The following is a 114629-nucleotide window of genomic DNA, read 5'->3' as shown; positions in this document are numbered from 1 at the left end:
GCCGACCACGTTCGACGAGTTCCTCACCACGGCCGAGACCATCAAGTCGGAGCTCGGCATCGCCGGATTCGCGGGCCGCCACCAGACCGCCGAGATCGACGGATGGACGCTCGAGATGGCCAACTGGATCTACGGATTCGGCGGCGAGCTCAGCGACGGCAAGAAGCTGACGATCGACAAGGCCGAGAACGTCGAGGCGGTGGAAGCCTTCCTCAAGACCTTCGAATCGGGTGTCGCACCCATCGGCGATGACGCGTCGACCTTCCGCGCGAAGTTCGGCCAGGGTCAGGTCGGCATGCTGTTCGAGAACTCCGGCGTCGCGACGACCATCACGAGCAACCCCGACAACGTCGTGAACGGCGAGAACATGGGAGCGGCCCCGCTGCCGCTCGCGAACCCCGGCTCGAACTCGCAGCTCATCATCGCCGTCAACGCGAACAGCGACAACGTCGAGGCCGCGAAGGACTTCGTGCGCTGGATCCTCGGCGACGAGGGGCAGACCGCGATCCGCGCCGGCCTCGGGGCATCCGCCATGGCGACCGACGTCGAGCCCGACGCCGAGTTCATGGCTGCGAACCCCTGGGCTGCACAGTTCCTGGAGGCCGCCAAGACCTCGAAGTCGACGCTCGTCGAGGGCTTCGAGACCGAGAGCAAGCCGATCTGGCGCGAGGTGCTCACGGCGGTCGAAGACCTCAGGGTCAACGGCGGCGACGTCAAGAGCAGGCTCGCCGAGGTGCAGCAGGCCCTCGAAGCCGAACTCGGCTGAGCAGCGCAGTCCCGACTGCGCACCGGAGGGGCGGGACACCCCCATCCCGCCCCTCGACCCCCACACCCGAAAGGACCTCAGCATGGCCACCAGCACCCTCGAGGCGTCCCGCTCGACGCCTCGCGCTGCACCGCCGAAGCGGCCACGAGGCAGCGGAGCCGTCGGACGCTTCGTCGAGCGCAACGGCGCCTACCTCTTCCTGTTCCCGGCCATCGTGTACCTCGCGATCTTCACGGTGTTCCCGCTGATCCGCGGCTTGCTGCTGTCGTTCACCGCGACCAAGCTGGTCAACCCGGCCGGCGGCCGAGGCGTCGGCGTCGAGAACTACGAGTACCTGCTCTCGAGCGACAAGTTCTGGACCTCGGTCGTCACGACCCTGCTCTACACGCTGTTCACGGTCGTGTTCTCGGTCGGCATCGGCACGGCGGGCGCCCTCCTGCTGAACACAGCCTTCAAGGGGCGCGGCATCATCCGCGCGATCGCGACGATCCCGTGGGCCGTGCCGACCGTGGCCGCAGCGCTCATCTTCGTGTGGATCTACAACAACGAGCAGGGCATCCTCAACCGCACCACCTCGGCGCTCGGCATGGGGCAGCACGGCTGGCTGGTCGACCCGCAGTACGGCCTCTTCGCGGTGACGCTCGCCACCGTGTGGAAGCTCACCCCACTCGTGATGCTCGTCATGCTGAGCGCGCTGCAGAGCGTGCCGCAGGAACTCCGCGAGGCGACCTGGGTCGACGGCGCGACGCGCTTCCAGTCGTTCCTCGCCGTCACGCTGCCGCACCTGATGCCCACGCTCCGCGTGATCACCCTGCTCATGACGATCTGGTCGATCCGCCGCTTCGAGATCATCTTCCTCATCACCGGCGGTGGTCCGCTCGACGTCACGAACACCCTGGTCGTGAACGTGTACCGCACCGCCTTCCAAGACCAGAACCTCGGCCGCGCCGCGGCGATCGGAGCCCTCGGGCTCGTGCTGTCGCTGCTCGTCACGGTCGTGTACTTCATCGTCGAGCAGATCCAGGAACGTCAGGAGAGCCAGCGATGACCACGGAACAGTTCATCGTCGAGCAGATCCAGGAACGTCAGGAGAGCCAGCGATGACCACGGAACGCATCACCATCGATCTGCCGCGTCGTCGCGGCGTCGGCGCCAGAGTCGGCAGCCTCGGCAAGGCAGTGCTCATCACGCTGCTCGTCGTCTTCGCCGGCTTCCCCGTCTACTGGATGCTGTCGACCTCGCTCGGCACCGAGTCCTCGCTGTACGGCGGCAGCCAGCCGCTGATCCCCGAGTTCCAGAACATCGGGCAGTGGGGCGGATTCCTCTCCGACATCCCGATCTTCCGCTGGCTCGGCAACTCCTTCGTGATCGCCGCGGGCACCACGGTCCTCAGCCTGGTGCTGGCGACGATGGCCGCCTACGCGCTCAGCCGCTACCGCTTCCACGGCCGCGGCGTCGCGGGCTTCATCTTCTTCAGCACGCAGATGCTGCCCGAGGCCCTCATCATCGTGCCGCTCTACGCGATCTTCGCCGGCGCCGGGCTGCTGAACAGCCACTGGGGACTCATCCTCGCCGACACCGCGTTCGTGATGCCGGTCGCGATGTTCATCATCAAGAGCGGCATCGACAAGATCCCCTACGAGATCGAGGAGGCAGCCAGGATCGACGGATGCTCCCGGGTGCGCATCCTCACCACGATCGTGCTGCCCCTGATCATGCCGAGCATCGCGGCGGCCTCCGTCATCGCGTTCTTCGACGGCTGGAACGAGTTCATGTTCGCGAACACGTTCATCTCGTCGTCCGATCTGTGGCCGGCATCCGTCGGACTGTCGTCGTTCCTCGGCCAGTTCTACACCCCCATGAACGTCGTGATGTTCTGCGCGCTGCTGTTCGCGCTCCCGGCGATCATCTTCTTCCTGTGGGCGCAGCGAGGCATCGTCTCGGGGCTCACCGCAGGATCCGTCAAGGGCTGAGCGCCCTGCAATCTGGAGTATTCACACATGTCTGAAGGACAGGACCCGCTCTTCTCGGTGCGGGACAAGGTGGTCGTCGTCACCGGCGGCTTCGGCCAGATCGGCGCGGAGTTCGTCCGCTCGCTGCACGAGCGGGGCGCCCGCGTGGCCGTCACCTCCCGCAGCGAGGTGGCCGACCCGGCCGCGAGGCTCGGACTCGATGACCCGGAGGGACGACTGCTCGCGATCGAGATGGACATCACCGACCAGGCGAGCGTCGACGCCGGCTTCGACCGGGTCGTCGAGACCTGGGGCGTGCCGACGGTGGTCGTGAACAACGCCGGGATCGACACGCAGCCGAGCGCCCCGCCCGAGGTCTCCGGCCCCTTCGAGGAGTTCCCCGTCGACGTGTTCCGCGAGGTCGTCGACACGAACCTCGTCGGCACCTTCCTCGTCACCCAGGCGGCGGGTCGACGGATGCGGGATGCCGGACTCGGCGGCTCGATCGTGAACGTGGGTTCGATCTACGGCATGGTCTCGCCGGTACAGGACATCTACGCGTACAAGGCCGAGGACACCGGCATCCCGTTCATCAAGCCGGTCGCGTACTCGGCCGCCAAGTCGGGGCTGTACAACCTCACCCGTTACTGCGCGACGTACTGGGGTCGCGCCGGTATCCGCGTCAACACGCTCACCCCGTCGGGCGTGCGCCGCGACACGCAGGATGCGAAGTTCCAGGCGAACTACATCGAGCGGATGCCGATCGGCCGCATGGCCGAGGCCGACGAGTACAACGGCGCTCTGGTGTTCCTCGCCTCCGACGCCTCGACGTACATGACCGGCTCGAACGTGGTCGTCGACGGAGGGTGGACCGCATGGTGAACGCGGTGCTGGGCGACCGACTGTTCACGGCGGCCGTCACGCCGATGCACGCCGACGAGAGCATCGACCACTCGGCTCTCAGCGCGATGCTCGACAGCGACATCCGCCGCGGGGTCGAAGGGCTCTACGTGTGCGGCTCCTCTGGCGAGGGCGTGCTGCTCTCTGAGGCAGAGCGCATCGCCGTCGCCGAGACCGCGGTGACCGCAGCGGCCGGCCGCGTGCCGGTCGTGTCGCACGTCGGTGCGATGTCGACCGGCGAGGCGATCCGCATCGCGGGGGCCGCGAAGGATGCCGGTGTCGCGGCGATCTCGATGATCCCGCCGCTGTACTACGGCTACTCGACCCCTGACGTGGTGCGGCACTTCCGCAGCGTGATCGACGCGGTCGACCTGCCGTTCGTGCTCTACAACATCCCGCAGTTCACGGGCCGTGACATCTCGGAGGGCGGCTTCGACGAGCTGCTCGCCCTGCCGCAGGTGATCGGCGTGAAGCACACCTCGCGCAACCTGTACGGTGCCGAGCGCATCCTCAGCCGCTACCCGCACCTGTCGCTCGTGAACGGCTTCGACGAGTTCTACCTGCCTGCGCTGTCGATCGGCGCGAGCGGCGCGATCGGCACCACCGTCAGCCTGCAGATCGAGCTGTTCCTGTCGCTGCGCCGCCGCTTCGATGCCGGCGACCTCGCGGGCGCGCGCGCCGTGCAGGTGCGCATCAACGACACGGTCGAGGGCATGGTCGAGGTCGGTGTGTTCGGCGCCGCGAAATATCTCGGCGGCAAGAACTCGGTGCCGCTCGGCGACTGCCGCGCACCGCTGCCGTCGCTCGACGACGCGGGCCGCGCACGCCTGGACGCGGTGTTCGCGCGGCTGCAGGCGCACATCGCGATCACCGCTGAGGAAGACGCGCGCGCGGTCTGAACTCAGCTCCCTCGGCGCGGCATCGAGCGATCGAGCGAGCGATCGTCAGCTCTGCTGGTGCCCGTCGAGGTGCGACTCCCAGGTCCAGGCTGCCTCAGGGGCGGTTGAGATGCGGGCGATGCTCGTCTGGATCTCCCGGACGTACGCCGGCACGGAGATCGGGATCGGCGCGCTGAACACGCGCTGCGCGGTCAGGCGGGTGTCGAGGGATTCGATGGCGCCGGCGACGGTGGCGAAGACCTCTGCGAGGAGTTCGATCGCACCGATCGTGGTCACCGTGCTGCTGCCACTGCCGTGTCCGGTGAGGACATCTCCCGTCGACGACTCGTCTTCGGTCGAGATCTCCCATCGGGCATCGGTGAGTCGATTGTGCAGCGAGACGAGCGGGCGGAGGCGGTCGGCGATGTCGGCCTGCGCCTCAGCACCGAGGACGTCTTTGAGATCCGTCCTGGCGAACACATCGAGTCGCCGCCAGAGCGGCTGATTCGCCTGCGTCGGCGTGCCGGCGAGCGCGATGATGCTGCCCAGCGCGTTCTTGATCTGCGTCGCCGAGGAGGTGACCGTGGCCTGCGCGCGCGAGAGCCGTGCTTCGACGTCGCCGTGTGTGCTCTGCGACTCCGATTCCATGTCTCCAGCATGGCAGATCCGGTGCCTGTGCAGCCGAGTCGGACATGGCAGAAACTCTAGTGCTATGAAATCGATTTCGCTAGATTCGGCTCCATCATCACTGCTGATCGAGGAGGATCATGCACCATGTCAGACCAGCGCACCGTCGCGTCGCCGCCATCTCGGCATCCGTCATCGCCCTCGCTCTCGCGCTCGCCGGATGCGGCGGTGGTGACCCGGTGACCGTCGACCCGGATCCGGACAAGCCCTTCGTACTCGAGGGGGTGACCGACCTCACCGAGATCGCGCAGCTCACCGGCCCGGACGCGATGAACGACACGGCCGCCGTCTCGGTCGCAGGTACCGACCTCGGCTCGATGGTGAACGTCGGCGACAGGACGTTCTTCCTGTTCGGCGACACCTTCGGGGAGCGCGATCCAGAGTCGATCGGTGGGCAGGGCGGGTTCTGGAGATCGAACGTCGCCGCCTGGACGACCGACGACGATCCGACCGACGGCATCGACTTCGAGGGTTGGGTCGAGGATGACATCGGGCTCGCCGCCGCCCTGATCGAGGGCGATCATGATGCGAACGGCGCCGGCGGCGAGGTCACGAAGATCCCGACCTACGGCTTCGCGGTCGGCGACACGATCTACGTCTCGTACATGTCGGTGCGTTTCTGGGGCGAGCCAGGCGCCTGGGATGCCAATCGTGCGGCGCTGATCGTCTCGCGCGACGGCGGCGAGACCTGGACTCCGGTCGACGGTGTCGAGTGGCCGGGCGACTCGAACTTCGTGCAGGTCGCGACGGCGCAGGTCACGGACGGCGGGGAGGACTGGATCTACTTCTGGTCGATCCCGTCCGGTCGTTTCGGTGGCGTGCAGCTCATGCGGGTACGGGCCACCGAGGACGCGGTCGAGGACCAGTCGGCCTACTCGTACTTCGCGGGGGTCGACGGCGAGACCCCGCGGTGGAGCGACGACATGGCGGATGCCGAGACCATCGTCGATGGCACGATCGGCGAGCTCTCGGTGATGTGGTCGACGTACCTCGAGCGCTGGATCATGACGTATTCGGATGGCGGGAACGCGTACATCCGAGAGGGGATCACGCCGTGGGGCCCGTGGGGCGAACCGCTCGAACTCGTCTCCGGCGCGGAGTATCCGTCGCTGTACTCGCCCTATCTCAACCCCCGCTACGTGACCGAGGACGGGCGCCGCATCCACTTCACGCTGTCGCTGTGGAACCCGTACAACGTGTTCTGGTTCTCCGCCGACCTGCAACGCGCCGACTGACAGAAGCGGTGTTCGATCCCTTGCGCATGAAATCGATTTCGCTTACTCTGGCGCATACCCGGTCGCCGAAGACCGACAGCAGGGCGGTTGTCCTTCGGTGCAGGCCGAGCACACAGCAGCGACTCGATGAGGAGTCCGTTCCTGAGGAGGAACCATGAGAATGACCACTCGCACGCGCAGGGCGACGATCGCAGCCATCGGCGCGATCACCGTCGGCACGATGCTCGCAGCCTGCGGGTCCGGCACGCCGGGAGAATCCGCCGGCGGCGACGCCGGGGCGGACGGCGTCACCACGATCCAGTTCTGGCACCGCAACTTCACGCCGGTGGAGAACGAGTGGTACGCCGACATCGTGAAGAAGTTCAACGCATCGCAGGACAAGATCAAGGTCGTCGACACCGAGGTGCCGGCCGATGCCTGGGATCAGAAGATGAAGGCGGCCCAGGCGGCAGGCAAGGCGCCGGACGTCTACACGAGCTCCGCCAACCTGCAGGACCTCGTGAATGCCGGGTCGGTGCACGAACTCGACTCGATCGTCCCGAAGGAGGCGATCGGGGAGATCCTCGACAACGCGACCTCGATCTCCGAGATCGACGGCAAGCACTACGCGTACCCGCTGCTGCTCGAGCCGCAGACCGTGCTGTTCTGGAACACCGACATGCTCGACGCCGCCGGGGTCGACTCCTCGGCTGCTCCCGAGACCTGGGACGATCTGCTCGCGGCGTGCGCGAAGATCCAGCCGACCCTGTCGGACGGCCAGTACTGCATCTCGCCGGCGCAGGATGCCGTGACCATGGCCTGGTCGACCGTCGGCCAGCAGTACAACTTCGCCGATCACCTCGCACTCACGGATGACTGGACCGCTCCCTCCATCGATGACGACGGCTACCGCGCGTTGATGGAGCAGTACAAGGTGCTGTGGGACAAGGGGTACATGCCCAAGCAGCCGCTCGCGGCCTACGTCGCCGGCGAGGACTTCGGACAGCAGAAGGTCGCCTTCAAGGTCTCCGGCTCGTGGATGATGTCGGAGATCGGCTCGGACTACGCCGACCTGCTGGCGAAGACCGGCGTCGGCAAGTTCCCGAGTTCCTCCGACGCCGACGGACGCACCTCGACCACCATGGGCAACTTCACGTGGGTCGTCGACGCGAAGAGCAAGAGCCCCGAGGCCGCAGGCGAGTTCCTCTCCTGGGCGATCGCGGGCGACCCGGAGAACCTCGTGCCGTTCTTCGTGAACACGCAGTTCACGAAGGTGCCGGTTCGCCAGTCGGTGCAGGATGCCGTCGCGGCGAGCGAGGAAGCAGCAGACGCCCCGTGGTCGAGCATCATCGTCGACGACATCGCGCCCGACGCCATCGCCGGACCCACCTACCCGTGGGACGTGAACCTCGCAGTCGGCACCGCGATGGAATCGGTCATGAAGGGCTCGGCATCCGTGGACGACGCGATCAAGACCGCCGACGCCGCGATCCAGACCGTCATCGATCGTGACGGCCTGGCCGACAAGGCGCCGAAGAACTGACCTGCTCGTGCGGGGTCGGCTCACCGCCGGCCCCGCGCGGCCCGCATCCGACATCACGACGAGGTGGAAATGGCCAGTCAGGCTGTACAGGAACGCCGGGAGATCCGGCAGCGACAGGATCGCTATCGATATCGGGACAACAAGACCGCGTACTGGTTCCTGCTGCCGGTGCTGGTGCTGCTGGGCATCTTCGTGCTCTGGCCGGCGATCTACGCCGGCTACCTGTCCTTCCAGGACTGGAGCTTCTACAAGGATCCGGAATTCGTCGGCATCCGCAACTACGCGAACGTGCTGAAGGACCCGCTGTTCCTGGCGACGATCGGCCGAGGGTTCGCCTTCGTGCTCCTCACGGTTCCGGTGATGCTGGTGCTGGCCTTCCTCTTCGCCAGCCTCGTCGTGGCGGTCTCGCGCAGAGCGGCCAGCGTGCTGAAGGTCAGCATCTACATCCCGACGATCATCTCGGCTGTGATCGCATCGATCATCTTCGTGCTGATCTACAACTACTCCGGCGGTCTGCTCAACGCGTTCCTCGGCACGTTCGGGATCGAGCCGATCGCATGGATCGGTGACCCGAAATGGGCGCTGATCGCCATCGCGGTCCCTGCCATCTGGCTGGGCATGGGCCTGACCTCGCTGATCATGGTGGCCGCGATGGTCGACATCCCGGCCGAGTACTACGAGGCGGCCGCGATGGAAGGCGCCAACTGGTGGCAGAAGACGGCGTACATCACGATCCCGCAGATGAAGAACGTCGTGCTCTATCTGCTCATCACCGGGTTCGTCGCGGCGATCCAGCAGTTCGAGCTGCCCCTCGTGATGACGCAGGGCGGGCCACTGGACTCCACCACGCTGCCGAACCTGTTCATCTTCAATCACTTCCGCAACGACGTGAACGTCGGCTACTCGATCGCGGCGGCACTGCTGCTGTTCGTCGTGCTGGGATCCATCTCGGCGCTGGTGTTCAAGTTCGTCAATTCCGAGAGGCTGGTCGACTGAGATGGCCGTCATGCAGGAGACCACCCGTATCGTGCTCGCCGGCAAGGAGCCGCGCTCGACCCGCACGCCTCGCAGCGCGGGAGGCTGGCTGATCGTCCTCGGCAAGGTGATCGTCGGGGCGATGTTCGTCATCGCATCGCTGTTCCCGCTCGCCTGGATGATCATCGCCGGGTTCAAGTCGAAGACGGAAGTCGTCGAGACGCCGTTCCAGTTCTTCCCCGAGGTCTGGCTCTGGCAGAACTATACCCAGATCCTGGCCGACCCCACCTTCCTGCGGACGCTGCTGTGGACGTTCTTCGGTGCCGTGCTGTTCACCGTGGGAAGTCTCGCGGTCAACTCGCTCGCCGCATACGCATTCGCTCGCCTCGACTTCCGCTTCAAAGGGCTGATCTGGGGGATCGTGATCACCACGATGTTCATCCCGGGGATGACGATCCTGCTCACCAGCTTCATCGTCGTCACGCGACTCTCGATGCTCGACACCCTGAGCGTGCTCGTGATCCCGGGGCTCGCGAGCGCCGGCATGGTGTTCTTCATCCGCCAGTTCTACCTGAACATCCCGAAGAGCCTCGAGGAGGCGGCGATGCTCGACGGATGCGGCAGATTCGGCATCTTCGTGCGCATCTTCCTGCCGCTGTCGAAGCCGCCGTTCGTCGTCATGGGGATCACGGCGTTCCTCGCCTACTGGAACTCGTACGTCTGGCCGATCCTCACGATCACCTCGCCGGACAAGTTCGTGCTCCAGCAGTATCTGGCCACGTTCCGCTCCGAGCGCAGCACCGAGCTCGGGCTGCTGATGGCGGGATCCGTGCTCGCGGCGGCGCCCGTGATCATCCTGTTCCTGATCTTCCAGCGGCAGATCATCGGCAACATCAAGATGGCGGGTCTGAAGTAACACCAGTTGCAGGACCGAGAGGAGAGGTCGATGGAGACCGACAACACGCACGGACCACGGATCAGTCGCAGGGGAGTGCTGCAGGGAGCAGTGGCGGTGGGAGCGGCGTTCCTCGCCTCGACCGCGGTCCCGGCACCCGCCAGCGCGGCAGGACTCACGGTGTCGCGCATCAAGGTGCTCGCCGGCACGCAGAGTCCGGTGCAGTACGGGGTCGGTGCGACCGACCTCGGCATCCCGGTGCGCACCCCGGATGGGCGGATGCTGTTCATGTTCGGCGACACCTGGGCCGACGGGGTGGGCGGCACGAACTGGCGCTCGCCGGTCGCACTGTACTCGTCGACCACGAACCTCAATGCCGGCGTCACGTTCAACGGATGCGCCGGGGCGGGCGCGAACACGCAGGGCACGGCGCCGCAGCTCTGGTACTACCCGCACGACGCGTACTTCACCACCGTGATCCCGTCCGACGTGATCACGATCGGATCGCGCATGTACCTGCATGCGATCGTGAACGGACCGCAGTTCGGGGTCGTCCGCTGGACGGAGCTGTGGAAGTCCGACGACAACGGCGCCACCTGGCAGCACACCGGACTGCAGTTCCCGGCCGACATGGCAGGGGGGAAGTTCCAGTGCATCACGTGGGGGCTCGGCAACGACGGCTACGTGTACATCTACGGCACCGGCTTCCAGCGCGACAAGGGCATCGTGCTCTACCGCGTGCCGTCGAACAGCATGACCACGCTCTCGGCGTATCAGCCGTGGGGCTTCGCGAACGGCTCATGGGGCTGGGGCAAACCGGTCACGGAGGTGCTGTCAGGCGGCTTCGGCGAGATGTGCCTGCGGCCGCTCGGCGGCAAGTGGATCCTCACGTGGTTCAACGGCCCGGGGTACCGGATCGACGCGATGGTGCTGAATACGCCGACCGACAACCTCTACACCGCGACCAAGACCACGCTGCTCACCGGCACGGAGTGGAACACGGAGGATGCCTCGCACGTCGCACAGCTGTACGGCGGCTACATCATCCCCGGATCGACGCTGTCTGATCTGCACCTCAGCGTCAGCCAATGGAAGACGAGCGACAACAGCGTCTACCACTCCGAGCAGTTCCGGGTGCAGGGATTGGTCTGAGACCCGACCGCAGCGTCGCCCTCTGCGGCGGTCACAGTGCGACGGTCAGAGTGCGGCGGTCAGAGCTCGGCGTGGCCGGAGAGGATCACATCGGCGCGGCCGCCGACCCACACCCGGTCGGCATCGTGGGCGATCAGCACCCGGCCGCGGCGTCCGATCGCCGTGCCCTGAGCCGTGAGATACGGCGGGTGTGCGCGGCCCGTCGCGATCAGCCACTCCGCAGCCGCGGCGTTCAGGCTGCCGGTCACCGGGTCCTCCCTGAGCGGTTCGTCGCCGTCCGTGAAGAAGGCGCGCAGTTCGAAGGCGGTCTCCGAGCCGGGTTCCTGAGCGCCGATCACACCGATGTCCCACCGACCGGGATGGGCTGATGCATCAGGGCGGATGCCGAGCACCGTGTCAGCGCCGTCGAGCAGCAGCCCCACCCATCCGGGCCCGTTGTCGAGCCACTCGGCCGCCAGCACCGTCTCATGACCGATGCCGAGGATCTCGGTCAGCGTCCTGATGAGCTCGGGTGCGACTGCACCGGAGCGGATCCGCGGCGGTGAGGCGAAGGCGAGGCGATCGCCGTCGACTCGCACCGGGATCAGGCCCGCCTCGCACTGCTGCACCACGATGTCGGGGGCCGAGGGGACGCCGCCGGCATCGAGCCATGCCCTGGCGGTTCCCAGTGTGGGATGCCCGGCGAACGGAAGCTCGGTGTGCAGGCTGAAGATGCGCACTCGGTAGTCCGCCGAAGGATCGGTCGGGGGCAGCACGAAGGTGCATTCGGAGAGGTTGGTCCAGGCCGAGAACCGGCGCAGGTCGTCGTCGCCGAGGCCCTCTGCATCGAGCACCACGGCGACCGGATTCCCGGTGCCGGGGGTCTCGCCGAACACGTCGACCTGCCGGAATCTGCGTTGCATCCCTGCAGAGTATCGGGCGATCAGCTGGTCAGTCCTGTGGCTCGCGCGATGGCGACGCGCCGATGTCCGGCACCGGAGCGGTTCCTAGGTGGACCTCCAGGTCGTCGGCCGTCGGGGTCTTCGGGCGACGCGCGGTGGGCCGGTCGAGGTAGAACAGCGCGGTCGAGGCGATGTCGTCGCGGAGCGGGAGGTAGCGCCAGCCGCTCCGCCACCCCAGAGCCTGGATGTCGACCTTCGGGATACCGGTCGAGAAGTGGATCGGGTCGAGCAGGTGCCAGCGGTACATGCCGAACCGCTGCTGGCTCACGTACAACCCGTCCGGTCGGATGACCTGCGGCATCCCGAGGTACGGCGTCGAGAACTCGGTGTAGCCCTTCCCCGGGATATCGAAGTTCCAGGCGCCGCCGAAGTAGTCCTCGGTGCCGGTGCCGCAGATGGTCGGGTAGTCGGTGTCGTCGTCGAGGTAGAACTTGATCTCGCCCTCGCCCCACCAGCCGTTCGAGTTCACACCCCAGGCGATGTAGGTGCCGACGTACTGCCCCTGCCCTTCGATGCCCTCGAGGATCACATGCGGGGTGAGGTCTTCCAGGGGGTTCGATCGCCGCCACTGCGCATGGAAATAGGCATCGTTGGAATGGTCGCCGCCGACCTCGTAGGTCACCTGGTAGTAGACGCGCACATCGACGACCGAGGTGTTCTCGATGGTCAGCCTGGCACCGTCCCTGAACGGCATCGGCCAGTAGGAGTTGAAGCCGCCGTGCGGGTTCGCTGCGATCGTCTGCGAGTTCACCTGCGCGAACACGCCCCATCCGTTGCAGAAGAAGTCGCCGTAGGGGACCTCGACCGCCGGCTCGTCCGAACCGTCCCAATAGGCGCGCAGCAGCAGCGTGCGCCAGTTGTCGGTGTGCGTCGTGATCCAGATGTGCGTGATCTTGCCAGCGCCCTGGATGTTCGCGAGTTCGAGCGTCTCGCCGGCCTTGATGTCCATGCTGGGCGAGATCTTCCAGCCGGGGCCGAGGTCGCGTGCGCATGATGCGCCCGTGCCCTCGGTCGCCCGGCCTCCGCCCCCAGCGGAACCGTCGAAGTTCTCCGGCGAGATGGATCGGGTCTGGACCGGTCGCAACGCTGCGAGGGACGCCAGATCTGAGGTTGCAGAAGTCATGGGCGCCAATGTAATCGATTTCACATCAGATCTCTAGACATCGGATGCGTGCGCGATACTGTTGCTTCACCTCCGGTCAGGCCGGAGAGGCAGTGAGGGTGTATGGCTACGATCTACGACGTCGCGGAGCTCGCCGGCGTGTCTCCGGCGACGGTCTCCCGCGTCTTCAACGGCACGAGCGTGTCGGAGGAGAAGGTCGCAGCCGTGCGGCTCGCGGCGGAGAAGCTCAGTTTCACGCCGAACCGCACCGCCCGCACCCTGCGCCGTCAGAGCTCTGAGGTCATCGCGCTCGTCATCCCCGACATCGAGAATCCGTACTTCACCGAGATGGCCCGCGGCGTCGAGGATGTCGCATCGGAGGCCGGGTACTCGGTCGTGCTGTGCAACACGGATGCGCAGCTCGAGAAGGAGGCGACGTATCTGCGGATCGCGATCGCCGAGCACATGTCAGGCATCATCATCGCGACGGCCGATGAGCAGTCGGATCTCGGCAGCATCCTCGCGACCGGTCGACCGGTCGTCGCAGTCGACCGCGGCACGACCTACGACATCGACGGCGTCGTCATGGCCAACCGCGCTGCCGGCACCTCGGCGACGAACGACCTGATCAACGCGGGATACCGCCGTATCGCCTACATCGGTGGGCCGGAGCACATCGATACCGCGGCAGAGCGTGCGGCCGGGTGGCGGGCTGCGCTCTCCGCGGCGCACCCCGACCTCGACCTCGTCGAGCTGGCGCGCTTCGCGACCTTCCGCGTCGACGGCGGCCGCGCCGCGATGGAGGAGCTGCTGGCGCTGCCGGAACCCCCGGATGCGGTGGTCGCCGGAAACAACCTCATCGGCGTCGGCGCGATCCAGGTGCTGACCGAGCACGGGCTCACGCCTCCCGAGGTCGGCGTCGCCGTGATCGGCTCGCTGCCCTTCACGACGCTGTCGCCCACCGCGGTCACCGTCGTGCGGCTGCCGGCTCGGCACATGGGAGTTACCGCGGCTCGGATGCTGCTGGAGCGCATCGCCGGAGACGATCAGCCGGCTCGCACCGTCGTGCTGCGCAACGAGGTGCAGCCGGCGAGCCCGCGGGCCTGAGCCGTCCTCCGGCAGGCCTCGCTCGCCTCGCCGCCGCATTCGCGGCCTGTGTTCATGCAACGCACGGCACTGCCGCTTGCGTCATGAAATCGATTTCGCGTACAGTGACGACAGGTTTCAGATTCTGTGGCTCGGGTTTCAAGGAGGACACCATGCGCTGCACCCTCGGGGTGGATATCGGCACATCCAGCAGCAAGGGTGTGCTGGTCGATGTCGACGGCGCGATCCTGCACTCCGCGACCAGGGCGCACGACGTTGATCGTCCGCACAGCGGCTGGGTCGAGATGGACGCCCGGATCTGGTGGGACGAGTTCATCGACATCGCACGAGAGCTTCTCGCGGCAGTGCCTGACGCCGAGGTCGTCGGCGTCGGAGTCAGCGGCATGGGCCCGTGCGTCGTGCTCGCGGACGAGCGCGACGAGCCCGTGCGGCCGGCCATCCTCTACGGCGTCGACACCCGCTCGACGGCCCAGATCCAGCGCATCACCGAAGAGCTCGGTATCGACGAGATCACCCGCGTCGGCGGCTCGACCCTCACCTCGCAGGCTGGCGGCCCGAAGATCGCGTGGATCGCCGAAGAGGAGCCGGATACCTGGGCGCGCGCCCGCCGCCTGTTCATGCCCGCCTCCTGGCTCGCCCGCAAGCTCACCGGCGCCTACGTGCTCGACCACCAGTCGGCCAGCCAGGTCTCGCCGCTCTACGACATCGAGCAGGAGCGCTGGCACGAGCCGTGGTGGACGCGGTACGCCGAGCGCATCGAGCAACCGCCGCTCGCCTGGGCCGGCGACATCGCCGGACGCGTGACGGCGGAGGCGGCATCCGCCACCGGCATCCCCATCGGGACCCCTGTCATCACCGGCACGATCGACGCCTGGACCGAGGCCGTCAGCGTCGGGGCGCACGAGGTCGGCGACCTGATGCTGATGTACGGCACGACCATGTTCCTGGTGACGACCGGCGACGAGACGCTGCGCACCCCGTCGATGTGGACGACCGCCGGCGCGTTCGCCGGCACCCGCAACCTCGCGGGCGGCCTCTCGACCTCCGGTGCGCTCACCGCCTGGTTGAAGGGGCTGACCGGCGCGGACTACCCGCAGCTGCTCGCCGAAGCCGCAGAGTCGGGGCCCGGCGCCAACGGGCTGCTCATGCTCCCGTACTTCGCCGGGGAGCGGACCCCGATCCAGGATCCCGATGCCCGCGGTGTGATCGCCGGCCTCACCCTCGAGCACACGCGAGGCGACCTGTATCGCGCGGCGCTCGAGGCCACGGCGCTCGGCGTCAGGCACAACGTCGAGACCATGCGGGCCGCCGGGGCGGACATCCGTCGCATCGTCGCGGTGGGCGGCGGCACCCAGGGGCAGCTCTGGCTGCAGGTCGTGTCCGACGTCACCGGACTCGTGCAGGAGGTGCCGGAGACGACGATCGGCGCGAGCTACGGTGCCGCATTCCTGGCCGCGACCGCGACTGCCGCATCGGATGCCGCACCATCGATCACCGACTGGAACCCGATCGCGCAGCGCATCCGACCGGACGAGTCGCTGCGCCCCCGCTACGACGCACTCTTCGACCGCTACGTGCGCCTGTACGAGCGATCCGAAGACGTCGTGCACGAGCTCGCGGCGACGCAGCGCGGGGTGTCGGCATGACGCGCCGTGCCAGGGGCATCCCGCACACCTCGCAGGTGACCGCCTTCCCGCTCGGCGGCATCGGCACGGGCAACGTATCGATCGGCGCCCGCGGCGAGCTGCGCGACTGGGAGTTCGAGAACCTCCCGGACAAGGGGCGACGCAACCCGCACTCCTTCTTCGCGATCCACGCAGCGCCAGAGGGCGGCGACGCAGTCACCCGGGTGCTGGAAGCCCGGCTCACCGGCCGCCACGATGCGGATGCCGGCTACCCCTTCGAGCAGCTCGCAGGGCTCCCTCGACTCGATGGCGCCACACTGCACGGCGAGTACCCCGTCGTCGATGTCGACTTCACCGACTCGGTGCTGCCGGTCGAGGTGTCGCTGCACGCCTTCACGCCGCTCGTGCCGCTCGACGCCGACGCATCCGGCATCCCGGCAGCCGTGCTCAGGTACCGGGTGACGAACCCAGGCGCCGTGCCGGTCGCCGTGACCGTCGTCGGCAGCGTCTCGCACACCGCCGGACGCGGCACGCCGGGACCGGATGCGCCGTGGGGGATGCGAGCCACCCAGACCGTTCGCTGGCGCGACGACGGCGATGTGCGCGGACTCGACTTCGGCATCGATCTGCCGACGGACGACCCCGGTCACGGCACGCTCAGCCTGACGACGACGGATGCCTCGACCACCGCGAAACCGCAGTGGGTCACGAGCTACTGGCCCGACGGTGCTCGCCTGTTCTGGAACGACCTGACCGACGACGGGCTGCTGGCGGCCGAACCGCGGCTCACCCTGGAGGATCGCCCGCGCGGGCTGTTCGCCGAGCTCGACGAGAGCGGGGCGCCGAGCTCGTCGAAGGGCGAACCGCTCACCGAGGCCGAGATGCTCGCCAAGCTCCCGCGGCTGCGCACCGGCTCGCTCGGCATCGTGCACACGCTCGCTCCCGGTGAGAGCCGCGACTTCGAGTTCGTGCTGGCGTGGAGCTTCCCGAACCGCCGTCGCGGCTGGCACGGGCACATCATCCAGGACGGGTCCCTGGGCTCCCCCGATGGGTCCCTGAGCTTGTCGAAGGGCGGGGAAGTCGTGCAGAACCACTACGCGACCCTCTGGCCCGACGCCTGGGCAGCGGCCAGACACCTGCACGCCGGACTGCCGCAGCTGGAGGCCACGACGGATGCCTTCGTCGAGGCGCTCTACGGCGGCACCCTCGACCCGGTGCTGATCGACGCGATCGGCGCCAACATCGCCGCCGCCCGCTCCACGACAGGCTTCGTGCTGGCGTCGCCGAACCCCGAGCTGGGGGAGGGGCCGGTGTTCGCAGCATGGGAGGGGTCGTTCGACCACGGCGGCTCGTGCGAGGGCACCTGCACGCACGTCTGGTCCTACGCGCAGACCCTCGCCTGGCTGTTCCCCTCGCTGGAGCGCAGCGCGCGTCGCGCAGAGTACCTGCTCGAGACCGACGACTCCGGCGCCCAGAAGTTCCGCGGGAACCGCATCTTCGGCGGACCCTCCTGGTTCATGGGCCCCGCCGTCGACGGACAACTCGGCACCCTGCTGCGACTGCACCGCGAGTGGCGGTTCAGCGGCGACGACGACTTCCTTCGGGAACTGTGGCCCGCGGCATCCCGCACGCTGGACTACGCGATCCGCGAGTGGGACCGCGACGGCGACGGCCTGCTCGACGGCGAGATGCACAACACCTACGACATCGAGTTCCACGGGGCGGAGCCGCTCGCGAACGGCGTGTACCTCGCCGCGCTCCGTGCGGGTGCTCGGATGGCCGCCCACCTCGGCGAGCCCGCCCGCGCAGCGGACTGGACCGCTCGAGCCGACCACGTCGCGGCCGCCATGGACGAGACGCTCTGGAACGGCGAGTACTACCGCCAGGTGATCGACGATGCCGATGCGTACCGCTACCAGTACGGCGACGGCGTGCTCTCGGATCAGCTGCTCGGTCAGTTCCACGCCTACGTCAACGGCCTCGGCCACATCCTTCCCGCGGAACGCGTCGACTCGGCGCTCGCCGCGATCGTGGCGCACAACCACCGCGACGACCTCTCGGCGCACGAGAGCACGCAGCGCGTCTACGCCCTGAACGAGGAGGGCGGGCTGCTGCTGGCGTCCTGGCCGCGCGGCGGGCGTCCGGCGATCCCCTTCGTCTACTCCGACGAGGTGTGGACGGGGATCGAGCACCAGGTCGCGGCCTCGTTGCTGTTCGCCGGCCGCCACGACGACGCGCTCCGCGTCGAGACCGCGCTGCGCGCCCGCTACGACGGCACGCACCGCAGCCCCTGGAACGAGATCGAATGCGGCAACCACTACGCCCGCTCGCTCGCATCCTGGGCGCTGCTGCTCGGTGCGAGCGGCGCGCAGTGGGACGCGCAGAGCCGGGTGCTGTCCTTCGCGCCGAGCGCTTCGGCAACCTCAGCGACCCAGGGTGTGGGCTCAGCGACCCAGGGTGTGGGCTCAGCGACCCAGGGTGTGGGCTCAGCGACCCAGAAGTTCCTGTTCACGACCGGCACGGGCTGGGGGCGCGTCGAGATCGACGACGAGTCCCTCACCCTGCATCTCGACGGTGGCACGCTCGACCTCGCCGAACTGCAGCTCCGCGACCGGACCATCGGCCGCGGCATCCGACTCCGAGCGGGCGCGGCCCATCGCGCACCGCTCACCCAGACCCCAACCCCGGAGGCATCATGACCACCTACACCCTGCCGACCCCGGCATCCCGTCCGGCATCCGCGCCCAAGACCGCGTACCTGATCGCCTCCGGCGACCTGCGCGAAGCCGCCAACACCGGCGGCTGGCCGGTCCAGGTCGAACTCGAAGCGGGCGTCACCGGCGTGTTCAAGGATCTCGGCTGGACCGTCATCCGCGCCAACGAGGTCGACCCGGCGACGGGCCACGGCTTCATCTCGAGCCAGCGCATGGGACTCGAGGTCTTCAAGAACATCCCAACGGATGCTCCGCTCATCGTCGCCGAGGCCGTCTGGCAGTACTCGCACCACGTGCTCGCAGGGCTCCGCACGCACGAGGGCCCGATCCTGACGGTCGCGAACTTCGCGGGTGACTGGCCGGGACTCGTCGGACTCCTCGGCCTGAACGCCGGCCTCACCAAGATGGACAAGCCGTACGCCTCGATCTGGTCGGTCGACTTCAGCGACGACTGGTTCAAGAACGGCATCAAGGAGTGGACCGAGACCGGGTCGATCACGCACGATGCCTCGCACGTGCGCGCGCTGCCCGAGCTGCCGGACAGCCCGGAGAAGGCGCTCGGCGAGGCGCTCGCCGCCGAACTGCTCGCCGAGAAGGCCATCATCGGCGTCTTCGACGAGGGCTGCATGGGCATGTACAACGCGATCTTCGACGACGAGCTGCTCAACAGGACCGGCATCTACAAGGAGCGCCTGTCGCAGTCGGCCCTGTACGCCGAGATGCTGAACGTCACCGAAGGCGAGGCGGATGCCGCCTACGACTGGCTGATCGAGGCGGGGATGACCTTCATCTACGGCGAGGACGCAGCGACCGAACTCACCCGCGAGCAGGTGCAGTGGCAGCTGAAGATGTACATCGCTGCGCTCCGCATCGCCGACGATTTCGGGCTCGACGCGGTGGGCATCCAGTACCAGCAGGGCCTGAAGGACCTCGTGCCGGCGTCCGACCTCGCCGAGGGCATCCTGAACTCCACCGAGCGCCCGCCGGTGACCTCGCGCGACGGCTCGCGCGTGCTGCATGAAGGACGCGCGTTCCCGCACTTCAACGAGGCCGACGAGGGCGTCGCGGTCGACGCGCTCGTGACCGATCGTGTGTGGCGCGCGATGGGCCTGGTGCCCGACAACACGCTGCACGATGTGCGCTGGGGCGAGGACTACGACGGCCAGTTCGTGTGGGTCTACGAGATCTCGGGGTCGGTGCCGGCCTCGCACCTCGGCGGATGGCAGAACGCCGAGGGCTGGCGTCAGGGTCACGTGTTCTTCCCGGCGGGCGGCGCGACGATCAACGGCGTATCGAAGCCGGGCGAGCTCGTGCTGTCGCGGGTGTTCATCGCCGACGGCATCCTGCAGGCCGACATCTTCCGCGCATCCGTCGTCGAGCTGCCGGCCGAGGAGACCACGCGCCGCAAGGACGCCACGAATCCCGAGTGGCCGATCGCGCATGTCGTGCTGCACGGCATCTCGCGCGACCAGTTCATGGCCCGGCACAAGGCCAACCACGCCCAGACCGTCTACGCGCCGGACGCCGAGACGGCCGACAAGGCGCTGATCGCCAAGGCGGCGATGTTCGCAGGCATGGGCATCAAGGTCAACCTGGTCGGAGACGTCGCGATCTGAGTTGGCTGGCTGGCTGAATGCGGGGACGGATGCCGGTGGCGTCCGTCCCCGCTGGGTTCACGTCTGGGGCCCCTCTGCTGGCCGCCGCTACTGCGAGCGCCAGAAGCGCGTCGCGAGGTTCGTCAGCTCCGTGTCGAGTTCTTCCAGACGGCGATCGATGGATTCGATTCGTGCCGAGAGCACCCCCTCGACGCGGCCGACCTCGGCGCGGATGATGCGGCTCAGTTGCGTGGTCATGAGCGTCATGCCGCCCAGCATGACCGCAGCGAACACCCCGATGAGTGTCCATACCTGTGGGTCGTTCAATCGCATGCCTCCAGTGTGCGTCCGGACGGCCAGGCTGTCACGGTATTCCGGTGCTCCTGGGCCGCTGGCGCAGGAGCGGTGGACAACTCGCTCAGTGCGCTGCCGGTGCAGCAGGAGTCGTTCGAATGGATCGCTACAGTGAGGGGATGCCCCCGGCCAAGCGCGTGACGATCACCGACATCGCGCGCCTCGCAGGCGTCTCACCCGGTGCCGTGTCGTTCGCGCTGAACGGTCGACCGGGAGTGAGTGACGAGACCCGGCAGCGAATCCTCGCGGTCGCCGCCGAGCACGACTGGCTGCCGAGCTCGACGGCCAGGGCGCTGACGGGTGCGCGCGCCGGCGTGATCGGCTTCGCCGTGAACCGCCCTGCCCGCACGCTCGGCGCCGAGGCGTTCTTCACCGACCTCGTCGCCGGAGTGCAGTCCGCCCTCGCGCCGCATCGCACCGCGCTGCAGACCGCCATCGTCGCCTCGGTCGACGATGAGCTCGCCACCCACCGTCGGTGGCGCAGCGCGCATCAGGTCGACGGCGTCATCGTGATCGACCCGCGCGACGACGACCCTCGGCTCCCGGCGCTGCGAGCGCTGGGACTGCCCGCGATCGTGATCGGCAGCGTCGCCTCCCGGCCCGGCGACCCGGCCACGCTCTGGGTCGACGACCGCCGCGTCGCTGCGACGCTGTTCGCACACCTGGTCGAGCTCGGGCACGGCGACATCGCCTACGTCGCAGGGCCGGCGGAGTTCCAGCACACGAAGCTGCGCGCCGAGGTGCTCGCGGCCACGGCCGACCACGCCCACGTCATCGCGACGGACTCCTCGCCGGCTGCGGCATCCGCAGCATTGCATGAACTGCTCGACCGTCCTGCGCCACCGACCGCCGTCGTGTTCGACAACGACGTGATGGCGATCGCCGGACTCCGCGCGGCGCAGGAGCGAGGCATCTCGGTGCCGGCCGCCCTGTCGATCGCATCGTTCGACGACTCCGTGGTCGCTGCCCTCGTGCACCCGTCGATCACCTGCATGACGCGAGACACCTTCGGTCTCGGCGCTGATGCCGCGGCGTTCCTGCTCGAGCAGATCGATGCCCCCGACGTGCTTCCTGACCGAGCCGCCGCCGTGCCGCGACTGACGGTACGCGACAGCACGGCCCCGCCGCGCTAGCCCGGATACCCGCTTCCGGTCGCAGTTGCTGCTGCCCCGCGCACGCGCCGGCGGCACGAAGTGCGACCGGAACGCCCCGTGCGACCGGAGCGCCGCACCTACACCGCCCGGTGCTCGACGACCGTGTTCTGCGAGGCGTACGACCAGGGCTCGACCACCGGGCGCACCAGTTGCGTGATGCCGCGCGCAGCGAGCACAGCAGGGTCGTCCGCATCCTTCGACGTCACGAAGGCGGGATCCGCCCCCGCCTCGCACGCGTCGACCCAGGCCTGGAAGATCGTGCCGCCTGGGCTCATCGCGCCTCGGCTGAGCGGTGTCTCCGCCTCGTCGACCTCGACCACGATGCCGAGCGTGCGGGCAGGTGCCGGCTGCCGCTCGCGCAGCTCGGGGATGAGCTCTGCGAAGCGGCGGCCGATCGGCTTGGCCTCGCCGTGCTGATCGACCAGGCCGAGCGTGTACTCGAGCTCGGGGAAGTCGGCCAGGCTGCGGCTCACGTCGTGCGAGCACCACCAGGTCACGCCCCACAGGCCGTCGGTGCGGACGACCGAACGCAGCGTCGCCTCGAGGAAGTCCGGGGTCTGCTCCGGCGTGAGGCAGTTCGAGGGGGCGCCGACCTCCTGCAGCCAGATCGGCTTGGTCGGGTCGGTCGCGAATGCCCGCGCCAGCTCGATCATGTACTCGGCATGGCGATCGGATGCCACGGAGCGCCCGCCGTACCTCTGCGCCGTGCCGTTGAAGATCCAGGAGTGCACCGTCGTGATGTCGCCGAGGCGCGAGGCCAGCGCCGGGGTGAACCCGTGGCCGTCCATGTACCAGGCGGCGTCGTACTCGCTGTGCACATGCTGCTGCGCCGGGGCGGAGGCGTGCGCGGCATCCAGCAGTGTGGTGATCCAGTTCGCGGCTTCCGCTTCGGTGACCGGCCAGGGGGAGGGATGCGTCTGCGCCGAGAACTGGTTCGTCTCGTTGCCCAGCGTGAAGCCGAGGAAGTTCGAGGCGTCGCCCAGGCGCTCGCCGAGGCGGGTGACCAGCTCGGCCTGACCGCTCAGGGCGTCCGGGTGCGTGAACATGTTCTTGTCGTGCCAGGTGAACAGCCAGGAGGGGATGAAGTCGAAGCTCGACAGGTGTCCCTGGATCACGTCGACGCTCGCGTCGAGTCCGAACTCCGCTGCGACATCGACCACGGCGCGCACGTCGTCGACGGCTTCCGGGCGGATCAGTGTGCGGTTCGGCTGCAGCACCGTCCACAGCGGGAAGATGCGCAGGTGGTCGAGGCCGAGTTCGGCGAGTGCGGCGAAGTCGCGGCGCACCTCGTCGAGGTCGAGCTTCATCCACGCGTGCATCCACTGCGCGCGCGGCGTGTAGTTGGCGCCGAAGCGCAGCGGGGCGGGGGTGTGCATCGGTGGTTCCTTCCGGCGGATTGCGCCCACTATACCGGTTTAGTTCGCGCGCGGAACGCCTGGAAATCGGCGAGTGAGATCGCGGCGTACGCGTGCGCCCACTCGAGCAACGCCTGACCGACGACGCGTCCGCTGCCGAGGTAGCCGGCGACGACGGATGCCGAGACGGACTGGCTGTGCGCGCGGGCGATCGTCGCGGCGCAGGCCTGGGCATAGGTGACGAAGGGGCCGTCGTCGAGCTCCTCGACCTCGATGCTCCCCTTCATGTCGTGGAACTGCCGCACGTAGTAGTCGGCCTCCGGTCCGCGCAGATGGCCGAGGAACGGATCCGAGAGCGCCTGCAGGATGCGCTGCATCGAGACGACCCGCGCACCCTCTCCTGAGGTCTCGATCATCTCCTGCAGCGACGCCGGCTGCTCGATGCCGCCGTACTCGACCAGCACGCTGCGTGACGCCTGCTTGGGCTGCATCAGCACGGTGCTGCCCTCGCCGTCCTGGAAGAGCACCAGGTAGCAGCGAGTGCCCACGCTGCCGACGCCGACCACGCGGCGGGCGACGTCGCTCACCGAGAAGTGCTCGAAGAGCAGCGCGATGTCCGGACTCGCGGTGCGCCGGTACTGCGCGACCAGGTCGTGCACGCGGTCGAGCACCTCGGCGCCGGCCATGGTCATGGTCGGCGCGTCGTGGCGGAACCGGCGGCGACCGTCGGCGTCCTCCTCCGTCAGTCTCAGCACCGCGCGTTCACCGGTTCGACGCTGCGCCTGACGGATCGCGCTGCGGGTCGCCTTCTGCGATGCCTTGTCGAGCATGCTCCGCGACGACTCCACGTCGAAGTGCGTGAAGTAGCGTGCGGTCGGGCTGAGGGCCGTGGCCCGCTCGATGCCCCGTGCGTAGGCGGCGACCGCTGCGAGCACGGCCTCGTCGATCACGGCGTCCGTCCTCCCCGATGCCTGCCCACCGACCACGATGCTGGCGACCAGCCGCTTGACGTCCCACTCCCAGGGAGCCCACGCGGCCTCGTCGAAGTCGTTGAGGTCGAACAGGAGGCTGCGTTGCGCCGAGGCGTAGAAGCCGAAGTTCGACACGTGGGCGTCGCCGCACGAGGCGACCAGGATGCCGCTGTGCGGGGCATCCGCGAGGTCGGCGGCCATCAGCGCCGCCGTTCCCCGGTAGAACGCGAAGGGGCTCGCCGACATGCGCTCGGTGCGCAGCGGGACCAGCTCGGCGATACGGTCGCGGTTCTGCGCGTCGAGGATGCCGAGCGGATCGCGTGGACCGGTCGGGATCTCCGCGAGGGCGCCGCGGGGCGTTCGCTTCCTGGCGGCGACGCCGTGGTCGAGGAGGGCGCGGCGCGAGGCCGGCGGAGTCCACTCGTGCATGGGGTCATTGTGGCAGGCGCGCGCAGGCGAGACGATGGCTGCATGGCGACCATCGACGAGGTGCGTGCGATCGCCCTCGCCCTGCCCGGTGTCGAGGAGCGCGCGAACGGGCACACGGGTGACCCGGCGTGGCGGGTGGCGAGCGGGCAGTTCGCGGGCGTGCGGGGCCTGCGCGCGACGGACCTGCGACAGCTCGCCGACCTGGGGCGGGAGTGGCCGGGCGGTGCGGTGATCGCAGTGCGAGTCGCGACGCTGGAGGAGAAGGACGAGCTGCTCGCGGCATCCCCGGAGGTCTACTTCTCGATCCCGCACTTCGACGGATACCCTGGGCTGCTCGTGCGGCTGGATGCCGTCGATCGTGACCGGCTCGCCGAGATCATCACGGATGCCTGGCTGACCCGGGTGCCGCCGAAGGTCGCGCAGGCCTGGCTCGCCGAACGCGGGCTGCGATGAGTGGCGTGCGTTCCTGATTCAGGCGGGCGGCAACCGCAGCACGTCAGGCGATTCGCCCCCGGTGAGATCATCGGCGATGCGGATGCTCCGGGCGAGATCGTCGAGCGCGCCCGTCAGCACCCCGAAGCGCTCCCGGTCGCTGCACATCGCGGTGAGCGTCACGAGATGTGTGCCGGTGTCCCACGTGTAGGTCGCGAACGGGGGATCGGTCGGCGTTGACGGCATCGGTACGAGCAGCTTCTCGCCGACGCCGAGACGCGTCGGGAACGACACCGTGTCGTCGTACTCCATGGGCATCGACGCCCGCGCGATCCGGATGTCAGGCGTGAGCTGCTGCGCGGTCGCAATCGCCACGATCAACTCCGGCTCCGCCTTCCACGTCCACACGAGTACGCGGCCATCGGCCTGCTTCATCATGAACGGCGCCGCCTGACTCATCGCCCACGCGCCGAAGCGCGAGCCGGGGCGCTCGGTGGCACCGAGCGCGGTGTTCGCCTGGCCCAGCAGCATCCGGATCGCGGCCTTGCGGTGGCGTCGTCCTCGCCAGCCCAGCGAGTCCGTCACGGGGATCCACAGCGCTGGATCGGCGTCGGCAGTCAGTCGCATGACTCAACGGTACGGGTTCCGGCTGGGGATGGCGGTACGGATGGCAGACGGACGCGCGGTGGTGTCGCGGTGCTGGGGATGTCGGTACGCCTCAGCCGGACGCGCAGGGCGCTCGGGTAGAGTGGCAGCGCCCCGACCAGGGCTTTCCTTGGCCGCCGTACCGTAAGGCAGCATGTCCTCTTCCCCCTCTGATCCGAGTGCTCCCGCGGAGCGACCGTTGCGCATCCTGATCGGCTGCGACACCTTCGCCCCCGACATCAACGGAGCCGCGCGCTTCGCCGAACGTCTCGCCGCCGGACTCGTCCAGCGCGGCCATGACGTGCACGTGGTGGCGCCGAACGTGGCCTACCGCCGTGCAAAGCCGCGCACCGAGGTGATCGAGGGTGAGCCGATGACGCTGCACCGCCTGCCGTCGGTGCGCTGGCCCCCGCACGATTGGCTGCGCTTCGTGTGGCCGTGGCGTGTGAAGCCCTATGTGCGGAAGATCCTCGACGAGGTCAAGCCCGACGTGGTGCACATCCAGTCGCACATCGTGATCGGTCGCGGCCTGGCATCCATCGCGGAGGAACGAGGCATCCCCGTGATCGCCACGAACCACGTGATGGCCGAGAACATCCTCGACCACAGCATGCTGCCGACATTCGTCGACAACGCGATCCTGAAGTGGGCCTGGGGCGACGCGAAGCGCACCTTCGACCGCACCAGAGCGATCACGACACCGACGCGTCGCGCCGCGGACTTCCTCGAGGGCTCGATCGACGTCTCCGGAGTCATCCCGGTCAGCTGCGGCATCGACGCATCGCAGTACACCCCCGTGATCGCACCGCGCGAGCAGAACCGCATCATCTTCGTCGGCCGCCTCACCGCCGAGAAGCAGGTCGAGGTCATCCTGCATGCGATGACCAAGCTCGACCCGGCGCTCGGCACCACGTTCGACATCGTCGGCGGCGGCGACCAGCGCAAGCAGCTCGAGTCGCTCGCGGCGAAGCTCGGGCTCGCCGACCGCGTGACCTTCCACGGACGCACCTCCGATGAGGAGCTGCGGGCGCTGCTGTCGCAGGCCAGCCTGTTCGTGATCGCCTCGATCGCCGAGCTGCAGTCGATCGCGACCATGGAGGCCATGGCCTCGGCGCTCCCGATCGTCGCGGCGGATGCCGTCGCCCTCCCGCACCTCGTGCACGACGGCGAGAACGGCTACCTGTTCCCGCCCGGTGATGTCGACCAGCTCGCCGCCCGGTTGACCGATGTGCTGACGGCGGAGCCCGCAGAGTACGCGCGGATGCAGCAGGCATCCGTCGACGGCGTGGCCATCCACGACATCAACCGCACGCTCGACACGTTCGAGGCGCTGTACCGCGACCAGCCCCTGCCCGAGTAGTCGAGGCGCCCGCATGCACATCGTCTTCTTCGGCGATCAGCACCTCGATTCGCTCGGCGGTGCCCAGGTCTCGATGCGACTGCAGCGGGAGTTCCTCGAGCGCGCAGGCCACACCGTGACCGTCGTCGCTCCGCGCATGCACGGGCCGCGTGCGGCAGCGCCGTCTGCGCGCCCGACCGACGACGTCGATCTGCCGTCGATGCCGGTCACCACCGACCGTGAGTACTCGATGAGCTGGCCGGGCCGCGCGACCGACCGCATCCTCGACCGCGCGATGTCGCGGCGTCCGCCAGTCGACATCGTGCACGTGCAGGCGGACTTCTGGGGTGCGTTCATCGGCCACCGCTACGCCGCCCGCCACGGCATCCCCGTGGTCCACACGATGCACAACCGCGTCGACGTCGGCATCGCCGCGGTCACGCCATTGCACCGGCCGGTGCTCGGCGTGCTCAACATCTGGCGGCGTGCCGCGCTGCGCGGCATCGGTGCGCCGGTCGCGGGGAGCGACGGCTGGGCGTTCCTGCGCGGGCTCGCGGCCGGTGCATCGGCGGTCACCGCGCCATCGACGCATTTCGCGCGTCGTCTCGAGCAGCATGACGTGTTCGCCCCGGTCGACGTGATCTGGAACGGCATCGACGACGACGTGCGTGCCGCGACGCTCGCGACGGCTCCCGCCGAGCGCGAGCCGGGACGCCCTCGGTTCGTGTGGCTCGGGCGGATGAGTCCGGAGAAGCGACTGCTCCCGTTCCTGGACGCGTTCATCGCCTCCGGGGTCGACGCCGAGCTGGAGATCATCGGTGGGGGAGCGCAGCGCGCCGCGGCCGAGAAGATCGTCGCCGGACACCCGCACGTGCGGTTCTCCGGTCGCCTCACCTACCCGCAGACGCTGGCGCGCATCGCGGCCGCCGACGCGCTCGTGCAGACCTCGATCGGCTTCGAGACGCAGGGGATGACCCCGTTCGAGGCTGCGACGCTCGGCACGCCCTCGGTCATCTGCGATCCCGACATCGCCGCCGAACTCGAAGGCGGCCTGTGGGCGGTGCCGGGGTCATCGGCTGCACCCGGTTCTCGCGAGCAGGAGGCGGAGCGCATCTCGGCGCTCGCCCGCACGCTGCGCGACGCTGCCGGCGACATCGCCGCAGGGACCGCGCCAGTGCCTGTTCCAGCCGTGGTCGAGGGGTTCCGTCAGTCGTCGCGCACGGCGGCGATGATCGAGGTCTACGAGCGGGTACTCGCGCCCACCCGCTGAGTCGTCGCGGTGGCAGCGCCCGGGTTCAGTAGAAGCGGGAGAGGAGCGCCCCCGCCCACCCGGCCATGGCGCTCAGGATGTGCGAGCCGGCGATGCCGATCGCGATTCCCGCGAGCAGGTGCGGCGCCGGACGCCGGAGCGCCACGAGACCGAGCACGAGCGCGACGACCGCTCCGATGAGCGGCACCACACCCACCAGTGCCTCGAGGCCGCCGATCGCGGATGCCGTGTACTGGGCGACGGAGTAGATCAACGGTCGCGCCAGGGAGAACAGCATCCCGATCGCGAGGGTGACGAGCGCCACGATGAAGGCCACACGGCCGAGGACGTTGCCCTGCCGCGGTGCGGCGGGAGCGGCTCCGGGATGCTGCGCGGCCGGCGGGTACTGTGCGGTTGCCGGGTTCTGGGGTGCTGTCGGGTACTGGGGCGCCGCCGGGTACTGCGGCGCCGCCGGAAGGGGCGAGGCAGACGGCGGCGCGGGTGGGGCGCTCTGCTGTGCCCACGGCGGAACAGGATGCTGCTGCGGCTCGCTCATGACGACGAGCGTAGTCCTGGGTCGTTGGAGCGGCGGTGCGTTCAGCTCTTCGCGCCGGTGAACGCGAGCGTGCCGCCGAGCCCGATCATCATGGCCCCACCGGTCGCGGACAGCCCCGACATGCGGCGCGGCGAACGTGCGAACCAGGCGCGGGCGGTGCCGGCCGCGAGTGCCCATACGCTGTCGCACACCAGCGCGAGGGTCTGGAAGATCAGGCCGAGCAGCAGGAGCTGCATCCAGACGGGACCGGCCGAGGGGGCGACGAACTGGGGGAGCACTGCGACGAAGAATGCGATGGTCTTGGGGTTGGTGATGCCCACGATGAACCCCTGGCGCAGGAGCTTCCCGGTGGACGCGGGCGTCTGCGTCGCATCGGTGCGGTGATCGTGGCGGTGTCGGATGGCCTGGATGCCGAGCCACACGAGGTACGCGGCGCCGGCGAGCTTGATGACGGTGAAGGCGGCGACGGATGAGGCGACGATCGCTCCGACGCCGAAGGCCACCGCGAGCACTGCCGGCACGGTGCCAAGGGCGTTGCCGACGACGCTCAGCACTCCCGCGCGACGCCCGAGCGAGAGTGACCGGCCGATCACGAACAGCACGCTGGGCCCGGGGATGACGATGATCACGACGGAGGTGACGACGAAGGCGATCAGGGTGTCGAGGGGGAGCATGAGCCGACGCTACACCCGCGGGTCGTGGCCCCCGACGCGGTTCCAGTCGGTGGGCTGCTGCCGATAGCCGTCGCGGCGCAGCTCGACCACGGTGGCGATGGTGGCCCAGAGGACCAGGGCGGCGAGGGCGATGAGGAGTAGCATGGCAGAAACACTACGATCGACGTCGAACGGCCACGAGTGGCAGAATAGACGCTGGTCGAAGGAAAACTGCCAACCGGGAGTCCACATGAAGACGGTCGCGTGCATCATCCAGGACGGATTCGCCCCGTTCGAGTTCGGCGTCGCCTGCGAGGCCTTCGGTCTCGATCGCTCGGATGACGGCGTGCCGAACTTCGACTTCCGAGTCGTGGCTCCGCGCATCGGCGTCGTGCCCTCGAAGATCGGCTTCTCGGTCAACGTCGAGCACGACCTCTCCTTCGCCTACGAGGCCGACCTGGTCGTGTTCTGCCCGCTGCCGCGCTCGCACTGGGACCGGATCGACCCGCTCGTGCTCGACGTGGCCCGCGATGCGGTCGCCCGTGACGCCTGGGTCATGAGCGTGTGCAGCGGATCATTCATCCTGGGCGCCGCGGGCGTGCTCGACGGACGCCGGGCGACGACCCACTGGATGTACTCGGAGGTGATGGCGGAGATGTACCCGCAGATCGACATCGACCCCGATGTGCTCTTCGTGCAAGACGGCAAGATCATCACGAGTGCGGGCACCGCAGCCGGCATCGACGCCTGCCTGCACCTGCTGCGTCAGGAACTCGGCGCGGAGCTCACGAACCGCATCGCTCGTCGCATGGTGGTTCCGCCGCAGCGCGATGGCGGGCAGGCGCAGTTCATCGACCGCCCGCTGCCGGTGGTGCCGAACGACCTGCTCTCCGCCGTCGCCGACTGGGCGGTCGAGCACCTGCGCGACGACCTCGGTGTCGAACAGCTCGCGGCGCGTGCCCTGATGTCGCCTCGCACGTTCGCTCGGCGCTTCAAGGCGGAGTACGGCGCGACGCCCGCCGCGTGGCTCGCCAGGCAGCGCATCATCCAGGCGCAGCGGCTGCTCGAGCGCACCGACCTGCCGCTCGAGCAGATCGCCGATGAATGCGGTTTCGGCTCGGCGGCCGTGCTGCGGCAGAACTTCGCGCGCGTGCTCGGCCTCACCCCGACCGCCTACCGCTCGCGGTTCTCCTGCGCCGATGACGCGGCTGGTGCGGAGTCCGCAGCCTGACGACCGGGTCACCGACGGTCGGGTCGGCCGCTCAGAGCCGGCGGGTCGTCGAGCGCTCGACCAGCGTGCACGGCAGCACCAGGTGCGCCCGCTCCTGCGTCGGGTCGTCGAGCAGCGAGAGCGTCAGCTCGACCGCGCCGCGCGCCATCTCGGTGATGGGCTGACGGACCGTGGTCAGGTCGAACGCCTCCCAGGACGACATCGCGACGTCGTCGAAGCCGAGGATCGACACGTCCTCCGGCACCGAGACGCCGAGCGCCTTCGCGGCGTTGAGCGCTCCGAAGGCGACGAGGTCGTTGTGGCAGAACAGCGCGGTCGGCGGCGTCGCCAGCTGCAGCAGCCGCGTCGCCGCCTGGAAGGCGCGGGTGTAGTCGAGGTCGGCGACTTCGAGCAGATCGTCGTCGAACGTCACGCCGGCGGCATCCAGCTCCTGCAGGAAGCCGTCGTGACGATCTGCGACGGATGCCGCCCCCAGCGGCCCGGCGATCACCCCGATGCGGCGGTGCCCGAGTGAGACGAGGTGGCGGCCGGCGATCCGCCCGCCCTCGAGGTTGTCGGGCGAGATCGTGGCCGTCTCAGGGGCGGTTCCCGGTCCCATCGTGACCGAGGGGACGCCGAGCGAGACGATGCGTCCTTCGTCATCCGCCGGCAGCAGCGTCGTGGTGAGGATGACCGCGTCGACGTTGGTCTCCCAGAGCGTCCTCGCGAGGTCTTCCGTGGTGTCGGCGCGACCGCTGAGGATGAGCGCCCGATACCCGGCCAGGGAGAGCTCGTCGCTGATCGTGTGCAGCAGTTCGGCGTAGTAGCTGTTGCGCGGATCGCCGAGCACGACGCCGATCGTCTGCGTGCGGCTCGTGACGAGGCTCCGCGCACTGAGGTTCGGGCGGTACCCGAGCTGTTCGATCGCCGCCTCGACCTTGGCGCGGATGCGATCGGACACGCCTGCATGGCCGTTGACGATCCTCGACACGGTCGTCTGCGACACGCCTGCCGCCTTCGCGACATCGATGCTCGTCACTCCGCGTGACTTGGGCGGCATGGTCGCTCCTCTTCCGGCCGGGATTCTCATCGTAACGGCGATGATCCCGCGGATGACTACGCAGTCGCGTGATCCCAGTGCGCCGGCGACGGAAGCGCGTGATCGTGCACGTCGACCCCGGAGGGCGTCACGGATGCGGTGGCGTACAGCAGCGACTGCGTGGGATACCCGTGCGGCCGGTTGTCGCGGATGATCGCGCGGTCGTCCTCCGGGGCGAGCTCGGCGCTCTCCGCGAGCAGGGTGATCCAGTCATGCGCCCAGTCCGCGCGTTCTGCGGCCGGCGCCAGCGCGCGGAACCGCGGCAGCCACGCCTGGATGCGCGGGGTGACCGCATCGTCGAGGTCATCGTGCGCGATCATGTGGGTGCCGGGGGCGACCGGCGTCTCACGCAGGGTCACGCCGTCCCACGACAGGACGCGGGCGCCGTCGGGGCCGACCTCGAGCAGGTTGAAGCCGTGCATCGGCAGCGCGCCGACGGGGGAGCGCCCACTGACGGACTCGAGAGCGAGGGAGCCGCGCGACACCGCCCGCTCCTCCGGCAGGTCGCGCACATCCGCGCGGTTGAGGAGCACGGCCAGCCGCCGCTCCGCCGGGTTCACCGCGAGCCACGCGCCGCCCGCCCGGCGGTCGCGGATGCCGATCACGCCTGGGTACTGCTCGGGCCACCACGGGCCGAGGCCGTCCCACTCGCGCTCCGGGTCCTCATCGCGCACCGCCAGCAGTCGTGCGGACGCAGCATCCTCGACATCGATCACGACTGTGCACACACTCGCAATCCTAGGTCGCCCACCCCGCCGGGGATCCGTGCTGCGGTGTCCGTCGCTGCAAAAGCTTCCGGCCCGCTCGCGCCCTCCCTGCGGCAGAATCGAGAGGGTGAACATCGTCGTCGGAGTCACGGGCGGTATCGCCGCCTACAAGTCCGTGCACCTGGTGCGCCTGCTCACGAAGGCGGGTCACGACGTGACCGTGGTGCCGACGGAGGACGCGTTGCGCTTCGTCGGAACGCCGACCTGGGAGGCGATCAGCCGCCATCCTGTGACGACGAGCGTGCACGACGACGTCGCGAAGGTGCGTCACGTCGCCCTCGGACAGGCCGCCGACCTGGTGATCGTGGCACCGGCGACCGCGAACACGATCGCGTCGATGGCCGCGGGACTTGCGAGCGATCTGCTCGGCACGACGCTGCTGGCGACGCTTGCCCCTGTCGTGATCGCTCCGGCGATGCACACCGAGATGTGGCGGCATCCCGCGACGCAGGCGAACATCGCGACCCTCCGCTCGCGTGGCGTGCACCTGGTCGGTCCGGCTGAGGGCGAGCTCGCCGGCGGCGACACCGGACCTGGGCGGATGTCGGAGCCGGAGGAGATCGTCGAGCAGGCGCTCGCCGTCCTCGCCCCGCAGGACCTCGCCGGTCTCCGGGTCGCGATCTCGGCCGGCGGCACCCGTGAGCCGATCGACCCGGTGCGCTTCCTCGGCAACCGCTCGAGCGGACGCCAGGGCGCAGCCCTCGCCGCGGAAGCCGCAGCTCGCGGCGCCGACGTCGTGCTGGTCGCCGCGCACGTCGATGCCGAGGTGCTCGCCGCGGCGGAGCATTCGTCGATCCGCGTGCGTCGCGTCGGGACCGCGGCGGAGCTGTCGACCGCGATGAAGGATGCCGCCGCCACCGCGGACGCGGTGATCATGGCGGCGGCCGTGGCCGATTATCGGCCGGCTGAGGTCGCCGAGCACAAGCTCACGAAGGAGCAGGGTGTGCTCACGCGCATCGACCTCGTCGAGAACGAAGACGTGGTCGCAGCGCTCGCCGCAGCTCGCGCGGGCGGTCGGGCGCCGGAGGGGCAGATCATCGTCGCGTTCGCCGCCGAGACGCTGACGGATGCCGGGGAGCGGCGTGAGCGCGCTCGCCGCAAGCGTGAGCGCAAGGGTGTGGACCTGCTCGCCGTGAACCTCGCCGACGCCGAGCACGGCTTCGAGCAGGCCGACAACGCCGTCGAGATCATCGGAGACGGCGGCGGCGTCGTCGGCGAGGCGTCTGGGGCCAAGCGCGAGGTGGCGAGGGCCATCTGGCGGGCGGTGATCGATATGCGCTAAACTTGAGTCAAGTCCACTCAACTTTGAGCGGCAGAGACCGAGACCGCAACAGAAGGAGTCTCCCCAGGAGGAACAGATGACCAGCCCGCAGACCAGTTCTCAGAACGACCAGCAGTCCGCCCTCGAGCAGTTCGGCATCAATCTCACCGACCGAGCACGGCAGGGCAAGCTCGACCCCGTGATCGGCCGTGACAGCGAGATCCGCCGTGTCAGTCAAGTGCTCACCCGCCGCACGAAGAACAATCCGGTGCTGATCGGTGAGCCCGGCGTCGGCAAGACCGCCGTCGTCGAGGGCCTCGCCCAGCGCATCGTCGCCGGCGACGTCGCCGAGTCGCTGAAGGACAAGGAGCTGATCACGCTCGACATCTCCGCCCTCGTGGCCGGTGCCATGTACCGCGGCCAGTTCGAGGAGCGGCTGAAGCAGGTCCTCAAGGAGATCACCGAGTCCGACGGGCAGGTCATCACGTTCATCGACGAGCTGCACGTGCTGATGGGTGCCGGCGGCGGTGAGGGCTCGGTCGCGGCCTCCAACATGCTGAAGCCGATGCTGGCCCGCGGCGAGCTGCGACTGATCGGCGCGACCACGCTCAACGAGTACCGCGAGTTCATCGAGAAGGACGCCGCGCTCGAACGCCGTTTCCAGCAGGTCTACGTCGGCGAGCCCACGGTCGAGGACACGATCGCGATCCTCCGCGGACTCAAGGGACGTTACGAGGCGCACCACGGTGTCACCATCTCGGACAGCGCCCTCGTCGCGGCGGCGGCACTGTCGAGCCGCTATCTCCCCTCGCGCCAGTTGCCGGACAAGGCGATCGACCTGATCGACGAATCGATGTCGCGGTTGAAGATGGAGATCGACTCATCGCCGGTCGAGATCGATCAGCTCAAGCGCCAGGTCGACCGCATGAAGCTCGAAGAGCTCGCGCTGAAGCGTGAGAAGGATGCCGCCTCGAAGGAGCGGCTCGGCGCGCTGCGCGAGCAGCTCGTCGGCATGGAGCAGCAGCTCGCCGAACTCGAGGCCCGCTGGGCGCGCGAGCGCCAGGGTCTGAACCGGGTCGGCGACCTGAAGAAGCAGCTCGACGACGCGATCACCCAGCGTGACCAGGCGATGCGCAATGCGGACTACACGAAGGCCTCGAAGCTGGAATACGAGACCATCAAGCGGCTGGAGCGCGACATCGCCGAGGCCGAGGAAGCCGAAGCCGCGACGCGCGACGAACCGCGCATGGTCAACGAGCAGGTCACCGAGGAGGACATCGCCGCGGTGATCGCCGCCTGGACCGGCATCCCCGTCGGCCGGCTGCTGCAGGGCGAGAGCGAGAAGCTGCTGCACCTGGAGAACGAGCTCGGCAAGCGCCTGATCGGGCAGAAGGATGCCGTGAAGGCCGTGTCGGATGCCGTGCGCCGATCCCGCGCAGGCATCAGCGACCCCGGTCGCCCGACCGGTTCGTTCCTGTTCCTCGGGCCCACCGGTGTCGGCAAGACCGAGCTCGCCAAGGCGCTCGCGGAGTTCCTCTTCGACGACGAGCACGCCATGGTGCGCATCGACATGTCGGAGTACGGCGAGAAGCACTCGGTCTCACGGCTCGTCGGCGCCCCTCCCGGATACATCGGCTACGAGCAGGGCGGTCAGCTGACCGAAGCCGTGCGGCGTCGCCCGTACAGCGTGATCCTGCTCGACGAGGTCGAGAAGGCGCATCCCGAGGTCTTCGACGTGCTGCTGCAGGTGCTCGACGACGGCCGGCTCACCGATGGCCAGGGGCGCACGGTCGACTTCACGAACGTGATCCTGATCCTGACCTCGAACCTCGGCTCGCCGATCCTCATCGACCCGGTGCTGTCGCCAGACGACAAGCGGGAGCAGGTCATGGCCCTCGTGCGTCAGGCGTTCCGTCCGGAATTCCTGAACCGTCTCGACGACATCGTGATGTTCTCCGCGCTCACCGAGGACGACCTCGCGCAGATCGTCGAACTGTCGGTCGATCAGCTGCATGAGCGCCTGCGCGACCGTCGGCTCACGCTCGCGGTCACACCGGATGCCCGGTCGTGGCTGGCCGAGCGCGGGTACGACCCGATGTTCGGAGCGCGTCCGCTGCGGCGACTGATCCAGTCCGAGGTGCAGAACAAGCTGGCGACCGCGTTGCTCTCGGGTGGCGTGCACGATGGCGACACCGTGCGGGTCGACATGGCCGCGGACGGCTCAGGACTGGTGCTCACCAGTGTCACCCCGGAGCCCGACACCGACCCTGACGACGTGATCGAGGCCGAGCTCATCGACGACTGATCCCACGGCGCTTCGACAGGCTCAGCGACCCAGCCTGGGTCCCTGGGCCTGTCGGCTTTTGGCTCCCTGAGCTTGTCGCCTTCGGGTCCCTGAGCCTGTCGCCCTTGGGTCCCTGAGCCTGTCGGCCTTTGGGTCCCTGAGCTTGTCGAAGGGCTAGCCCAGCGGCTTCTGCCGGATGCCGCCGAGCGCATCCCCGGCGAGCTCGCGGCCGATCAGCGAATGCCGGCGCGAGTACGTGAAGTAGATGACGAGGCCGAGCGCCAGCCAGATCGCGAACCGCAGCCAGGTCTCGGTGCTGAGGTTCAGCATGAGCCAGAAGCAGGCGATCGCCGAGATCCACGGCAGCCACGGCGACAGCGGCACCGTGAACGGGCGCTCGAGGTCGGGGCGGCTCTTGCGCAGGATCGGCACGCCGATGCTCACGAGCACGAACGCCGACAGCGTGCCGATGTTGATCATGTCGCCGAGCACCTGCACGTCGGTGAAACCGGCGATGATCGCGATCAGCACGCCGACGATCAGCTGGATGCGGATGGGGGTGCCGCGCTTGGCATCGGTGACGCTGAGTGCGCGTGGCAGCAGGCCGTCGCGGCTCATCGCGAACACCACGCGCGCCAGGCCCATCAGCAGCACCATCACGACGGTGGTGAGGCCGACGAGGCTGCCGATCGCGATCACCTGCGCTGCCCAGGTCGCACCGACGAGTTCGAATGCGCTGGCCAGTGACGGTTCGTCGAGCTTGGCGAGCTCCGTGTACGAGACCATGCCGGTGATGACGATCGCGACCAGCACATAGAGCACGGTCACGATGATGAGGCCGAGGATGATGCCGCGAGGCACGGTGCGCTTGGGATCCTTGGTCTCCTCGGCGCTGGTGGCCACGACGTCGAAGCCGATGAAGGCGAAGAACACCAGGGCTGCGCCGCTGAGGATGCCGAAGACGCCGTAGATCGACGGATCGGACCCGGTCATGAAGGAGAAGAGCGACTGCGTCCAGGCGCTCTCCGATGCGGCGCCGGGCTGTGCCGGCGGGACGAACGGGGTGTAGTTGGCGCCGTTGATGAAGAACAGTCCGACCACGATCACGAACAGCACGATCGCGACCTTGATCACCGTGAAGACGCTGTTCACGCGGCTCGACAGCTGCGTGCCGAGCGCCAGCAGCGCGGTGAAGATCGCGACGATGACGACGGGACCCCACGCGAAGGAGAGGGGGCCGATCGGGATCGTCATCGGGATGTCGAGGTTGAACAACGACACGGCGTCGCCCAGATAGACGCCCCAGTACTTCGCGATCACGGCCGAGGCCATGAGCATCTCGAGGATGAGATCCCAGCCGATGATCCAGGCCAGGAACTCCCCGAGCGTGGAGTACGTGAAGGTGTAGGCGGATCCGGCGACGGGGATCGAGGATGCGAACTCGGCGTAGCAGAGGATCGCGAGGCCGCACACGGAGGCGGCGATGATGAAGGAGATGATGACCGCGGGGCCGGCATGCCGGGCGGAGGCCTCGGCGCCCACCGAGAAGATGCCGGCGCCGACCGCGACCGCGACGCCCATGACCGCGAGGTCCCAGACGCCGAGCGAACGCTTCAGCGAACGTTTCTCATCGTGCGTCTCGGCCATGGACCGTTCGACGGATTTGATCCTGCGCTGCATCGCCATGCGCTCGATTGTAGGTGGCGCACGTCGCGCCACGCCCCTCGCAAAAACGACGGGCGCGGCGCGAGGGAGTGGATCAGGCGCTGAGGATGACCGTCTCGGCGATCGGGCGGCGCACGCGCGGTGCGGTCTCGCCCTGCTGCAGACCCTCGGGCAGGGCTGCGGCGTCACCCAGCTCGCCGACGGCGATGACGGTGACGGCGGTGAAGCGGGCGTCGAGGTCGGCGAACTCGCGGACGACCTCGGGGTCGAAGCCGCTCATCTGGTGCACGACGAGTCCCTCGTGGTGCGCCTGCACCGAGAAGTGGGCGACGGCCTGACCCAGGTCGTAGACCGCGTGGCTGATGGCCGTGCCGTCTTCGGACTCCGTCTCGGCGATGGCGACGACGAGGGCGGAGGCGTTCGAGGCCCAGAGCTGGTTGAACTCGACGAGCGAGTCGACGACCTGCGAGAACAGCGCGGTGCCGCGGTGGGCGACGATGAAGCGCCACGGCTGCATGTTGTAGGCCGAGGGCGACCAGCGGGCGGCCTCGAGGGCCGCGTTCAGCTTGGCGTCGTCGATCGTGTTCTGCGCGTCGTACGCGCGCGGGCTCCAGCGCCCGGCGAGGACGTCGAGGACGGGGTGCTCGGTCGGGGCGGTGCGGTCGATCACGGGAGTGCTCACGGAAGTGCCTTTCAGAAGGAGTGGATCGGACTCCTTCGTCCGGCTACAGGGGACCCAACGGGTTCATGCGCGCGCATATTCCCGGGATGTTCCGAGATGACGCCGGATGACGCGATCAGACCCGTGTCGCGACGCCGCCTCAGTCGAGCAGGTTGTGCGAGGCGGCGGATGCCAGGGCGCGCCGCACGGCACGGATCGACGGCGCAGCGGCTGAAACCCGTCGCGCGGAGGAGAAGATCTCTCGGCGGGGCTGCTCCGGAAGCGGAGTCAGGGCGACGGTCGGCGTCTCGCCGGCCCACACCAGCTCGGGCAACAGTCCTGTGGCGAGGCCCGCGCGGATGAGTCGGACGTGCGCGGTGAGGTCGGCGACCTCGAACCGCACATCGGGCTCGAAGCCGGCGGTGCGGCAGAGCTGCTCCGCCCAGGCGCGGGATGCGGTGCCGGCGGGCTCCAGCACCCAGGGCTGATCCCGGGTGGACCACAGTGCGGCGACGGCATCCGTCGTGTCTGGGGTGCCGGGGTGGCGGGCCAGGGCGATCGCGTCGTGGGCGAGTGCGACCCGGTCGAGGTCGGCATGGATCGGTCGGGTGACACCCGGATATTGCTCGGCGAGGATCAGGTCGAAGTCGCGGCTGGAGACCCCGACGAGACCGGTCTCCGGATCGCGCTCGGTCACTTCGACGCGCAGCGCAGGGTGGTCGTCTCTGAGGGAGGCCAGCGCGCGGGGGAGCAGCGAGTGGGCTGCGGACTGGAACACCGCGATGTGCACGGTGCCGGTCACCTCCGTCAGCGATTCGGCGACCGCGATCTGCGCATGCTCGAGCTGATCCAGGATGCCGATGGCCTCGGCGACGAGCACGTTCCCCTGCGGGGTGAACTGCACCCCTCGGCCGACGCGGCGCAGCAGCGGCACCCCGACATCGCGTTCGAGCGCGCTCAGCTGCTGCGACACCGAGGCCTTGCTGTACGACAGGGCGTCGGCCACTGCCGACAGGGTGCCGCGACGGCTGAGCTCGACCAGCATCCGCAGGCGATTCACGTCGAGCATGCGGCATCCGGTCCCATCATTCTTCTGTTCAGCCTGACTGAACAGAATTCAACCGAATTGGTTGATAGACGGAGCCTAGCGCCGGGGCTGACAATGATCCAGCCGCACACGACCCGAACGTGTGCGCTCCCGACCCGGGTGCCAGCATGAACGAAGAGGATCCGCCGATGACCGCCGTCGACACCACCCCCCGCACCTCCGAGGTCGCCGCCGTCGTGCAGCGCTGGCTCACCGAGAGCGAGACCCACCCCGTCGAGCCCGCTGCCCAGCGCCTGGCCGAGGTGCTGAAGGACCCCCGCGGCCTCGACTTCACGGTCGGCTTCGTCGACGGCGTCATGCGCCCGGAGGACCTCAGCGTCGCCGGCCGCAAGCTCGCCGAGATCTCGGAGATCACCCCGACGCTGCTGCCCTGGGTGCTGCGCAGCGCGATCAAGACCGGCGGCTTCTTCGCTCCGAAGCTCCCCGGCGTCGTCGTGCCGATCTCGCGCCGCGTGCTGCGGGCGATGGTCGGCCACCTCGTGCTCGATGCCACGCCGTCGAAGCTCGGCCCCGCGATCGCGAAGCTGCGCAAGAGCGGCAACCGCCTCAACCTCAACCTCCTCGGCGAGGCGGTGCTCGGTGAGCGCGAAGCCGGCCACCGCCTGCAGGGAACCCGTGACTTCCTCGCCCGCGACGACGTCGACTACGTCTCGATCAAGGTGTCGAGCGTCGTCAGCCAGCTCTCGATGTGGTCGTTCGACGAGGCCGTCGCCGACGTCGTCGAGAAGCTCACCCCGCTCTACGAGCTCGCCGCGAAGGCGGAGGCGAAGGGCCCTTCGACAGGCTCAGGGACCCAGAAGTTCATCAACCTCGACATGGAGGAGTTCCGCGACCTCGACCTGACGATCGCAGCGTTCACCGCGATCCTCGACCAGCCGGGGCTCGAGAACCTCGAGGCCGGAATCGTGCTGCAGGCGTACCTGCCGGACGCGCTCGGCGCGATGCAGCACCTGCAGGAGTGGGCCGCTGCCCGACGTGCGAAGGGCGGCGCTCCGATCAAGGTGCGCGTCGTGAAGGGTGCGAACCTCGCGATGGAGCACGTCGATGCCGCGGTGCACGGCTGGCCGCTCGCGACCTACGGCACCAAGCAGGACTCCGACACGAACTACAAGCGCGTGCTCGACTGGGCCCTCACGCCCGAGCGTCTGGACGCCGTGCGCATCGGCGTCGCCGGCCACAACCTCTTCGACATCGCCTACACGTGGCTGCTCTCGCGTGCCCGCGGGGTCGACGGCGGCTCGCTCGTCGAGTACGAGATGCTGCTCGGCATGGCGACCGGTCAGGCCGAGGCCGTCCGCAAGGACGTCGGACGCCTCCTCCTCTACACGCCGGTCGTGAACCCGGCGGAGTTCGACGTGGCGATCGCCTACCTCGTCCGTCGGCTCGAGGAGAACGCGAGCCAGGAGAACTTCATGTCGGCGGTGTTCGAGCTCGCCTCGAACCCGACCCTGCTCACCCGTGAGCGCGAGCGCTTCGAACGCTCGCTCGCAGCGCTCGAGGCGGACCGCTCCGTGCCGGCATCCAACCGCGTGCAGGACCGGACGACGGAAGCGGATGCCGCGACCCCGACGACCGCGTTCCACAATCAGCCCGACACCGACCCCGCGCTCGACGCGAACCGCGCCTGGGGTCGCGAGATCCTGCAGCGCTCGGTCGATTCGACGCTCGGCGTCGACGCGATCGCCGCTGCCCGTGTGGAGACGACCGAGCAGCTCGACGGCATCTTCGTCGCAGCCACCGCCGCGGCAGCGCAGTGGGCAGCGCGTCCGGCAGCCGAGCGCGCCGAGATCCTGCACCGCGCCGGCGATGAGCTCGCGGCGCGCCGCGGTCAGCTGATCGAGATCATGGCGCACGAGGCGGGCAAGACGATCGCCGAGGCCGACCCTGAGATCAGCGAGGCGATCGACTTCGCGCATTACTACGCCGAGCGCGCGAAGGACCTCGAGACGGTCTCCGGTGCGGCGTTCATCCCGTCGAAGGTCACGGTCGTCACTCCGCCGTGGAACTTCCCGGTCGCGATCCCCGCCGGCGGTGTGCTGGCCGCACTCGCCTCGGGCTCGGGTGTCGTCATCAAGCCCGCCAAGCTCACCCAGCGCTGCGGCGCCGTGATGATCGAGGCGCTGTGGGCTGCCGGTGTGCCGCGCGACCTGCTCGCGCTCGTCGACCTCGCTTCGCGCGACCTCGGCACCCGCCTGGTGTCGAGCCCAGCGGTCGACCGCGTGATCCTCACGGGTGCGTACGAGACCGCGCAGCTGTTCCGCTCGTTCCGCTCCGACCTGCCGCTGCTCGGCGAGACGAGCGGCAAGAACGCGATCATCGTGACGCCATCGGCCGACCTCGACCTGGCAGCGGCCGACGTCGCGCGCAGCGCCTTCGGGCACGCCGGCCAGAAGTGCTCCGCCGCGTCCCTCGCGATCCTCGTCGGCTCCGTCGCGGACTCGAAGCGGTTCCAGCGCCAGCTCGTCGATGCCGTCTCGTCGATGCGCGTCGGCCTCCCCGACGATCCCGCGACGCAGATGGGACCGATCATCGAGCCGGCTGACGGCAAGCTGCTCGCCGCCCTGACCGAGCTCGGTGCCGGCGAGTCGTGGCTCGTGAAGCCGAAGCAGCTCGACGACGAGGGCAAGCAGTGGACCCCGGGTGTGAAGACCGGCGTCCGTGCGGGCTCGTACTTCCACATGACCGAGTTCTTCGGCCCGGTGCTCGGCATCATGGTCGCGAAGGACCTGGACGAGGCGATCCGTCTGCAGAACGCCGTCGATTACGGTCTGACCGCCGGCATCCACTCGCTGGATTCCACCGAGGTCGCGACCTGGCTCGACCGCGTCGAGGCGGGCAACCTGTACGTCAACCGCGGCATCACCGGCGCGATCGTGCAGCGTCAGCCGTTCGGCGGTTGGAAGCGCTCAGCAGTCGGTGCCGGCGCCAAGGCCGGCGGACCGAACTACCTGTTCGGCCTCGGTGAGTGGGCTCCGGCCGAGCTGCCGGCCGTCGCCCCGGACGCTGCCGTGACCCCCGCGGTCGACGCGCTGCTGCGCGCAGCCGCCGGTGAGCTCGACGCGGTCGAGTCCGAGTGGCTGCAGCGCGCGGCGGCATCCGACGAGCGCGCATGGGTCGACGAGTTCGGTGCGATCACCGACAAGTCGGGCCTGGGCGTCGAGCGCAACCTGTTCCGCTACCGTCCGGTCGCGGTCGACGTGCGCATCGCCGAGGGCGCACCGCTGGTCGAGGGTGTTCGCGTGCTCGCGGCCGCCCTCCGCAGCGGCAGCCCGTTCACGGTGTCGTCGTCGAAGCTGCCCTCCGGCATCGAGAAGGTCCTGCGCGCCCAGGGCGTCTCGATCGCGCACGAGAAGGATGCCGCATGGGCGAAGGGCTTCGCGAAGTCCGTGTCGAAGGCAGCGCACAGCTGGGCGCGGGTCCGTCTCGTGGGCGGCGACGCCTCTGCACTGTTCGAGGCGCTCGGCGGACTGCCCGATGTCGCCGTGTGGTCGCATGCCGTGACCGGCGCCGGCCGCGTCGAGATCCTGCCGTTCCTGCACGAGCAGGCCGTCTCGATCACGAACCACCGCTTCGGCAACCCGACGGGCCTGACGGACGGCGTGATCTGAGGGTCTCGCTCACCTGCTCGGGTCTCGCTCACCTGCGCCGGTAGGTGATGGCGGGGCGTCCTCCCTGATCGAGGTCGACGTCCGCCGTCACCTCGTAGACCGTGCGGATCAGCTCGGCCGTCAGCACCGCGGCCGGGGTGCCCGCGGCCACCACGCGGCCCTGACGCAGCACCACGATGACGTCGCAGTACATCGCCGCGAGGTTGAGGTCGTGCAGGGCGACGATCGTGGTCATCGGCAGGGCGGACACCAGGTCGAGCAGTTCGAGCTGGTGGCGGATGTCGAGGTGGTTGGTCGGTTCGTCGAGGAGCAGTTCTCGTGGTTCCTGCGCGAGGGCGCGGGCGATCTGCGCACGCTGGCGTTCGCCGCCCGAGAGTGTGTGCCAGAGGCGGTCGGCCTGGTGCAGCAGCCCGACGTGGGTGAGCGCTCGGTCCACCGCTGCCTCGTCGGCGGCGGTGGCGCTGCCCAGAGCTGAGCGATGCGGGATGCGGCCGAGCCGAGCGACATCGCGCACCGTGATGTCGACGTCGGTGTCGGCGTGCTGCGTCACCGACGCCACCGACCGGGCCACGCGTCGCCTCGGCACCTCGGTGAGGTCGGTCCCGTCGAGGGTGACGAGCCCGGAGGTCGGTCGAGCGAGGCCGTGCAGCAGCCGCAGCAGCGACGACTTGCCCGAGCCGTTGGGTCCGAGCAGTCCGACGGTCTGTCCGGGGTGCGGATGCAGGGTCACCCCGTCGACGACGAGGGAGCCGCCACGGTTCCACGACACGTTCTCGGCACGGAGGGTCATGCGCGCCTCTTCCGCCGTGCCAGCAGGGCGATGAACACCGGGACGCCCACGAGCGCCGTCCCCACACCGACCGGAAGCGGGGTAGGGGAGAACGCGACCCGGGATCCGGCATCCACCCACACCATGAAGACGGCGCCGATGATCGCCGTCGCCGGAATCAGACGCGAGTGGCGCGCGCCGGCGATCAGGCGAGCAGCGTGCGGGAGCACGAGGCCGACGAACCCGATCGCTCCGGCGATGCTCACGAGCGTCGCGGTGATGAGGGCGGTCGTCACGAGCAGCACCGCCCGCGTGCGGGTCACATGGATGCCGAGTGACGCCGCGACATCGTCGCCGAAGGTGAAGGCGTCGAGCGTGCGGGCGTAGCGGAGGCAGAGCAGCGAGCCCGCGGCGACCACGCTCGCCGACAGCGCCGCGTCGTCCCAGCGCACCCCCTCCAGCGAGCCGAGCAGCCAGAACATCACCCCTCGTGTCTCATCCGAATCGGCGAAGGCGAAGATGATCAGTGAGGTCAGCGCCGAGAACAGCTGTGTGCTGGCCACGCCGGCGAGCACGACGCGGTCGTTGCCGCCGCCGGACAGGCGCGCGAGCAGCAGGACGAGCCCGAAGGCGACGAGGGCGCCGATGAAGGCTCCGCCCGAGAGGCCGATGGTCGCACCGCCGAGCCCCAGGATCCCGATGGCGACCGCGCCCGTCGAGGCGCCGGACGAGATGCCAAGGATGAACGGGTCGGCGAGCGGGTTGCGCAGGAGTGACTGCATGATGACGCCGCAGAGCCCGAGCCCTGCGCCGCAGGCCGCGGCGACCAGTGCCCGCGGCAGCCGCTCCTCCCACACGATCGCGTCCTTCGACGCCTTCACCGGGATGTCGGTGAGGCCGAGGTGGTTCGACACGATGTCGCGGACGTTGACGATCAGGACGTCGGCAGGCCCCAGGGTGATCGCCACCCCGACCGAGACGACGAGGAGGAGGAGTCCGGCGACGACGAGGGCGCTCGACGTTCCGAGGCGCAGGCTGCGCGGAGGGCGCGGGGAGGCTTCTCTCGACGGGTGTGCGGGAGAGCCTGCCGGCGCGGTGCGGGTCAGAGCTCGCCCTCGTGCTCGAGCCACCACGATCTGATCTTCTCGAGACCGTCGACGAACCTGATCGACGGGTTCAGCTCGGCACCGTGCAGGGCGATGTAGTGCTGCTCCCTGACCGCGCCGATGGTCTTCGTCAGCGGATCCGATTCCAGGAACGCCACCTTGTCGTCCAGGCGGTCTCCGGGAAAACGGTCGCGCTGAAGGTCGCCGAGGACGAAGATCTGCGGATCGCGATCGGCGACCTCTTCCCACGTGGTCGCGGGCCAGTCGTCGTCGAGTTCCGTGAACACGTTGTCGAGCCCCGTCGTCGACGCCAGCAGCGCAGCAGAACCGAGACCACCCGCGACGTACGGCGTCTTGGTGTCCGCGAACCAGAAGGCCACCGTCGCGCCCCCGAAATCGACATCGGCGGTCGCCGCCTCGGCACGGGACCGCAGGTCGGCGATGAGCGCATCCGCACGATCCGTGACGTCGAAGATCTCGCCCAGCTCCGCGATCTCCGCATAGAGCGCATCGATCGTGAGCGGTGTCGTTCGGGTCCCGCCGCCGTTGATGCTCGTGCCGTTGTCGCAGTCCGTCGGCGAGAGGTAGGTGGAGACGCCCGTCTCGGCGAACCGGTCCCGGGAGGCGACGCCGCCCTCCGCGAAGTGGCGGCCGAAGGAGGCGGTGACGAAGTCCGGATCCGCCCCCAGTGCGACCTCGTAGGTGGGCGCGTTGTCAGCCAATCTCGGCACATCGGCATTCGCTTCCGCGAGGGAGTCGAGCACCGGATCGGTCCAAGAGGCCGTGCCCACCATACGATCCTCGAGCCCCAGCGAGAGCAGGATCTCGGTCGAGTTCTGATCGAGGGAGACGACGCGCTGGGGTGCGGCGTCGACGGTCACCTCGACGCCGCAGTTCTCGATGGTCACCGGGTAGGCGGTCTCGCCTTGGCCGGGCGCCGCGCTCGCGGTCGGCTCGACCGCCTCCGAGGCTCCGCATCCTGCGAGCCCCACTGTGAACACCGCTGCAAGGGTGAGGCCGATCACGGCTCGCTGACGCACGGGTACTCCTTCGGTAGACAACCTCATAAGGGTAGCCTTACCTGTGCGGGAGTGCGAAACGGTGCCTCGGGTTCGTGCGACAGCGGGACAGCGACCGTCTGCGGTCAGCCGCGCAACGCCTCGGCCAGCTTCACGCGCGAACCCATGCGCAGCAGCGAGTTCTCGTAGATCTTCGCGCCGATCACGATCGCGGCGACGCAGCTCGCGAGCAGGATCGCGAGGCTCAGCAGCGGCTCCCACCACTGCGCCTCCCCGACGAACAGGCGCATCGGCATCCCGACCGGGGCCGAGAACGGCACGTACGACATGATCGTCAGCACCAGCGGGTTGTCGTTGAACACGATCACGAGCACGTACGGCGCCATCACGAGCATCGTGATCGGGGTCGTGGTCGAGCCGATGTCCTCCTGACGGGAGACCATCGACGCCGCTGCCGCGAACAGCGCCGCGAGCAGGATGAACCCGAACAGGAAGAACACGGCGAACCAGATGATGGGCGCTCCGAGCGTCGAGAGCACGGCGTTCTGGCCGGTGACGATGAGGCCGACCGTCGCGATCGCGGCGAGGGCGAGGATCTGCCCCATCGCCAGCACCGTGTTGCCGATCACCTTGCCTGCGAGCAGGGTGCGAGCCGGGATCGCCGACAGCAGCACCTCGACCACGCGGGTCTGCTTCTCCTCGACGACGCTCTGCGCGATCGTCCCGCCGAAGGTCGCGGCGGCCATCATGAACACCAGCCCGAAGCCGATCGCGATGAAGTAGCGCAGCAGCGGGTTCGTCGTCGCCGGCTCCAGGATCTGCACGTCCGGTGCCTGCGAGAGCGCGGAGACGAGTGAGCCGGGGGCATCCTTCAGCGCGATCACGGTGTACCCGGACGGGTTGTCACCCGGCAGCACCGCCGCGTCGACCTTCTCGGAGCGCACGAGCTCCTCGGCCGCCGCCTCATCGGCCACCTGGGTGACCTTCACGCCCGGCAGCGCCGAGACGGCAGATGCGGTCTGCGAGGTCACGGCGACCGGCATGGCGTCCGAGCCTGCGTTCTTGCTCGCGAACCCGCCGATCACGATGCCCGCGAGGGCGATCAGCAGCAGGATGCCGGTCGAGATCAGGAACGCCTTGCTGCGCAGCTTCGAACTGATCTCTCGCTCGGCGACGAGCCAGACCATCGAGGCCTGCGGCCCTGAGCTCGGCTGCGGGCGGACCGACCTGGTCTCTGAGCGTGTCGAGGGGCTCACTGGATGACCTCCTTGAAGATCTGGGCGAGGGACGGATGCTTGGGGGCGAAACTCGCGACGTCGCCGCGTTCGACGGCGGCGCGCAGCACTCGCTGTGCCGTGTCAGGGCCGTCGGCGTCGAACAGGGCGTAGCCGCCCTCGAAGTCGACGACCGTGACGCCGGGTTCGGCCCGAAGCCATCCGGCGTCGCCCGCTGAGACGAGTTCGTACCTGCTGCCGGCGTGCTCGGCGCGGAGTGCGTCGCGCGAACCGGAGGCGCGGATCGTGCCGCCGGCGAGGATGACCAGGTCGTCGCAGAGGCGCTCGACCACATCGAGCTGGTGGGAGGAGAACAGGATCGCCGCGCCCTTGGCCGCGCTCGACTGCAGCACGCTCGCGACCACGTCGACCGCGAGCGGGTCGAGGCCGGAGAACGGCTCGTCGAGGATCAGCACCTCTGGATCGTGCACGAGCGACGCGGCGATCTGCGCGCGCTGCTGGTTGCCGAGCGACAGCGATTCGATCGTGTCGTTCAGCCGCTCGCCGAGACCGAGCTCGGTGAGCAGCTCGGTCGCCCTGGCGGTGGCCTCGGCCTTGCCGAAGCCGTGCAGCCGGGCGAGGTACACGATCTGCTCGAGCACCTTCATCTTCGGGTACAGCCCGCGCTCCTCGGGCATGTAGCCGAAGAGTCGACGGTCTGCGGCCGTGAGCGGCGTGCCGTCGAGATCGACCCGTCCGCCGTCGGAGGAGAGCAGCCCGAGCACGATGCGCATGGTCGTGGTCTTGCCAGCGCCGTTGCCGCCGACGAATCCCGTCAGCTTCCCGGGCTCCACCCGGAAGGAGACGTCATCGAGCACGAGCCGAGAGCCGTAGCTCTTGGTGATGCCGGTCAGTTCGAGAGGTCCTGTCATGCCCTCAACGCTATGGAACGACGGATGCCGCGGCATCCCCCGCACGGTGGATAGCGAGATGTCATCCCGGCGGGGGAGGGCCTGGGTCCCTGAGCCTGGGTCCCTGAGCCTGTCGAAGGGCGCTCAGCGCCGGGTGTGCAGCACTGAGCGCACCAGAAGTCCGGCGACCAGTGCCCAGAACGCGGCGCTCACGCCGAGCACCGCGATGCCGGATGCCGCGACCAGGAACGTCACGACGGCCGGCAGCCGTTCGCCCGGGTCATCGATGGCCTGCTGCACTGCCGAGCCGAAGGCAGCGAACAGGGCGAGCCCGGCCACGGCGGGGATCACGGCGTCAGGCGCGAGCAGCACGAGCGTGGCGAACGCGGCGGAGCATCCGCCGAGGATGAGATACGACGCCCCGGTCGAGACGCCGGCCACCCAGCGGCGCTTCGGGTCGGGATCGGCGTCGGGCGAGGCGGCGAGCGCTGCACTGATCGCCGCGAGGTTGATGGTGTGCCCGCCGGCAGGAGCGCCGAGCGCGGATCCGAGTCCGGTCACGAGCATCGCAGGACGCCACGGCACCTCATAGCCGAAGCTGCGCATGATCGCGATGCCCGGCACGTTCTGCGAGGCCATCGTGACGATGAACAGCGGCAACGCGAGGCCGACGAGCGCGCCGACCGTGAAGGTCGGTGCGGTGAGCTCGAACCGCGGCAGCAGGAGCGCCGGATCGACCGCGGCACCGGCCTGGACCAGCGACACTGCGACGACGACGGCGGCCGCGAGGAACGCGGTCGGCACTGCCCAGCGCGGGGCGAGCCTGGTGACGATGAGCCACGTCGCGACGACCGGGATCACGCCCCACGGATTCGCGACGATGCCGGTGATGGGCGCGAGGCACAGCGGCAGCAGCACGCCGGCGAGCATGGCCTGCGCGATCGACGGCGGGATGCGGGCGATCAGCGCCCCGAGCGCCGGCCAGAGCGCCGTGAGCAGGATGAGTGCGGCAGCGACCAGGAAGGCGCCGACCGCTGCCGGCCAGCCACCCTCGACCGTGCCGGTCGCCACCAGCAGTGCCGCGCCGGGCGTCGACCACGCTGACGTGATCGGCATCCGATACCGCCAGGCGAGCACGACGCACGCGAGCCCCATCGTGAGACTCGCCGCGAGCAGCCCGCTCGCCGCCTGTGCCGCCGTCGCACCGACAGCGCCGAGCCCCGTGAGCACCACGGCGAAGGAGCTCGTGAAGCCGACCAGCGCGGTCACGACCCCCGCCAGGATCGGTCGGGAGAGTGGGGTGTTGCCTGGCATCCTCCGAGGCTAGCGCTCAGCGGGGGTGAGCGGCCACGCCGCGGCTATGCGAGTCCGAGGCGATGCGCCAGGACGACGGCCTGCACCCGATCGCGGGCGCCGAGCTTCTGCAGGATGCGCGAGACATGGGTCTTCACCGTCGCCTCGCCGATGAAGAGCGCGCTCGCGATCTCGGCGTTGCTGCGGGCGTCGGCGAGCAGCGTCAGCACCTCTGCCTCGCGCTCGGTCAGCGGCTCCGGCAGCACTGCCGCCGGCACCGGCGGGGTCGTCCGGACCGGGGCGGTGGCGGTGGCTGCGGCGGGAGCCGCCGTGAAGCGGGCGAGCACGCGGCGGGTCACCTCGGGAGCCAGGATGCCGTCGCCGGCAGCGAGTGCCCGCACGGCGGCGATCAGGTCTTCGGCGCCGGCGTTCTTCAGCAGAAAACCGCTCGCTCCGGCCTCGAGCGCGTGGTGCAGGTAGTCGTCGCGGTCGAAGGTCGTGACGATCGCGATGGCTGCGGTGATCGCAGGGTCGGCGACGATCCGTCTCGTCGCCTCGATGCCGTCCATGTCGGGCATCTGCACGTCCATCGTGATCACGTCAGGCAGGAGCGCGGATGCCTGCGCCACGGCATCCGCACCGGTCGCCGCCTCGCCGACCACCGTGATGTCGGGCTGGCTCTCGAGGATCGTGCGGAACCCCGCCCGCAGCATCGAGTGGTCGTCGACGAGGAGCACGCGGATCGGTGCGGCGGTCATGCTGGGTCCTTCGCTGTCGTCTCCTGCTCACGCGTCGCAAGCGGCACCCGTGCCCGCACCCGCAGCCCGCCGAGCGGTCGGGGAGTGACCTCGATCGTCCCGCCGGAGGCGATCGCGCGCTCGCGCATGCCCAGCTGGCCGAGCCCGGGGCGGAGGTGGCTGACCGAGCGGCCGGTGTTCACGACCTCGACCTCGACGCCCGCTCCGTCGTAGCGCACCCGCACATCGGCGGTGGCCCCCACGCCTGCATGGCGGCGGGCGTTCGTGAGCGATTCCTGGGCGATCCGATAGAGGTTCACGGCGACGAGCGACGGCACCGGCGTCGGTGCACCGATCACGGCGTAGTCGGTGGGGAGGCCGGCATCCGTCGAGGCGGCGGCGAGCTCGGCGATGTCGTCGAGGGTCACCGTCGACGCCGGCTCGAGCGTCTCGCCGCCTGGCGTGCGCAGGGTTTCGAGCAGCTGCCGCAGCTCGCTGATCGCGTCCCGCGCCGACGACTCGATGCTGGTGAGGATGCGTGTCGACTGCGCCGGGTCCTGGTCGATCACGAGCCTGGCGGCACCTGCCTGCACGCCCATGACCGACACGTGGTGGGCGACGACGTCGTGCAGCTCCCTGGCGATGCGCACCCGGTCGAGGGCGACGGCCTGCGCAGCGGTCACCTCGCGCTCGCGCTCCAGCTCCAGGGTGCGCTGCTCGAGCACCTCGCGTTCGGCGGCGGCGTTCCAGGCGCGATCGCCGATGTAGTACGCCCCGCCGAAGTAGAGCGCGTTCAGCAGGATCTGGATCATCATGAACGCGATGTACGGGGAGAACGCGCCAGCCATGACGTCGGCGTCGTCGGCCTGCTTGATCGCCTCGTAGTACATGGTGATCAGCAGCCACGCGAACATGCCGACGATGATCGCGATGCGCACGATCATGGCGCGGCGGCGGTCGTTCATCCACGCGCCGACCGAGTACAGGCCGATGAACATCGCGATGTTGCCGACGTAGAGCTCTGGGATCTTCACGGTGACGGCCACGAAGTAGGCCGTCGCGGTGATGACGGCGACGATGCCGGGCCAGCGCCGACGGAACGCGAGCGGGGCGGTGACGACGACGGCGTAGACGAGCGCGGTCCACAGTTCCGCCTGCTCGTCGCCGTAGATCTGCGAGAGCGACGAGAGCCCGGCGCTGAGGACGGCGCCGGCGAACAGCACGACGGCGAGCAGCAGATCGCTGCGCCGCTCGCGGTCGGTCGGCGTGCGGGTGAACGGCATCCTTCCACCGTAGGGCGATGGCGGATGCCGCGGCATCCGTCGTGTGGGGGAGATTCCTCTGGAACCGACTGTTGACGTGTTACTTGTTTTTTGCAAGTATGCATCCAGGAGCCGACAGATACCGGCCGCACACATCGACAAGGGAGTCACCGTGACCAAGGTCTTCATCAACCTGCCCACCACCGATCTCGAGCGCAGCAAGGCGTTCTACACGGCCCTGGGCTGCGAGATCAACCCGCTCTTCACGGATGAGAACGCCGCGTGCGTCGTGTGGAGCGAAGACGTGTTCTTCATGGTGCTCAAGCGCGAGTTCTTCGCGACCTTCACCGACAAGCCGATCGCCGATCCGAACGAGGTCGCGCAGGTCTCGGTGTCGTTCAGCCATGACTCGCGCGAAGACGTCGACGCGATCGTCGCCAAGGGGCTGGCCGCCGGCGGCGTCGAGCCGAAGCCGGCTCAGGACTACGGCTTCATGTACTCCCGCGATCTCGACGATCCCGACGGCAACTCGCTCGGCTTCCTGTACATGACCGAGGACGCCGTCGAGAACGGCCCGGAGCACGTCGGGGAGCAGAGCACCGGATCCTGACATGGCGGCGCGCAGCTACGGCCAGTACTGCGGGATCACCGCGGCCGTCGACCTGATCGGGGAGCGGTGGGCGCTGCTCATCGTGCGCGATCTCTTCGTCGGTCCGCGGCGATACACCGACCTCAAGCAGGGCCTGCCGCGCATCCCGACCAACATCCTCTCCACGCGGCTGAAGGAACTGCAGGAGGGCGGCGTCATCCGCCGCATCCCACTGCTGCGTGGTCTCGCCTACGAGCTCACCCCCTACGGTCGCTCCTTCGAGCCGATCATGCTCGCGCTCGGGCGCTGGGGGTTCCAGGCGATGGGCGACCCGCAGGAGGGCGACGTCGTCACTCCCGATTCGCTCACGATGGCACTGCGGACGGCCTTCCAACCGGATGTCGCGGCTGACGCCGAGTACGAACTCCACGTCGGCGATGTCGCCCTCCGCGCCTCGGTGCGGGGCGGCGAGCTCCGGATCGTGCAGCTCGCCCCGCCGGCCCCGCCGGTCAGCGGCGCACCGCCGGAGGGCGATCCTGACGCCGTGATCGTCGCCGGTCCCGGCATCCGTCTGCTCATCGGCGGGCAGCTCTCGCCAGCCGAGGCCCTGGAGCAGGACGTCGTCGCGGTCGTCCGCGGAGAGGAGGCGTGGCTCGACTCGTTCGCCGCGACCTTCCACATCGCCGCGCTGGTCGCGGCACAGCACTGAACACGGCGCAGCACTGAACACGAAGAAGTACTTCAGGCAAGGAGCACGACATGAGCACTGCAGAATCCAGGACAGGTTCCGGTCGCATTCTGATCGATCTCTTCACCTCGCTCGACGGGGTGGCGCAGGGGCCGGGCGGCACCGACGAGGACACCTCAGGCGGCTTCCGCTTCAGCGGATGGCAGGCCGGTTATCCGTCATCCGGGGTCGGCGAGGAGATCGAGAAGGGCATGCGCGGACTCGACGCGCTGCTGCTCGGTCGCCGCACCTACGACATCTTCGCGTCGTACTGGCCGCATCACACGGAGGGGGAGTCGGGCGACATCGGACAGCTCTTCAATCGCGTGCCGAAATACGTGGCGACGAGGGATGCCGACATCGCTCTCGACTGGGACGGCAGCACCCGTGTCGGCGGCGACCTGGCGGCAGAGGTCGCGCAGATGCGTGCCACACATCGCGAGGTGCACGTGATCGGCAGCATCGACTTCGTGCACACACTCCTCGCGGAGGGACTGTTCGACGAGCTCAATCTGTGGGTGTACCCCCTGCTTCTGGGGGCCGGGAAGAAGGTGTTCAATGACGGCGCGCTGCCCTCGGTGCTGCGTCTGCTCGAGCCGCCGATCACCGACGACGACGGAGTGACTCTGCTGCGCTACGGGCGCACGGATCGGGTGCCGGAGGTCGGTACTTTCGACTGATCAGAGGAGCGGCGATGCCGTTGTATGCTCCGTGATGTGCGGCTCCGGGGGGAAGCGCTGAATGATCAGCGCGCAGAGGTATACAGCAGTGTCGTCGAGGTGCATCGGACGACGGTCCAGAATCACGTCGAGTGCAGCAGACCCAGTACTTCTATGGCACACCGAAGTGGCGCTACAACGATTCCCCGTTGACGATCGCGAACTCGCGCACGTGGAACGTGTTCGCCGGTGTCGATACGGTCGAGGTCCGCGAGGGCGATCCTGCCGCTCCGGCCGCGCAGAAGGTCTCGAAGTACACGTACTACCAGGGCATGAACGGCGACAGGGCGTCCGCCGCCGGCGGCACGAAGACAGTCACGGTGACGGGGACGACGATCCCCGACAACAGATGGCTCGCAGGTCAGCTCTCTCGGCAGCAGACGCTCAAGGGGGTAGGTGGCGCTGTCGTCACCGATCAGGTGAACACCCCGTGGGCGTCCGGCGTGACCTCGAACGACGGCACCAGGCAGGCACGCCTGACCGGCGTGGAGAAGACGGTCGTCACCGAGCCGGTGTCGACCGGCGGCAACCGTACGGTCGAGACCCGGACGACGTTCGACGGCACCTACGGGTACCCGGTGACCGTCTCCACGATCCCTTCGGACGCCACCGGCAAGTGCGTGACCACCACGTATGCCGCGGCGAACACGACGGCGTGGATCGTCGGCCTCCCCAGCCAGGTTCGCACCGTCAACGCGACGTGCGACGGCGTCGCCGGAGCGCAGTTCCCGCGTGACCTCATCGGCGATGTGAAGACGACCTACGACGGCCTCGCCTGGGGTGCCGCGCCGACGAAGGGGCTCGCGACCTCGACACAGGTGGTCGACACGTACGAGAACGGCCAGCCGCACTGGGTCGGTGCCGGCTCCGTGACCTACGATGCGCTCGGTCGAGCCCTGGCCAAGACGGATGCGCTCGGTCGAACGAGCTCGACGGCGTACACGCCGGCGGCGACCGTGCCGCTGCTGTCGACCACCGAGACGACCACCGCGCCGTTCTCGTGGCAGACGGTCACGACGATCGAGCCGACGACCGGCACGAAGTCGAAGGTCGTGGACCCGAACGGCTCGACGACCACGATCGCGGTCGACGGACTCGGACGCACGACGAGCGTCTGGCTGCCGCTGCAACCGCAGGCGGCGAACCCGGCATCCCCGTCGATGTCGTTCTCGTACACGCTCTCGCAGACCGCGCCGAACGCGATCAAGACCAACACCCTGACCGGTGGCGGGATCGTCTCGAAGTACGAGCTCTTCGACGGGCTGGGGCGCGCCACCCAGACGCAATCGCCGGCTGTCGGTGGCGGCACCGTGGTGAAGACCACGAACTACGACAACCAGGGACGCGTCTACTTCGTCGACAACGACTACTGGACGGCATCCATCTCGCCCGGCACGGCGTTCTTCACGCCGGTGACGGAGAACAATGTGCCGTCGCAGGTGATCACCGCCTACGACGCGGTCGGACGCGCGCTGACATCGACGCTCAACACCTCCGGTGCTGTGCACTCGCAGACCGTGAACGCGTACCCGGGTGCCGACCGGGTGGACACGGTTCCGCCGACCGGTGGAACTGCGACGAGTACGTTCACGAACTCGATCGGGCAGAAGACGAAGCTGATCCAGTACCTCTCGGGTGCGATCAGCGGAACTGCGCAGGCCACGACGTACGCGTACGACGGCGGCGGACGGATCACCAAGATGACGGACCCGGCCGGCAACGCCTGGACCTGGACGTTCGATCTGCTGGGCAACCGGATCGGTCAGGATGACGCCGACTCCGGAGTCTCGACGGCGACATACGACCTCGTCGGAAACATGACGTCGACGACGGATGCTCGTGGAAAGACCGTGACCACGACGTATGACGAGCTCAACCGGAAGAAGGCGTCGTTCGCAGGCACCTCCTCTGGTGCGATGCTCTCGTCGTCGACCTACGACACCGTGAAGAAGGGGCTCGTCACGACCTCCACGTCATATACGGGGTCGGCTCCCGGCGTGCCGGGACTGGCGTACGCCACCACGGTCGGCTCGTACGACGCCGCGGGCAACCCGCTCGACACGACGCTGTCGATCCCGACAGGGGCGCCGGCGTTCGCGGGGACGAGCTACAAGACGACGCTCTACTACAACGCCGATTCGTCGCTCCAGGCGAAGCAGGTGCCGGCGATGGGCGGGCTGCCGGCGGAGACCATCCGCTACAGCTACGACTCCTGGGGCAAGTTGAGCGGCGTGCGAGGGAGCTCGATCATCCTCGCCAACACGGTCTACTCGCCGATCGGACAGCTCTCGCAGTTCAACAGGCTCAACGGCTCGACGAGCAGCGCGTACTCCACGTACGGATACGACGCCGCGACAGGGGCCGTGCTGTCGATCAAGGACAACGCGGTGTTCGGGGGCGTCGGGCACTATGTCGCGGACCGCATCTTCACCCGCGATGCCGTTGGGAACGTGACATCGGCCACGATGAACTCGGTGCTGCCGACCAACGGCACGCAGAAGACGTGTTATGCCTACGACGGGTTGCGACAGCTGACCCGGGCGTGGACGCCGAATGCGGCCACCGCCTGTGGCGCGACGCCGAGCGCGGCCACGATGGGCGGGCTCGAGCCGTACTGGCATGAGTACACGTACGACACGGCGACCGGGAATCGCACGGGCCTCGTGAAGCGGTCGACGACCGGTACCGTCTCGACGGCCGCGTACACGTATCCGGCCGCGGGCGGGGATCGTCCGCATTCGGTGAACACCGTGACAGGGCCCGCCGGAGTCGGCCCTGGGGCGTACACCTACGACGCCGCCGGCAACATGACCGGACGCCCCGGGCAGACGATCACCTTCAACGACGTGGGCAAGGTGTCGAAGGTCGTGACCGGATCGGTCACGCAGGACACGGTGTACAACGTCGATGGCAGCATCCTGCTGCGCACGAACACCACCGAGGGTGCGTCGTTGTTCGTCGGTGACACGGTGCTGTCGCAGGCGAATGGTTCGACGGTGGTCGCCGGCGTGCGGACGTACTCTGGTGCAGAGGGCAAGCCGATCGCGGAGAAGTCCGCGAAAACCGGCACCGCCGGAACGACGCTGACGTGGTTGTTCTCGAACTTGGAGGGGACGGTGGACGTGCAGACGGTGGCGAACGCGACAGGCACGACCACCCGCACGTTCCGTGACCCGTACGGCGCTCCGATCGGTGCGTCGAACGGTGTCTGGAGCAGCGGTACCGGGTACATGAACAAGCCCGTCACTGCCTCGACGGGGCTGACCACGGTCGGTGCCCGCACCTATGACCCTGTGCTGGGGAAGTTCCTGTCCGTGGACCCGGTCATCGACACGAATCTCCCGCAGCAGAACACGGGGTACACGGACTCGGGCAACAACCCCACCACGTACATGGACCCGAGCGGGCTGAAATTTGCAATTGATCGCCCGAACGACGGGGGAGGATCGAAGAAGGCCACAACGAAGGCCACTCCGTCCGGAAAGGGGCAGAAATGTGTGGGTGGTGACTGGAATTGTCGAATCAAGGCTGAGGCTCAGACGTGTGGACAGCGTTCGACTCCGCGCCTCTGCGACCGTGCGCCTAGCGGTCCGTTCTCTGTCACCTACACGTACAAATGGCCGATCACGACCAAGCTGAGTGCGGCAGAGGTTATGAGCGTCTTCAAGCAGAAGCCAGCAAACATCTTCCCCTTTGTCGTAAAGGGATGCGCTACTTTTACTCAGGATGCCGAGTGTACGTTGCATACGGATCAAGCCAGCGGCACGACGACCGCGAGAATGCTATGGTTGCGAAACCAGCCGCCAATGGGTTTTGAAGAACAAGAAGTCGGGTACATTCCGAACCCTTTGAATTCGCGAGGAGTCGTGGGGGTGGACACCACTCGTACTTCAGTGACGTTTACTGTGCTAAACCCGGATTACTTCGACTCCCCAGGGTCGACGATCAAGTTCTCCACATATGAAGACGCTTCAGGTATGGTTTGGTTGCAACAAAATGGTCAAGCGAACGGAACAGGCCTCGCGAGTTTTGCCGGAACGGTTGCGCTTGCGGAGCACACGTGGAACCTGCAGGCAACTAATCTGCGCAACGAGGTCGAGTGATGGGGGCCTGGCCGCGGGATCACGCAGTGTCTCGGCGGCTTCTCCTGGGAGCGCTTTTCGCCGCCGTGATCGCGGGAGGCTTCGTTACCGAACTTGTTGTCAAATTCTGCTTTGAGATCGCGTTGCCAACGATGTCGCAGAGCAACGGTACATCGTCGATCTCGATCGGAGGAGCGAACCCGCTTGTGTTCGCGGTGGTCGGTGGTATCCCTTCCCTGGCTATTTCATATTGGGCGAGCGGAGGATCGCGCGTCCTTGCTGCGACGAGGGTGCTGGCAACCGTATGGATCGGGCCTGCGGTAATGAGCTTCCTTCTACTACTGCTCTTTGCGGTTTTATGGCCACCTGCACTGGCCGTAGGACTTTTGTTTTCGGGCTCGGTCGGCATCACCTGCGGACTGCTTTTCGAGCTCGTAACCGTTTTGGCAATCTTTGTCTCAGGTCTGTCGAATCGCAGAGATCTCTGACATCTCTGTCGAGAACAGAGAGGTGGTGTTTGTAACTCGGGGTCGCGCGTATTTGGGGAAGAGTCCCTCGTGAGCGGCACGGACTCGAGTGTTGAGGGTTCACGCTGCCCTCGAGAACGGTAAACGAAATTACGTACCATTTTTCTGAGCGGTGAAGCAATCGGCTTTCGTCGAATGATAGAGCGGGACGAATCCTCATCCGACGTCTGGCCCGACCTGGCTTTCCTGGAAGTGCTGAGGTTCGTGACTAGTTGAGGGACGCTTTCGTCGTACCCCTCGACGAGGACGGAAGTCTGAGCATTGCCGCGAGAGTAGCCGGCGCCACACCCGTCGTCCATCGTGCCCTGGTCGAAGCCAGCTACCTCGGCAATGATGGCGTTCACGTGCACCTGCTTCTGCACGTCGTCGACGGTGTCGTATACGAGCTCGAGGTGTATCGTGACGACCTCGAGCTCGTTGCCCGCTCCCCTCTCGGCGAGATCCTCGAAGGGGCTGCGATATCGAAGGGGGATCGTCCGCACTCGGTGAACACCGTGACGGGACCGGCCGGCGCCGGCTCCGGCTCGTACACCTACGACGCCGCCGGCAACATGACCGGACGCCCCGGGCAGACGATCACCTTCAATGACGTGGGCAAGGTGTCGAAGGTCGTGACCGGCTCGGTGACGCAGGACACGGTGTACAACGTCGATGGCAGCATCCTGCTGCGCACGAACACCACCGAGGGTGCGTCGTTGTTCGTCGGTGACACGGTGCTGTCGCAGGCGAACGGTTCGACCATGGTCGCAGGTGTACGGACGTACTCTGGTGCAGAGGGCAAGCCGATCGCGGAGAAGTCCGCGAAGACCGGCACCGCCGGAACGACGCTGACGTGGTTGTTCTCGAACTTGGAGGGGACGGTGGATGTGCAGACGGTGGCAAACGCGACAGGCACGACCACCCGCACGTTCCGTGACCCGTACGGCGCTCCGATCGGTGCGTCGAACGGTGTCTGGAGCAGCGGTACCGGGTACATGAACAAGCCCGTCACTGCCTCGACGGGGCTGACCACGGTCGGTGCTCGCACCTATGACCCTGTGCTGGGGAAGTTCCTGTCCGTGGACCCGGTCATCGACACGAACCTCCCGCAGCAGAACACGGGGTACACGTACTCGGGCAACAACCCCACCACGTACATGGACCCGACCGGGCTCCGCCTGGACGAGGGCTGCGGGTGGGGAAGGAGTTGTGCCAGCAAGACCTGGAACATGACGAAGCAGGGGCTCCCGCCAGGACAAGCGGCATATCAGGCTGTAGCGCAGGATCTGCGCGCGAAAGTGAAGCGTGAGGATCAGAATTGGAACCAGTTGTTCAGGAAGGACAAGAGGGCCGCCGACCTGAGAACCGCGAAGTTCTTCTCTTCGGAACAGGGAATGCTGCTAGGTAGTTTCTTCAGCGGTACGAGCCCGTCACACCTCGCCTATGGACCATCGTCAACGATGACTCAAGATCTCAAGCACTCGGATTGGGCGTCCAACTATCGCAACATTCTGCGGGGAGACCTTCGTGCCGGGCGGGGGTTGTCCAACGGAATTTACGAAGCAGGAAAACCGGACCTTTTCACGAACTCGAATATGCGTCGAGATTTTGCAACTCTGCTAGCCCTCGCCGACTCAAAGAGTGAAGACCTGACATTCCTGACTTTGGGAAGTTTCGACGCGACCGCTCAAGTAGTTGGAGGAACCTCGTCTTCTGCTGTGGTTTCGATAACGGTTACAAACACGACACGACTTGGTTCAATGTTGAGGCTCAACGACGAGTGGTACACAACCCTCAACGAGGTGGGGCCGAAAGTCGGTCTGTACGAGATTCATGAGTCGTTTACATGGCAAGAGGAGATAACTTGGTAAGGTCTCCGTCCGCGGCCCTCGCAGTCGCAGTCTGCGTAGGAACCGCACTCCTCCTTTCAGGTTGTCAGTCTGGCGAAGTGCCGGCGGTAGGCGTCACCCACAGTGATCTCCTGGGCGATTGGAAGCTTGCAGATGCGGAAGAGAATGCGGGCTTGACGATGGATCCGGACGGAGGTTTCCACGCTTCGACCTGGCCTTCCGGGCTTTTCTGTTCGGTTGAGCAGAGCGGCCTCGGGCTCACGGGGTCGTGGTCTGGAGGTGGGGGATCAAGCAACTCCGTCTACTTTTACGTTGACGAACCGTGCGAGGCGAGTTGGATCGGTCTCGCCGAATATGTCGGGGACGATCTCGAAATCTGGTTCTACGAGCCTGGCATTGATCTTGACGGCTATCCCGAACCTTTGTGGAAGCTCGGACGCGATTGAGCGACGAAGTTGTCCTCGGAGGACACCTCCTGGCCGTTTCTTGGGGAAGCGGATGTGGCAGACCCTCACGGCTCTGGCCGTGTTGCAACCTTGTGCTTGCTTGTTGCGCGCTACGATAATCGCTTCTGACCCTGTGCTGGGGAAGTTCCTGTCCGTGGACCCGGTCATCGACACGAACCTCCCGCAGCAGAACACGGGGTACACGTACTCGGGCAACAACCCCACCACGTACATGGACCCGAGCGGGCTGCGCCTCGACCAAGGATGCGGGTGGGGCGTCAACTGCACTCGAAACATCAAGAATATTCCGGGTGCTGCTCAAACCCAAGCCTTAGGCGATAAATGGGTAAAGGAGGGAAGAAAGGCGATGAAGCAGAACACCTTCAATCCGATCTCGGGTCCAGCAAAGGAAACGTTCGAATGGACGAAGGGTTACGTCAAGTACGATCTCGGGCGCATTCTTCAAAGTGAGCAGGGGCAACTCGTCAATGCGTGGGCAAATGGATGGCTTTCCAGTCGTGTTGCATTCGACTCGAGTTCGAACATCACGGCGGGTCTCAGTCAGAGCGCCGCGGCTGCAGAGTATCGGCTGTATCTACGCGGGCAACTTCGTCTGGGGCTACCGCTCGACCGGTACCATTACGACGCCGAGAACTTCACGCTTAAGAATCCAAAATTTGTGAACGATGCGAGGACGTTTACCGCCTGGGAACAGGCGTCGAATTCAAGCCGTTCACTTCTCACTGTCGGCTCGCACGATTACTACGCCACGGTGATTGAGCAGACGGGCTCAAATTCTGCGGTTGTCCAGATCACGGCCTGGAACGAGATGACACTCGGCTCCCTGCTTGGTCCTATTCGAAGCGTTGCTAATACGATCCCGGGTAGCACGGGACCCTTCTCGCCAGTGGTGACGACATTCACATGGACGGAAGAAGTCGAATGGTAGCCCGGATATGTAGGCCGTTGTTGATCCTTACGGCCCTATGCGCGGGTATCGTGCTGCTCGCCGCATGCTCTTCGAAGGAGGTCGCGCGCGAAGTGGAAGCGTCGAGCCTGCACGGGGATTGGACTGCAACGCACGACGATTCCGAAGCAACGCTTTCGCTCAAGAGCGACGGAAGTCTGGATGCATCCGGTTGGCCGCGCAACCTAATGTGTTCAGCTGATGGTGCCGCGACGGTCGAGGCCCTGACATGGGGAGACACCGTCGATCTCAAGGGGACGTGGCGGAGCGTTAGTAGTGATTTGACGTATGCCTTGGCGTTCTCGACGCAGGGCCAGGATTGTGTCGTGACAGGTTGGTCGTCCTACGTTTGGGAAGACTCCTCGGGACAGCTGGCATTGAAGATCTTCCTCCAGTCGGTGACGGACCCGGACAGTGCCTCTGACAATCAAGTGCTCTGGCTGACCAAAGTTGCTGACAGGTAAAGGGCGCCGGAGGGCGTGACGCTTGTGGCGAGGTGCAGCGTCTCCTGGTGTGCGCGATGAGGATCTGGCCGCGATCAGTGCTACCGGCGCATGGGTCGCGCGCCGGAGGTCGGTACTTTCGGATGATCACATGCCGGTAACTTCTGCGAATTGACTATTCCGTCTCTGTGCACCGCTCGCATAGATATCGATCCGATATGTGCCGCACGATCGGCAGAGGTTCGGGGCCGAGCGGACAGCATGATCGTTGCGCGCACGGCCTCCTTGAAAGGGTGGAACGATGACGCGACGACACGGGATGCTCCGAGCGGTGCTCGGCGGAATGGCGGCGTTCGCGCTCGCCCTCGGCGGTGTGACCGCAGCGGCGGCCGAAGAGCTGCCGGCGGACGCCACCGGCTCGATCTCGGGGATCGTGACCCGCGAGGATGACGGGTCGACGCTCGAAGGGGTCACCGTGTCGGCTCTCGATGCGAATCGAGAGGTCGTCGGCGAGACGCAGACCGACGCCGCAGGCATCTACGACCTGGGTGGTCTTCCTGACGGCTCGTACCGCCTGCACTTCGGCTCGCCGGATCCGGAACTGCTCTCCGAGTACTGGAAGAACCAGTACAGCTGGGACTACGCGACACAGATCACCATCACCGGGGGGCAGGCCACAACCGGGGTCGACGCCGCACTCGCCACCGCGGCATTCATCAGCGGCACGGTGACGAGAGGTGCCGACGGAGTGCCGTTGTCGTCCTGGGTGTCGGTCTACGACGTGAACGACACGTTCGACATCGAAGCCGGCGACACCCTGAGTGACGGCACCTATCGCATCGGTGTGCCGGCGGGAACGTACAAGGTCGCCTTCCGGTCCTTCGGTCTGGCGGAGGAGTACTGGAAGGACGCGGGGTTCTGGGACACCGCGACCGAGATCACCGTCGCGGCGGGTGACGAGGTCGTCGGCATCGACGCCGCGCTCGAGAGGCCCGGCGCGATCTCGGGCACGGTCACGGTGGATGCTGCTGGGGCGGCGAAGGTGCTGGTGACAGCCTGGATCGACGGGATCGAAGTCAGGAGCATCTACGCGAAGCCTGACACTGGTGCGTACTCGCTGGCGCTCCAGAAGGGCACATACATCCTGCGTGCGACCGCGATGTCCGCGGACGGGACGACGATCGCGTCCCAGTACTACAACGGGGTTGCGACGGTGGAAGCGGCGACGCCCATCTCGCTGACGCCTGACCAGACCGTGACGGGAATCGACTTCACGCTCGTCGACGCCCCAGAGCCGCAGCCTGAGCCGACGATCACGCTCTCGGCCGGCACGATCCGTGCCGGCGATGCGGTCACCGTCTCCGGCAGCGGGTTCGAGCCGAACGCGACCATCTCGTTCGAGCTCCGCTCGGATCCGATCGCTCTCGGCTCGCTGACTGCCGATGCTGACGGAGCGCTCGCCGGGACCCTGCGTATCCCCGTCGGCGCGCCCGCTGGGGCACATGCTCTGGTCGCGCTCTCCGGTGCCGCAGTGGTCGCGAGCGCGGCCGTGGACGTCACCGCAGCTGTGGTTGCCGGTGGCCCAGGAACCGGCGGTCAGGGTTCCGAAGGGCAGGGAGCTGGCGGACAGTCGACCGGTGGGGCGACAGCCCCGCGAGGCGCCCTCGCAGCCACCGGAGCCGAGGTTCCGGTCGCACTCGTCGCGATGGGCATCCTCCTGGCAACGCTGGGCGCTGCGATGGCGCGTCGCCGACCCGTCGAGAGCTGATCGCGAGAGCTGATCGCGTCGTCGAGCGGTTGCCGGGTCAGCCCAGCAACCGCTCGATCACGCGTGCGACGCCATCCTCATCGTTCGACAGCGTCGTCTCGTCCGCGGCATCCTGCACCACCGGCGCAGCATCCGCCATCGCGACACCGCGGCCTGCCCAGCGCAGCATCTCGACGTCGTTGAGGGCGTCGCCGAATGCGACGACATCGGCCCGGTCGATGCCGAGGTGCGCGCAGAGGCGGGCGAGGCCGGTGGCCTTCGTGACGCCCTCCGCCATGACCTCCACGAACGGCGCGCCTGAGAGCGTCGCCTCGAACCCCGTGAGGCCGAGCGAGCGAAGGGTGTCGTACAGGGCAGCAGGTGCGAGCTCCGGATGCCGGATCACGAACTTGAGGCTCGGGGCCGACACGACCTGATCGAGCGGCACACCACCCATCGTCTTCGGGTCGCGCTTGTGGTCGGAGAGGTCGGCGATCTCGGCGTAGCCCTGCTGCGCGACGAACGTCTCACCGCCCTCGCGCACACTCGCGAACAGCAGGCCGGGGATGCTCGCGCGCAACGCCTCGGCAAGGGTGCGGATCGTGTCGGCAGGCAGCTCCTCGGCGAACAGCATCCGCCCCTCGGTGAGATGCACCGCGTAGGCGCCGTTGCTGCACAGCGCCCAGTCGTCGAACGCCGCATCCGCGGCGATCGCGCGCAGGCCGATCGGCTGACGCGCGGTGACCGGCACCACGTGGATGCCTCGGGCACGGGCCGCGTCGAGCGCCGCCCTGGTGCGCGGCGAGACCGCGGATGTCGAGTCGAGGAGAGTCCCGTCGAGGTCGGTCGCGATCAGCCGCATCGAATGGGTCCCTGAGCCCGTCGGTTGGCTCCTTGAGCCTGTCGAGTGGGTCCCTGAGCCTGTCGGATCGGTCCCTGAGCCTGTCGAAGGGTCACGAGAAGATCATCGGAAGATCGTCGTCTTCCTCCGCGCCGCCCAGGGCGAACTCGACGACCACCGGCACGTGGTCGCTCGGCTGCTCGCCCTTGCGCTCCTCGCGATGGATCGAGGCTCCGGTGACGGCATCCGCGAGCGTGCGCGAACCGAGCACGAAGTCGATGCGAACGCCTTCGTTGCGCGGGAACTTCAGTCGCTGGTAGTCCCAGTACGTGAAGCCCTCGGGAATGAGCGGGCGCACGACGTCGGTGACGCCGGCGTCCTGGAAGGCGAAGAACGCCTGGCGCTCCTCCGGCGAGACGTGCGTCGAGACACCCTCGACGATGTCGGGATCGCCGTTGTCGCCGTCGAACGGGATGATGTTGAAGTCGCCGACCAGGGCAAGCGGAAGCGCAGGGTTCGCCGCGAGCTCTGCCGCGGTCGACTTCTTCAACTCCTCGAGCCAGTGCAGCTTGTACGCGTAGTGCGGGTCGTCGAGCGAGCGGCCGTTCGGCACGTACAGGCTCCAGACGCGAACGCCGTCGACCATGACCCCGAGCGCACGCGCCTCGAGCGGAGCATCCGGCCCCTCATGCCCCTTCGCGAAGCCCGGCATGCCGTCGAAGGCAGTGCGCACATCGGTGATCGGCAGGCGGCTCGCGATCGCGACGCCGTTCCACTGATTCAGCCCGTGCACCTCGACGTGGTACCCGGCTTCTTCGAACGGGCCGTAGGGGAACTGCTCCGGCTTGCACTTGATCTCCTGCATCGCCAGCACGTCGATGTCTTCGCGAACGGCGAACTCGACGGTGCGGGTGACGCGGGTGCGGATGGAGTTGACGTTCCAGGTGGCCAAGCGCATGCGTCAAGCCTAGGCCTTGCCTCCTACACTGGATGCCGTGACCGCACTCGACGCAGACCGCCAGACACTCCTCGACCTGATCAAGGACGAGGCGGTGTTCCACGGCGACTTCACTCTCTCCAGCGGCAAGCAGGCGACGTACTACGTCGACATGCGAAAGCTGACCCTCGACCATCGGGCAGCTCCCGCGATCGGGCGCATCATGCTCGATCTGATCGGCGACCTCGACGTGGTCGCGGTCGGCGGGCTCACGCTCGGTGCCGACCCGATCGCGAACTCGGTGCTGCACGCCTCGGTCGCAGCCAGCCGTCCGCTCGACGCATTCGTCGTGCGCAAAGAGCCGAAGGATCACGGCCGCGGGCGCCAGATCGAGGGTGCAGACGTCAAGGGCAAGCGCGTCGTCGTGCTGGAGGACACCTCCACCACCGGGCAGTCCGCGCTCAAGGCCGTCGAGGCGCTGCGCAAGGAGGGCGCCGAGATCGTCGCCGTCGCCGTGATCGTCGACCGCAAGACCGGGGCACGGGCCGCGATCGAGGCCGAGGGCCTCGAATGGCGCGCCGCCTTCGATCTCGACGACCTCGGACTCGACCCCCAGTGACCCGCTACGCACTCGCCGTCGATGTCGGCGGCACGAAGATGGAGGCCGCCCTCGTCAGCGAGGACGGCGTGCTCGTCGAGGGCAGCCGCAGTCGGCAGGCCACCGGCCGCGAGGCCACGCTCGACTCGCTCAGGCTCGCGGTGCAGGCGATCGTCGCGCACGCGCTCGCCGCGGCTCCGGCCGATGCAGAGATCGTCGGGGCCGGCGTCGGCAGTGCAGGACCGATCGACCGTGCTGCCGGCGCGATCATGCCGGTGAACATGCCCCTCGCCCGCGGATTCGGTCTGGCGGAAGCGGTGCGCGCTGCGGCCTCCGCTGTGCTCGGCCGCGAGGTGCCGACCGTGCTCGGGCACGATGGCGGTGCGCTCGCGCTGGCCGAGGCCTGGCTGGGCGCGACGCAGCAGGCAGGCGCTTCGCTCTCGATCGTCGTGTCGACGGGCGTCGGCGGCGGATTCGTCGCGAACGGTGCGTACATCCCCGGGGCGACCGGCAACGCCGGACACCTCGGTCAGGTCCGCCGCGAGGGCGGGCTCACGCTCGAGGAGATCGCCTCGGGTCCTGCGAGCGCCGCGTGGGCGCAGCAGCAGGGCTGGTCGGGAGCCACCGGTGAAGACCTGGCGCGGGATGCCGCTGCCGGCGACGCGATCGCGCGAGCCGCGATCGAGCGCTCGGCGAAGGCCGTCGGCGAGGCGCTGGCGGATGCCGCGACCCTCGTCGACCTCGACATGGTCGCGATCGGCGGCGGATTCTCGCGCGTCTCAGACGACTACATCGACCTTGTGCAGCAGGCCCTCACGGCGAGTGCGGCGCACGAGTACTCGCGTCGCGCGCTGGTCGTGCGCTCGGGGCTGGGCGACGAGGGTCCGCTGATCGGGGCGGCTGCGCTCGTCATCCGCTGAGCAGCCTGCAGCGACCGGGATCCTCGATTCCGTCCACAGTCCTAACAAATACGTCGTAGGCTCGGAGCAGACGACGGAAGGACTGCGCGTGCGCGTACTCGGCCTGCTCTCGGGCACCTCACACGATGGCATCGACGTGACGGTCGTCGACTTCCAGGAGACCGACGGCGCCCTGCGCGGCACCGTGCTGCACGAGGACAGCGTGCCCTATGCGCCGGAGCTGCGCGCTCGCCTGGTCGCTGCATTGCCCCCGGCACAGACCACCTTCGCCGAGATGTGCGAGCTCGACACCTTGATCGGACAGGCGTTCGCCGCAGTCGCCGCGGATGCCGCGGCAGCGGTCGGCGGTGTCCATGCCGTCTGCACGCACGGTCAGACCGTCTTCCACTGGGTCGATGAGGGGCACGCCCTCGGCACGCTGCAGATCGGCCAGCCGGCCTGGATCGCCGAGCGCGTCAGCGCTCCGGTGGTGTCGGATGTGCGCATCCGCGACATCACCGCCGGCGGGCACGGTGCTCCGCTGGTGTCGTTCCTCGACGAACTGCTGCTCCGCGGCCGCGACGGCACCGCTGCCGCGCTGAACCTCGGCGGCATCGCGAACATCACCATCGTGGGCGACGGCATCTCGGCGTACGACGTCGGCCCGGCCAACGCCCTCGTCGACGCGGTCGTGGTCGCGGAACGGCTCAACGACCTCGGGTACGACGAGGATGCCGCGATCGCCAGCACCGGCGCCGTCGATCAGGTCCTGCTGGACGCGCTGCTCGCCGACCCGTACTACGCCCTGCCGGCGCCGAAGAGCACCGGCAAGGAGCACTTCCACCTCGACTATGTGCGGGCCCTGGTCGACGCGCACGGCGAGATCGGCGTGCCCGATCTGATCCGCACCCTCACCGAGCTGACGGTGCGGACCGTCGCGAACGACGTCCGCGCCGCAGGTGTCGACTACCTCGCGGTGTCGGGTGGCGGCTGCCGCAACCCGCTCATCATGCAGGGGCTTCGCGACGCGCTGCCAGAGGTCGAGGTGGTGCTCGCAGACGAGCTCGGCGCGTCAGCCGACAACAAGGAGGCGGTGCTCTTCGCGTTGATCGGTTGGTGCACGCTGCACGGGGTGCCGGCCGTCATCCCCGGCGGCACCGGTGCTCGTGAGCCGCGCATCCTCGGCACCATCACCCCAGGAGCGGGCCCGTTGCGGATGCCGGAGCCGGTGGCCGCCGTGACGAGCCTCGTGCTGCACACGCCCTGAGTCGCCCGAACCGCTGAACCGCTGAACGGCGTCAGGACTTGCGGTCGTCGTCCCAGGGGCCTTCCCACCAGCCGGCGCGGCCTTCGTCTTCACCGTCACCGCCACGTCGGCGGGAGCGCACGAACTGCACCACGAAGATGACGAGGGTGCTCGAGGTGATCAGGATGAGCACCAGGAACAGCAGGTCGCTCTGATTCATGGGCGCTTCCCCTCCGCGGCATCCGCCACGATCTTCGCGATGCGCGCAGAGCGCGTCTCCGGTCGTTTCGCCATCGCGATGTGCGTCAACCCGAACTTCTTGACCGACTTCGGGAACCCGTCCCAGTTCGCGCGAGCCTCCGGCGACGCGTCGAGTGCCGCGGCGAACTCGGGCGGCTCGAACCCCGCCTCCGGCCCGTCGAGCATCTCCCAGGCGCCGTTCGCCTTCGCGACGTCGAGTGCGCGGATGCCGGCCGCGGCGAGCAGGCCTGCAGCTTCGAGCTCCGCGATGCGGGCCTTGTTCGTCGCCGCCCAGCCGCTGGCAGGGCGACGCGGTGAGAACCACTGGCCGACGGTCTGATCGTCGAAGGTGCGCACCGGGCCGTCGATCCACCCGAAGCAGAGGGCCTGACGCACGGCGTCCTCGTAGCCGACGCCGCCGGCCGCCTTGCCGCGAACGCTCAGCAGCCAGACGCCGGCGGTGCGTGCGTGGTGCTCCTCGAGCCACGCGCGCCAGGTCGCGGCATCCGCTGCCGTGACCCGCTCGCCGTCGTCAAGCGCGCCCATCGATCACTTCTTCGTCTTGACCGTCGTGATCGTCTCGGTGATCCGCGGCAGCAGGTCGGCGACCGACTGCACGATCTCGTCAGGACGGAACGGGTACTTCTCGATCTCGGCCTGATCGCTGATGCCGGTCAGCACCAGGATCGTGTGCAGACCCGCCTCGATGCCGGCGACGACATCGGTGTCCATGCGATCGCCGATCATGCCGGTGCGCTTGGAGTGCGCGCCGATCTTGTTCAGTGCGGAGCGGAACATCATCGGGTTCGGTTTGCCGACGACGTAGGGCTCCTTGCCGGTGGCCTTCGTGATGAGTGCGGCGATCGCGCCGGTCGCGGGCAGCGGTCCGTCGACGCTCGGGCCGGTCGCGTCGGGGTTCGTGACGATGAAGCGGGCGCCGCCGATGATCAGCCGGATCGCCTTCGTGATGGCCTCGAAGGAGTAGTTGCGCGTCTCGCCGACGACCACGAAGTCAGGATTCGTCTCGGTCATGATGAAGCCGGCGTCGTGCAGGGCGGTGAGGATGCCGGCTTCGCCGATCACGAAGGCGGAGCCGCCTGGGAGCTGCTGCTTCAGGAAGTCGGCGGTCGCGAGGGCCGAGGTCCAGATGCGGTGCTCCGGCACGTTCAGGCCGCTGGTGCGGAGGCGCGCAGACAGGTCGCGCGCCGTGAAGATCGAGTTGTTCGTGAGCACCAGGTACGGGATGTCGTTGCGCTCCCACTCCGCGAGCAGCTCGGAGGCGCCGGGGATGGCGTCGTTCTCATGGACGAGCACGCCGTCCATGTCGGTCAGCCAGCATTCGATGTCGTCGCGTTGTGCCATGTGCTCAGCCTAGAGGGCGCGCTCCCGCGACAGCAGTGTGTGGTCAGGCGCTCAACCACACGGCGGAGAGCGCGCCGCCCGGCAACGACACTGCAGCGCCTTCGATCCGCGCCCCGCTCGCGGTGACCTCGACCTGCGTGCCGACATCGACGCCGTGGGATTCCAAGGCGCGCAGGATCTCCGGGTCGTCGTCGCTCACGCGCAGCACGCGGCCCACGTGCCCCACCGGAGCGTCGGCCAGCAGCACGAAGGGCTCACGATCGACGCGGCCATCGGCGTCGGGGATCGCGTCGCCGTGCGGGTCGAACCGCGGGCGTCCGAGCCGCAGGTCGATGCCCTCGAGCAACCGGTCGCTGATCGTGTGCTCGAGTACCTCCGCCTCGTCGTGCACCTCATCCCAGCGGTAGTCGAACTCCCGCACGAGCCAGGTCTCGACCAGTCGGTGTCGTCGCACCATCGCCAGCGCGCGCTGCGTGCCGGCATCCGTCAGGCGGATCGCGCCGTAGGGCACGTGCGAGACGAGTCCTGCTGCGGCGAGCTTCTTCACCATCTCGGTGACCGACGACGGAGCGATGCCGAGCTTCGCGGCGAGGACCGACGGGGTGATCGCGGCATCCTGCCATTCGGTGTGCGCGTAGACGGTCTTCAGATAGTCGTCAGCTGCAGGGGATGCCACCCGACCAGTCTAGATCAGGCCGATTTCAGCGATCGGGCTCGGCGTGGGTCAGGGGTTCGCGACCGCGACGAGGATGCCGAAGGCTGCCTGGCCGGCGAAGAAGCAGACCAGGAAGCCGAGCAGGGCCGCGAACAGTGAGAGGCGGCCGTCGAATCCCTCGATCTCGGCGATGCCGATCCTGCGGGCGCGGAACGCCAGTACGAGGGTCGCGATGCCGAGGGCGAGCTGCACCCACGGGCTGGCGTCGCCGATGACGGTCGGGAAGGCGACGAGCAGGCCGCCGATCACGCCGGTCGCGATGCCGATCCAGGTGAGGATGCGGATGCTGCGGCGGGCGTTCTGGGCGGACATGCTCCGAGCCTATCCGGGCTCACGCCCCGGTGATCACCAGCCACAGCAGTGCACCGTTGAGCGCGATCAGCAGCACCGACGCGATGACGCCGGCTGCGGTCGTCCATGCGCGGTTCGCCCAGATCCCGAGGGTGCGTCGCTGCGCCGTCAGGATGACGAGCGGGATCAATGCGAACGGGATGCCGAACGACAGCACCACCTGGCTGAGCACGAGCGCGAGCGTGGGGTCGACCCCGATGCCGAGGATCACGAGTGCGGGGATCAGCGTCACCAGGCGGCGCGCGAGCAGGGGGATCCGCACGTGCAGGAGGCCGTGCATGATCTCGGCCCCCGCGTAGGCGCCGACCGAGGTCGAGGCGAGGCCGGAGGCGAGCAGGCCCACCGCGAAGAACGTCGCGACGACCGGGCCGAGGCCGGTGGCGAGGGCCGCGTGCGCGCCCTCGAGCGAGTCGGTGCCCTCGACACCGGCGAGGTTCGCGGCGGCGAGGAGCAGGATGGCGAGGTTCACGGACCCGGCGATGATCATCGCGATCGACACGTCCCAGCGGGTTGCCCTGAGGAGGCGGCGGATACGCGAGGTCTCGGTACGCACGGCCTCGTCGCCGGCGTGGGTGGTCGTGGCGCCGAAGCGGTCGCGGGTCAGCGAGGAGTGCGCGTAGATCGCGTGCGGCATGATCGTCGCACCGAGGATGGATGCCGCGAGCAGCACCGATCCGGTGTCCTCGAAGCGCGGCACGAGGCCGCCGACGACGCCGGCCGGGTCCGGCGGGGCGACGAAGACCCCGGCGACGAAGCCGATCGTGATGATCGCCATGAGCCCGATGATCACGAACTCGAACGGCCGGGGCCCGCGGCGGCTCTGCACCGCGAGCAGGACCATGGACACGACTCCGGTGATGATTCCGCCGAGGAGCAGCGGCACGTCGAACAGGAGGTGCAGGGCGACCGCGCCGCCGATCACCTCGGCGAGGTCGGTCGCCATGGCGACGAGCTCGGCCTGCAGCCAGTAGGAGCGGCGCGCCCAGCGATTGCGGATGCGCGAGCCGAGCACCTGCGGCAGGCTCTGGCCGGTGACGACACCGAGCTTCGCCGAGAGGTACTGGATCAGCCAGGCCATGACGTTGCCCGCGACGACGACCCATACCAGCAGGTAGCCGTACGTGGCACCAGCGGTCATGTTGCTGGCGACGTTGCCGGGATCGAGGTACGCGACACCGGCGACGAGGGCCGGACCCAGCAGCCACAGGCTGCGGGGTGGGGTCGTGCGTGTGGCAGGAGCCGCGATGGTGTCGGAGCTTTTCGGCATACCGAAATCGTAGCGGATTTTTCGGTGTGCCTAAATATTTCTTCGACGATGCGGCGGATAGCCTTGCTGGATGGATGAGCAGACCCCGGAACGCAGCACGCACGGCGTCGGACCGTGGCCGGGCGGACGCGCTGCATGGCCCGAGGGCGAGCAGTACGACCCCGAGCTGCTCGAGCACGGCGACACCCGCAACGTGATCGACCGCTACCGGTACTGGCGCATGGAGGCGATCGTCGCCGAGCTCGACACGCACCGGCATCCGTTCCACGTCGCGATCGAGAACTGGCAGCACGACATGAACATCGGCTCGATCGTGCGCAGCGCCAACGCGTTCCTCGCCGACACCGTGCACATCATCGGGCGACGCCGCTGGAACAAGCGCGGTGCCATGGTCACCGACCGGTACCAGCACGTCGTGCACCACGAGGACATCGAGACCTTCGCGGCCTGGGCAGTAGGGGAGGGGATGCCGATCGTCGCCGTCGACAACGTCGCGGGCTCCGTGCCCGTCGACCGCGCCGAACTGCCTGAGCGCTGCGTGCTGCTGTTCGGCCAGGAAGGCCCTGGGCTCTCGGCCGAAGCGCTCGCCGCGGCATCCGCCCACATCGAGATCACCCAGTACGGGTCGACGAGGTCGATCAACGCCAGCGCGGCGGCCGCCGTGATCATGTACGAGTGGTGCCGGCGGTACGCCGACTGATCCCGGGGCTGATCACGCCCTGAAGCCTCTCGACACGGGATGCCGGCGGGCGTAGCGTGAGTGCCGATCGAGGAGGCCGACATGGCAGGTCCGGTGCCCATCCGTCCGTATCTCTGGTTCCACGACTCCGCGCAGGAGGCGATGGACTACTACGTCTCGGTCTTCCCCAACTCGTCGATCGACCGGGTCGCCCACTATCCCGACGAGAACCTCAGCGAGCATTTCGAGGGCATGGGCGGGAAGGTCATCAACGGCGAGTTCACCCTGAACGGCACCCGGTTCGGTTGCATCGACGGTGGACCGGCGTTCTCGTTCACCGAGGCGGTGTCGTTCGTGATCGAGTGCGCCGACCAGGCCGAGATCGATCACTACTGGCAGGCGCTCTCGGCGGTGCCCGACGCCGAGGCGTGCGGCTGGTGCAAGGACCGGTTCGGCGTCAGCTGGCAGATCGTCCCCGCCGACCTCGGCCGGCTGCAGCGGCGCCCTGAGCAGATCCAGGCGCTCATGCGCATGAAGAAGATCGTGATCGAGGAACTCGAGACCGCCTGAACGGGGCTTCGGCGGATGCGGCCGTTCAGGTCCGATCGATGCCGAACAGGTGGCGGTAGATCGCGTTGACATCGCGATCCAGATGATCGATGCGCCCGTTCACGGCTCGGATCTCGATCCGCACTCTCGCGAACTCGCTGGTGATCTCGGCCCGTACGCTGTCGAATTCTCTTCGCACGCTGTCGAACTCGGTCCGCACGCCGTGGAACCCGTCGCGCATCATCCGCACGAACATGGTCGAGATCAGCGTGACCGTGCCGATCATTCCAGCCGCGAAGACACCGATCAGTGTCCAGATCTGTGGTTCGTTCATCCCCAACATCCCTTCAGTGTGCCTCGATGATGTCGAGCGCACCAGGGATACGGAGCCCAGTATTCCGGGGGTTTCAGGTACTGGGGAGAACTCGTTCTCCTCAGTACCCGTGGAGGACTAGACGCCCGCTGTCAACCAGCGCCCCGACCGGACCCGCCAGCCGAGCGTCGCGAGGCGAGCGAGCAGGTAGATGCCGAAGAACGCGAGCGAGAGCCAGATCAAGCCGGCGCTGCCGCCGACGCCGAGCGCCGCGATGATCCACAGCGCCGGGAGGAACGGCACGAGGTTCAGGCCACCGGCGATCGCGAGGTAGCGCACGTCGTTCGCCCCCATCAGCACGCCGTCGAGCACGAAGACGACCCCGGCGACCGGCTGCGCGACCGCCAGCACCAGCAGTGCGGGTTGCACGAGAGACGCGACCTCGGCCGATCCGGTGAAGACGATGCCGAGCACGCCGGACAGCGCCGCGATGATCGCACCGACGATCACGCCGAACCATGCTCCCCAGGCGACGGTGCGGCCGAGCACGCGACGCACCTGCGGCTGGTCGCCGGCGCCGAGCTCCTTGCCGATCAGGGCCTGCGCCGCGATCGCGAGCGCGTCGAGCGCGAAGGCAGCCGCCGAGAAGATCGTGAAGACGATCTGCCACCCGGCGAGCTCATCGGCGCCGATGCCGGTCGCGACGCCCACGGTCGCGAGCAGGGCGACGCGCAGGCTCACGGTGCGCAGGAAGAGCCAGCCGCCCGAGCGCGCCGTGCTGCCCATGCCCTCGCGCTGCGCGCGCAACGAGGCGTTGTGCCTGGTCGCGAGGCGTCGGATGACCAGGACGTAGGCGCCGACCATGCCCCACTGGGCCGTGATCGTGCCGGCGGCGGAGCCGGCGATGCCCCACCCGAACCCGTAGATGAACAACACGTTCAGCAGTGCGTTCGCGCCGAAGCCGAGCCCGGCGATCCACAGCGGCGTGACGGTGTCCTGCATCCCGCGCAGCAGCCCGGTCGCCGCGAACACGATCAGCATCGCGGGGAGCCCCCACATCGAGATCACGAGGTAGTCGTTCGCCTGCTCGGACACGGCCTCGCCGGCGCCGAACAGCGAGACCAGCCAGGGCGACGACACGGCGCCGACGACCGCGAGCACGGCGCCGAGTCCCAGCGCGAGCCACATGCCGTTGATGCCGACCGAGACGGCTTCGCCAGGCTGGCCAGCGCCGAAGCGCCGCGCGACCGCCGGCGTGGTGGAGTACGCCAGGAACACCATGAGCCCGACGATGGTCTGCAGCACCGCGCCGGCGATCCCGAGCCCCGCGAGCGGTGTGGTGCCCAGGTGTCCGATGAGCGCTGCGTCCACGATCAGGAACGCGGGCTCCGCGATCAGCGCGCCGAGCGCGGGGACCGCGAGGCGCAGGATCTCTCGGTTGAGGGAGGGGCGCGCGGTCATCCTCCGAGCCTATGGGCTGGCACCGACGTGCCAGCCTCGACGTGCCAGCCTCGACCCGGCGGTGGCATCGTACGCTGGAGGGAACGGATGCCACGGAGGTGCATCATGTCGGATCCTCGCGAAGCCGCAGCCCAGTACCGCGCGCGACAGCAGGGCACGAGCCCGGACGGCGATGACGAGGGCGGGACGCCGCCCGGCATCGGCGCAGCTGTGGATCGGGCCGCGTTCATCGAGACGGCGATCCAGGTCGCCATCCGCCGCGGCGACTTCGACGATCTTCCCGGCGCCGGCAAGCCGCTCGAGGGCCTCGACGGCCATCACGATCCCGACTGGTGGATCCGCCGCAAGATCGAGACCGAGAACCTCACGGGTCTCGGTCCGCCCGCGATCCTGCTGCGCGCCGAGGACAAGGGGCTCGACGCGGAACTCGATCTGCTCGGTCGCGAGTCCGATGTGCGCAGCGTGCTCGAGGACTTCAACCGCCGCGTGATCGAGGCTCGACGACAGCTGCAGGGCGGGCCGCCGGTGGTGACCTCGCCGCGCGACATCGATGCGACGGTCGCGGCCTGGGCGGAGCGCCGGCTGGCGCGGCCGCCGGCATCCGATCCTGCACCTGCGCAGAGCCGTCGTCGCAGGTGGCGGATTCGCCGAAGCGAGTGACCTGCCTGCCGTGCGCGTCATAGGGTGGGATGCATGACTGACGTGCTTCCCGTGGGCCTCGCCGTTTCCGAGTTCAGCTCCGACATCCGCCCGCAGGACGACCTCTACCGTCATGTGAACGGTGCCTGGATCGCCCGCACCGAGATCCCGGGCGACAAGGCGAGATGGGGGTCGTTCCACCTCCTCGCCGAGCAGGCCGAGAAGGATGTGCGCGCCATCATCGAGGAATCGCAGGATGCCGAAGAGGGCACCCTGGCGCGGAAGATCGGCGACCTGTTCGCGAGCTTCATGGACACCGAGCGCATCGCGGCTGCCGGCACCTCGCCGTTGGCCGAGACCCTCGCCGAGATCGACGCGATCGACAGCATCCCCTCGTTCCTGCGGACGGTCGGCGCGTACGACCGTGACGGCCGAGCGCACCTGATCGGCTTCTACGTCGACGGCGACCCGGGGAACCCGGAGCGCTACGTCCCCGTCGTCGTGCAGTCGGGTCTGTCGCTCCCGGACGAGAGCTACTTCCGTCTCGAGACGTTCGAGGGCACCAGAGCCGCGTACCGCGCGCACCTCGAGCGGCTGCTGACGCTCGGCGGGATCCCGGATGCCGCCGAGGATGCCGACCGCGCGATCGCCCTCGAGACCGAGCTCGCCGGTCACCACTGGGACAACGTGAAGAGCCGTGATGCGGTCGCGACCTACAACCTGAAGACCTGGGACGAGATCCAGGAGCTCGCCGGTGTCGACCTCGCGCCGTGGCGCGACGCCGTCGCCCCGTCGAATCCTGCGGCCTTCGCCGAGGTCGTGGTGTCGCAGCCGAGCTTCCTCGAGGGACTCGGCACGCTGCTCACCGCCGAGCGCCTCGACGACTGGAAGGCGTGGCTGCGCGCCCAGGTCGTGCATGCAGCGGCCCCGTACCTGACTGATGACCTCGTGCAGGAGAACTTCTCGTTCTACGGCACCGAGCTCACCGGCGTCCCCACCATCCGCGAACGCTGGAAGCGCGGTGTCTCGGTGACCGAGGGCGCGCTCGGCGAGGCGATCGGCAAGGTCTACGTCGAGCGGCACTACCCGTCGACCGCGAAGGCCGCGATGGACGAGCTGGTCGCGAACCTGATCGAGGCGTACCGCCAGAGCATCACGGAGCTCGAGTGGATGACCGCCGAGACGCGCGAGCGCGCGCTCGCCAAGCTCGACTCCTTCACGCCGAAGATCGGACACCCCGATGTCTGGCGCGACTACTCGAGCCTGACCATCGACCGCGCCGACCTGTTCGGCAACGTGCGTCGCGCGGCGATCTTCGAGCACGACCGTCACGTCGACAAGGTCGGTACGCCGATCGACCGCGACGAGTGGCACATGCCGCCGCAGATGGTGAATGCGTACTACAACCCCTCGATGAACGAGATCGTGTTCCCGGCGGCGATCCTGCAGTACCCGTTCTTCGACGCAGGGCGCGATGCTGCGGCGAACTACGGCGGCATCGGCGCGGTCATCGGGCACGAGATCGGCCACGGCTTCGATGACCAGGGCAGCCGCTACGACGGCGACGGACGCCTCGAGGACTGGTGGACGGATGCTGACCGCACGGCGTTCGAGGAGCGCACCAAGGCGCTCATCGCCCAGTACGACGCGCTGGTGCCGGAGGGCCTCGCGCCCGAGCATCACGTGAACGGCGCGCTCACGATCGGCGAGAACATCGGCGACCTCGGTGGCCTCGGCATCGCCCTCAAGGCGTACGAGCTGTCGCTCCGCGCGGACCCGTCGGTCGCTGAGCCTGTCGAAGGGCCGGTCATCGACGGGTACACGGGTGTGCAGCGCCTGCTGCTCTCCTGGGCGCAGGTCTGGCAGCAGAAGGGCCGGGAGGCCGAGACGCTGCGACTGCTGACGATCGACCCGCATTCGCCGAACGAGTTCCGCTGCAACCAGATCGTGCGCAACATCGACGCCTTCTACGAGGCGTTCGAGGTCGGCGAGAAGGATGCTCTGTGGCTGCCCGAAGACGAGCGTGTGACGATCTGGTGACCAAGCGTCGCAGTCTGTGAGAGATCCCCATCGGTCGGCGTTACGATATCGGTGCCGCTGGGGATAGCGCCGCAGTGGCGCCCCCATCCGCCCTCTCCGTAAGGATCATGCGTGGGATCCCGCACACCCTCGTTCCCTGAGCCCTTCGGCTCCGCGCAGGGAGCGCCCGCCGACGGGGCCGTGCTGCGCCGCTCGCAGAGCACCAGCAGGAGGCTGCCTCGGCGTGCCGCAGTCGGACGCCGTTCGTTCACCTCGACGCTGCGTGCGCTCGAGACGCTGGCGGATGCCGGTGCCCAGGTGTCGGTGCACGTCGTCGATCTCGACTCGCACGAGCACGTGCTCGCCGGCGACGACCACGTCACGATGCCGGTCGCCGGGCTCGGCGTGGTGCCGCTGCTGATCGAGGTGGCGGCCGGCTTCGAGAGCGGCGAGCTCGATCCTCTCGAGATCGTGGAGCGCGGGAGCATCGATGCTGTGACGACGTCCGGCCTCTGGCGCAATCTGCACGCGCCCGCGCTGCCGCTGGAAGACCTGGCGGTGCTGGCCGCGACCGCCGGCGACCCGATCGCCGTGAACGCGCTGCTGCGAAGGGTCGGCCACGAGCGCGTCCGGGAGCGCATCGAGAGCATCGGCCTCCGGCGCACCGCGCTGCTCGACCGGTTCCGCGATCAGCGGGGCCCTGACGACGCGCCGCATGTCGCGGTCGGCTCGACGCGCGAGCTCGCCGGGCTCTTCTCCGCGCTCGTCAACTCGGCCGTGGTCGACGCCACCGTGAGCGCCCAGGTGTCCGAGTGGCTCAGCCTCAACCAGGACCTCAGCCTGGTGGCTGCGTCCACCGGTCTCGATCCGTTCTCGCACGATCACGACGCCCACGGGCTGCTGTTCGTGAACAAGACCGGTCGCGACCGCGGCGTCCGTGCTGAGGCCGGCGTGCTCGCGGGTCCGCGGGCCGGCGTCGCATACTCGCTCATCGTCTGCTTCGACGACCTCTCGATCACGCACCGGCTGCGTGCGCACGACGCGTTCCGTGTGCTCGGCGTGGAACTCATGGAGTACACGCACTGACGCGAGCCCGACGTTCGGATCGACGGATTCAGGGGATCGACGGATTCAGGGGAGCATGCGGCGCAGCAGCGCGGCGAGCGCGTGGCGGTCTGCGACGGAGATGCGCTCGGTGAGTGGAAGCAGCGTGTCGCGCAGGGCGACGGTGAGCGAGTCGGCGACGTCGCGCCCTCGGTCCGTGAGCACGACGTCGACGGAGCGGGCGTCCTGTTCGTTCGGCACGCGGGCGAGGAGCCGGGCTCGTTCCGCTCTCGAGACCAGCCCGGACATCGTGGACTTCTCCAGCCCCAGATACTCGGCGAGATCGCTCATCCGCAGCCGTCGATCTCGCAGGATCGCAAGCACGCGCAGCTGTGTGAGCGAGAGACCGGCGTCGGCAGCGAGTCCGGTCAGCACACCCATCGTCATGAACGCTGTCTGTCCGAGGGCGTCGATGAGGTCGTCATCGGGGTTGTGATGCATGGCTCGAGACTACTTGACAGCTTCGTGATGCGAACTAATATAGTTCGTATCACGAAGTAAATGGAGGACGTCATGTTCGCAGTAGTGGTCAACGCATTCGGCGCCGCACCGGTCTGGCAGCAGTTCGCAGAGCCAGAGCCGCTCAGCGGTGAGGTCGTCGTCGACGTCGTCGCGGCGGGCGTGCATCCGCGGGTGCGCTCGCAGGCGGCTGGCTCCCACTACACGAGTGAGGGCTCGCTTCCGCTGATTCCAGGAGTCGACGGCGTCGGCCGATTCCCGGACGGCACCATGCGCTATTTCGCGGTCGGCAGCGACACCCGGGGCTCGATCGCTCAACGTGTCGCCGTCGACCCGCGAGCCAGTGTGATGCTCCCCGATGGTGCAGACCCGGTTGCGATCGCTGCCGCGGCGAACCCGGTCATGTCGTCGTGGGTGGCGCTTCGCCACCGCATCGCGTTCCCGCTCGACGCCCGTGTGCTGATCCTGGGAGCGACGGGCGCTGCGGGATCCGCCGCTGTCCAGGTCGCGAAGCACCTCGGTGCCGCGCAGGTGATCGCCAGTGGCCGTGACACGGCTCGGCTCGAGGGGCTGCCTGCGCTCGGAGCGGACGAGATCGTGCCGCTGGGTGACCTCGAGACGATCGGACGGGTCGCCGCAGACGTCGATGTTGTCCTCGACTACGTCTGGGGGCGACCGGGAGCCGATGTCATGCGCGCTGTCGTGACGGCGAGGACGATGCGCAGCTCCCGGCTCGACTGGATCTCCATCGGAGCATCCGCTGGTCAGGACGCGGCGATCCCGTCGGCGGCGCTCCGGTCGTCCGGCCTGACGATCGTGGGCAGCGGCCAGGGCTCGGTCGGTCGTTCGGCCTTCGTCGAAGAGCTTCCCGAGATCGTCGGACTCATCGCAGATGGGACGATCGTGAGCGCCTCGACCGCCGTGCCGGCCACCGATGTCGAGGCGGCCTGGAATGCGGTGAGCGAGCAGGGTGCGAGTCGACTCGTACTCACCCTCTGACTGAGTATGATCATCGGATGCCCCGACCGGACTGGACCCCGCATCGACGCGATGACGGCGAGCTGCTCGGCTGGATCCACCCCGAGGGCGATCTCTGGGTCGCGGTCGATGTGCTCGGTCGACCGGCATCCGATGCGACCGAGTGGCTCGATGCCGAGGCCGCGCTCGAGGAGCACGGCATAGCCTGGCTGGCCGACCCGTGGATGCTGGAGGGCGAAGGCGATCGTCCGTTGCGGGTGCGCCTGCTCGAGGTGACGCCGGACGACGACGGCGCGCCCGGCCGCATCGTGGTGAAGCTCGACGACTTCGGCGACATGACCCGGCCGTCGACCGCGCAGTTCGTGCTGGCCTGGCCGATCCCGGATCGACTGCGGCAGCCGCGTGCCGACGATCCCGATCCGCGCGAGATCTCTCGTTGACGCGTACGCGTCGACCGCGTAGACCAGAGGAGCGCGACCAGGCGGGTCGCGCTGATGAGGAGTCAGCATGGGCATCGTCTTCAGTGATCTCGCCGTCTCGGCCGACGGGTACGCGACCGGCCTGAACCAGACCGAGGAGTCACCCTTCGGCGACATCGACACGAGTTGGCTGCACGACTGGATGTTCGACGCCTACGAGGAGAACAAGCCCGAGGTCGACGCCATCGTCGAATCCGGCGCGACCATCATGGGGCGGAACATGTTCGGCCCCGTTCGCGGCGAGTGGGATCGCGACTGGCGCGGCTGGTGGGGCGACGAGCCGCCGTACCGCAACCCGGTGTTCGTGCTCACGAACCACCCGCACGCGCCGATCGAGATGCAGGGCGGCACGAGCTTCCACTTCGTCACCGACGGCATCGAGTCGGCCCTCGCGCAGGCGCGGGAGGCGGCGGGGGATCAGCGCATCTCGATCGCGGGCGGCCCGACCACGGTGAACCAGTTCCTCGCAGCCGGTCTCCTCGACGAGCTGCGACTGCACATCACGCCCAGCATCCTCGGTGCGGGGGTGCGGGTCTTCGACGGCGTCCCTCCGCAGCGGCTCGAGCGGGTGTCGGTGCGTGCGACCTCGCTCGTCACGCACATCACCTATCGCCGGCTCTGAGCGGCGCGGGTTCGCGGCGAAGGGCTAGTGCGGCAGGGACGGATGCTGCTCGGCGCCGCGCTGCTTCGGGATGAACAGCGACAACACGACGGCGATGATGCCGGCGGCGATCGCCAGCCAGAAGCACACCTCGAACGCGGCGCGCGTCGGCACGAACACCCCGCCCACTTCGACGCTCATGGCGGCGAGGACCCCGCCCATCACCGCGGAGGCGCTGGAGGTGCCGACCGAACGGAACAGGGCGTTCAGGCCGTTCGATGCCCCCGTCTCGTTCGCCGGCACCGAGCGCATGATGATCATCGGCATCGCAGCGAACGTGAAGCCGATGCCGACGCCGATCAGCAGGTTGCCGACGAGGATGTGCCACACCTCGCTCGACCACAGCAGCACGAACACGTAGGCGAGCACGATCGCGACCGCGCCGACAGTGAAGAGCGGTCGTGGGCCGACCGTGCGCTCGAGCCAGCCGGACAGCGGCGAGATGATCATCATCACGAGGCCGGCCGGCATGATGACCAGCGCGGCGGCGACCATGTCGAGCCCGAAGCCGAATCCGCCGGCCGCCGGGCCCTCCAGCAGCTGCGGGAAGGTCACGTTCGAGGCGAACAGGGCGAAGCCCATGCCGATCGCAGCGATGTTCGTGAACAGGACCGCCGGTCGCGCGGCGACGCGCAGATCGAGCAGCGGATCCTTCGTGCGCAGCTGGTACCAGCCCCACACCAGCAGCACGACGACGCCGCCGATGACGCAGGCGAGCGCGAGCGGTGAGGTCCAGCCCCATTCCGCGCCGCGCGAGACGAACAGCAGCAGTCCGGTGAGGCCGATCGCGAGGCCGATGGCGCCGAGCACGTCGAGGCGGCCGGGGAAGCGGAGCACGTCCTCGGGGACGACGGCGAGCACCAGGGCGAGCCCGATCACGCCGAGCGCTGCCGCGAGCCAGAACAGCCAGTGCCAGTCGGCGTTCTTCGCGAGCAGGGCGGCCACCGGCATCCCGATCGCACCGCCGACGCCCATCGTGGCGCTCATGAGCGCGACCGCGGTGCCGAGCCGGTTCGTCGGGAGGACGTCGCGCATGATCGCGATGCCGAGCGGGACCACGCCGGTGACGGCGCCCTGCAGCGCGCGGCCGATGATGACGCCGACGATCGACCCGGACACCGCCGCGATCACGGAGCCGATGATGAGCAGGACCAGCAGCACGATGACGACGCGGCGTTTGCCGTACATGTCGCCGAGACGGCCGGAGATGGGGGTGGCGACGGCGGCGACCAGCAGCGTGATCGTCACGACCCACGTGGTGTCCTCGCGGGAGGCGTTCAGCAGCTGCGGCAGCTCGGCCTGCAGCGGCACGACCAGCGTGAACATGAACGACGAGCAGAGGCCGGCGAATGCGAGCACCGCGACGATCGCCCACTTGGGAGGGGTTCGAGAGAGACGTTTCCTGGCCTTGTCATCGTTCGAACCCACTGCCCAAGGCTATCGGCGCCAGCGGGCACCGGGGTCACCGAAGGCGTTCAGGACTGGCAGACTGGGCGGGTGCGAACCATCCGTGATCTCGACACCGTTGAACTCATCCTCGATGCGCAGGCCCTGCTCGACTCCATCAGGGGTCCACAGCGCGTGGTCGATGCCGGCACGCTGCGGGCGCTGCAGCAGTCGGGCAATTACGTCGTCGGCTTCTTCGACGGCGAGGGCGATGACGAGCGCATGGTCGGTGCCTCGATCGCCTTCTTCGGCGAGCCGGCCCGGCGTGCGATGCACTCGCACATCACCGCGCTGCTCCCGGAGTTCCGTGGCCGCGGTTGGGGTCGGGAGCTCAAGGAGCACCAGCGCCAGTGGGCGTTCTCGCGCGACGTCGGACGCATCACGTGGACGTTCGACCCGCTCGTGGCGCGCAACGCGCACTTCTTCCTGTCGGTGCTGGGTGCCAGGGCCACCGGGTACTCGGTGAACCGCTACGGCATCTTCGGCGGTGGCGACGCCGGCGACGAGAGCGACCGCCTCGACGTCGAATGGGCGCTCGCCGACATCGCGAAGCCGCCCGCATCCGATGACATCGTGGAGACGCTCGAGATCCCCGCCGACATCGAGGCCCTGCGGGAATCGGACCCGGCTGCTGCACACGAATGGCGGACGCGTCTGCGCGCGGAGATGGCCGAGATCCTCGGGCGGGGCCTGCGCATCGCGGGCTTCGATGTCGAACGCGGATACCTCTTCACCGCCTGAGTCGCACCGCCGGTGGCATCGCCGTCAGCGCGGTGGCATCGCCGTCATCGCGGCGGCAGCACGAACTCCCCGGTCTCGCCGGGGTTGACCGCGATCTCCCATCGGAACCCGTCAGGGTCGACGAAGTATCCGGAATACCCGCCCCATTCCCGTTGCTGGGCCGGGCTCACGGTCGCGCCCAGCCGCGCCGCCTCGGCGAGCACCTCATCGACCTCTGCGGGGGTCGCGAGGTTGTGCGACAGTGTGAGCGGTGCGATGCCGGATGCCGGGGCCTCGCCCACTTCGGCGGTGAACCCCTCGACCGACCACAGCGACAGGATGACCCGTTCGGCCACCGGGAACATCAGGACGTCGTCGCCCGAGAAGATCGGCTCCCAACCGAGGCCGTCGACGTAGAACGCCCGGCTGCCGGCGAGGTCTGCCACTGCGAGTGTGATGAAGCTGACGCGCTGTTCCATGCCGACGAGTCTGGCACCGGCATCCGACGTTCGGAACGGGTGCAGCTCAGCGCACACCCTTCATGAGCCGGAGCACCGGCTTGATCGACAGCAGGAGTCCGATGCCGACGACGATCGCGATCGTGCCGAGGATCGAGAAGTACGGCACCTCGTTCTTCGGATCGTAGAACTGCACCAGCCAGCCGGAGATCGCCGTACCCAGCGCGATCGAGAGGAAGAACAGCGCCACCATCTGCGTGTGGAACACCGCTGGCGCGAGCTTCGTGGTGACCGAGAGCCCGACCGGCGAGAGCAGCAGCTCGGCGACGGTGAAGACGAAGAGGATGCCGACGATCGCGAGCAGCGGTGTGGAGTTCTCCCCGCCGCCGGCGAAGGGGAGGAACAGCAGGAACGCCGAGCCCATGATGATCGCGCTCAGGCCGAACTTGACCGGCGTCGACGGCTGGCGTTTGCCGAGGCGGGTCCAGATCGCGGCGAAGACGCCCGACAGGATGATGATGAAGACCGGGTTGATCGACTGCACCCACGGGATCGGCATCTCGAAGCCGAAGATGTTCCGGTCGAGGCGCTCAGAGGCGTACAGCGTCAGCACCGTGAACTGCTGCTGGTACAGCGACCAGAACGCGACGCTGGTGATGAAGAGCGGCAGGAAGCCCCAGACGCGCGAGCGCTCGGTGCTGTCGATGCGCCGACTCGTGAGGATCACCGCGAAGTAGGCGATGGCGGCGACGAGCGTGCCGCCGATCACGATGGTCGAGAGGTTGTCGGCGCGGATCACGCCGAGCAGCAGGAGCACCGCGATGAGTGCGATGGCCCCGGCGGCGATGAGTCCGACGAGGGGGTAGCGCGATGCCGGGAGCGGGTTCGGCACCTCGCGCGCTGCTGCCGGCAACGAGCGACGCCCGAACGAGTACTGCACGAGTCCGAGCGTCATCCCGACGGCGGCCAGGCCGAAGCCCCAGTGGAAGCCGAGCGTGGACTGCAGGATGCCGGTGAGGATCGGTCCGATGAAGGCGCCGAGGTTGATTCCGAGGTAGAACAGCGAGAAGCCGGCGTCGCGGCGGTCGTCGTCCGGGGCATAGAGGGTGCCGACGACCGCGGTGGCGTTGGCCTTGAGCCCGCCGGAGCCGAGCGCGACGAGCACGAGGCCGACGCCGACGCCGACGAGACCAGGCAGCAGCGCGAGCGCGAGGTGCCCTGCCACGATCACGATCGCGCTGACGAAGAGCACGCGCTCCGACCCGAAGAGCCGGTCGGCGACCCACGCCCCGAGGATCGTGGACAGGTACACCGAACCGCCGTAGGCGCCGACGATGCCACCGGCGACCGCCTCGGGGATGCCGAGCCCGCCCTGCGAGACCGAGAAGTACAGGTAGATGAGCAGGATGCCCTGCATGCCGTAGAAGCTGAACCGCTCCCACATCTCCACGCCGAACACATGGACCAAGGACCACGGCTGGCCGAAGAATCGGGTGTTGTCGTCGCGGGTCCGATGGGTGGGCTGCGCTGCGCTCATCCCTCGACGGTACTCTTCGACGGGCTCAGAGTCCCAGCTGGTGGGCTCGGAGTCCCAGCTGGACCGCGGATAGAATGGGGACGCCCGTGTTCACGGGTCCCTCCCGCATCCGACCATTGGAGCCACCATGGCCGAACAGTCCCGCCTCGACAAGGTCATCGCCCTCGCCCGCCACCGCGGGTTCGTCTTCCAGGCCGGTGAGATCTACGGCGGTTCCCGTTCTGCATGGGACTACGGCCCCCTCGGCACCGAGCTCAAGGAGAACATCCGCCGGCAGTGGTGGCAGACGTTCGTGCGCGGCCGTGGCGACATGGTGGGGCTGGACTCCAGCATCATCCTGCCGAAGCGCGTGTGGGAGGCATCCGGTCACGTCGCGACCTTCACCGACCCGCTCGTCGAGTGCCTGCAGTGCCACAAGCGCTTCCGCGCCGACAACCTCATCGAGGACTTCGAGGCGCGCAAGGGCCGCAAGGCCGAGAACGGTCTCGCCGACATCCCGTGCCCGAACTGCGGCACGAAGGGCCAGTACACCGAGCCCAAGGCCTTCTCGGGTCTGGTGAAGACCTACCTCGGCGTCGTCGACGACGAGTCTGGCCTCTACTACCTCCGCCCCGAGACGGCGCAGGGCATCTTCGTGAACTTCTCGAACGTGCTCACCGCGAGCCGCAAGAAGCCGCCGTTCGGCATCGGCCAGGTCGGCAAGGCGTTCCGCAACGAGATCACCCCCGGCAACTTCATCTTCCGCACCCGTGAGTTCGAGCAGATGGAGATCGAGTTCTTCACCCCGCCGGCCGAGGCCCAGGAGTGGTTCGAGCACTGGGTCGAAGCCTGCTGGAACTGGTTCATCGACCTCGGCATCGACCCCGAGAACATGCGTCAGTTCGACGTGCCGGAAGACGACCGCGCGCACTACTCCGCCGGCACCATCGACGTCGAGTACAAGTTCGGCTTCACCGGCAAGGAGTGGGGCGAGCTCATGGGCGTCGCCAACCGCACCGACTACGACCTGTCGAGCCACAGCGAGGCATCCGGCCAGAGCCTGACGTACTTCGACCAGGCCACGGGCGAGCGCTACACGCCGTACGTGATCGAGCCGTCGTTCGGCCTCACCCGCGCGATGATGGCGTTCCTCGTCGACGCCTACCGCGAGGAGGAAGTGCCCAACGCCAAGGGCGGCACCGACGTGCGCACCGTGCTGAAGCTCGACCCGCGTCTCGCGCCGGTGAAGGCCGCCGTGCTGCCGCTGTCGCGCAACGAGCGCCTCTCGCCGCTGGCCCGCGAGGTCGCCGACACGCTGCGCGGCTCGTGGTCGGTGGACTTCGACGACGCCGGTGCGATCGGTCGCCGGTACCGCCGCCAGGACGAGATCGGCACCCCGTTCTGCGTCACGGTCGACTTCGACTCCCTCGACGACCGTGCCGTCACGGTGCGCGACCGCGACACCATGGCGCAGGAGCGCGTCTCGATCGACACGCTGCACGAGTACCTCGCCGAGCGCCTGAAGGGCGCCTGACCCGGCATCCCGCCCCGGCATCCCGCCCCGGCAACCTGCTGAGCCACCCCCTTGCGCGCGAACCGGCCCCTTGTGAACGTCCGCAAGGGGCCGGTTCGCGCACAAGGGGGCCGCTCGGCGGAGGGTCAGCCAGCGGTCTCGTGCCCTACTTCGCGGCCTTCGCGGCTGCCTTCATGGCCTTCTTGTGCTCGCGCACCTTCGTCAACGACTCCGGCGACACGATGTCGGCCACGCTGCGGAACGAGCCGTCCTCCCCATAGGCGCCGGCGGCCTCGCGCCAGCCCTCGCCCTCAAAGCCGTACTGCTTGCCGAGCAGCGCGAGGAAGATCTTGGCCTTCTGCTCGCCGAACCCGGGCAGTGCCTTGAGTCGCTTCAGGACCTCGGCGCCCGAGGGGTCGCCCTTGGTCCACAGCGCCGCAGCGTCTCCGCCCCAATCGTCGACGAGCGTCTGACACAAGGTCTGCACGCGCGTCGCCATCGATCCGGGGAAACGGTGCACGGCCGGCGTCTGCTTGAAGGCCTCGAGGAATTCGTCCGGTGCCATGCTCGCGATGGCCGTGGCGTCAGCGGCGCCCGTGCGCTGTTCGATCTTGAGCGGACCGGCGAACGCGGTCTCCATCGGCACCTGCTGGTCGAGCAGCATGCCAACCAGCAGCGCGAGCGGGTTGTCGGTCAGCAGGGCGTCGGCGTCGGTGTCGCCGGTGATGTGCAGGGCCATGCGTCCAGTCTGGCATCAGGCCGGAACTTCCGCGCTCGGGTGAGCGGCTGCGCGCTGGCTCAGGCGATGGAGGATGCCGAGTCGTCGTCGGCGTCGGATGCTGCCGCCGGCGCGATGCCGTACAGCGCGCTGATCGCTGCGGCGAACTCGTCGGCGCGACCGGCGGCGGCGAGCTCATGCGCGCGTGCGGTCGGCGTGTGCAACAGCACGCCGGACAGGTGCCGCAGCGCCTGCTCGACCTTGCCGTCCTCGTCGCCGCGTGCGCGTGCGCGTGCGATCTCGCTCTCGAGCAGCGTGAAGATGTGCGAGCGCAGCGCGACCACGGAGGGGATGACGCTCTGGCGTGCGCCGACGACGTGGAAGGTGTCTGCGGCTTCTCGCACGACGGTGCGCGCGGCATCCGTCGCCTGCAGCTCTTCGAGCGGGGCGTGCAGGCGGATGGTCTCGAGGTCGAGCAGCGCGACGCCGTCGAGCGATGCGACGGCCGGGTCGACGTTGCGCGGCATGCCGAGGTCGACGACGAGCTGGTGGTGCGATGCCGAGGCTCCTGTCGAGGGGTCGACGGGGCAGCCGACCGCAGCGAGGCCGGCCGGACGCTGCAGGTGCTCGATGCCGAGGACGGGCTCGGTGGCAGAGGTGCAGGTGATCAGCAGGCTGGAGTGCGCGGCGGTGCGGGCGTAGTCCTCGGCGGAGATCGCACGAAGACCGTGCTTCGCGGCGAAGATGTGGGCTCGGCCGGAGGGGGAGTAGACGGAGATGTCGACCGCGCCTCGCTCACGCAGTGTGGCGAGCGTGACCGCGGCGTAGGCGCCGGTGCCGACGAGCAGCACGCGCTCAGCGGACCAGTCGACGATGCGGCTGTCTGCGAGCTCGAGGGCGAGTCGCACGAGCGAGCGGCCGGCGCGACCGAGGGCCGTGACGTTCTTGACCTTGCGCTGCGCCTGGCTGGCGCGCTGGAACAGGCGCTCGAGCTCGGGGGAGGTGGTGCCCTCCTTGCGGGCCGACTTCAGCGCGCGGCGCACCTGGCCCGCGATCTCACCCTCACCGGAGACGACCGATTCGAGGCCGGAGGCCACGGAGAACAGGTGCTCGGCGACGCGGCGGCCGGCGTGCACGGTGTACGCACCATCCAGCTCGCTGGCCGGGACACCGGTGACGGATTCGACGGCTTCCAGCACTGCTTCGACGCCGATCGCGCCTGCCGCGGTGACCGGTTCGTCCATTTCCACGTACGCCTCGAACCGGTTGCACGTCGCGAGAACAACGGCACCCTGCACGCACGGAGTCATCTCCACAAGGGTGGGGGCGACGCCGTCGGGGGTGCGGCTCAGGCGTTCGAGCAGGTCGAAGGAGGCGGTCTTGTGACTCGCCGTGACACACAGCAGCACCCTTCGATTGTACCCCTCGTGCGCAGGCCCGGCCGCCGCCGCCCTTCAGCGGGAGCACACGCGCCGGATGGGAGGATGGATGCATGGCACTCTCCGATGCTCCTCTGCTGCGCGCTCTCACGGGCGACCGCCCCGAACGGACCCCGGTCTGGTTCATGCGTCAGGCGGGTCGGTCACTCCCCGAATACCGCGAGCTGCGGGTCGGCACCAGGATGCTCGATGCCTGTCTCACCCCCGAGCTCGCCGCCGAGATCACGCTGCAGCCGGTGCGTCGCCACGGTGTCGACGCGGCCGTGTTCTTCAGCGACATCGTGATCCCCCTCCGCCTCGCCGGCGTCGAGGTCGAGATCGAGCCCGGCCGTGGTCCGGTCTTCGCGAACCCGGTGCGCACGGCATCCGACGTCGACCGCATCACCGCGATCGACCCGGACTCGTTGGACTCGACCGCGATCGCCGAGGCCGTGCGTCTCGTGACAGCCGAACTCGGAGACACACCGCTGATCGGCTTCGCCGGGGCACCGTTCACGCTCGCTGCCTACCTGGTCGAGGGCGGGCCGTCGAAGGAGCACATGCGGGCACGCGGCATGATGCACGCCGACCCGGACTCGTGGAACCGACTGGCCGGATGGCTCGCCCAGATCTCGCGACGCTTCCTGATCGCGCAGCGCGACGCGGGGGCCTCGGTCGTGCAGCTGTTCGACTCGTGGGCGGGTTCCCTCAGCACCGCCGACTTCCGCGAGTTCGTGGCACCGCACTCGACCACAGCGCTCGAGGGCCTCGGCATCCCCAGCATCCACTTCGGCGTCGGCACCGGGCCGTTCCTCCATGACATGCGGCTCGGCGGCGTGGCCGACGGCGTCGGTGTCGACTGGCGGATGCCGCTGGATGAGGCCGCCGCGATCCTCGGTCCCGACGTCACGGTGCAGGGCAACATCGACCCTGCGTTCCTCTCAGCTCCCTGGCCGGTGCTCGAGGCGCATGTGCTCGACGTGCTGGCCCGTGGTCGTGCGGCGAGGGCGCACATCGTCAACCTCGGCCACGGCGTGCCGCCCGAGACCGACCCCGATCAGCTCACGCGCATCGTCGAGCTGGTGCACGAACGTGGCTGAGACCCCCGCGACGCCGAGCGCCGATGACCTGGCGTCCCGTGCCGCCGGCACGCACATCGTCGTGATCGGTGGCGGTGTGGGCGGACTCATCGCCGCCCGTGAGTGCGCGAAGGTCGGCATGCGCGTGACGCTGTTGGAGGCCGCGGATGCCGTCGGCGGAGCGATCCGGCGCACCGAGCTCGACGGCGTCGGGCTGGATGCCGGTGCCGAGAGCTACGCGACCAGAGGCGGCCACGTGCGGGCCCTGTTGCAGGAGCTCGGTCTCGGTGACCGCATCGTCGCGCCGGCCGCCGGTGGAGCCTGGCTCGCCGGCATTCCGGGGATCGGCGCTGCACCGCTGCCGGTCGGCGGTCTGCTCGGCATCCCCTCGAACCCCTTCCAGGAGGACGTCCGTCGCGTGATCGGGTGGTCTGGCGCGTGGCGTGCCTACCTCGACCGCGTGCGTCCGCCGCTCACGATCGGACACCAGCTCTCGCTCGGTCGGCTGGTCGCCTCGCGCATGGGCGCGAAGGTGCGCGACCGCCTGGTGGCCCCTGTGACGACGGGCGTCTACTCGGCGTCCCCGGATGACGTCGACGTCGATGTCGCGGCTCCCGGTCTGAACGCGGCGTTGACCCGTGTGGGCTCGCTCTCCGGTGCCGTGATGGCGCTGCGACAGGACGGTGCGGCGCGCAAGACTCCTGGTGCCGCGGTCGAAGGCCTCATCGGCGGGATGGGTGCGGTGCTCGACGCGCTGCTCGAAGACCTGGCGCGCTTCGACGCCGAGGTGCGGACGGCGACACGTGTCGAGCAGGTCGCGCGCGACGGCGACGGCTGGCGCGTGACCTCGCGATCGCGGCCGGAGGCCACCGCGGACGATGCCGATGACGAGTCCGAGCCTGCGGATCTCGTCGAGGAGTTCGACGCGGATGCCGTGATCGTCGCGACCGACGAGGGCACCGCCCGTGTGCTGCTCGCCGACGCCGTGCCGGCGCTCGCCGCGAGCATGGCCGGCGCCGCCGTCGTCGCGCCGGAGATCGAGGTCGTGACGCTGCTGCTCGATGCGCCGGTCCTCGACGCCGCCCCGCGCGGCACCGGCGTGCTGACGGTGCCCGGCAGCCACATCGCGAAGGCGCTCACGCACTCGACCGCCAAGTGGGACTGGGTGCGCGAAGCCGCCGGCGGGCGGCACGTCGTGCGGGTCTCCTTCGGTGCGCAGGGCGAACCGGCGGCCACGGCCGAGCTCGATGACGATGCCGCAGCGCAGCTCGCCCTGAGCGAAGCATCCGCTCTGCTGGGAGTGCCGCTCGCTCCGTCCGCGCTGATCGCGGCGCATCGCGCCCGGTACGTGCAGGCGCAGCCGGCCTCGATCATCGGAGCAGGAGAGCGCCGGGATGCCGCTCGTGCAGCGGTGCAGGACGTACCAGGGCTCGCCGCCGTCGGTGCGTGGCTCGCCGGCACGGGATTGGCGCAGGTGCTGCCGGATGCGAAGGGCGAGTCCGACCGGTTGCGGCACGCCCTGCTCTTTGCGTGAGTGAACTCCTGCTGTCAACCCCCTCCCCGGTAGATGCCGAAATCGGCATACGGGGTTACGCTGGGTACCTGGCCGACGGGGATCGAACGCCTGCGGCTCGACCGGAACAACGTGAGGAGACCCCATGAAGGGGAAGATCGGACTCGTCGTCGGACTCGGCGTGGGGTACGTCCTCGGCACGCGTGCCGGGCGCGAGCGGTACCAGCAGATCAAGACGCAGTGGCTCAAGGTCTGGCACCTCGACCCGGTGCAGGAGCGCGTCGAGGTCGTGAAGGCCTTCGTCGGCGACAAGGCAGCCGCGGTTCCCGGTGCGATCTGGAACGGCGCTGTGAAGGTCGTCTCCTCGATCGGTGGGTCCGGCACTCCCGGTGAGAAGCTCGACACCGCGATCGCCAAGGGCAAGCAGGCAGCGGAGGACGTGGCGGATGCCGCGGAGTCCGTGATCGACGACGCCAAGGCCGCTGTGTCGAAGTCCACGCCGAAGACCTCGGCTGCGAACAGCTCGGCGAGCACGAGCTCGAACACGAAGCCGGCGGCGCGCAAGCCCGCAGCGAAGAAGACCGGCGCCTGAGATGCCCCGCGGATTCCGTGACCGCGCCGACGACAGTCTGCTGACGCTGCTCGGGGACCTCCCCGAGCTCGTCACGAACCTCGTCAAGGCTGAGATCGACAATGCCAAGGCGTGGATCTCGCGCACGGCGAAGGATGCAGGCGTCGGGTCTGTCTGGTTCCTCGTCGCCCTGTTCTTCCTGTTCTGGGCTGTGCCGGTGATCCTCGTGTTCGCGATCGCCGGACTCTCGTCCTGGTGGCCGGTCTGGCTGTCGGCGATCGTCGTCTTCGGCATCCTGCTGCTGGCCGTACTGCTGTTCGCGCTCCTCGGCATCCTGAAGTTCCGCAAGGTCCTGCGGCGACAGAACCCGGCACAGGCCGTGGCCGAAGACATCCGACTCGTGAAGGACGCCGGCGATGACCGTCTCTGACAACCTGCCCCGTACCGTCGTGCCCGTCGGGATCGTCGATCCCGTGCAGTCCGCTCGGGCCGAGCTGAAGGCCGCGCTCGCTGCGATCGAGATCAAGGGCAACGTCCCTCGACGCGTCGAGAAGGCATCCAAGCGCGCCATCGCGAAGGGGCGGGTGTTCGCGGATCGCAATCCGGTCGCCGCCGTCGCGGGCGTCGTCGTCCTGGCCGCCGCCGTGGGCGGAGTGGTCTGGGGAATCGCTCGTATCATCTCGCGCTGACGTCTCTGGAGCTGCTTCCAGGGCCGTCGGTCATCACGTTCGCGACCGCCTCGTAAAGGGGGCAGACTGGGGGCATGTCCGAAGTGCGCGAAGAGAACCCGTCCGGCTTCACCCTCTGGGCCGTCTGGCGACGCAATCCCGATGTGCCCGTCACTGAGACCGACTCGACGGAGCTCGAGACGATCGTCTCGTACGTCGAGGATTCCGGCGTGACCGTCCGAGGCTTCTACGATGTCTCCGGTCTCAAGGCCGACGCCGACCTGCTGGTGTGGCTGCACGGCTCCACAGCCGAGGAGCTGCAGAAGGCACTGCGTCGACTGCGTCGCACCGAGCTGCTCCGGTCGCTCCTCCCGGTGTGGAACGTGATGGGCGTGCACCGCGACGCCGAGTTCAACCGCTCGCACGTCCCCGGCTTCCTGCGCGGCGTCGAGCCGAAGGACTGGCTCTGCCTGTACCCGTTCGTCCGCACGCCGGAGTGGTACCTCGCCCCCGAGGAGGAGCGTCGCAAGATGCTCGCCGACCACGGCCGCAAGGGTGCCGCGTTCAAGGGCGTCATCGCGAACACGGTCGCCGCGTTCGCACTCGGCGACTACGAGTGGATCCTCCCGCTCGAGGCCGATGACGTGACCGAGCTCGTCGACCTGATGCGTGACCTCCGCTACACCGATGCGCGTCTCTACGTGAAGGAGGAGCTGCCGTTCTACACGGGACGCAGGCTCCGGTTCGACGAGATCGCGGACGTGCTGCAGTAGGCCGCCCGATGAGCACTCCGATCCGTCTGGGAACCCGACGCAGCGCGCTCGCGCAGGCGCAGTCGGGTCACGTCGCCGCTGCGCTGGAGAAGGTCATCGGCTGTCCGGTCGAGCTGGTCGCCATCACCTCGGAGGGCGACACGAACCGTGCCTCGCTGTCTGAGATCGGCGGTCAGGGCATCTTCGCCACTCGGCTGCGTGACGCCCTGTTCGCGGGGGAGTGCGACTTCCTCGTGCACTCGCTCAAGGACCTGCCGACCGCGATCCCCGAGGGTCTCGTGATCGCTGCGACGCCGCCGCGTGAGGACGCCCGCGACATCGTGTTGACGCGAGGCGGCATCCCGCTGCACGAGTTGCCCGCCGGCAGCACGATCGGCACCGGTTCGCCGCGTCGCATCGCGCAGGTCCGCAGGCGTGCACCGCACGCGGAGGTCGTCGACATCCGCGGCAACGTGGACTCCCGGCAGGCCAGGGTCGTGTCCGGCGAGCTGGACGCCGTGATCCTCGCCGCCGCCGGTCTGCGCCGTCTCGACTCCGCCGCTCCGCTGCGTCGAGAGGCCCTTGGCCTTGCCGAGTGGCCGACCGCCCCAGGACAGGGTGCGCTGGGGGTGGAGACGACGACGGATGCTCCGGCCGAGCTCCGTGCGGCCCTCGCCGTCCTCGACGACGAGGCGACCCGTCTGGCCGTCACGGTCGAGCGCGCGATCCTCGAAGGACTCGATGCGGGATGCCAGGCTCCGATGGCCGCGCACGCGGTCGTCGACGGCGACTCCGTCCGCGTCAGAACCGTCGTCTACGCGACCGATGGAGGGCGACGCATCGGCCTCGACGTCACCGAAGGCCTGAACGGGGAGTATATTCGTCGGAACGGCAGTGGCAATGGAGCGGATGCTGCCGATGGTGCAGGCCCGATCAGCGCAGCGCGCGAACTCGGGTTGACTGTTGCCCGTCGGCTGCTCGATCAAGGGGCGGCCGACCTCGTCTCCCGAGAGCAATCCTCATGACATCCGAAACGAAACACGAACGACCACTGGACGGCTGGCGAATCCTCGTGCCGCGCGGAGGGCCGTGGGGCGACGGTGTCGCCGCATCCCTGCGAGCGCAGGGCGCAGTCCCCGTCGTCGCGCCGCTGATCAACTTCGCGCCCACGACCGACCAGCCGACGCTCGACGTCGCGCTGGAGCAACTGGCTGCCGGTGCCTTCGACTGGCTGACCGTGACGAGTGCCACCACGGTCGACGTGATGTTCGCGCATCGCGCCGTCGTCCCGCGCACGACGCGGATCGCGGCCGTCGGTGAGACCACTGCTGCGGCGCTGCAGGCCGTCGGCTACGAGGTCGCGCTGGTGCCGGAGCAGGACAACTCCGCTGAGGGCATGGCCACGCAGCTGCTCGCGCTCGAGACCGAGCCGCGTCGCATCCTCGCGCTCCGCAGCGAGATCGCGAAGCCCGTGTTGAGCAGCATGCTGTCGGACGCAGGGCACGACGTGCACAGTGTGGTCGCGTACCGCACGGTCGGTGTGCCGGTGACCGAGCGCATCAAGCGGGATGTCGAGAACGGCCGCATCAACGCGATCCTGATCACGAGCGGTTCCGTCGCCGAGCAGGTGCGCGAGCAGTTCCCGGAGATCCCGGAGGAGACGCTGCTCGCCGCGATCGGACCCCGCACCGCGCGCGACGCCGAGCGGGCCGGGCTCCCCGTGTCGGTGGTGGCCGATCGCCAGACGGTCGACGCCCTGATCGACGCGGTCTCGCACTTCACACTTCCGCACGCGGCTGACGAGTTCGCGCCGTGAGCTTCCCCGAAGTCCGCCTGAGGCGGCTGCGTCAGTCCCGTGCCGTGCGCGATCTCGTACGGGAGACCACGCTGCGGCCGAGCCAGCTCGTGCTCCCGCTGTTCGTGCGGGAGGGGATCGACGAGCCGGTCGCGATCGGTTCGATGCCGGGCGTCGCCCAGCACTCGATCGATTCCCTGCGCGCCGCAGCGGTCGACGCAGCGGAGGCCGGTGTCGGCGGCGTCATGCTGTTCGGCGTGCCTGCGGTGCGCGATGCGCGCGGCTCCGGTGCTGACGACCCTCTGGGCATCCTGAACGTCGCGACCGAGGTGCTGGCTGCCGAGGTCGGCGACGCCCTGGTCGTGCAGACCGATCTCTGCCTCGACGAGTTCACGGATCACGGCCACTGCGGCGTGCTCGCTGCAGACGGCTCCGTCGACAACGATGCGACGCTCGAGCGCTACGCCTCGATGGCGATCGCCCAGGCACGCGCCGGCTCGCAGCTGCTCGGCCTCTCCGGCATGATGGACGGCCAGGTCGCGGTGATCCGTGACGCGCTCGACGCCGAGGGATTCACGCAGACGCTGATCCTCGCCTACGCCGCCAAGTACGCGAGTGCGTTCTACGGCCCGTTCCGCGAAGCCGTCGATTCGCAGCTGGTCGGCGACCGTCGCACGTACCAGCTCGACCCCGGCAACCGCCGCGAGGGCGTGCGCGAGGCTGTCGTCGATGAGGCGGAGGGCGCCGACATCGTCATGGTGAAGCCGGCGATGGCGTTCCTCGACGTGCTGCGCGAGGTCCGCGACACCGTGCATATTCCGGTGTGGGCATACCAGGTCTCGGGCGAGTACGCGATGATCGAGGCCGCAGCCGCGAACGGATGGATCGACCGCCGTGCGGCCGTCCTCGAATCGCTGCTTTCGATTCGCCGCGCCGGCGCTGACGCGGTTCTGACGTACTGGGCGACGGAAGCCGCCCACTGGCTCGACGCCTGAGGAGCATTTCACCACCATGAGCGACCGCAACGACGATCTGTTCTCCGCCGCCAGAGCGGTGATCCCCGGTGGGGTGAACTCGCCGGTGCGGGCGTACGGGTCGGTCGGCGGCACCCCGCGCTTCCTCGCCTCCGCGAAGGGCGCGAGGGTGACGGATGCTGCAGGCGCCACCTACGTCGACCTCGTCGCCTCGTGGGGGCCGGCGCTGCTCGGACACGCCCACCCCGAGATCGTCGCCGCTGTGCAGGAGGCCGCGACCCGCGGGCTCTCCTTCGGCGCACCGACCGAGGGTGAGGTCGAACTCGCCTCCGTGATCGCTGATCGTGTGCGCTTCGGCGAGGTGCGTCCGGTCGAGCGGGTGCGCCTGGTGTCCACCGGCACCGAGGCGACCATGACCGCGATCCGTCTGGCGCGAGGTGCGACCGGTCGCGATCTGCTCGTGAAGTTCGCCGGCCACTACCACGGTCACTCCGATGGACTGCTGGCCGAGGCCGGCTCGGGCGTCGCGACCCTCGCACTGCCCGGTTCTGCGGGTGTGCCAGCGCCGATCGCCGCTCAGACGCTGGTGATCGGCTACAACGACCCTGAGGCGCTGGCAGCAGTGTTCGCCGAGCACGGACCGCGCATCGCGGCCGTCATCGTCGAAGCCGCAGCCGCGAACATGGGCGTCGTGGCCCCTGCGCCGGGTTTCAACCGTCTGATCGCCGACACGGCGCATGCGCACGGCGCCCTGATGATCCTCGACGAGGTGCTCACCGGGTTCCGCGTGCACTCCGCCGGTTTCTGGGGGCTGCAGGCCGCGTCCGGCGAGGAGTATCTTCCCGACATCATCACATTCGGCAAGGTCGTCGGCGGTGGGATGCCGTTGGCAGCCCTCGGCGGACGTGCCGAGGTCATGGATCTGCTCGCCCCGCTGGGGCCGGTCTATCAGGCAGGCACGCTCTCCGGGAACCCGCTCTCGGTCGCCGCAGGACTCGCGACGCTGCGCCTGGCCACGCCCGAGGTCTACGCCACGGTCGATGCTGCCGCTGACCGCGTCGCCACCGCCCTCGATGCCGCGCTCACCGGCGCCGGTGTGACGCACGCCGTCGCGAGAGCCGGGAATCTGTTCAACGCGTCGTTCCGCGCATCGGCCCCTCGCGACTACGCCGAAGCGCAGGCACAGGAGTCGTTCCGTTACGCGCCGTTCTTCCACTCCCTGCGCGAGCAGGGCATCGCGCTCCCGCCGAGCGTGTTCGAGGCCTGGTTCCTGACCGCCGCCCACGGCGAGGACGAACTGCAGCAGATCGAGGCAGCACTCCCCGTGGCGGCCGCGGCCGCAGCCGCAGCGCGGGCCTGACGAGCATCCGACTGGTTTGGGCTCGGGCCGCGGGCTCGGGCACGGGCACGGGCAAGCCAAGTCCGGGCAAGCCAAGTCCGGACAGCCAAGTCCGGTCAGCGGGGTCCGGTCAGCCGGGTCCGGTCAGACAAATCCAGCCAGCGGGTCCGGTCAGACGAACATGACGCGTCGAGGTGCGTGGTCGGTGTATCTGCGACCGAGCGGACTGATCCACTCGATGTCGCCGCCGGCCCGTTGCTGCGCCCTCCATCGGTGTCGATCGTCGATGCCCGGATGCTTGAGCACGTGGTGCCCGGTGCAGAAGTGGCTCAGGTTGTCGAGGCTCGTTCGCCCGCCCAGGGCGTGGTCGTGATTGTGGTCGATCTGGCATCGGTGCACCGGCATCCGACATCCGGGGAATCGGCAGTGCTGATCTCTCGCCCGCAGGAACCGTCGCATCGCCTCGGTCGGCGTGTAGGCGTCGGTCTCGGTGATCATGCCCGTCGGATCGAGGAACAACCGCGACCACCCGCCGGCGCCTGCCGCGAGCTCCCGAGCGATGTCGGGGTCGAGTGGACCGAGCCCGTCGAGCTCGGCCGGACGGTCGTCCGCGCCGGCGAGGGTGGTCGCAGCGATCGTGACCTGAATGCGCGCTTGCACGTGCTCGACCGCGGTTCCACCCGCGGTGGTGGGGTCGGATGTGAGCAGCAGATCGGTCAGCAGGTCGGCTCGCAGCTGGTCCATGGTGCGGGTGTCAGCGAGGATCACTTCGACGAAGGGCTGTGGGAGCGGGTCGGTGGTGAACGTCTCCTCGCCGAAGATCGCGGACGCGTCGAGCAACGGATCGGAGCAGTCGAGGTCTTCGGGGTACACCGCATCCTCGCCGGCATCGAGGAGATCGAGGTCGGGAGGTGGCTCGACGTCATCGCGAGCGGCGACGACCTGGCGTGCGAGCCGGGTCAGTCGATCCATCACCGCGGCCGCGAGATGCTCGGGCAGCACGATCGAGATCAGAGCGAGGCCGTCGTCGACGGAGCGCATCGTGACCGTGCGCTCTGCGGCGGCGCTCCGATGGCGCTCGACCAGCGTCGCCCCCGCGAGTGCCGCGGCGAGCTGCCGGACCACCGAGCGCGTGCGCATCGGGGTGTCCTGTTCGGCCACGACCACGGCGGCCTCGTCGTATATGGCCAGGGTTCCGGCATCCACACGCCCATCGCTGACCGCCTCGCGGACGATGGATCCTGCACGGAGGATCTCCCGCACGTGCGCCGCCGTGATCGCTCCCCGCTGGAACGAGTCCCGGACGGCGGCGTGCTCCGCGTCGAGCAGCGCGGCATCGGCGAACGCGTACTCGATGCTGCCCTTCGCAAGGCGACCGGCAGCAGAGTACTCCGCGATCATCGAGCGATGGATCGTGTCGCGATGGTGCGGATTCTCACTGGCATCGGCGTCGCCGAGGCGCATCCGATCGGCGAGGAGCTGCATCGCCTCGGACTCGAGCCTGGCGATCTCGCGCCGCTTCGCTACCCAGGCATCGAGCATCGTCTGACGCTGCTCGAGGTCGTGCCGGGCGGTGGATTCCATACCCCTAGACTAGAACATACGTACGACACTCGGCAGAAGGGCTGTGGATAACTCGTGGACGTGAATCGCTCGACGAAGGAGGAATCCGACAATGGATCGTTGCCTTCCTGTGAGCAACTTCCAGACAACTGGGAGGGCCACGCTGGCAGACTGGTGTCATGGTGACGTTGCTCTTGGATCAGACGCAACTCGAGGTCGTGCTCTCGCCGATCGAGCGAGCCGCCACCTTCCACCGCGACAACGTGCGCATCGCCCGCGACACGATCACCAAGGTGCAGCTGACCGATGACGCCTGGACCTGGCTGCGTGGCGTGCCGAACCCTGGGACGCACATCCCCGGCGTCCTCGCGGCCGGCAGCTGGAAGGCAGCGGGCAGCCTCGACTTCGTGCTCATCCGCCGCCGCCGCCCGAGCGTCGTGATCGACCTCGACGGCGACCCGCAGTACCGCAGACTCATCCTGACGACCCGCCACGGCATCTCCCTCACGCAGGCGCTGCGCCTCGACGTGTCGGACGAGCCGGCCGACGTCGAGGAGATCGTCGCCACATCGCCGACGCCAGTGACCAAGGGCAGCCGGCGCCCGGTGATCCGGCCCCGTCCGGCCTCCTGAGCAGTCCGAACGAAGAAGCCCTCCGCGATCTCGCGGAGGGCTTCTTCGTCAGGTGGGGCGACTCGATTCAGCCGTTGTGGTGATGCTCGTCACCCTCGTGGTGCTCGTGGTGCTCGCCCTCGTGGTGTTCCCCGGAGGAGTCCTCGGACCCGTTCGCTTCGGGGCCCTGCTCCTCGGATGCTCCCTCGTTCGCGGTGTCCTCGGATGCCGCCTGCGGCACCGTGTCGATGACACCCGTCGAGGCGACGCTCCAGGTGGTCGACTCGTCAGCGGTCTGCTCGCCGAGCGGGTAGTCGCGGGGCTCGTCCTCGTAGTACGCACGCGCAGCAGCCGCGAGCATCGTGCTCACCGCGGCAGAACGCGGATCCTCGTCCGAGGCGTCATCGTCGGTCTCGCTCGCGGCACCGCCGAGGTCGTCGAAGATCTCGATGCCGGATGCTTCCGCGCCATCACCCTCGGTGTGCTCAGTGTCGGCATCCGCGTCGCCAGCATCCTCGCGCTCGCCGTCGTGCTGCTCGCCGTTGTTCTGCTCGCCGTCATGCCGCTCGGCGTCGTTTCCGTCGTGGTCGTGCTGGTCAGCGAAGATCTGACCGACGTCGTGCACCGGCTCGTCGCCCTCGCCCTGCGTCGAACCGGCAGCAACCGGCGCCGCAGTGCCGAACAGGATTTCGTCGAACGACGGCGACGCAGGCGCTTCCACTGCCTCGTCTGAGCTCGCCTCTGCGTCGGAATCATCTGCGACGGGCTCGTCTGTGACGGGCTCATCTGCGTCGGACTCGTCTGCGTCGGACTCGTCTGTGTCGGCAGTCGGGTCCGAGCTCGCCTCGTCCGCCGGGGTGGCCTCCTCGGCTGCGGCATCCTCGTCGCCGGTCGGGATATCGGCCTCAGCTTCGGCCTCGATCGGCGCTGCGTCATCGGCGGGCGCTGCATCGGCCTCGCCCTCCGCACTCGCAGCGATCCCGGCGGCGGCGACCGGGTCGGCCGGCGCTCCACCTGAGACAGCGGCAGACACGGCAGAGGTCTCCGCGACCAGGGCCTCGTCAGCAGCAGCATCTGCCACAGCGACGGGCGCCGCCGCGATCGGCAGTCCGGAGCGGGCCGGCGTCAGCTGCGAGGCCGCTGCCGAGGCGCGTGCCTCGAGCTTGCCGCCGCGCACGAGATCGATGAAGACGTCTTCGAGGGTCGGGCCCCGCTGCACGAGCGTGCTGAGCGCGATGCCGGCCTGCGCCGCGACGGCGCCGACCGTGCTGGCGTCTCCGCCACGCACCGTGAGACCGGAGCGCAGCACCTCGACGTCGAAGCCTGCGGTCGAGAGCGCGGTCGTGAGGGCGGCGCGATCCGCGGCATCCACCACGACCGAACCTGCGGCCGGATCTGCCAGCGTCTCGATGCCGCTCGACAGCACCAGCTGGCCCTTCGAGAGCACCAGTACGTTGTCGGCGACCTGCTCGACCTCGCTGAGCACGTGCGAGGAGACGAGCACCGTGCGGCCCTCGTCGGCCAGGCGGCGCATCAGCAGGCGCATCCAGCGGATGCCCTCAGGGTCGAGGCCGTTCGCCGGCTCGTCGAACACGAGTGCTCCTGGGTCGCCGAGCAGGGCGTGTGCGACGCTCAGGCGCTGGCGCATGCCGAGCGAGAACCCGCCGATGCGCGAATCGCCCTCGCCCTCGAGGCCGACCTCTGCGAGGACGTCGTCGACGCGGGACAGCGCGATGCCGTTCGCCTTCGCGGCGATCGTGAGCTGACGGCTCGCCGTGCGACGGGGGCGGTACGCCGTCTCCTCGAGCACGGAGCCGATCGTGCGCAGCGGCTGACGGAGCTCCGCGAATGCGGTGCCGCCGATCGTCGCCGTGCCGCTCGTGGCGCGGATCTGGCCCAGCAGGATGCGCAGCGTGGTGGTCTTGCCGGCTCCGTTCGGGCCGAGGAAAGCAGTGACTGCGCCGGGCTCGACGCGTGCGGACAGGTCCGAAACAGCGGTCACCTCATTGAAGCGCTTCGTCACATTCGTGAATTCGAGCACCTGTCCGTCGGGCATCCGCGACCTCTCCTTGCATTGGGCACTTCCCTCTATCCTGCCGGAAAAGCGGTCGGATCGCGTATTTCGTGCTGATTCGCGCCCCTGCGATCGGGGTAGCCTGGCACCCGTGACCGATTCCCAGACCGCCCCTCGTGTCCTCGTCCGCACGGAAGGAGCCCTCGGAAGGCTCACGCTCAATCGCCCCGAGGCGATCAACGCGCTCGATCTGGGGATGATCCAGCAGCTCACCGAGGCGTTGGACGCATGGCGCACCGACACCGATGTGCAGATCGTCCTGATCGACGGCGAGGGCGAGCGCGGCATGTGCGCCGGGGGCGACGTCCGCGCCCTGCACGGCCAGATCGTGTCCGGTCGCGCCGATGAGACGGCCGAGTTCTTCCGCGCCGAGTACGCCCTCAACGCGATGATCGCCGAGTACCCGAAGCCGGTGGTCACGATCGCGGACGGCATCACGATGGGCGGCGGCATCGGCCTCGCCGGGCATGCCGCGATCCGCATCGTCACCGAGCGATCGAAGCTCGCGATGCCCGAGACCCGGATCGGCTTCACGCCGGACGTCGGCGGAACATGGCTGCTCGGCCGTGCGCCAGGTCGGTTCGGGGAGTACTTCGCCCTCACCGGATCGTCGATGAACGCGGCGGATGCGATCTACCTCGGGTTCGCGGACCACATGGTGCCGTCCGACCGCCTCGAGGCGCTGCGCGAAGCATTGGCGTACCGCGCAGACCCGACAGGGCCGACCGAGATCGTGCTGCTGTTCGACGAGACCCCCGACCCCTCGGAGCTCCCGTCGGCACGCGAGTGGGTGGATGACGTCTTCTCGGCGCCCACCCTGCCCGAGATCGTCGAACGCCTGCACGCGCAGGGGACGACGGATGCCGCGGAGGTCGCCGATCTGCTCGACGGACTCGGCCCGACCGGTCTCGCCGTCACGCTCGACGCGGTGCGCGAGGCGCGTGCGCTCCCGGGTCTTCGGGCCGCGCTGGAGGGGGAGTACCGACGGGTGCTGTGGTTCGTGACGCAGCATCCTGACCTCGTCGAGGGGATCCGCGCGCAGCTGGTCGACAAGGACCGGAACCCGCAGTGGCAGCCCCCGACGATCACTGAACTCGACGCGGATGCCGGTGCGCCGGCACGCGCGTACTCCCCAGCGCTTCCCCTCTTCTGAACCGAGGTCGCAGGTCGACGGCGGTTCGCTGTCAGCGAAGGTCCCTCCGCAGGGGGATACGAATGTCCGCAGTTCGTGGCACTCTTTCTTGTGGCCGGTTGTCGGTCGGCGTCCGTCTGCCGAGAAACCCGCCGTTGCACCCTTCCTAGAAAGTCCGCCTGTGCTGGGAAAAATCCTCTTCCGCTATCTCTCTCGCTATCGGTGGCTGCTCCTCGGCGTGCTGGTGTTCCAGCTCGCGAGCGCTGCGGCGACCCTCTACCTCCCGCGTCTGAACGCAGACATCATCGACAAGGGCGTGGCCCAGGGTGACACCGGGTACATCTGGCGCACCGGTCTGTTCATGCTCGCGGTGTCGCTGGGGCAGATCGTCGCCTCGGTCACCGCGACCTTCTTCGCCGCGCGCGCCGCGATGGGCGCAGGCCGCGACATCCGCGCCGACGTGTTCGGCAAGGTCAGCGGCTTCTCCGAGCGCGAGGTCTCGCAGTTCGGCGCCGGCTCGCTGATCACCCGCAACACCAACGACGTGCAGCAGGTGCAGATGCTGGCGATGATGGGTGCGACGATGCTCGTCACCGCGCCGCTGCTCGCGATCGGCGGCATCATCTTCGCCGTGCAGACCAACGTCGGCCTGAGCTGGCTCATCGCCGTCTCGGTGCCGCTGCTGCTGCTCCTCGCCGCGCTCGTGATCGGGCGCATGGTGCCGCTGTTCCGCAGCTACCAGGGCAAGCTCGACAACGTGAACCGCATCATGCGCGAGCAGCTCACGGGTGTGCGCGTCGTGCGTGCGTTCGTGCGCGAGCGCATCGAGGAGGAGCGCTTCCGCGGCGCCAACACCGACATCATGGTCGTCGGCCGCAGGGTCGGCTCGCTGTTCGTGCTGCTGTTCCCGCTCTTCATGCTGATCCTCAATGTGACCGTCGTCTCCGTCATCTGGTTCGGTGGCATCGAGGTCAACAACGGCACGGTGCAGGTCGGCACGCTGTTCGCGTTCATGCAGTACATCGGTCAGATCATGGGTGGCGTCATCATGGCCAGCTTCATGGCGATGATGATCCCGCGCGCCGCCGTCTCGGCCGAGCGCATCGGCGAGGTGCTCGATTCCGAGTCCACCCTGGTGCGTCCGGAGAACGGCGTCACCGAGTTCCCGGTGCCTGGAGCCGTCGCGCTGGACGACGTCGAGTTCACCTACCCCGGTGCCGACGCCCCCGTGCTGCGCGGCATCAGCTTCGGCGCTCAGCCCGGTGAGACCGTCGCGATCGTCGGATCGACCGGATCGGGCAAGACGACCCTCGTGTCGCTCATCCCGCGTCTGTTCGACGTGTCAGGAGGCTCCGTCCACGTCGGCGGCACCGATGTGCGCGAGGCCGACGTCGAGGCGCTGTGGGACAGCATCGGCCTGGTGCCGCAGCGTCCGTTCCTCTTCACCGGCACCGTCGCATCGAACCTCCGCTACGGCCGCGAGGAGGCGACGGACGAAGAGCTCTGGCGCGCACTCGAGATCGCGCAGGGTCGCGACTTCGTCGAGGAGATGCCCGACGGTCTCGAGTCGCGCATCGCGCAGGGCGGCACGAACGTCTCCGGCGGGCAGCGCCAGCGTCTCGCCATCGCCCGAGCCATCGTGCACCAGCCGGACATCCTCGTCTTCGATGACTCGTTCTCGGCGCTCGATCTGACGACCGACGCCCGGTTGCGACAGGCACTGTGGCGGGAGCTTCCGCAGGTCACGAAGATCGTGGTCGCGCAGCGCGTCTCCTCGATCACGGATGCCGATCGCATCGTCGTACTCGACGGCGGCACCATGGTCGGCGTCGGCACCCACGCGGAGCTGCTCGAGACGAGCGACACCTATCGGGAGATCGTCGAATCGCAGCTGGGGGTGGACGCATGAGCGACCAGGGCACGAACCCTTCGACGGGCACAGAGTCCACGGTGAAGCGTGGCCGCGGCAAGGCGCCGACCGTCGCGCCCGAACTGACCGCAGAAGAGCAGTACGAAGCAGAGCTCGCCGAACAGGCTCGCCAGAACTCCGGTGACTGGGACAGCGTCGCACCCGGCAAGGCCGACAACTTCGGACCGAGCTTCGCGCGGATGATCGGGCTCCTGAAGCCCTCGGCCATCTGGTTCGTCTTCGTATCGCTGCTCGGCGCGCTCGGCGTGGTGCTCACCGTGGCGGCGCCCAAGGTGCTCGCCGAGGCGACCAACCTCGTCTACAAGGGCTTCATCTCGATCCAGCTCGGACAGCCGAACGGTGACGCTCCCGGCTTCCCGGCCGGGACCCCGCAGGACGTCGTGATCACGGCGCTGCGCGGAGCCGGGCAGGACGACTTCGCGAACCAGGTCGGGGCACTCGGCGACTTCACCGTCGGTCAGGGCGTCGACTTCGATGCGCTGCGGCTCGTCATCGCCGCCGTGCTCGGGATCTACGTCGCGGCCGCGTTCCTCACGTGGATCCAGGGCTACGTCATCAACGTCATCATGGTCCGCACCATGTGGCGCCTGCGCGAGCGGGTCGAGGCGAAGATCAACCGGCTTCCGCTGTCGTACTTCGACAAGGTGCAGCGCGGTGAGCTGATCTCGCGGGTCACGAACGACATCGACAACATCACGCAGACCATGCAGCAGTCGCTCTCCGGAGCGCTCACCTCGGTGCTCACCGTGATCGGTGTGCTCATCATGATGTTCTCGATCTCGTGGCAGCTCGCGCTCGTCGCCCTCATCACCCTGCCGCTCATGGCCGTGATCTTCGGTGTCATCGGACCGCGTTCGCAGAAGGCCTTCGGCACCCAGTGGCGCAAGGTCGGCCGACTGAACGCCCGCGTCGAGGAGGCCTTCTCCGGCCACGCGCTGGTGAAGGTGTTCGGACGTGAGAAGGATGCGCTGGAGAAGTTCCAGGTCGAGAACGAAGAGCTGTTCCAGGCCAGCTTCAAGGCACAGTTCTTCTCCGGCATCATCATGCCGGCGATGATGTTCGTCGGAAACCTCAGCTACGTGGGCATCGCGGTGCTCGGCGGCCTGATGGTCGCCAACGGCCAGCTGCGTCTCGGTGACGTGCAGGCGTTCATCCAGTACTCGCAGCAGTTCACGCAGCCGCTGTCGGAGCTCGGTGGCATGGCCGCGGTCGTGCAGTCCGGTACGGCATCGGCCGAGCGCGTGTTCGAGCTGCTGGATGCCGAGGAGCAGGAAGCCGACGACGCTGACGCTCCCGCGCTCGTCGAGGGCAAGGGCGTCATCGAGTTCGAGAACGTCGCGTTCTCGTATACGCCTGATCGTCCGCTCATCAAGGACCTGTCGTTCCGGGTCGAGCCAGGGCAGACGGTCGCGATCGTCGGGCCGACCGGTGCGGGCAAGACCACGCTGGTCAACCTGATCATGCGCTTCTACGAGCTCAGCGGCGGCCGGATCGTGCTCGACGGACAGGACATCGCCGAGATCACCCGCGACGACCTGCGTTCGCGCACCGGCATGGTGCTGCAGGACCCGTGGCTCTTCGCAGGGAGCATCCGCGAGAACATCCGCTACGGTCGCTCCACCGCGACCGACGACGAGGTGCTCGAGGCCGCCAAGGCGACGTACGTCGACCGTTTCGTGCACGCGCTCCCCGAGGGGTACGACACCGTGCTCGACGAGGACGCGGCGAACGTGTCAGCCGGCGAGCGTCAGCTGATCACGATCGCTCGCGCATTCGTCGCACAGCCGTCGATCCTCATCCTCGATGAGGCCACGTCGGCGGTCGACACCCGCACCGAGCTGCTGCTGCAGCACGCGATGGCGGCGCTCCGTCACGGACGCACGTCGTTCGTGATCGCGCACCGCCTGTCGACGATCCGTGACGCCGACCTCATCCTCGTGATGGAGCACGGCGACATCGTCGAGAAGGGCACGCACGACGAGCTGATCGCCGCGCAGGGTGCGTACTGGCGGCTGTACCAGTCGCAGTTCGAGCAGGCAGCGACCGACATCGACGCCGAGAACGCCCTCACGGGTTCGACGCCGACGGTCGTCAGCGGCGAAGCCGAGGAAGCAGCGGCGGATGCCGTGGTCGGCGCATCCGTCGGCGCGCAGTCGCCCGTGTCGGAGGCCGCTGCCGCGAAGGCCGTGATCGAGACGCCGAACGAGGCGCCCGAGCAGCGAGGCTAGCTCCGCGCAGACGACGATGCCCCGCTCCGGTGACCTGGAGCGGGGCATCGTCGCGTGGTGAGGATGCGCCGCCCGGGCGTGCGGCGACCAGGGCGTGCGGCGACCTGGCAGGTGGGGCAGGTGTCGCATGTGGTCGCCTCGACATGAGGGATGCGGCCAACTGAGACCCCTCTCCGGGGGCAGGTGCCGCATGTGGTCGCCTCGACGCGAGGGATGCGGCCAACTGAGACCCCTCTCCGGGGGCAGGTGTCGCAGGTGGTCGCCTTGACGCGAGGGATGCGGCCAACTGCGCCACCTCCCGGTGCCGGGGGTGCGCTCAGAGCTTCTCGGAGTCGAGGCCGAACAGTTCGAGCGGGTGCGTCAGGCGCCACCACGCGCTCGGCCCGACGATGTCGTCGGCGAGAGCGATCGTGGTCGTCGTCGCATTGAGTGGACCCGTCGTCGTGAGCGTGCCGACCGCGGCGTCCTGATCACGCGCATCGGCGAGGTCGAACGCCGGGCTCGCTGTCGCGGACGCCCCCGCCCACAGCACCACGCGAGCATCCGCATCCGTGACGACGTCGACGGTCTCGCCCCACTCGGTCTCCACCGTGCCGACGACCGTGCCCTGCGGCACCGTCGGCGCCTGCGCGTTCAGCGCGGCCTCCATCTCGGCGAACAGCGAGCGCGTCGTCGCGAGGCGCTGCGCATCGTCCTGCTGGTTCAGGACCGCTGCGAAGAGGTGCACGGTCGTGTCGTCGACCGTGACGTCCTTGGCGGTGAGCAGGTTCCATCCGACGAGCGTGCCCGTCTTGATGCCGACCACGCCGGGGTCGGCGAGCATCCCGTTCGTGTTCGTGACCTCGCCGGCACCAGGCAGGTTCACGGAGCGGGTGCCGACGATCTCGGCGAACACGGGGTTGCGCATCGCATACTCGCCGATCGCGACGAGCGCTTCGGGAGTCGCGACGTTGCGTTCATCGAACCCGGAGGGCGTCACCACCGTCACGCCGGTGAAACCGCGCGAGCTCAGCCAGACCTGCGCGGCCTGCGCGAACTCCTGATCGGATCCCCAGATCTCATCCGAGAGGCGATCGATGTAGTTGTTCGCAGAGCCGAGCAGCGTGCCCTGCAGCATCTGGTACTCGGTGAGCACGCCGCCGACCGGCACGTCGAGCGCGGACTGATCCGACCTCCGGTACGACCAGTAGTCGAGGTTGTCCTGGCGTGTGAACGAGAACTCGGGTCCCTGCTCGCCGAGAGCGAGGGGCATCCGGTCGAGCACCATCATCGCGCTGACGACCTTGGTGACACTGGCGATGCTCACGGCGTCCAGGGCGGATGCTGCGGAGCCCATGCCGGCGATGCCGACGCCCGCGCTGCCCTGGGCCGGCCAGGTGAGCGCCGCGGCATCCGCCGGGGTCGGGGCGAACTCGACGGCCGCGACGGTCGGTGGGATCTCGTGCAGCGGCCAGAGGAGCGTCGTGCCCGCGTAGGCGCCGACGAGTCCGATGAGCACGCCGAGCGGCACCAGCACACGGGGCCGGGCGAACGCAGGGCGCAGTCTCGCCCCGCGCATGAGGGCGGTGCCGGCCGCAGCCTCGTCCGCCCGATCGAGCGTGGCGGTGGGAGGGTGCGCCGCCACCTGGACCGGATCGACCCAGGTGAGGGCAGGGACGCGCTCGGTGTCATCCACCCACTGGGCTTCGGGAACGAGGATCGCCGTCGGGTCGGCCCACTGGACCTCGGGCGTCGGCTCCGGTGCGACGACCGCCGGGTCCGGATCCGTCGGCTGGGTGACCTCGGACTCTGCCGGCGCGTCGGGACGAGCGGCGTCGTCGACGGCATCCGCGGCGTCGTGCGCGGAGGTGGCCTCGGCAGGGTCAAGAGCGGTCACTTGCCTACGGTACCGAATCCTCTCGACTGTCGCCGTGAAGGCGGCCCCCGAGACAGCGGTGTCGGGAGTCGCTAGGATCGTCACTACAACCACGGGAGTCCGGCGAGCCGGGCTGAGAGGGAGCGAATCGCGCTTCGACCGTCGAACCTGATCTGGGTCATGCCAGCGCAGGGAGGAGTTCAGATGAGTACGTCCACGTCCACATCCACGCAGCAGGCATCCGCCGGTGCGAACGGCCTTCGTCGCACGCCGGTCTGGCGCTGGCGCGTGGTCGACATCGTCGTCGCCGCGGTTCTCGGCGTCGCGATCGGTCTCGTCTTCTGGGGCTGGAACACGATCGGCTACGCCTGGTTCGGTGCTGCCGATGCCCTCACTCCCGGTCTCGGCGGCATCGCGGTCGGCATCTGGCTGCTCGGCGGGGTCGTCGGCGGGCTCGTGATCCGCAAGCCCGGTGCCGCGCTGGTCGTCGAGCTCGTCGCCGCGATCGTGTCGATGCTGATCGGCAATGTCTGGGGCATCTCCACGGTGCTCTCCGGTCTCGTGCAGGGCCTCGGCGCCGAGATCATCTTCGCGCTGTTCTTCTACCGCCGCTTCGGCATCACGGTCGCCGCCCTCGCCGGCGTCGGAGCCGGGGCCGCCGCCTGGGTGTTCGAGCTCTTCTACGGCAGCTCGCCCAACATCCTGAAGTCGTTCGAGTTCAACACGATCTACCTGGTCAGCGTCGTCATCTCCGGCGCGATCCTCGCCGGTGTGGTCGGCTGGCTGCTCGTGCGGGCCCTCGCGGTCACCGGCGCCCTCAACCGCTTCGCCGTCGGGCGAGAGCACGTGCGCGAGGTCTGAGCGTGACCTTCGCCGCCCCGGCCCGCGTGCAGGCTGCGGGCTGGGGCTGGCGGTACGTAGGCCGGAAGCGTCCTGCCGTGTCCGACGTCTCGTTCACGATCGAACCTGGTGAGCGGGTGCTGCTGCTCGGCGCATCCGGTGTCGGCAAGTCGACGTTGCTCGCAGGCCTCGCCGGGGTGCTCGGCGACGATGACGAGGGGGAGCGCACGGGTTCGCTCCGCATCGACGGCGCGGCTCCCGAGTCGCGGCACGGGCGAGCGGGACTCGTCCTGCAGGACCCGGATGCCGGCATCGTGCTGTCGAAGGTGGGCGACGACGTGGCCTTCGGTTGCGAGAACCTGGGCGTCGCGGCATCCGAGATCCCGGCTCGCGTGGCGGAGGCTCTGGATGCCGTCGGGCTCGACGTTCCGTTGCAGCGCGCGACCAAGGCGCTCTCCGGCGGGCAGAAGCAGCGCTTGGTGCTCGCCGGTGTGCTGGCGATGCGCCCAGGGCTGCTGCTGCTCGACGAGCCGACCGCGAACCTCGACCCCGAGGGCGTCCGCGAGGTTCGGGCGAGCGTCGAGCGTGCCGTCGAATCCACCGGCGCGACGCTGATCGTCGTCGAGCACCGCACGCCGATCTGGGTCGACCTCATGACGCGCGTCATCGTGCTCGCGGCCGATGGCGGGCTGCTCGCCGACGGTGCACCGGCGCAGGTGTTCGCGGAGCACGGCGACGTGCTCGCGGATGCCGGGGTGTGGGTGCCCGATCGCGGCGTCGACCTTCCCGTGCTGCAGCGGGTGACGGCATCCGATGCGCTGTCGGCATCCGGCCTGTCGATCGCGCGGGAGTCGGGGGTCGTCGTGCAGTCGGGCCTCGACGTGCGCGTGCCGCGCGCGAACGCCACGGTGATCACCGGGCCGAACGGGGCGGGCAAGTCGACGCTCGCGCTGACGCTCGCCGGGCTCATCCCGGAGCACGCCGGCGAGGTGCGATCAGCGCCGGAGCTCGCCGGCCGCAAGGGTACGCGACCGATCCGCTGGACATCGCGAGAGCTGCTCACCCGCATCGGGATGGTGTTCCAGGAACCGGAGCACCAGTTCCTCACCCAGACGCTGCGCGACGAGCTCGCGGTCGGTCCGCGCGCGCTCGGCTGGGATCAGGGGAGGACGGATGCCGTGGTCGACGACCTGCTGGAACGCCTCGACCTGGCCCCGCTCGCGCTCGCCAACCCCTTCACGCTCTCCGGCGGGCAGAAGCGGCGGCTGTCGGTCGCGACGGTGCTCGCGGGATCCCCGGAGGTGATCGTGCTCGACGAGCCGACCTTCGGACAGGACCGGCGTGGATGGATCTCGCTCGTCGCACTGCTGCAGGAGGAGATCGCGCGTGGCCGTTCGATCGTCGCCGTCACGCATGACGACGCCGTGATCAGACACCTCGGCGGGCACCGCATCGAGCTGGGGGCGGCATCGTGACGACGACCGAGACCGCCCGCCCGGCATGGCTCGACGGCGTCAACCCGGTGACGAAGCTCGTGCTCGCGGTGCTGTTGTCGGTGCCGCTGTTCGCATCGATCGACGTCACGAGTGCGCTGGCCGCGATCGCGTTGCAGCTGCTCTGCCTGCCGCTGACCGGGCTGCGTCTCGCGACTGTGCTGAGACGACTGCTGCCGATCGCGATCTTCGCGCCGATCGCCGGCGTCAGCATGCTGCTCTATGCCGAGCCCGCCGGGCACATCTACTGGACGTTCGGTTTCGCGACGATCAGCGACGACTCCATCACGCTCGCGATCGCGGTGAGCCTGCGCGTGATCGCCCTCGGCCTGCCGACGATCCTGCTGTTCGGCGGCACCGACCCGACCGAGCTGGCGGATGCCCTCGCGCAGGTCGCGAAGCTCCCGAGCCGCTTCGTGCTCGGCATCCTCGCCGGCACCAGGATGCTGGGGCTGTTCCTCGACGATTGGCGCACGATGAGTCTCGCCCGCCGAGCGCGTGGCGTCGGGGATCGGGGCGTGCTGCGGCGGTTCTTCTCGATGGCCTTCGTGCTGCTGGTGTTCGCCGTTCGACGCGGATCGAAGCTGGCGCTCGCGATGGAGGCGCGGGGCTTCGGCTCCGGCATCCCTCGCACCTGGTCGCGGCCGTCGCGCCTGCATCCGCGCGATGCCGTCGCGCTGTTCGGCGGCATCGCGATCATGGCGCTCGCGCTCGCCGCGGCGGTGCTCGTCGGGACGTTCCGCTTCGTCTGGAGCTAGGCAGCGGTCGAGCTGGGCGGGGCGGCGGAGGCCCTGCTCACGTCTCGTTCCAGAGCCGGCGGTAGTACGCGATGCGCTCGAGGTCGGGTGCGATGCCGTAGGCGTCGATCAGGGTGTCCTCCCATCCCTCGCCGAAGTTCCACACCGTGCTCATCGACGCGACCGCGATATCGGCCCAGCGGTCAGCGGTGCCGAGCGCGGCGAGATCGACGACTCCGGCCGGTCGCCCTGCATCATCGAGCAGCGTGTTGGGCATGCAGGCATCGCCGTGGCAGACGACGAGCCGATCGATCGGCGGAGCCTCTCGCAGCTCGGCCGGCACGATCACCCCGCGCTCCGCGGCGTTCGCGATGCGCGCCTCGACGCTCCACTCCCAGGGGCACTCGTCGACCGGCAGTGCGTCGTGCAGGGCGCGCAGGGCTTGGCCGACGGCGCGCACCGCGAGCTCGGGTTCGCCCTTCCACCGGGGATCGACCGCACTGTGCGCATCGAGTGCGACGGTCACGAGCCACTCCTCTGCGTCGTTCTCGCCCTGCGCGATCACCTCGGGTGCCGCGATCCAGTGGCGTGCCCAGCGCATGCGCTCGGCCTCGTCGCGCATCGACGCCTCGAGGTCGAGCGGCCCCCATTTGATGTAGCGGGCGTCATCCGTGCGGAACGTCAGGCCACCGATCCCATTCAGCCAGACCGGCGTGAGTGCGGCGCCGCGGGCGAGTTCGCGCACACGATCCGGCACCTCGACCGAGGCGTTCGGGACGGATGCCGAGGGGATCACCATGCCACCATCCTGCTGCACCCGACCGACGAGAGCGTGAGACGGAGGGCCGCGTTGGCTGAGACTGCGTCGCACGACTAGTCTCGTAGGCACCGGTCACGACGTCGTTCGAAGGAGAACAGCATGCAGATCAGCGGTCAGGGCGCGCTCATCACGGGCGGCGCCTCAGGACTCGGACTCGCCACCGCTCGAAGGCTGGTCGCAGCCGGCGGACACGTCACGATCATCGACCTCCCCTCCTCGCAGGGCGCGGAGCTGGCGGATGAACTCGGCGGCCTGTTCGTGCCGGCCGACGTCACCAGCGTCGACGAGGTGCAGGCCGCCGTCGCCGCAGCACAGGCCGCCGCTCCACTGCGGATCGTCGTGAACTGCGCCGGCATCGCCCCGCCTGCGAAGGTGCTCGACCGCGATGGCAACCCCGCAGTGCTCGCCGACTTCGAACGCGTGATCCGCATCAACCTCGTCGGCACGTTCAACGTGCTCTCGCAGGCATCCGCCGTCATCGCGAAGAACGACCCGATCGACGGTGACCGCGGCGTCATCGTGAACACCGCCAGCGTCGCCGCGTTCGACGGCCAGATCGGCCAGCCCGCGTACTCCGCGTCGAAGGGCGGCGTGCACGCCATGACGATCCCGGTGGCGCGTGAGCTCGCCCGCCACGGCATCCGCGTCTGCACGATCGCGCCCGGCATCATGGAGACCCCGATGCTGATGGGTCTGCCGCAGGCGGCGCAGGACTCGCTCGGCCAGCAGGTGCCGCATCCCTCTCGCCTCGGGCGTCCCGACGAGTACGCGGCGCTCGTGCAGCACATCGTCGAGAACGGCTACCTCAACGGCGAGACCATCCGCCTCGACGGCGCGATCCGCATGGCGCCGAAGTAATCCCAGACCGCCGCGTCGCTCCGGTCGCACGTTGTGCCGCCTCGGCGAAGCGCCGGCGGCAGGAAGTGCGACCGGAACCACCAGCATCCAAGGAGAATCCATGTCACTCGCAGGAAAGACCATCCTGATGTCCGGCGGAAGCCGCGGGATCGGCCTCGCGATCGCTCTGCGCGCTGCACGCGACGGCGCGAACATCGCGATGCTCGCGAAGACCGACAGCCCGCATCCGAAGCTCGAGGGCACGATCCACACCGCCGCCGAGCAGATCAGGGCGGCCGGCGGTCAGGCGCTGCCGATCGTCGGCGACGTGCGCGAAGACGACGACATCACCGCGGCGGTGCTGCGCACGCAGGGCGAGTTCGGCGGCATCGACATCGTCATCAACAACGCCAGCGTGATCGACCTCTCGCGGTCGCTCGAACTCAACGCCAAGAAGTACGACCTGATGCAGGACGTCAACGTGCGCGGCACGTTCATGCTGTCGCGCGCGGCGGTTCCGATCCTGAAGGATGCCGAGAACCCGCACATCCTCTCGCTCTCGCCGCCGCTCAACCCCTCGCCGAAATGGCTCGGCGCGCACACCGGGTACACCCTCGCCAAGTTCGGGATGACGATGGTCACCCTCGGCCTCGCTGCCGAGTTCGCGCGCGACGGCATCGCCGCGAACACGCTCTGGCCGCGCACGACGATCGCGACCGCCGCGGTGCAGAACCTGCTCGGCGGCGACAAGGTGATGGCCGCGAGCCGCACCGCCGACATCTACGCGGATGCCGCCTACGCCGTGCTCGTGAAGTCGGCGGCCGAGTACACGGGCCAGTCGCTGATCGTCGAGGATGTGCTGGAGGCCGACGGCATCACGGACTTCTCCGGCTACGCCGCGATCCCCGGCACCCCCGACGACCGGCTCTTCCCGGACATCTTCCTCGACTGAGCGTCCTCCCCCTCCCTCCCTGCCCACTGAAGCTGAGGGGTCAATAC

The 114629-nt window shown here is 68.6% G+C and carries 107 protein-coding genes and 1 riboswitch (1 of these 108 running past the window's edge); of the genes, 64 read left to right on the top strand and 43 right to left on the bottom strand.

The features are described from left to right. The 5 genes from RS83_RS04215 to RS83_RS04195 all read left to right on the top strand — a co-directional run. A protein-coding gene (locus RS83_RS04215; RefSeq protein ID WP_045278268.1) for an ABC transporter substrate-binding protein crosses the window boundary here: on the top strand, positions 1-766 show its 3' portion. 530 nt of this gene lie to the left of the window's left edge; the window shows 766 of its 1296 coding nt (coding positions 531-1296); its start codon lies beyond the left edge, outside the window; the stop codon is at positions 764-766. Between the two features lie 82 nt (positions 767-848). Then, the gene (locus RS83_RS04210; protein WP_052678837.1) at positions 849-1814 is read left to right on the top strand and encodes a carbohydrate ABC transporter permease; all 966 of its coding nucleotides are present in this window, start codon (positions 849-851) and stop codon (positions 1812-1814) included. A 52-nt stretch (positions 1815-1866) separates the two neighbouring features. Continuing rightward, positions 1867-2739, top strand: coding sequence for a carbohydrate ABC transporter permease (locus RS83_RS04205; RefSeq protein ID WP_045278267.1), 873 nt, complete (start codon positions 1867-1869; stop codon positions 2737-2739). Positions 2740-2766: 27 nt separating this feature from the next. Continuing rightward, a complete protein-coding gene (locus tag RS83_RS04200; protein WP_045278266.1) occupies positions 2767-3600 on the top strand; it encodes an SDR family oxidoreductase in 834 nt (277 codons plus the stop codon). Then, on the top strand, positions 3594-4517 hold the full coding sequence (locus RS83_RS04195) for a dihydrodipicolinate synthase family protein (protein WP_045278265.1): 924 nt from the start codon (positions 3594-3596) through the stop codon (positions 4515-4517). The genes RS83_RS04200 and RS83_RS04195 overlap by 7 nt, the downstream gene beginning before the upstream one ends. 45 nt (positions 4518-4562) lie before the next feature. Here RS83_RS04195 and RS83_RS04190 read toward each other — a convergent pair whose 3' ends face one another. Further along, positions 4563-5144 (bottom strand): hypothetical protein, encoded by a 582-nt coding sequence (locus RS83_RS04190; RefSeq protein WP_045278264.1) that lies wholly within the window; start codon positions 5142-5144, stop codon positions 4563-4565. 119 nt (positions 5145-5263) lie between these two features. On the opposite strand from RS83_RS04190, the gene RS83_RS04185 reads away from it, so the two are divergent. The 5 genes from RS83_RS04185 to RS83_RS04165 all read left to right on the top strand — a co-directional run bounded on the left by RS83_RS04185 (position 5264) and on the right by RS83_RS04165 (position 10962). Continuing rightward, a complete protein-coding gene (locus RS83_RS04185; protein ID WP_045278263.1) occupies positions 5264-6418 on the top strand; it encodes a DUF4185 domain-containing protein in 1155 nt (384 codons plus the stop codon). A gap of 154 nt (positions 6419-6572) precedes the next feature. Next, a complete protein-coding gene (locus RS83_RS04180) occupies positions 6573-7940 on the top strand; it encodes an ABC transporter substrate-binding protein (RefSeq protein WP_045278262.1) in 1368 nt (455 codons plus the stop codon). A gap of 69 nt (positions 7941-8009) precedes the next feature. Next, positions 8010-8936, top strand: a complete 927-nt coding sequence (locus tag RS83_RS04175) for a carbohydrate ABC transporter permease (protein WP_045278261.1) — start codon at positions 8010-8012, stop codon at positions 8934-8936. A 1-nt stretch (position 8937) separates the two neighbouring features. Continuing rightward, positions 8938-9831 (top strand): carbohydrate ABC transporter permease, encoded by an 894-nt coding sequence (locus tag RS83_RS04170; RefSeq protein WP_045278260.1) that lies wholly within the window; start codon positions 8938-8940, stop codon positions 9829-9831. Between the two features lie 30 nt (positions 9832-9861). Then, entirely contained in the window at positions 9862-10962 is a 1101-nt protein-coding gene (locus tag RS83_RS04165) for a DUF4185 domain-containing protein (protein WP_045278259.1), read from the top strand. Between the two features lie 59 nt (positions 10963-11021). Here the strand turns inward: RS83_RS04165 and RS83_RS04160 are convergent, their stop codons facing one another. Continuing rightward, a complete protein-coding gene (locus RS83_RS04160; protein ID WP_045278258.1) occupies positions 11022-11864 on the bottom strand; it encodes a PhzF family phenazine biosynthesis protein in 843 nt (280 codons plus the stop codon). Positions 11865-11892: 28 nt separating this feature from the next. Continuing rightward, positions 11893-13026 carry a glycoside hydrolase family 172 protein gene (locus RS83_RS04155; RefSeq protein WP_045278257.1) on the bottom strand — a complete coding sequence of 378 codons (1134 nt, stop codon included), beginning with the start codon at positions 13024-13026 and terminating at the stop codon, positions 11893-11895. 102 nt (positions 13027-13128) lie between these two features. On the opposite strand from RS83_RS04155, the gene RS83_RS04150 reads away from it, so the two are divergent. The 4 genes from RS83_RS04150 to RS83_RS04135 all read left to right on the top strand — a co-directional run bounded on the left by RS83_RS04150 (position 13129) and on the right by RS83_RS04135 (position 20067). Beyond that, complete coding sequence (locus RS83_RS04150) at positions 13129-14112, top strand: LacI family DNA-binding transcriptional regulator (RefSeq protein WP_045278256.1); 984 nt, start codon at positions 13129-13131, stop codon at positions 14110-14112. Positions 14113-14264: 152 nt separating this feature from the next. Beyond that, entirely contained in the window at positions 14265-15758 is a 1494-nt protein-coding gene (locus RS83_RS04145; protein ID WP_045278255.1) for an FGGY-family carbohydrate kinase, read from the top strand. Continuing rightward, a complete protein-coding gene (locus tag RS83_RS04140) occupies positions 15755-18436 on the top strand; it encodes a GH116 family glycosyl-hydrolase (RefSeq protein ID WP_045278254.1) in 2682 nt (893 codons plus the stop codon). Before RS83_RS04145 ends, RS83_RS04140 begins: the two co-directional genes overlap by 4 nt. Further along, positions 18433-20067 (top strand): fucose isomerase, encoded by a 1635-nt coding sequence (locus RS83_RS04135; protein ID WP_045278253.1) that lies wholly within the window; start codon positions 18433-18435, stop codon positions 20065-20067. The genes RS83_RS04140 and RS83_RS04135 overlap by 4 nt, the downstream gene beginning before the upstream one ends. An 87-nt stretch (positions 20068-20154) precedes the next feature. Here RS83_RS04135 and RS83_RS04130 read toward each other — a convergent pair whose 3' ends face one another. Further along, the gene (locus RS83_RS04130; RefSeq protein WP_045278252.1) at positions 20155-20379 is read right to left on the bottom strand and encodes a hypothetical protein; all 225 of its coding nucleotides are present in this window, start codon (positions 20377-20379) and stop codon (positions 20155-20157) included. Between the two features lie 140 nt (positions 20380-20519). Between RS83_RS04130 and RS83_RS04125 the strand changes: the two genes are divergently transcribed. Further along, a complete protein-coding gene (locus RS83_RS04125) occupies positions 20520-21533 on the top strand; it encodes a LacI family DNA-binding transcriptional regulator (protein ID WP_045278332.1) in 1014 nt (337 codons plus the stop codon). A gap of 98 nt (positions 21534-21631) precedes the next feature. On the opposite strand, the gene RS83_RS04120 is transcribed toward RS83_RS04125, so the two are convergent. Beyond that, complete coding sequence (locus tag RS83_RS04120) at positions 21632-22930, bottom strand: glycoside hydrolase 5 family protein (protein ID WP_045278251.1); 1299 nt, start codon at positions 22928-22930, stop codon at positions 21632-21634. A gap of 29 nt (positions 22931-22959) precedes the next feature. Then, positions 22960-24309 carry a DUF2252 domain-containing protein gene (locus RS83_RS04115; RefSeq protein WP_045278250.1) on the bottom strand — a complete coding sequence of 450 codons (1350 nt, stop codon included), beginning with the start codon at positions 24307-24309 and terminating at the stop codon, positions 22960-22962. A gap of 42 nt (positions 24310-24351) precedes the next feature. Between RS83_RS04115 and RS83_RS04110 the strand changes: the two genes are divergently transcribed. Then, complete coding sequence (locus RS83_RS04110) at positions 24352-24762, top strand: MmcQ/YjbR family DNA-binding protein (protein ID WP_045278249.1); 411 nt, start codon at positions 24352-24354, stop codon at positions 24760-24762. An 18-nt stretch (positions 24763-24780) separates the two neighbouring features. Here the strand turns inward: RS83_RS04110 and RS83_RS04105 are convergent, their stop codons facing one another. Beyond that, positions 24781-25368 (bottom strand): hypothetical protein, encoded by a 588-nt coding sequence (locus tag RS83_RS04105; RefSeq protein WP_045278248.1) that lies wholly within the window; start codon positions 25366-25368, stop codon positions 24781-24783. A gap of 172 nt (positions 25369-25540) precedes the next feature. Here RS83_RS04105 and RS83_RS04100 point away from each other — a divergent pair, with 172 nt between their 5' ends. Together RS83_RS04100 and RS83_RS04095 are read left to right on the top strand one after the other, a co-directional pair. After that, a complete protein-coding gene (locus tag RS83_RS04100; RefSeq protein WP_045278247.1) occupies positions 25541-26746 on the top strand; it encodes a glycosyltransferase in 1206 nt (401 codons plus the stop codon). A gap of 13 nt (positions 26747-26759) precedes the next feature. Further along, positions 26760-27995 (top strand): glycosyltransferase, encoded by a 1236-nt coding sequence (locus RS83_RS04095; RefSeq protein ID WP_045278246.1) that lies wholly within the window; start codon positions 26760-26762, stop codon positions 27993-27995. A 25-nt stretch (positions 27996-28020) separates the two neighbouring features. Here the strand turns inward: RS83_RS04095 and RS83_RS04090 are convergent, their stop codons facing one another. The 3 genes from RS83_RS04090 to RS83_RS19170 are packed head-to-tail and all read right to left on the bottom strand — an operon-like array spanning position 28021 to position 29348. After that, the gene (locus tag RS83_RS04090; RefSeq protein ID WP_045278245.1) at positions 28021-28530 is read right to left on the bottom strand and encodes a hypothetical protein; all 510 of its coding nucleotides are present in this window, start codon (positions 28528-28530) and stop codon (positions 28021-28023) included. Positions 28531-28571: 41 nt separating this feature from the next. After that, entirely contained in the window at positions 28572-29204 is a 633-nt protein-coding gene (locus tag RS83_RS04085) for a LysE family translocator (protein ID WP_045278244.1), read from the bottom strand. A 9-nt stretch (positions 29205-29213) separates the two neighbouring features. Next, positions 29214-29348 carry a hypothetical protein gene (locus tag RS83_RS19170; protein ID WP_269429875.1) on the bottom strand — a complete coding sequence of 45 codons (135 nt, stop codon included), beginning with the start codon at positions 29346-29348 and terminating at the stop codon, positions 29214-29216. 85 nt (positions 29349-29433) lie between these two features. Between RS83_RS19170 and RS83_RS04075 the strand changes: the two genes are divergently transcribed. Continuing rightward, a complete protein-coding gene (locus RS83_RS04075; RefSeq protein ID WP_045278242.1) occupies positions 29434-30414 on the top strand; it encodes a GlxA family transcriptional regulator in 981 nt (326 codons plus the stop codon). Positions 30415-30445: 31 nt separating this feature from the next. Here the strand turns inward: RS83_RS04075 and RS83_RS04070 are convergent, their stop codons facing one another. Further along, the gene (locus RS83_RS04070) at positions 30446-31453 is read right to left on the bottom strand and encodes a LacI family DNA-binding transcriptional regulator (protein WP_197072060.1); all 1008 of its coding nucleotides are present in this window, start codon (positions 31451-31453) and stop codon (positions 30446-30448) included. Between the two features lie 56 nt (positions 31454-31509). Beyond that, positions 31510-32220, bottom strand: coding sequence for an NRDE family protein (locus RS83_RS04065; RefSeq protein WP_045278241.1), 711 nt, complete (start codon positions 32218-32220; stop codon positions 31510-31512). 106 nt (positions 32221-32326) lie between these two features. Here RS83_RS04065 and coaBC point away from each other — a divergent pair, with 106 nt between their 5' ends. Together coaBC and RS83_RS04055 are read left to right on the top strand one after the other, a co-directional pair. Then, positions 32327-33541, top strand: a complete 1215-nt coding sequence (gene coaBC, locus RS83_RS04060; RefSeq protein WP_045278240.1) for a bifunctional phosphopantothenoylcysteine decarboxylase/phosphopantothenate--cysteine ligase CoaBC — start codon at positions 32327-32329, stop codon at positions 33539-33541. Positions 33542-33617: 76 nt separating this feature from the next. Next, positions 33618-35825 carry an ATP-dependent Clp protease ATP-binding subunit gene (locus tag RS83_RS04055; protein WP_082071513.1) on the top strand — a complete coding sequence of 736 codons (2208 nt, stop codon included), beginning with the start codon at positions 33618-33620 and terminating at the stop codon, positions 35823-35825. Between the two features lie 153 nt (positions 35826-35978). Here the strand turns inward: RS83_RS04055 and RS83_RS04050 are convergent, their stop codons facing one another. The 3 genes from RS83_RS04050 to RS83_RS04040 all read right to left on the bottom strand — a co-directional run bounded on the left by RS83_RS04050 (position 35979) and on the right by RS83_RS04040 (position 39199). Further along, on the bottom strand, positions 35979-37490 hold the full coding sequence (locus RS83_RS04050) for an APC family permease (protein ID WP_045278239.1): 1512 nt from the start codon (positions 37488-37490) through the stop codon (positions 35979-35981). Positions 37491-37563: 73 nt separating this feature from the next. Continuing rightward, positions 37564-38151: a nitroreductase family protein gene (locus RS83_RS04045; RefSeq protein ID WP_045278238.1), complete on the bottom strand. Its 588-nt coding sequence runs from the start codon at positions 38149-38151 to the stop codon at positions 37564-37566. Between the two features lie 139 nt (positions 38152-38290). After that, the gene (locus tag RS83_RS04040) at positions 38291-39199 is read right to left on the bottom strand and encodes a LysR substrate-binding domain-containing protein (protein ID WP_045278237.1); all 909 of its coding nucleotides are present in this window, start codon (positions 39197-39199) and stop codon (positions 38291-38293) included. A 167-nt stretch (positions 39200-39366) separates the two neighbouring features. On the opposite strand from RS83_RS04040, the gene RS83_RS04035 reads away from it, so the two are divergent. After that, a complete protein-coding gene (locus RS83_RS04035) occupies positions 39367-42846 on the top strand; it encodes a proline dehydrogenase family protein (protein ID WP_045278329.1) in 3480 nt (1159 codons plus the stop codon). A gap of 28 nt (positions 42847-42874) precedes the next feature. On the opposite strand, the gene RS83_RS04030 is transcribed toward RS83_RS04035, so the two are convergent. The 8 genes from RS83_RS04030 to RS83_RS03995 all read right to left on the bottom strand — a co-directional run bounded on the left by RS83_RS04030 (position 42875) and on the right by RS83_RS03995 (position 51178). Beyond that, positions 42875-43636, bottom strand: coding sequence for an ABC transporter ATP-binding protein (locus RS83_RS04030; RefSeq protein WP_045278236.1), 762 nt, complete (start codon positions 43634-43636; stop codon positions 42875-42877). Beyond that, on the bottom strand, positions 43633-44745 hold the full coding sequence (locus RS83_RS04025) for an iron chelate uptake ABC transporter family permease subunit (protein ID WP_045278328.1): 1113 nt from the start codon (positions 44743-44745) through the stop codon (positions 43633-43635). Before RS83_RS04025 ends, RS83_RS04030 begins: the two co-directional genes overlap by 4 nt. After that, the gene (locus RS83_RS04020) at positions 44718-45761 is read right to left on the bottom strand and encodes an ABC transporter substrate-binding protein (RefSeq protein WP_231587716.1); all 1044 of its coding nucleotides are present in this window, start codon (positions 45759-45761) and stop codon (positions 44718-44720) included. Before RS83_RS04020 ends, RS83_RS04025 begins: the two co-directional genes overlap by 28 nt. Before the next feature lie 104 nt (positions 45762-45865). Further along, positions 45866-46927, bottom strand: a complete 1062-nt coding sequence (locus RS83_RS04015; RefSeq protein ID WP_045278234.1) for an ABC transporter permease — start codon at positions 46925-46927, stop codon at positions 45866-45868. A gap of 65 nt (positions 46928-46992) precedes the next feature. Beyond that, the gene (locus RS83_RS04010) at positions 46993-47886 is read right to left on the bottom strand and encodes an ABC transporter ATP-binding protein (protein ID WP_045278233.1); all 894 of its coding nucleotides are present in this window, start codon (positions 47884-47886) and stop codon (positions 46993-46995) included. A gap of 123 nt (positions 47887-48009) precedes the next feature. Further along, positions 48010-49179 carry a benzoate/H(+) symporter BenE family transporter gene (locus RS83_RS04005; RefSeq protein ID WP_045278232.1) on the bottom strand — a complete coding sequence of 390 codons (1170 nt, stop codon included), beginning with the start codon at positions 49177-49179 and terminating at the stop codon, positions 48010-48012. A gap of 44 nt (positions 49180-49223) precedes the next feature. Then, positions 49224-49916: a response regulator gene (locus tag RS83_RS04000; RefSeq protein ID WP_045278231.1), complete on the bottom strand. Its 693-nt coding sequence runs from the start codon at positions 49914-49916 to the stop codon at positions 49224-49226. Further along, the gene (locus RS83_RS03995) at positions 49913-51178 is read right to left on the bottom strand and encodes a sensor histidine kinase (RefSeq protein WP_045278230.1); all 1266 of its coding nucleotides are present in this window, start codon (positions 51176-51178) and stop codon (positions 49913-49915) included. The genes RS83_RS04000 and RS83_RS03995 overlap by 4 nt, the downstream gene beginning before the upstream one ends. Before the next feature lie 151 nt (positions 51179-51329). Between RS83_RS03995 and RS83_RS03990 the strand changes: the two genes are divergently transcribed. The 10 genes from RS83_RS03990 to RS83_RS03955 all read left to right on the top strand — a co-directional run bounded on the left by RS83_RS03990 (position 51330) and on the right by RS83_RS03955 (position 63254). After that, the gene (locus tag RS83_RS03990) at positions 51330-51767 is read left to right on the top strand and encodes a VOC family protein (RefSeq protein WP_045278229.1); all 438 of its coding nucleotides are present in this window, start codon (positions 51330-51332) and stop codon (positions 51765-51767) included. A 1-nt stretch (position 51768) separates the two neighbouring features. Next, positions 51769-52455, top strand: coding sequence for a winged helix-turn-helix transcriptional regulator (locus RS83_RS03985; RefSeq protein ID WP_045278228.1), 687 nt, complete (start codon positions 51769-51771; stop codon positions 52453-52455). Positions 52456-52505: 50 nt separating this feature from the next. After that, positions 52506-53153, top strand: coding sequence for a dihydrofolate reductase family protein (locus RS83_RS03980; protein WP_045278227.1), 648 nt, complete (start codon positions 52506-52508; stop codon positions 53151-53153). Positions 53154-53284: 131 nt separating this feature from the next. Then, complete coding sequence (locus RS83_RS03975) at positions 53285-57295, top strand: RHS repeat protein (RefSeq protein ID WP_045278226.1); 4011 nt, start codon at positions 53285-53287, stop codon at positions 57293-57295. A 26-nt stretch (positions 57296-57321) separates the two neighbouring features. Continuing rightward, positions 57322-57762 (top strand): hypothetical protein, encoded by a 441-nt coding sequence (locus RS83_RS18680; RefSeq protein ID WP_156153108.1) that lies wholly within the window; start codon positions 57322-57324, stop codon positions 57760-57762. Positions 57763-58013: 251 nt separating this feature from the next. After that, a complete protein-coding gene (locus RS83_RS03970) occupies positions 58014-59651 on the top strand; it encodes an RHS repeat-associated core domain-containing protein (protein WP_045278225.1) in 1638 nt (545 codons plus the stop codon). Positions 59652-59728: 77 nt separating this feature from the next. Then, the gene (locus RS83_RS18675; RefSeq protein ID WP_156153107.1) at positions 59729-60076 is read left to right on the top strand and encodes a hypothetical protein; all 348 of its coding nucleotides are present in this window, start codon (positions 59729-59731) and stop codon (positions 60074-60076) included. A gap of 52 nt (positions 60077-60128) precedes the next feature. Continuing rightward, positions 60129-61025 (top strand): hypothetical protein, encoded by an 897-nt coding sequence (locus tag RS83_RS03965; RefSeq protein WP_045278224.1) that lies wholly within the window; start codon positions 60129-60131, stop codon positions 61023-61025. A 50-nt stretch (positions 61026-61075) separates the two neighbouring features. Next, positions 61076-61507: a hypothetical protein gene (locus tag RS83_RS03960; protein ID WP_156153106.1), complete on the top strand. Its 432-nt coding sequence runs from the start codon at positions 61076-61078 to the stop codon at positions 61505-61507. 280 nt (positions 61508-61787) lie between these two features. Continuing rightward, positions 61788-63254: an MSCRAMM family protein gene (locus RS83_RS03955; protein ID WP_082071512.1), complete on the top strand. Its 1467-nt coding sequence runs from the start codon at positions 61788-61790 to the stop codon at positions 63252-63254. 37 nt (positions 63255-63291) lie between these two features. On the opposite strand, the gene RS83_RS03950 is transcribed toward RS83_RS03955, so the two are convergent. Together RS83_RS03950 and RS83_RS03945 are read right to left on the bottom strand one after the other, a co-directional pair. Beyond that, on the bottom strand, positions 63292-64095 hold the full coding sequence (locus RS83_RS03950) for an HAD family hydrolase (protein WP_045278221.1): 804 nt from the start codon (positions 64093-64095) through the stop codon (positions 63292-63294). 91 nt (positions 64096-64186) lie between these two features. Continuing rightward, positions 64187-65032: an exodeoxyribonuclease III gene (locus tag RS83_RS03945; RefSeq protein ID WP_045278220.1), complete on the bottom strand. Its 846-nt coding sequence runs from the start codon at positions 65030-65032 to the stop codon at positions 64187-64189. Positions 65033-65069: 37 nt separating this feature from the next. On the opposite strand from RS83_RS03945, the gene pyrE reads away from it, so the two are divergent. From pyrE to RS83_RS03930, 3 genes are all read left to right on the top strand, one after another. Further along, positions 65070-65630, top strand: coding sequence for an orotate phosphoribosyltransferase (gene pyrE, locus RS83_RS03940; RefSeq protein WP_045278219.1), 561 nt, complete (start codon positions 65070-65072; stop codon positions 65628-65630). Further along, positions 65627-66529 (top strand): ROK family protein, encoded by a 903-nt coding sequence (locus tag RS83_RS03935; protein ID WP_045278218.1) that lies wholly within the window; start codon positions 65627-65629, stop codon positions 66527-66529. Before pyrE ends, RS83_RS03935 begins: the two co-directional genes overlap by 4 nt. A gap of 88 nt (positions 66530-66617) precedes the next feature. Continuing rightward, positions 66618-67775, top strand: coding sequence for an anhydro-N-acetylmuramic acid kinase (locus tag RS83_RS03930; RefSeq protein ID WP_045278217.1), 1158 nt, complete (start codon positions 66618-66620; stop codon positions 67773-67775). 31 nt (positions 67776-67806) lie between these two features. Here the strand turns inward: RS83_RS03930 and RS83_RS18920 are convergent, their stop codons facing one another. The 6 genes from RS83_RS18920 to RS83_RS03905 are packed head-to-tail and all read right to left on the bottom strand — an operon-like array spanning position 67807 to position 71689. Next, positions 67807-67974: a hypothetical protein gene (locus tag RS83_RS18920; protein ID WP_197072059.1), complete on the bottom strand. Its 168-nt coding sequence runs from the start codon at positions 67972-67974 to the stop codon at positions 67807-67809. Beyond that, positions 67971-68540, bottom strand: a complete 570-nt coding sequence (locus RS83_RS03925; protein ID WP_045278216.1) for a YdeI/OmpD-associated family protein — start codon at positions 68538-68540, stop codon at positions 67971-67973. Before RS83_RS03925 ends, RS83_RS18920 begins: the two co-directional genes overlap by 4 nt. A 3-nt stretch (positions 68541-68543) precedes the next feature. Continuing rightward, positions 68544-69356 carry an HAD-IIA family hydrolase gene (locus tag RS83_RS03920; protein WP_045278215.1) on the bottom strand — a complete coding sequence of 271 codons (813 nt, stop codon included), beginning with the start codon at positions 69354-69356 and terminating at the stop codon, positions 68544-68546. A 43-nt stretch (positions 69357-69399) separates the two neighbouring features. Then, positions 69400-70032 carry a metal-dependent transcriptional regulator gene (locus RS83_RS03915; protein ID WP_045278214.1) on the bottom strand — a complete coding sequence of 211 codons (633 nt, stop codon included), beginning with the start codon at positions 70030-70032 and terminating at the stop codon, positions 69400-69402. 48 nt (positions 70033-70080) lie between these two features. Further along, on the bottom strand, positions 70081-70383 hold the full coding sequence (locus tag RS83_RS03910) for a hypothetical protein (RefSeq protein ID WP_045278213.1): 303 nt from the start codon (positions 70381-70383) through the stop codon (positions 70081-70083). A gap of 19 nt (positions 70384-70402) precedes the next feature. Next, positions 70403-71689 (bottom strand): Nramp family divalent metal transporter, encoded by a 1287-nt coding sequence (locus RS83_RS03905; protein ID WP_045278212.1) that lies wholly within the window; start codon positions 71687-71689, stop codon positions 70403-70405. A gap of 70 nt (positions 71690-71759) precedes the next feature. Here RS83_RS03905 and RS83_RS03900 point away from each other — a divergent pair, with 70 nt between their 5' ends. After that, entirely contained in the window at positions 71760-72389 is a 630-nt protein-coding gene (locus RS83_RS03900) for a TrmH family RNA methyltransferase (protein WP_045278211.1), read from the top strand. 81 nt (positions 72390-72470) lie between these two features. Continuing rightward, positions 72471-72938: a VOC family protein gene (locus RS83_RS03895; RefSeq protein ID WP_045278327.1), complete on the top strand. Its 468-nt coding sequence runs from the start codon at positions 72471-72473 to the stop codon at positions 72936-72938. A gap of 25 nt (positions 72939-72963) precedes the next feature. On the opposite strand, the gene RS83_RS03890 is transcribed toward RS83_RS03895, so the two are convergent. After that, the gene (locus RS83_RS03890) at positions 72964-73251 is read right to left on the bottom strand and encodes a hypothetical protein (RefSeq protein ID WP_045278210.1); all 288 of its coding nucleotides are present in this window, start codon (positions 73249-73251) and stop codon (positions 72964-72966) included. Positions 73252-73368: 117 nt separating this feature from the next. Then, positions 73369-74691, bottom strand: coding sequence for an MATE family efflux transporter (locus tag RS83_RS03885; RefSeq protein ID WP_045278209.1), 1323 nt, complete (start codon positions 74689-74691; stop codon positions 73369-73371). A gap of 105 nt (positions 74692-74796) precedes the next feature. Between RS83_RS03885 and RS83_RS03880 the strand changes: the two genes are divergently transcribed. The 3 genes from RS83_RS03880 (at position 74797) to RS83_RS03870 (ending at position 78435) form a co-directional block, all read left to right on the top strand. After that, the gene (locus RS83_RS03880; protein WP_197072058.1) at positions 74797-75351 is read left to right on the top strand and encodes a DUF1992 domain-containing protein; all 555 of its coding nucleotides are present in this window, start codon (positions 74797-74799) and stop codon (positions 75349-75351) included. A 33-nt stretch (positions 75352-75384) separates the two neighbouring features. Next, entirely contained in the window at positions 75385-77370 is a 1986-nt protein-coding gene (locus RS83_RS03875) for a M13 family metallopeptidase (protein ID WP_045278207.1), read from the top strand. Between the two features lie 111 nt (positions 77371-77481). Next, a complete protein-coding gene (locus tag RS83_RS03870) occupies positions 77482-78435 on the top strand; it encodes a serine hydrolase (protein ID WP_045278206.1) in 954 nt (317 codons plus the stop codon). 45 nt (positions 78436-78480) lie between these two features. Here RS83_RS03870 and RS83_RS03865 read toward each other — a convergent pair whose 3' ends face one another. Next, complete coding sequence (locus RS83_RS03865) at positions 78481-78894, bottom strand: MarR family winged helix-turn-helix transcriptional regulator (RefSeq protein WP_045278205.1); 414 nt, start codon at positions 78892-78894, stop codon at positions 78481-78483. A gap of 72 nt (positions 78895-78966) precedes the next feature. Between RS83_RS03865 and RS83_RS03860 the strand changes: the two genes are divergently transcribed. The 3 genes from RS83_RS03860 (at position 78967) to RS83_RS03850 (ending at position 80991) form a co-directional block, all read left to right on the top strand. Beyond that, positions 78967-79911, top strand: a complete 945-nt coding sequence (locus RS83_RS03860) for a zinc-binding dehydrogenase (RefSeq protein WP_045278326.1) — start codon at positions 78967-78969, stop codon at positions 79909-79911. A 17-nt stretch (positions 79912-79928) separates the two neighbouring features. Then, a complete protein-coding gene (locus RS83_RS03855) occupies positions 79929-80330 on the top strand; it encodes a hypothetical protein (RefSeq protein ID WP_045278204.1) in 402 nt (133 codons plus the stop codon). Between the two features lie 67 nt (positions 80331-80397). Further along, on the top strand, positions 80398-80991 hold the full coding sequence (locus RS83_RS03850) for a dihydrofolate reductase family protein (protein WP_045278203.1): 594 nt from the start codon (positions 80398-80400) through the stop codon (positions 80989-80991). 24 nt (positions 80992-81015) lie between these two features. Here RS83_RS03850 and RS83_RS03845 read toward each other — a convergent pair whose 3' ends face one another. Further along, on the bottom strand, positions 81016-82458 hold the full coding sequence (locus RS83_RS03845; protein WP_082071511.1) for an MFS transporter: 1443 nt from the start codon (positions 82456-82458) through the stop codon (positions 81016-81018). Positions 82459-82527: 69 nt separating this feature from the next. On the opposite strand from RS83_RS03845, the gene RS83_RS03840 reads away from it, so the two are divergent. Further along, positions 82528-83217, top strand: a complete 690-nt coding sequence (locus RS83_RS03840) for a GNAT family N-acetyltransferase (protein WP_045278202.1) — start codon at positions 82528-82530, stop codon at positions 83215-83217. 44 nt (positions 83218-83261) lie between these two features. Here RS83_RS03840 and RS83_RS03835 read toward each other — a convergent pair whose 3' ends face one another. Then, positions 83262-83675: a VOC family protein gene (locus RS83_RS03835; RefSeq protein WP_045278324.1), complete on the bottom strand. Its 414-nt coding sequence runs from the start codon at positions 83673-83675 to the stop codon at positions 83262-83264. 46 nt (positions 83676-83721) lie between these two features. Next, on the bottom strand, positions 83722-85191 hold the full coding sequence (locus RS83_RS03830) for a peptide MFS transporter (RefSeq protein ID WP_045278201.1): 1470 nt from the start codon (positions 85189-85191) through the stop codon (positions 83722-83724). 127 nt (positions 85192-85318) lie between these two features. On the opposite strand from RS83_RS03830, the gene RS83_RS03825 reads away from it, so the two are divergent. Then, on the top strand, positions 85319-86704 hold the full coding sequence (locus RS83_RS03825) for a glycine--tRNA ligase (RefSeq protein ID WP_045278200.1): 1386 nt from the start codon (positions 85319-85321) through the stop codon (positions 86702-86704). Between the two features lie 145 nt (positions 86705-86849). Here RS83_RS03825 and RS83_RS03820 read toward each other — a convergent pair whose 3' ends face one another. Further along, complete coding sequence (locus RS83_RS03820; protein WP_045278199.1) at positions 86850-87422, bottom strand: HhH-GPD-type base excision DNA repair protein; 573 nt, start codon at positions 87420-87422, stop codon at positions 86850-86852. A gap of 59 nt (positions 87423-87481) precedes the next feature. After that, a complete protein-coding gene (locus tag RS83_RS03815; protein ID WP_045278198.1) occupies positions 87482-88810 on the bottom strand; it encodes a glutamyl-tRNA reductase in 1329 nt (442 codons plus the stop codon). An 83-nt stretch (positions 88811-88893) separates the two neighbouring features. Here RS83_RS03815 and hemE point away from each other — a divergent pair, with 83 nt between their 5' ends. From hemE to RS83_RS03765, 10 genes are all read left to right on the top strand, one after another. Further along, positions 88894-89919: a uroporphyrinogen decarboxylase gene (gene hemE, locus RS83_RS03810; protein WP_045278197.1), complete on the top strand. Its 1026-nt coding sequence runs from the start codon at positions 88894-88896 to the stop codon at positions 89917-89919. After that, positions 89912-91432 carry a protoporphyrinogen/coproporphyrinogen oxidase gene (locus RS83_RS03805; RefSeq protein WP_045278196.1) on the top strand — a complete coding sequence of 507 codons (1521 nt, stop codon included), beginning with the start codon at positions 89912-89914 and terminating at the stop codon, positions 91430-91432. Before hemE ends, RS83_RS03805 begins: the two co-directional genes overlap by 8 nt. A gap of 124 nt (positions 91433-91556) precedes the next feature. Beyond that, positions 91557-92003, top strand: a complete 447-nt coding sequence (locus tag RS83_RS03800) for a hypothetical protein (RefSeq protein ID WP_045278195.1) — start codon at positions 91557-91559, stop codon at positions 92001-92003. 1 nt (position 92004) lies between these two features. Further along, positions 92005-92412, top strand: a complete 408-nt coding sequence (locus RS83_RS03795) for a phage holin family protein (protein WP_045278194.1) — start codon at positions 92005-92007, stop codon at positions 92410-92412. Next, complete coding sequence (locus tag RS83_RS03790; protein ID WP_045278193.1) at positions 92399-92671, top strand: hypothetical protein; 273 nt, start codon at positions 92399-92401, stop codon at positions 92669-92671. The genes RS83_RS03795 and RS83_RS03790 overlap by 14 nt, the downstream gene beginning before the upstream one ends. A 74-nt stretch (positions 92672-92745) precedes the next feature. Next, positions 92746-93423 carry a hydrogen peroxide-dependent heme synthase gene (gene hemQ, locus RS83_RS03785; protein WP_045278192.1) on the top strand — a complete coding sequence of 226 codons (678 nt, stop codon included), beginning with the start codon at positions 92746-92748 and terminating at the stop codon, positions 93421-93423. 8 nt (positions 93424-93431) lie between these two features. After that, positions 93432-94427, top strand: coding sequence for a hydroxymethylbilane synthase (hemC, locus tag RS83_RS03780; protein WP_045278191.1), 996 nt, complete (start codon positions 93432-93434; stop codon positions 94425-94427). After that, entirely contained in the window at positions 94424-95218 is a 795-nt protein-coding gene (locus RS83_RS03775; RefSeq protein WP_045278190.1) for a uroporphyrinogen-III synthase, read from the top strand. Before hemC ends, RS83_RS03775 begins: the two co-directional genes overlap by 4 nt. Then, a complete protein-coding gene (hemB, locus tag RS83_RS03770; protein WP_045278189.1) occupies positions 95215-96192 on the top strand; it encodes a porphobilinogen synthase in 978 nt (325 codons plus the stop codon). Before RS83_RS03775 ends, hemB begins: the two co-directional genes overlap by 4 nt. A gap of 16 nt (positions 96193-96208) precedes the next feature. After that, positions 96209-97531: a glutamate-1-semialdehyde 2,1-aminomutase gene (locus RS83_RS03765; RefSeq protein ID WP_045278188.1), complete on the top strand. Its 1323-nt coding sequence runs from the start codon at positions 96209-96211 to the stop codon at positions 97529-97531. A 150-nt stretch (positions 97532-97681) separates the two neighbouring features. Here RS83_RS03765 and RS83_RS03760 read toward each other — a convergent pair whose 3' ends face one another. Then, the gene (locus RS83_RS03760; protein WP_045278187.1) at positions 97682-99094 is read right to left on the bottom strand and encodes an HNH endonuclease signature motif containing protein; all 1413 of its coding nucleotides are present in this window, start codon (positions 99092-99094) and stop codon (positions 97682-97684) included. Between the two features lie 158 nt (positions 99095-99252). Here RS83_RS03760 and RS83_RS03755 point away from each other — a divergent pair, with 158 nt between their 5' ends. Then, positions 99253-99705, top strand: a complete 453-nt coding sequence (locus tag RS83_RS03755) for a hypothetical protein (RefSeq protein WP_045278186.1) — start codon at positions 99253-99255, stop codon at positions 99703-99705. A gap of 67 nt (positions 99706-99772) precedes the next feature. Here the strand turns inward: RS83_RS03755 and RS83_RS18915 are convergent, their stop codons facing one another. Continuing rightward, the gene (locus RS83_RS18915) at positions 99773-101740 is read right to left on the bottom strand and encodes an ATP-binding cassette domain-containing protein (protein ID WP_082071510.1); all 1968 of its coding nucleotides are present in this window, start codon (positions 101738-101740) and stop codon (positions 99773-99775) included. Between the two features lie 109 nt (positions 101741-101849). On the opposite strand from RS83_RS18915, the gene RS83_RS03740 reads away from it, so the two are divergent. From RS83_RS03740 to RS83_RS03730, 3 genes are all read left to right on the top strand, one after another. After that, on the top strand, positions 101850-102911 hold the full coding sequence (locus tag RS83_RS03740; RefSeq protein ID WP_045278185.1) for an enoyl-CoA hydratase/isomerase family protein: 1062 nt from the start codon (positions 101850-101852) through the stop codon (positions 102909-102911). A 160-nt stretch (positions 102912-103071) separates the two neighbouring features. Continuing rightward, positions 103072-104799 carry an ABC transporter ATP-binding protein gene (locus tag RS83_RS03735; protein WP_045278184.1) on the top strand — a complete coding sequence of 576 codons (1728 nt, stop codon included), beginning with the start codon at positions 103072-103074 and terminating at the stop codon, positions 104797-104799. Beyond that, complete coding sequence (locus tag RS83_RS03730) at positions 104796-107048, top strand: ABC transporter ATP-binding protein (protein ID WP_052678831.1); 2253 nt, start codon at positions 104796-104798, stop codon at positions 107046-107048. Before RS83_RS03735 ends, RS83_RS03730 begins: the two co-directional genes overlap by 4 nt. Before the next feature lie 316 nt (positions 107049-107364). On the opposite strand, the gene RS83_RS03725 is transcribed toward RS83_RS03730, so the two are convergent. Then, positions 107365-108924, bottom strand: a complete 1560-nt coding sequence (locus RS83_RS03725; protein ID WP_052678828.1) for a D-alanyl-D-alanine carboxypeptidase family protein — start codon at positions 108922-108924, stop codon at positions 107365-107367. Between the two features lie 81 nt (positions 108925-109005). Then, positions 109006-109117, top strand: a riboswitch (TPP riboswitch). Between RS83_RS03725 and RS83_RS03720 the strand changes: the two genes are divergently transcribed. From RS83_RS03720 to RS83_RS03710, 3 genes are all read left to right on the top strand, one after another. Continuing rightward, the gene (locus tag RS83_RS03720; protein ID WP_045278183.1) at positions 109108-109764 is read left to right on the top strand and encodes an ECF transporter S component; all 657 of its coding nucleotides are present in this window, start codon (positions 109108-109110) and stop codon (positions 109762-109764) included. (Overlaps the previous riboswitch by 10 nt.) After that, positions 109761-111218, top strand: coding sequence for an ABC transporter ATP-binding protein (locus RS83_RS03715; RefSeq protein ID WP_419760965.1), 1458 nt, complete (start codon positions 109761-109763; stop codon positions 111216-111218). Before RS83_RS03720 ends, RS83_RS03715 begins: the two co-directional genes overlap by 4 nt. After that, positions 111215-111994, top strand: a complete 780-nt coding sequence (locus tag RS83_RS03710; protein ID WP_045278182.1) for an energy-coupling factor transporter transmembrane component T family protein — start codon at positions 111215-111217, stop codon at positions 111992-111994. The genes RS83_RS03715 and RS83_RS03710 overlap by 4 nt, the downstream gene beginning before the upstream one ends. 37 nt (positions 111995-112031) lie before the next feature. Here the strand turns inward: RS83_RS03710 and RS83_RS03705 are convergent, their stop codons facing one another. Next, positions 112032-112772 (bottom strand): aminoglycoside 3'-phosphotransferase, encoded by a 741-nt coding sequence (locus RS83_RS03705; protein WP_045278181.1) that lies wholly within the window; start codon positions 112770-112772, stop codon positions 112032-112034. Between the two features lie 120 nt (positions 112773-112892). Here RS83_RS03705 and RS83_RS03700 point away from each other — a divergent pair, with 120 nt between their 5' ends. Continuing rightward, a complete protein-coding gene (locus tag RS83_RS03700) occupies positions 112893-113651 on the top strand; it encodes an SDR family NAD(P)-dependent oxidoreductase (protein ID WP_045278180.1) in 759 nt (252 codons plus the stop codon). A 100-nt stretch (positions 113652-113751) separates the two neighbouring features. Next, positions 113752-114582 carry an SDR family oxidoreductase gene (locus RS83_RS03695; RefSeq protein ID WP_045278179.1) on the top strand — a complete coding sequence of 277 codons (831 nt, stop codon included), beginning with the start codon at positions 113752-113754 and terminating at the stop codon, positions 114580-114582. The last annotated feature ends 47 nt before the right edge of the window (positions 114583-114629 follow it).

Origin of the sequence: Microbacterium oxydans (genome assembly GCF_000956525.1) — a bacterium.
Taxonomy (GTDB): domain Bacteria; phylum Actinomycetota; class Actinomycetes; order Actinomycetales; family Microbacteriaceae; genus Microbacterium; species Microbacterium oxydans_A.
The sequence above is the reverse complement of the archived record's forward strand: the minus strand, read 5'-3'. Positions and strand labels throughout refer to the sequence as shown.

Bases quoted from the DNA above. Each gene is read 5' to 3' on its own strand.
- RS83_RS04210 (WP_052678837.1), top strand. From the start codon at position 849: ATGGCCACCAGCACCCTCGAGGCGTCCCGCTCGACGCCTCGCGCTGCA.
- RS83_RS04205 (WP_045278267.1), top strand. From the start codon at position 1,867: ATGACCACGGAACGCATCACCATCGATCTGCCGCGTCGTCGCGGCGTC.
- RS83_RS04200 (WP_045278266.1), top strand. From the start codon at position 2,767: ATGTCTGAAGGACAGGACCCGCTCTTCTCGGTGCGGGACAAGGTGGTC.
- RS83_RS04195 (WP_045278265.1), top strand. From the start codon at position 3,594: ATGGTGAACGCGGTGCTGGGCGACCGACTGTTCACGGCGGCCGTCACG.
- RS83_RS04190 (WP_045278264.1), bottom strand. From the start codon at position 5,144: ATGGAATCGGAGTCGCAGAGCACACACGGCGACGTCGAAGCACGGCTC.
- RS83_RS04185 (WP_045278263.1), top strand. From the start codon at position 5,264: ATGCACCATGTCAGACCAGCGCACCGTCGCGTCGCCGCCATCTCGGCA.
- RS83_RS04180 (WP_045278262.1), top strand. From the start codon at position 6,573: ATGAGAATGACCACTCGCACGCGCAGGGCGACGATCGCAGCCATCGGC.
- RS83_RS04175 (WP_045278261.1), top strand. From the start codon at position 8,010: ATGGCCAGTCAGGCTGTACAGGAACGCCGGGAGATCCGGCAGCGACAG.
- RS83_RS04170 (WP_045278260.1), top strand. From the start codon at position 8,938: ATGGCCGTCATGCAGGAGACCACCCGTATCGTGCTCGCCGGCAAGGAG.
- RS83_RS04165 (WP_045278259.1), top strand. From the start codon at position 9,862: ATGGAGACCGACAACACGCACGGACCACGGATCAGTCGCAGGGGAGTG.
- RS83_RS04160 (WP_045278258.1), bottom strand. From the start codon at position 11,864: ATGCAACGCAGATTCCGGCAGGTCGACGTGTTCGGCGAGACCCCCGGC.
- RS83_RS04155 (WP_045278257.1), bottom strand. From the start codon at position 13,026: ATGACTTCTGCAACCTCAGATCTGGCGTCCCTCGCAGCGTTGCGACCG.
- RS83_RS04150 (WP_045278256.1), top strand. From the start codon at position 13,129: ATGGCTACGATCTACGACGTCGCGGAGCTCGCCGGCGTGTCTCCGGCG.
- RS83_RS04145 (WP_045278255.1), top strand. From the start codon at position 14,265: ATGCGCTGCACCCTCGGGGTGGATATCGGCACATCCAGCAGCAAGGGT.
- RS83_RS04140 (WP_045278254.1), top strand. From the start codon at position 15,755: ATGACGCGCCGTGCCAGGGGCATCCCGCACACCTCGCAGGTGACCGCC.
- RS83_RS04135 (WP_045278253.1), top strand. From the start codon at position 18,433: ATGACCACCTACACCCTGCCGACCCCGGCATCCCGTCCGGCATCCGCG.
- RS83_RS04130 (WP_045278252.1), bottom strand. From the start codon at position 20,379: ATGCGATTGAACGACCCACAGGTATGGACACTCATCGGGGTGTTCGCT.
- RS83_RS04125 (WP_045278332.1), top strand. From the start codon at position 20,520: ATGCCCCCGGCCAAGCGCGTGACGATCACCGACATCGCGCGCCTCGCA.
- RS83_RS04120 (WP_045278251.1), bottom strand. From the start codon at position 22,930: ATGCACACCCCCGCCCCGCTGCGCTTCGGCGCCAACTACACGCCGCGC.
- RS83_RS04115 (WP_045278250.1), bottom strand. From the start codon at position 24,309: ATGCACGAGTGGACTCCGCCGGCCTCGCGCCGCGCCCTCCTCGACCAC.
- RS83_RS04110 (WP_045278249.1), top strand. From the start codon at position 24,352: ATGGCGACCATCGACGAGGTGCGTGCGATCGCCCTCGCCCTGCCCGGT.
- RS83_RS04105 (WP_045278248.1), bottom strand. From the start codon at position 25,368: ATGCGACTGACTGCCGACGCCGATCCAGCGCTGTGGATCCCCGTGACG.
- RS83_RS04100 (WP_045278247.1), top strand. From the start codon at position 25,541: ATGTCCTCTTCCCCCTCTGATCCGAGTGCTCCCGCGGAGCGACCGTTG.
- RS83_RS04095 (WP_045278246.1), top strand. From the start codon at position 26,760: ATGCACATCGTCTTCTTCGGCGATCAGCACCTCGATTCGCTCGGCGGT.
- RS83_RS04090 (WP_045278245.1), bottom strand. From the start codon at position 28,530: ATGAGCGAGCCGCAGCAGCATCCTGTTCCGCCGTGGGCACAGCAGAGC.
- RS83_RS04085 (WP_045278244.1), bottom strand. From the start codon at position 29,204: ATGCTCCCCCTCGACACCCTGATCGCCTTCGTCGTCACCTCCGTCGTG.
- RS83_RS19170 (WP_269429875.1), bottom strand. From the start codon at position 29,348: ATGCTACTCCTCATCGCCCTCGCCGCCCTGGTCCTCTGGGCCACCATC.
- RS83_RS04075 (WP_045278242.1), top strand. From the start codon at position 29,434: ATGAAGACGGTCGCGTGCATCATCCAGGACGGATTCGCCCCGTTCGAG.
- RS83_RS04070 (WP_197072060.1), bottom strand. From the start codon at position 31,453: ATGCCGCCCAAGTCACGCGGAGTGACGAGCATCGATGTCGCGAAGGCG.
- RS83_RS04055 (WP_082071513.1), top strand. From the start codon at position 33,618: ATGACCAGCCCGCAGACCAGTTCTCAGAACGACCAGCAGTCCGCCCTC.
- RS83_RS04050 (WP_045278239.1), bottom strand. From the start codon at position 37,490: ATGGCGATGCAGCGCAGGATCAAATCCGTCGAACGGTCCATGGCCGAG.
- RS83_RS04040 (WP_045278237.1), bottom strand. From the start codon at position 39,199: ATGCTCGACGTGAATCGCCTGCGGATGCTGGTCGAGCTCAGCCGTCGC.
- RS83_RS04035 (WP_045278329.1), top strand. From the start codon at position 39,367: ATGACCGCCGTCGACACCACCCCCCGCACCTCCGAGGTCGCCGCCGTC.
- RS83_RS04030 (WP_045278236.1), bottom strand. From the start codon at position 43,636: ATGACCCTCCGTGCCGAGAACGTGTCGTGGAACCGTGGCGGCTCCCTC.
- RS83_RS04015 (WP_045278234.1), bottom strand. From the start codon at position 46,927: ATGGTCTGGCTCGTCGCCGAGCGAGAGATCAGTTCGAAGCTGCGCAGC.
- RS83_RS04010 (WP_045278233.1), bottom strand. From the start codon at position 47,886: ATGACAGGACCTCTCGAACTGACCGGCATCACCAAGAGCTACGGCTCT.
- RS83_RS04005 (WP_045278232.1), bottom strand. From the start codon at position 49,179: ATGCCAGGCAACACCCCACTCTCCCGACCGATCCTGGCGGGGGTCGTG.
- RS83_RS04000 (WP_045278231.1), bottom strand. From the start codon at position 49,916: ATGACCGCCGCACCGATCCGCGTGCTCCTCGTCGACGACCACTCGATG.
- RS83_RS03995 (WP_045278230.1), bottom strand. From the start codon at position 51,178: ATGCCGTTCACCCGCACGCCGACCGACCGCGAGCGGCGCAGCGATCTG.
- RS83_RS03985 (WP_045278228.1), top strand. From the start codon at position 51,769: ATGGCGGCGCGCAGCTACGGCCAGTACTGCGGGATCACCGCGGCCGTC.
- RS83_RS03980 (WP_045278227.1), top strand. From the start codon at position 52,506: ATGAGCACTGCAGAATCCAGGACAGGTTCCGGTCGCATTCTGATCGAT.
- RS83_RS03965 (WP_045278224.1), top strand. From the start codon at position 60,129: ATGTGGCAGACCCTCACGGCTCTGGCCGTGTTGCAACCTTGTGCTTGC.
- RS83_RS03955 (WP_082071512.1), top strand. From the start codon at position 61,788: ATGACGCGACGACACGGGATGCTCCGAGCGGTGCTCGGCGGAATGGCG.
- RS83_RS03950 (WP_045278221.1), bottom strand. From the start codon at position 64,095: ATGCGGCTGATCGCGACCGACCTCGACGGGACTCTCCTCGACTCGACA.
- RS83_RS03945 (WP_045278220.1), bottom strand. From the start codon at position 65,032: ATGCGCTTGGCCACCTGGAACGTCAACTCCATCCGCACCCGCGTCACC.
- RS83_RS18920 (WP_197072059.1), bottom strand. From the start codon at position 67,974: ATGAATCAGAGCGACCTGCTGTTCCTGGTGCTCATCCTGATCACCTCG.
- RS83_RS03925 (WP_045278216.1), bottom strand. From the start codon at position 68,540: ATGGGCGCGCTTGACGACGGCGAGCGGGTCACGGCAGCGGATGCCGCG.
- RS83_RS03920 (WP_045278215.1), bottom strand. From the start codon at position 69,356: ATGGCACAACGCGACGACATCGAATGCTGGCTGACCGACATGGACGGC.
- RS83_RS03910 (WP_045278213.1), bottom strand. From the start codon at position 70,383: ATGTCCGCCCAGAACGCCCGCCGCAGCATCCGCATCCTCACCTGGATC.
- RS83_RS03905 (WP_045278212.1), bottom strand. From the start codon at position 71,689: ATGCCGAAAAGCTCCGACACCATCGCGGCTCCTGCCACACGCACGACC.
- RS83_RS03900 (WP_045278211.1), top strand. From the start codon at position 71,760: ATGGATGAGCAGACCCCGGAACGCAGCACGCACGGCGTCGGACCGTGG.
- RS83_RS03895 (WP_045278327.1), top strand. From the start codon at position 72,471: ATGGCAGGTCCGGTGCCCATCCGTCCGTATCTCTGGTTCCACGACTCC.
- RS83_RS03890 (WP_045278210.1), bottom strand. From the start codon at position 73,251: ATGAACGAACCACAGATCTGGACACTGATCGGTGTCTTCGCGGCTGGA.
- RS83_RS03885 (WP_045278209.1), bottom strand. From the start codon at position 74,691: ATGACCGCGCGCCCCTCCCTCAACCGAGAGATCCTGCGCCTCGCGGTC.
- RS83_RS03880 (WP_197072058.1), top strand. From the start codon at position 74,797: ATGTCGGATCCTCGCGAAGCCGCAGCCCAGTACCGCGCGCGACAGCAG.
- RS83_RS03875 (WP_045278207.1), top strand. From the start codon at position 75,385: ATGACTGACGTGCTTCCCGTGGGCCTCGCCGTTTCCGAGTTCAGCTCC.
- RS83_RS03865 (WP_045278205.1), bottom strand. From the start codon at position 78,894: ATGCATCACAACCCCGATGACGACCTCATCGACGCCCTCGGACAGACA.
- RS83_RS03860 (WP_045278326.1), top strand. From the start codon at position 78,967: ATGTTCGCAGTAGTGGTCAACGCATTCGGCGCCGCACCGGTCTGGCAG.
- RS83_RS03855 (WP_045278204.1), top strand. From the start codon at position 79,929: ATGCCCCGACCGGACTGGACCCCGCATCGACGCGATGACGGCGAGCTG.
- RS83_RS03850 (WP_045278203.1), top strand. From the start codon at position 80,398: ATGGGCATCGTCTTCAGTGATCTCGCCGTCTCGGCCGACGGGTACGCG.
- RS83_RS03835 (WP_045278324.1), bottom strand. From the start codon at position 83,675: ATGGAACAGCGCGTCAGCTTCATCACACTCGCAGTGGCAGACCTCGCC.
- RS83_RS03830 (WP_045278201.1), bottom strand. From the start codon at position 85,191: ATGAGCGCAGCGCAGCCCACCCATCGGACCCGCGACGACAACACCCGA.
- RS83_RS03825 (WP_045278200.1), top strand. From the start codon at position 85,319: ATGGCCGAACAGTCCCGCCTCGACAAGGTCATCGCCCTCGCCCGCCAC.
- RS83_RS03820 (WP_045278199.1), bottom strand. From the start codon at position 87,422: ATGGCCCTGCACATCACCGGCGACACCGACGCCGACGCCCTGCTGACC.
- hemE (WP_045278197.1), top strand. From the start codon at position 88,894: ATGGCACTCTCCGATGCTCCTCTGCTGCGCGCTCTCACGGGCGACCGC.
- RS83_RS03800 (WP_045278195.1), top strand. From the start codon at position 91,557: ATGAAGGGGAAGATCGGACTCGTCGTCGGACTCGGCGTGGGGTACGTC.
- RS83_RS03795 (WP_045278194.1), top strand. From the start codon at position 92,005: ATGCCCCGCGGATTCCGTGACCGCGCCGACGACAGTCTGCTGACGCTG.
- RS83_RS03790 (WP_045278193.1), top strand. From the start codon at position 92,399: ATGACCGTCTCTGACAACCTGCCCCGTACCGTCGTGCCCGTCGGGATC.
- hemQ (WP_045278192.1), top strand. From the start codon at position 92,746: ATGTCCGAAGTGCGCGAAGAGAACCCGTCCGGCTTCACCCTCTGGGCC.
- hemC (WP_045278191.1), top strand. From the start codon at position 93,432: ATGAGCACTCCGATCCGTCTGGGAACCCGACGCAGCGCGCTCGCGCAG.
- RS83_RS03775 (WP_045278190.1), top strand. From the start codon at position 94,424: ATGACATCCGAAACGAAACACGAACGACCACTGGACGGCTGGCGAATC.
- RS83_RS03765 (WP_045278188.1), top strand. From the start codon at position 96,209: ATGAGCGACCGCAACGACGATCTGTTCTCCGCCGCCAGAGCGGTGATC.
- RS83_RS03760 (WP_045278187.1), bottom strand. From the start codon at position 99,094: ATGGAATCCACCGCCCGGCACGACCTCGAGCAGCGTCAGACGATGCTC.
- RS83_RS03755 (WP_045278186.1), top strand. From the start codon at position 99,253: ATGGTGACGTTGCTCTTGGATCAGACGCAACTCGAGGTCGTGCTCTCG.
- RS83_RS18915 (WP_082071510.1), bottom strand. From the start codon at position 101,740: ATGCCCGACGGACAGGTGCTCGAATTCACGAATGTGACGAAGCGCTTC.
- RS83_RS03730 (WP_052678831.1), top strand. From the start codon at position 104,796: ATGAGCGACCAGGGCACGAACCCTTCGACGGGCACAGAGTCCACGGTG.
- RS83_RS03720 (WP_045278183.1), top strand. From the start codon at position 109,108: ATGAGTACGTCCACGTCCACATCCACGCAGCAGGCATCCGCCGGTGCG.
- RS83_RS03705 (WP_045278181.1), bottom strand. From the start codon at position 112,772: ATGGTGATCCCCTCGGCATCCGTCCCGAACGCCTCGGTCGAGGTGCCG.
- RS83_RS03700 (WP_045278180.1), top strand. From the start codon at position 112,893: ATGCAGATCAGCGGTCAGGGCGCGCTCATCACGGGCGGCGCCTCAGGA.
- RS83_RS03695 (WP_045278179.1), top strand. From the start codon at position 113,752: ATGTCACTCGCAGGAAAGACCATCCTGATGTCCGGCGGAAGCCGCGGG.